This window comes from Mucilaginibacter sp., assembly GCF_028288205.1.
Taxonomy (GTDB): Bacteria; Bacteroidota; Bacteroidia; order Sphingobacteriales; family Sphingobacteriaceae; genus Mucilaginibacter.
Map to the genome: position 1 here is coordinate 1 of NZ_JAQBOD010000018.1, position 115343 is coordinate 115343.

The window sequence follows — 115343 nt, forward strand, 5'->3', positions numbered from 1 at the left end:
TCTCTACATAAGCTAATCAGTTATGAAGTATGTTTTATTTAAGCAGGGCTCCTATTTCTATTCCAACAATACGTTTTGTTGATTGTCCTACGTAGAGATTGCTTCGTTCCTCGCAATGACGTGGCGGCGAGGGTATCTTATAACACCCTCACCTTAATATTTTTAAACATTACCGGCCCGTGATGATCCTGCAGTTGGATACGGCCCTTATCAACCATGCCAAATACCGGCTCGGCTTTGTTGAATTTGCTGGCAGCTACACCGTCCAAATATTCTTTGCTGCCACGGGTAAACTCTAATACTTTAACGCCGTTTACCCAATGCTCTACATGCTTGCCTTTGGCTACTACGCGTATGGTGTTCCACTGGCCGGGCGGGTTTACTTTTTTCTTTGCCTCTACCGGTGGCAATACATCATACAATGAGCCTAACAGGTGATTAGGCTGCTTATTATCCTCGCCCAAAACATCATCAATTATCTGGAACTCGCAGCCCAGGTTGCCACCTTTATTATACTTATAGCAAAAGTATTTAATACCGGTGTTGGTGGCAGGTTCAATGTTAAAATCGGCAGTAAACTCAAAATCTCCGTATTCGTCAGCGGTGTAAATATCGCCGCCGTTAGCTCCTTTTTTAAGCGTCAGGGCGCCGTCTACAACTTCCCATGCGCCGGGTGCGGCGGTTACAGGTTTGCCGTCTATGGTTGTCCAGCCGGTGGCGGTGCTGCCATCAAACAATAGTTTCCAGTGCTCACCCGCTTCTTTTTTAGTTAAGGTATTATCCTTTGCTTTCTGGCTAAAGGCGGTAGTTACAACCGCGCCCATTATCAATGTTAAAAACAGCTTTCTCATGTTGTATAATCTTTAATGTATAAATGTATTCAATATCAACACCCCCACCAGCCCGATAGTAGACACCAGCGTTTCCATTAACGACCAGGAAAGGAACGTATTTTTCATGCTCAAACCAAAGTATTCTTTAGTAACCCAAAAGGAGGTATCATTAACATGCGAGCAAAACAAACTACCCGCGCCTACCGAAAGTACCATCAGGTTAGGATCGACAGGGATATGCTGCATTAGCGGGTAAATAATGCCCGCGGCCGTTAAGCCTGCAACGGTAGCTGATCCTAAACAAAGCCTTAATACGGCGGCTATTATCCATCCCAACAATAAAGGCGGCAGGTTAAGCCCTTGCAGGGTGGTAGCTATCTGGTTGCTTGCCCCGCTATCAAGGAAGATCTGTTTTAATATACCGGCACTACCAATGATAAGCAGGATCATGGATATTTCTTTAACGGCATCGGCATAAACGTTCATTACCTCGGTAAGTTTCATACCCATGCGGATGCCTAAGGTGTAGGTGGCTATCAGTATGGTTTCCATCATGGCAATATTTGGATCGCCTAAAAAGGTAATTATATTTTTTAACCGGGGATGAGTGCCGATATAAGGGGTAATGATAATACTTAAACCAATAACAATAACCGGCAACAGCGATGATAATATACTATTTGCCAGGCTTGGAAGTTTTTCGGCAGGTATCTCCTGTACCGACATGGCAATAATTGAGTTTGAGGGCATATTGCGTAAAAACCTTGCAAACAATGGTCCCGAAATAACAATTGCCGGAACGGCTACAATTATACCGTAAACAAAAACTTTAGCTATATCGGCATGGAACTGTGTAAGCAGCGCCATAGGCGACGGATGCGGCGGTAAAAAGCCATGCATTACAGACAGTGATGCCAACATGGGAATACCCACATATACCAGCGGTAATTTATACTGGTTGGCTACCGAGAATATGATAGGGATAAGCAAAAAGAAGCCCACATTATAAAACAATGATATGCCTACAATAAACCCTGTTACGCACATGGCCCAGGTTATGTATTTTTCGCCAAAAGCATTGCGCATGGAACTTGCTATTTTTTGCGCGGCACCGCTTACGCCCACCAGCTTACCCAGCATGGCACCCAGTACAATGATGATAACCAGCGAGCCCAGCATATCGCCAATACCCTTATTTACCGATTGGGTAATATGGGTAAGAGGCATACCTAACAGCAATGCAGCCATTAGCGAAATAATTAAAAAAGTAAGGAACACGTTTAGCTTTGCCCAGGTTACGAGCAGTATAAGCGTTACAATACAAAAAACAAGAACAAATATTACCATGGTTTAGTTATAGGTTGATGGTTAATTAATGGGAATCTCTTAGTACCTCTGAGCCCGAACCACCTACAAGGAAGTCAAGGTCGGCACCTTTATCGGCCTGTTGTACATGCTTAACATATAGGTTTACATAGCCACGGTTTGATGCAGGTGCGGCCGCTACCCATTTGCTTCTGCGGATGGCCAGTTCTTCGTCTGATACTTCAAGGTGGATAGACTTATTAGCCACATTAAGTTCTATCATATCGCCATTTTCAACCAATCCCAAATTACCGCCAATAGCAGATTCGGGCGATACATGCAGTATCACCGTACCAAAAGCGGTACCGCTCATGCGGCCATCGGATATACGCACCATATCAGTAACGCCTTTATCCAATAGTTTTTTAGGCAGGGTCATGTTACCAACTTCGGGCATGCCCGGATAGCCTACCGGACCAACACTTTTAAGTACCATTACGCAGGTTTCGTCAATATCCAGGTTAGGGTCATCAACACGGGCGTGATAATCTTCAATATTCTCAAATACAACGGCACGGCCACGGTGCTGCATCAGGCCCGGTGTTGCTGCCGATGGTTTAATAACCGCGCCATTTAGGGCCAAATTGCCTTTTACCACAACAATACCAGCTTCGGGGATTATAGGTTTTTCGAATTGATGTATTACCTCTTCGTTATAAATAACGCCCGCGGTTTCTATATTTTCTTTATGCGATTTGCCGGTAACGGTCATCACATCCATATCTAAAACAGAACTCATCTGTTTCAATATAGCCGGCAGGCCGCCTGCATAATAAAAATCTTCCATCAAAAACTTACCCGACGGCATCAGATCTAATAACAACGGCATTTTACTGCCTATCTGGTCAAAATCTCCCAGGTTTAATTCAACGCCAATGCGTCCCGCGATAGCGGTTAAGTGGATAACAAAGTTAGATGAGCCGCCAATGGCCGCGTTAACTTTAATAGCATTCTCGAAAGCAGAACGGGTTAATATTTTAGATATTTTAAGGTCCTCTTTAACCATTTCTACAATACGCCTGCCGGATAGCTGCGCCAGTCGTTTCCTCCTGGAATCAACCGCCGGAATAGCCGCGCCACCGCTTAATGACATGCCCAACGATTCTACCATGCAAGCCATGGTTGAGGCCGTACCCATAGTCATACAATGACCGGGACTGCGCGACATACAGCTTTCGGCCTCGGTAAATTCGGCGTAGCTCATTTTGCCGGTTTTAAGGTCGTCGGTAAACGTCCAAACGTTAGTGCCAGAGCCTATATCATGGCCCTTGTATTTGCCGTTTAGCATTGGGCCGCCCTGCACTACAATGGTTGGCAGGTCTACACTGGCAGCACCCATCAGCGTAGATGGTGTAGTTTTATCGCAACCGGTAAGTAACACTACGCCATCAATAGGATTACCTCTTATAGATTCCTCGGCATCCATACTGGCCAGGTTGCGGAACAACATAGCGGTAGGTTTTAACAACGTTTCGCCTAATGACATGATAGGGAACTCCAGCGGGAAACCACCTGCTTCAAATACACCACGTTTCACACTTTCGGCAATATCGCGCAGGTGGGCGTTGCAGGGCGTGAGCTCTGACCAGGTGTTGCAGATTCCAATTACCGGACGGCCATCAAACATATCCTCGGGCATGCCCTGGTTCTTCATCCAGCTGCGGTAGATGAAGCCCATTTTATCCTTTTTACCAAACCAGTCTGAACTTCGAAATGTAGACATAACAATGTTATTGTGTGTAAATATTGTTTAAGCATAATTATCCAATTCCAATGTGGACAATAGAGCTATTAGCTATAAAATATCAGTTTATTTTAAATTGGTGTTAACGGGATGCAAAGTAATAAATCTTTAAAACAAAATGAGCAATAAAATTGAGTGTGTATTCTCGGTTTTGAAGTGAGAACGTCCGGGAATACTGACACGGTCTTTCTATTACCCATTAATTATTAAGTATCAATCATTTAACTGTTGAATAATGTTGATATGTTTAAAAAAATCGTGTTAAATTAAGTTAAAATATTATGCTGCTAAATCCATAGCTATATCTTTGTTTAATTGTTATTATCGAAGTTAAACCATTTGTTCTTTATGTTAATAATGAGTCAGTTAATAACAAAGAGAGAGAGCCGTTTCAAGCCCTCTCTTTTTGTTTTAAGGCTTTCTTCTAACCATCTTTCTTTTTGCTGCATATAAAGAAGGTTGTATAAAACTTCCAATTAAAGTAAACATCCCATCAATTACGGTGTTATAAAAAATAAAATACTAAGCCATGATTGATCCTCACGATACAACGCCAGCCGAAAAAGACGGAAAATATCAATTTCAGTTAAATTACTCGGGCCGCGAAGTGCCTTGCCTGGTAGAAAAAGAACAACAAATGCTGCACGTTAAAATTGACGATAATATAGAAGCCGAGTTGGAAATACATAATGACGGTACTATAACCCAAATCAGCGGGGCTACGCTACCAAATTCAAGCATAGATTTTATTAAGAAACAGGTTTTAGGCCTGCATGTATAGTTAACTTAACACCTCTTCCAGTATTTCGTGCGAATGAATATTGCCAAATCCTTCTATATGCAGGGTGTAATACTCCAATAGCTTTGCTATAAGGTAGCGGCGCTCATCATTAGTAAACTTTAATTGGGCAAGGCCCTCAAAATTACTTTGCAGCAATTTATTAAAGTTTTGCGTGTGGGGTGGCGACAGGTATAGCACACTATCAGGTTTGTATTTATTAAAAACTCCGTTTTTCAGATCGAAGTAATCGGCATCATTAGCCTGGTACCTGTCGGGATAAAAGCCCAGATAACGGGTTAGTTGTAACAAAAACAACAAATGAAAGTTAGCCAGGCCGCTGGTTTGATTATCCAGCCATTCAATAGCGCTAAACACAAAACCAAACAGGTTTTCATCAGCCGATTGCTGCCTGATAGATTTATACAATACTTCATTTAAAAACATAGCCATGCTGCTTTTTACCATATCATAAGGGATGCTTTGCAATACAGGCGAGTTCTTCAGTTCGGCTATACGCTGAACGTTCCCGGTATTTTTATGATAAACCACCATATCCAGCAAATGAAGGGGTTGCAGCATGTTACGGCTTATTTTGGCCTTCGGCTTTTTAACTCCGTTTATGATGTATGATTGTAAGCCCAGCTTCTCTGTAAATACCTGTACAACAACACTGCTTTCGCCATAGTCGGTAGTTTTAAGTACTATGCCCCGGGTTTTATGCAGCATGGGTGAGCAGTAACAATTTTGGTAAAAAAATAATTATGCCGGTTATCAAAGCAAACAATGCGGCAATAACCACTGCACTGGCGCCAATATCTTTTACATGGCCGGCTATTTTATTGTATTCGGGCGATACCAAATCGGTTAAAAATTCTAACGCGGTATTAAATAGCTCGGCCATTAATACTAATGCTATGCAGAGGATAACCCATTGCCATTCGTTAACAGCAATGCGGAGGGCATAACCCATAAATACAGCTAAAATAGATGCCACTAAATGTACCCTGAAATTAAGCTGGGTTTTAGCAGCATAACCTAAACCATTAAAAGCATAGCCAAAGCCGCGGATGAGTTTTTTCATATTCCATCAAAAATAATGAAAAAGTGGGGATATACACACCTTGCCAACAGGTGAGCTAACCTGGATCACCTGACCCCACCTGACCTGGGGTGAACCCATCTGACCTACCCTGAACCCATCCACACCTTTTACCTTTCCACCTTTCACCTTTTACCTCCCCAAAAACTCTGTATATTAGCATATGGATTTAAAACTTGGTAACAAAGTAGCCATAGTATTAGCGGCCAGTAAAGGCCTGGGCAAAGCAATTGCCACAACCCTATCTGCCGAAGGCGCGAAAGTTATAATTGGCTCGCGCGATGAAAACGAACTGAATAAAACTGCCGGTGAAATAAAAAAGCTGACCGGCAACGAAGTGATAGCTATCCCGGTTGATGTATCAGACAGTAAACAAATTGAAGATTTTGTTAAAAAAGCCGCCATTGCATTTGGGCGGATAGATATTTTGCTGAACAATGCCGGCGGACCACCATTTGACAAGTTTGAGAATTTTGATACAGCTGCCTGGCAAAAAGCATTCGAATTAAACCTGTTAAGTGTTGCCCACATGAGCAGGCTGGTATTACCTTATCTTAAAAAATCAGGCAGCGGGCGCATTATCAATATTATAAGCGGAAGCACAAAATCTGTACTGGCAAATTCGGTATTGTCTACCAGTATGCGTTTGGGCGTGGTGGGGTTGGCTAAAATGATGGCTGACGAGTTTGGCCCTTATAACATCACGGTTAATAATGTTGGCCCGGGTATGATATTAACTGACAGAATTAAACATACTTTGCCAAAAGGCGTTGACCTGGAAGAAGCGTTAAAGGACCGTGCTAAAAGTATCCCCCTGGGCCGTATTGGCAAGCCCGAAGAACTGGCCGCGTTGGTGGCATTCCTGGCATCAGAGCAGGCATCCTACATTACCGGCACAACTATACAGGTTGATGGCGGCGCAAGCCGGGCCATATTTTAATTGGCTTGACCTTGTTGGTTAGGTTCTTTTTAATGTTTAATGACCGATATTATTGCGCCCGCTACAGCAAGCGTCCCGCTTGTGTGTAAATTAAACAGGCAACTCTAACATTCAAATTACCACAAAGCGGGACGCTTGCGGGCTGCACAGGAGAATATACTACCGTAAAAACAAATTTATTTTCACAAAATCTCATTACTCTTACTCACAAAAAAAGCTATACTCATTAATTGTGATGCGGTATCAGCTAACTGCTACGGTGACGATGTTGCGGAGTGGTAATGTTCCCGGAGTTAGGAAATGGGAGACATAAGTGTGTTGGTATTGAAGACTAAATTTTTTTTACCTTTAAATCGCCTTAAACAAAACTAAACGCATGAAACGCTGGCATAAAATAGCACTTACAATATCGATATTTTATATTTGCCTTTTTATAGTTTTTTATTTTCTTGGGCTAAGTGGAAATAGTGGTTTCGAACAGCAATACAAGTTTGATGTTAAAAAAGATTATTTAATAAAATCTGTAAAAGATTTTAAAACTAAAAATAAAGAATTTATTCCTGATTCTAAGTATGGCGCAACCGATTATCTTGATACGATGACCAATCAATTTGTTGCGTATATTTATTACCCTACGGAGGATGCCATAGTTTGCTTTTATATAGATAGCAAGCCAAGTGAGCCTAATCAGTCGTATCTGAATCTACTTTCAGTAAATAAAGGTTTTCATGAGCCACAATATAAGTTAGTAAATAAAGATTTTGGACGAACTGAAAACTTGGAAATTAAGAAGAACTTTCAAGAAAGATTTTTGAACAAACTTAACCTTAAATATTTTGACGATGGAAATGGCAACTTTGTTTTTTGGAAGTAAATCGGGGTTAAATAACTATTACATCTTATTGTTTAAAGAGGTTGTACTTTTACAGCCATGGGTAGTAAATACCCCGCTGTCCGAAGTTTGTAACTTCGACTAATATGCTTACCGCAATTAAATGCCCCGTAGGGGCTACCTCTTTGTAGAAAAAGCCAATCCACCCATTTTTGCCCCATAGGGGCTACCCATCGCCACCATATTACAAACTTGTCAATTTAAGGGTTGCACCTACGGCGCAATTTATTTTCTGTTTTTTTAGCTACAAAGAGGTAGCCCCTATGGGGCAAGTCTTTCATCTCCGCGAACGCTTATTTGGAGGCGGCTTTTTTTAACTCATCCCTTAAACCCATAAAAGAATTATAGGGGCCTATGGCTAAGGTGGTGTTTACCAGCCATGGGGGAAGGTTTCCGCCCGGGTTTACGCTGAAAGTATAGTCAACTTTTAAGGTATGGTCGTCAACTACAATAACTTTCCATAGGGCAAGAGAGTACGGAACACGTATAAGATCAGGATTTTTAGGCAAATAATCAGGCAGGCTTTTAGCCTGTATCTCAAACCTGTTAGTTGTACTGTCGGGGATCAGGCTAAGCTGCACTATCAGGTCACGGTCTTTTATGGGCCACGGTAAATGCGATACCGAATAAAAAATGATCTGTTGCGAATTTACTGTTTTTAGCATCGTGGTTTTTCGTGTGCAGTAAACCCAATCATTATAGTGTTTAATATCCTGCAGCGTTTTTATCAATTGTGTTTTCGTGGTGGTTAATTCGCAAATAACCCTTAACTCTTTAAGGTTCCCGGTTAAAGGGGTGCGCGTAAACACCTCTATGCCATTTTCGTTTCGTTTCAGCTCCCATTTCCCCTGGCTAAAAGCCGCCGAAAGCAAGACAATTAAAATAATAATGGTGAATAATGCTTTTTTAAACATATTTATATCAGGCTCGTAACGGAATACATCATTTACAAAACGCATTACCGCTTAAAACTACGGGTTATAGCAGTATATTAACGCATGGCGGCATAATATATTTGATAGATAGGATTTTAAGTTATAAAATCGCATATACAAGTTATTGAAGGGGGTGTAAACAAATTAAATAATACGCCCCGCTACCGCAAGCGTCCCGCTTGTGTGTAAATTAAACAGGCAGCTCTAACAATTCAAATTACCACAAGCGGGACGCTTGCGGTAGCACAGGACCACTATGCTGCCGTACTGGCGCGAGTGGGTTAGGGTTGTGAAAGGGGCTACTCGTACCTTACTGAAAATAGCATTAAGTCCAAACGGGGTCTTGCCTGTTATCAAAAATATATAAAAGGATGATCTTTGTTTCTGTTACCTCATAAACTAATGAAGATTGGCGGGAAATAACAGCCCTCCGGTACCGCGCGTCTACCGGGATAGCCTGGTAGAGATCTGGGTTTATACTAATTTTTTTAACAATGCGGTCAATTCTGTCTAACAGTTTCCCAGCAGATGAAGCGCCATAATTGTTTTCTACGTAATTGATAACAGCAATTAAAGTTATTTTATAGGTATCGGTATAAACAACTTCAGCAGTCATTACCTGCCTAAAATATCGCGGTGGCTGGTGTAGGTGGTTAGTCTGCCGTTTTCTTTATCGTTTTCGGCGCGTTGCAATAATTCCAATTCTTGTTCACTTATCTTTTCCGTCGCGTCTTTGGCCGTGTAGTCTATATTCATAACTTCTAAAATGGTTTTCAGGGCGTTCCATTTTTTCTTGTTATTTATATTTAATACTACTTGTGTCATCACCTTATATGCAATTTAAGATATTCCCTTTCGGTTGCTTTAAAACAAAGTTAAATTAAATTGCCTTTATATGCAAGCCTCTCCCCGCTGCCGCAAAGAAAATGCCCCAAACATTACCAACCCTCGTTCCACACAGCAAAGAGAGGGAGTTAAACCATTTTATGTAATATAAATGACCAAGCTACTGCAAAAATTCAGGTAAACTTTTTGTACTTTTGCAACCTCTAAAATTTGAGGTGTAATAGATTAATGTACAAGGAATATAAGCAGTTAAACTTATCGCAAACAGGCAAAGATATACTGGAGTTTTGGAAGGAGAATAACATCTTCGAAAAAAGTATCAGCAGTCGCCCGGCCGGTAACCCGTATACATTTTATGAGGGGCCGCCGAGTGCCAACGGCATGCCCGGCATTCACCACGTAATGGCGCGCGCCATTAAAGATATTTTTTGCCGTTACAAAACGCTGAAGGGTTACCAGGTAAAACGTAAAGGCGGCTGGGATACCCACGGCCTGCCTATTGAACTGGCTGTAGAAAAAGCTTTAGGGATTACCAAAGACGATATCGGTAAAAAAATAACCGTTAAAGAATACAATGATGCCTGTCGGAAGGAGGTAATGCGCTACACCGATGTTTGGAACGACCTGACCGAAAAGATGGGTTACTGGGTTGATCTGGAAGATCCGTACATTACCTATAAAAACGAATACATAGAATCGCTTTGGTGGATATTAAAAGAGCTTCACTCAAAAAATCTGCTATATAAGGGTTATACCGTACAGCCTTACTCGCCAAAATCGGGCACCGGCCTAAGCTCGCACGAGCTGAACCAACCGGGCACCTATAAAATGGTGAAGGATACTACCATAACTGCGCAATTTAAAGTTAAAAGAGATAAAGACTCGGAGTTTTTATTCGAAAATATAAACTCTGACCTATACATATTAGCATGGACAACTACTCCGTGGACCCTGCCATCAAATTGCGCTTTAGCTGTTGGCGAAAAGATAAGCTATGTAAAAATAGCCTCGTTCAACCCTTATACCTATGAGCCGGTAACGGTAATATTAGCAAAGGACCTGATAGGCAAATTCTTTAAAGCCGAAGGTGAAAACGCTTCTTTTGAAGATTATAAAGGCGGCGATAAAATTATCCCCTGGGAAATAAAAGGAACTTACAAGGGTTCGGAATTATTGGGCCTGCACTATTGGCAGCTAATGCCTTATGTAACCAATGATGACCTGGAGAAAAACGCCTTCCGTGTAATCCCGGCTGATTTTGTTACTACCGAGGATGGTACCGGCATAGTACATACCGCTTCTGTTTTTGGCGCGGATGACTTTAGGGCATGTAAAGAAAATAACGTGCCATCGGTAATGGTGAAGGACGAATTTGGCAAGGATGTTCCGCTGGTTGATAAACAGGGACGCTTTGTTGACGAAGTGACCGACTATGCCGGCCGTTATGTTAAAGAAGAATATTATACAGCGGAAGAACGCGCGGAAGAAGGTTTTAAACCAACCGATGTACTCATTTCCATAAAACTAAAAACAGAGAACAAAGCGTTCGACGTTAAAAAATACGAGCACAGCTACCCGCACTCCTGGCGCAGCGACGAGCCTATTTTATATTACCCATTGGATAGCTGGTTTATCCGCACCACCGCGGTAAAGGATAAAATGGTTGAGCTAAACAAAACCATCAATTGGAAACCCGAATCGACCGGAACGGGCCGTTTTGGTAACTGGCTGGAAAATTTGGTAGACTGGAACCTGTCGCGGTCACGTTTTTGGGGTACCCCGTTGCCTATATGGCGCGAGGAAAATGGCAGCGAAGAAATTTGTATTGGTTCGATTGCTGATCTGCATACCGAGATAGAAAAATCAATAACTGTCGGGTTAATGCCTGCGGGTTTTACTATTGATGACTTGCACCGGCCCTATGTTGATGATGTGATATTAACCTCATCAACCGGTAAACCTATGTATCGCGAGGCCGACCTTATCGATGTTTGGTTTGATAGCGGCGCCATGCCTTACGCGCAATGGCATTTCCCGTTCGAAAATAAAGACGAGTTTAAAAACTCTTATCCGGCAGATTTTATTGCCGAAGGTGTTGACCAAACCAGGGGCTGGTTCTTTACGCTGCATGCCATAGCGGTTATGCTGAGCGAAACCAGCGACGAGATAAAGAAAGTTAATGCCGAAGTTGGTAATAAAGGCGTAGCGTTTAAAAATGTAATATCAAACGGTTTGGTGCTTGATAAGAACGGCAACAAAATGTCTAAGCGTTTAGGCAATGGTGTTGATCCGTTTGCTACTATTGAGCAGTTTGGCGCCGATGCCCCGCGCTGGTACATGATAAGCAATGCCGCGCCGTGGGATAACCTTAAATTTAACGCCGATGGTATAGACGAGGTTCGGCGTAAGTTTTTTGGCACTCTGTATAATACTTATACCTTCTTTGTAATGTATGCCAACATTGATAAGTTTACTTACAGCGAAGCAGAGATAGCGATAACAGATCGCCCGGAAATTGATCAGTGGATCATATCGCTGTTAAATACATTAAGTAAAGAGGTTGATGCTTTTTATGCTGATTTTGAACCAACCAAAGCTGCCCGCGCTATACAGGATTTTGTCGACGCGCATTTAAGCAACTGGTTTGTTCGGTTAAGCCGCCGCCGTTTCTGGAAGTCAGACAACTCTGCCGATAAACTATCTGCCTACCAAACTTTATATACCTGTTTAATTACGGTAGCTAAGCTGATGTCGCCCATAGCGCCATTTTTTGCAGAGCGTTTATATACCGATCTGAACAGCGTTACCAAAAAGGAAGAATTTGAATCGGTTCATCTGGCTTATTTCCCTGAATATAATGCTAAGTTGGTAAGCACCAAACTGGAGGAGCGCATGCAATTAGCGCAGGACATATCATCATTGGTATTATCGTTGCGTAAAAAGGTGGGTATTAATGTAAGGCAGCCATTAAGCAAAATTCTTTTACCTATCTTGGATAAGAATTTCAAGCACCAGGTTGATCAGGTAAAAGAACTGATACTCTCTGAAACCAATATCAAGGATATTGAATACATTACAGATACAGCCGGTTTCATTAAAAAGAAGATCAAACCAAACTTTAAAGCATTAGGTGCAAAAGTGGGTAAGGATATGAAAGCGGTTGCTGATGAAATAAATAATTTAGGTCAGGAAGATATAGCGAAACTGGAAAGTGAAGGAAGCATTCAACTACTCATCACTCACTACTCATTACTCACTACTGATGTAGAAATAATCGCCGAAGATGTTCCCGGATGGCAAGTTGCAAATTTAGGAAAACTAACTGTAGCTTTAGATGTTACCATTACCAACGAATTGAAAGAGGAAGGTATATCACGCGAATTGATAAACCGCATACAGAATCTGCGCAAAACCACAGGATTTGAAGTAACTGACAGGATAACTGTTCAATTAAGCGACCATCCATTTATTAGCCGTGCCCTGAATAATAATTTATTATATATTTGCGCCGAAATTTTGGCTGACAGCGTAGTGATTGACAGCCAGTTAACAACAGGTGACATTGTCACCATTGATGAACATGAAATAATTATTGCTATTAATAAAGTATAAATGAAAGTAGAAAACGAAAAGACTCGCTATAGCGATACAGAGCTAAAAGAATTTAAAGATCTGTTGTTGGATAAACTACGTAGCGCGAAAGAAGAATTAAACGCGTTGGCAACTTCTTTAAGTTCGCCAAATGCTAACGGTACTGATGATACTGCCGGTACCTATAAAACATTGGAAGACGGATCTGCCACTTTAGAGAAAGAACAGATTAACCAGTTAGCTGCCCGTCAGAAAAAATTCATTGAGCAATTAGAAGCTGCTTTAGTGCGTATTGAAAATAAAACTTACGGTATTTGCCGCGAAACCGGTAAGCTGATACCCAAAGAACGCTTACGCGCGGTACCGCACACAACCTTAACAATGGAAGCTAAATTGAAGCAATAAATGAAGGCTTACACCAAACCTTTTTTAACTGCTATATTAATTATCGTTGCCGACCAGGTTATCAAGACCTGGGTTAGGGGACATATGTACCAGGGAGAAGAAATTAAGTTTTTAGGCGACCGCGGCATGCTGCACTATACCGAAAATAATGGTATGGCATTTGGTATGGAACTGGGCGGCGACTGGGGCAAACTGGTTTTAACCCTGTTCCGCATTTTGGCTGTTTTTGCCATTGCTTATGGTATGGTTTTTTTAATTAAACGCAAGTATCATCGTGGCCTTATCATGAATGTCGCGCTGATATTTGCCGGCGCCATGGGTAATATTATTGATTCTACCTTTTACGGTGTAGCCTATAATTACGCGCCGTTATTTCATGGCCGCGTGGTTGATATGTTTTATTTCCCATTGGTATCAGGCATATTCCCAACCTGGGTGCCGCTTTGGGGCGGGCAGGACTATATCTTCTTCCGCCCGGTATTTAACCTGGCAGACGCGGCAATATCTGTAGGTGTAATATTGATACTTATTTTCCAGAAACACTATTTTAAAAGTGAAGTTGTTGAAGAAAGCAGCCCGAATAGTGAAATGGTAGAAGAATAAAATTTTTATCTTAAATATTTGAGCCGCTTTTTAGCGGCTTTTTTGTTTAGTCTCAACCCGCTCTTCACAGTTCATTGCGAACGATAGCGTGGCAATCTCTGCACATGCTCAGACAATTGGATAGGCTTATTACAACATTTTAATTAATTCTTGCCAATCATTAAAATATTTGCCTATTTAAGCATCTAAAAATTGTTTATTTTCACTTTTATTAGCTTTTTTATAAAAAATCAGTATTTTTAGGGATGCAAACCCGCGATTACAGGCGTTTTTATATTTTTTTATTGGTATTTGCTGTGCAATTTCTTTGCACGGGCAATTCGTTTGCAAAAAACTTACCCTCTCATAAACAATCAGCCGCTGTTTCTCAATTAAAAGCCAGTCATCACAGTAATCATGAAATGGTTCTTAATGGAAACAACCAATTTCAATTGCTAAACTACCGGACGGTAAAGAGCGGTCATTTCATTAAGATTTTTCTTATTGACTTGCTAAGCATCTTTGTTTGTCTTAAATATTTAAAAAATAAGCTTAAAAGCATCTACAGCGAGTATGCCCGCTTCCTCAAGCTGCTGCTCTATCCCAACCACGTTTTTTGGTAAGACCTCACTTTGTGCTTAAAATCGCATTGGTGCTTACATCGGTTAGATCGAATTAGATACACTTGTAAAGACTTTGCGAAGTTTATAAAACTTCGTAAGTCTGATGGGGCTTATCGTATTGATCTCTTCCTATTGTTTGAAAAACAATTCATTTTTTCAAGACTATCAAAAGAAGCATCGGCTTTATTCTGTACATCCCTTAAAGGCATGGCCATATTGCTCCATACCTGAACGTATTGTATTTGGTTTTATTTAAAATTTTTGAAATGAAAAAATTTATACCCTTCGGCATACTTATCGTTGTAATAATACTTGCCTTTATATATCCCGGTAACATCGTAACACCTTCTAAAACACCAATAGATAAAGCCGATACGGCGTGGTTATTAATATCAACCGCTTTGGTATTATTAATGACCCCCGGCCTGGCCTTCTTTTACGGTGGTATGGTTAGAAAGAAAAATGTGATATCAACCATGCTGCAAAGTTTTGTTTGTATGGGCTTGATCACCATTATATGGGTGGTATTTGGATTTAGCCTTGCCTTTGGAACAGACGTCGGCGGCTTGGGATTTATTGGTAACCCTTCATCATTTTTTATGATGCAAAACACCTTAGGCGTAACCTGGGGAACCATCCCAGTTATATTATTTGCTATGTTCCAGTTAAAATTCGCGGTTATTACACCGGCGCTTATTACCGGGGCCTTTGCAGAACGTATCCGCTTTAATTCATACCTGATTTTTATCACCCTGTTTATCATCATTATTTACGCGCCGCTTGCACATGCAACCTGGCATGCGGATGGTTTCTTCTATAAAATGGGTGTGCTTGATTTTGCAGGCGGTACCGTTGTACATATGTCTGCAGGTTGGGCGGCTTTGGCATCAGCCTTATATCTTAAAAAACGCAATAGCACAGAAGAAACACATGCACCGGCACGTATAACCTATGTTATTTTAGGTACGGGTCTGCTTTGGTTTGGCTGGTTTGGTTTTAACGCGGGCTCTGCATTAGGTGCTAATGAATTAGCAGCAACTGCATTAGCTACAACAACTACCGCATCGGCAGCTGCCGCGATTGCGTGGATATTCTTTGATATACTAAGAGGAAAAAAACCTTCGGCGGTTGGCGCTTGTATTGGCGCGGTTGTGGGTTTGGTAGCGGTTACTCCTGCTGCGGGTTATATAACCGTTTCCAGCTCATTAATTGTAGGTATTGTTGCTGCTGTAATAAGTAACCTGGTAGTTATTTGGCGCTCAAGAACCAATATTGATGATACACTCGATGTATTTCCTTGTCATGGAGTAGGCGGTATGGTAGGTATGCTGCTTACAGGCGTATTTGCCACTACAAGTGTAAACAGCGCTGGTGCCAACGGTTTGTTTTATGGTGAAACAGCTTTGTTTTTTAAGCATCTGATAGCGTTGGTTGCTGTATCTGCTTTCGCGTTTATAGGCTCGTTTATATTGCTAAAAGTAACAGATCTGATTAGTCCGTTACGTGTATCGCCCGAAGATGAATTAGTTGGGCTTGACGTAAGTCAACACCACGAAGAGCTTTAATTTTTGTTGTTGATCGCAATTATGGAGTTAACTGCATTTAGGATGCTTTTATTACTTTTTATTTTGATAATCCCTTTAAGAGGACCATCAAAAAGAAGAAGAATAGGATATAAGCATCCGGACCAAACCATTACCTGGTCAAATATGGAATTAATGAGCATGGCGAACTGGAAGAGAAAAACTCAATCAATAAAAACCTATAATAATAAGGTAGTGTGAAAACTACAAGGAAATTTAGTCGTTTGTTGTTGAGCGGTTAAATGTGAAGGCCTGCACACTGTTTACAGGTGCAGGCTTTTTTCTTTTCACATTAAATTATTAATTAGGCTGCTTTGGCGGCTCTTCTTTTGGAGGAGGAGGTTGCCTTTGCTTTTGTTGCTCCTGCTGTTGTTGACGCTGCTGCTGTTGTTGTTGCCTTTGCTGCTGCTGAGCCTGTTGCTGTTGTGCTTGCTGCCTTTGTTGATCCCTTTGGGCTTGCTGCTGTTGGGCCTGCTGTTGCTGAGCCTGTCCCTGCTGAGCTTGTTGCCTTTGGGCACGTTGTTGATCGCGTTGTTGTTGCATCTGCTGTTGCTGAGGAGGTTGCTGACCTTGTTGTTGTTGCTGCTGTGCCTGCTGCCTTTGCTGATCTCGTTGGGCACGTTGCTGATCACGCTGTTGTTGCTGTATCTGCTGTTGAGCAGCGTTTTGCTGACCTTGTTGTTGCTGCTGTACCTGCTGCCTTTGCTGATCTCGCTGGGCAGCACGTTGCTGGTCACGCTGTTGTTGCTGAATCTGTTGTTGAGCAGCATTTTGCTGACCTTGTTGCTGCTGTTGTACCTGCTGCCTTTGCTGATCTCGTTGGGCACGTTGCTGGTCGCGTTGTTGTTGCTGAATCTGCATATCATTATTAGCTGGTTGCTGGCCGGGAGGCGTTACGTTAGGACGGTTTTCAGGACGCCCGCGGCGATTGGCCGGTTGACCAGCATTCGGCTGATTACCTGGTTGTACTGTATTAGGATTATTACCCGGTTGCCCCTGGTTGGCCCGGTTATCAAATTGACCCGGGCGGTTACCCTGCTGACCGGGATTAGGCCTGTTATCAGGACGCCGATTTATACGCACTACATTATTATCTACATTAGTACTGCGGGCAACAGTAGCCAGTTTTGAAGCATTGGTATGGTCAAATCCGGCTGCACCACCCGGCCCTCTGCGGGCTATGCCCTGGTTAGGATTTTGTTGTTTGTAGGCGTTTGCATCAACCACCCGCGCAGGGCGGGCATCAGGGGTGCGCCTAACTGCCGGTCTGAATATATTAACCGCGTTATTTTGCACATGTATGGCACCCGGCCTGTCGGCATTATTTATGGCATAAACTTGCGGGCGCTGGTGCGTATAGCGCTGAATATCGGCTGCCCCGGGGCCGGCAATATAACGGCGGCCACCATTTACATAAGTATTATTAACTATAGTTGTACGATTAATAATATTTACTACCCTATTATGCGGCACATAATAATTATAAATATTTGGCCGGTTTATATATCCCTCGGGTGCGAATGACCAATAGGTATCAGGCGCACGGTAACTGCTGCCAAATGATAAACTAATACTAATACCCGGCATTAAAGGCGCCCAGCCATAATAGCCACCGCCATGGCGCCAGCTAACCCATGCAGGTGCCCATTCATAACCGGGAATCCATTCCCACCCGTAATAATCATCATAACGCCAGCGGCCATAGTGAAAAGTTGCCCATCCCCATGGATAGTCTGATACCCAGGTATTACCATATTCGGTTAATACCCAGTGTCCTTGTGTGGCATAGGGCCTAAAATCTTCATCTACATCAGGCACCCAAACATCGCCATATTGGGGGTCGCTTATCCAGGTACCATAAGGTTGTAAGTTATCATAAAAGTCCTGCTCAGAGATGTCTCCACCCTGTGCAAGGCTTTTACGCGGGGCGGCTACTATCAGCAACAATGCCAACAGGCCAATACCCCATATTTTAGTTAATATTTTCATGATTTTAATATTTGTACTTAGATTTATTAATGGTTTATTTTTTTGACATGGTAAAATATAAAACGTTTAGTGGGGTAATTGTTTTTTTATTTAATTACATAAACTTATAATAGGGAGTTTTATATATTAAATTGATAGTTTTATCCTTTATTTATTTCATAACACTATGAGTACAGTAAACATTCCTCGCCTTGATCTGAATACCTACGTCAACGGTAATGCTGCAGACCGTAAGCAATTTTCGGACGATATTGGAAAAGCTTTTAATGAAACCGGTTTTGTTACCATTACCAATCATGGCCTAAGCAAAGAGTTAATTGATGAGCTATATGCACAGGTTAAAGCGCTTTTTGCCTTGCCTGATAGTGTTAAATCAAGCTACGAGATACCAGAACTGGCAGGCCAGCGGGGTTATACCGGTAAAGGAAAAGAAACAGCCAAGGGCTTTAAAACCCCGGATCTGAAGGAGTTTTGGCAAATAGGCCAAACCGTTACTGATGATGCCGCGCTTAAAGCAGATTACCCTGATAACCTGGTGGTGAAAGAGCTACCTGCTTTTAATACTACAACACTTGATGTTTACAAAAAGCTGGAAGGCGCGGGCGTATATTTATTGCGCGCTATTGCAGTGTATCTGGGCCTTGACGAAAATTATTTTGATGATAAGGTGCATAATGGCAATTCCATATTGCGCACGTTACATTACTTCCCTATTGAGGACCCGGACTCTGTACCTGCTGATGCAGTGCGTGCCGGCGCGCATGAGGATATTAACCTGATAACCTTACTTATTGGTGCAAGTGCCGATGGTTTGGAGCTGCTAACCCGCGAAGGAAAATGGTTCCCGGTTAAAGCGCATGGCGAGGATTTGGTGGTTAACGTAGGCGATATGCTACAACGTTTAACTAATAACAAACTTAAATCAACCACACACAGGGTAGTTAACCCGCCGCGCGAGCTGATGAAGAATTCGCGTTATTCGGTACCGTTCTTTTTGCACCCGGTATCAAACATGGATCTAACTTCGTTATCATCTACCGTTGATGCAGAGCATCCTAAAAAATATACCGATATAACTGCCGGCGAATATTTGGATGAGCGGTTAAGAGAAATTGGATTGAAAAAGTAAGCTCTTCAGTTTTCAGTGGCAGTTTGCATTATGCAGATTGCCCATTTTTACTTTGTGCCAACTTAATCCTTCATCTCTTCCTGTATGGCTCTTAACAATTCGTTAGGGTGTTGCGAGCCAATAATGTACACCAGCCCATCCCTGTCTGTAAGATGGATAGCTTCTTTACCCGCGGCAAAAAAACGTATAGTACCCTTATTATGCAGGTTATATACCGGGTTATTAAACAGGTAGCGGCTATACGGTGCTTTTTCAACTTTTACTATACTGTTAAGGTCTATCTTAACCAGGCGGGTTGTCCATAAACCATTTAGCAAAATACTTTTGTTTTCTACCTGGGTACGAAAATGCAGCAGAAATCCCATTATAATAGAAATTATAAGGATAGCAAAACCCACAACAGCCAGCAGATCGCCATTTTTATCGTCCGGAGCGGTTAAAGCATAAACGGCAAAGCAAAATATTGCTAATACCAAACGTATGGTAATTGGTATAAATTCCCTGCCCAGGTATTGGTTTTCTGTAAAAACTACTTTTTCGCTCATTTTACTTTATACAATTCGAATATAGTTACTTTTTTGGTGTTATTAGTTACTTTATAACGATCATTAAGCCGGTAGCCGCCTACCCAGATGATATCGCCATTGCCATTTATCAGCAACGGAATCTCACTCTTTTCGTGCAATGGTATTTTAAGGCCGATGAAAAAATCACTCAGTTTTTTATGGGTTTTCATGCCAAGAGGATAAAAGCTATCGCCGCGCTGCCAACTACGCAGGCTTAATGGATAGATCAATTTTTCTGCATCAACTGATGTCGCTAACGAGTTGTCTTTAATAATAAGCGGCGTTTCATCATGTAATAAAGTTAACTTATAGTAGCCGTAATTTATTGTATGATCTATAGCGGCAATACTTATTGATTCCGGCCTTGCTCTATTTTTTTTTGTTTTAATGATGGTAACCCTATCAATTACTAAAGTATGATCCGCAGCTTCAAACGTTCGTCCGGAATGCTTGTTTAACGCAGATATTAAGTTATCAACCGTAGTCTCATTATATCCATAGTCCTGTAATAGTTTAAATAATAATAGTCGCTGCGGCACTAATTCTTTTATAGCCTTAATGCTGATGTGTAACTCGTCACCTTTATAAACGAACAGGTCTTTTTTTAATTCGGCAACACGCAGTTCCAATAAGGTCTCCATATCCCTGAAGTGTTTCATGTTATTCTCGAACGTGTGTTCCAAAGCCGGGTTAAGCTCTTTTAATTTGGGTATAACCTCGTGCCTTAATTTATTACGGGCATATTTTACCGAGGAATTAGAACTATCTTCAACATATTTTATTCCTTCTGCCTTTATAATATTATATATCTCGTCGCGCCCTAAAAATAGTAGTGGCCGTACCAGCGATCCATTTTTAGGCAAAATTCCATGCAGGCCCGCTATGCCGGTACCACGCACAAGGTTTAACAATATAGTTTCAATTGCATCGTTTTGGTGGTGCGCAAGCGCGATAGCAGTATAATTGTTTTGTTGTTTAATTTGCTCAAACCACTGATATCTAAGCTCTCGCGCGGCCATTTGGATGGATATTTTGTTATCGTTGGCATATTGCCGGGTATCGAAATTTATAGTGTGGAACGGTACATCATTTTGAATAGCCAGTTGTTTGCAAAACTCCTGGTCGGCGTTAGCCTCGTCGCCGCGGAGTTGAAAATTACAATGAGCTATACTAAAATTATAACCGGATGATTTTAATAAGTGAACCATTAACACAGAATCCATGCCTCCGCTTACAGCAGCCAACAGGGTGCAGTCGCGCTCAAACAAATTATTTTGTTCAATAAAATCAGTAAATTTTTTAACCGGGAGCATCATCAAAATTATTAATTTAATAACCCCAACAAAAAACTAATTTTGCAGTAGTGAATAAATATGTTTTAAGCTTCTTGTTTTTATTAGCGACGGCAGCTGTTTTTGGCCAGAAGAAATCATCAAAGGTTAATCTGGTCAGCTCAACTTCCCTTGAATCTGTTTCCGGAATTAACGGTAAAAAAACGGTGAAGGTACATAATGGGGTATTTAAACAGGATTTTTCAACCCTGCGTTCTGACAGCGCCTATTTTTATCCCGACCTAAACATGGTTGATGCTTTTGGCCATGTAAATATAAATCAGGGCGATACCTTAAATATATATTCGGATAAACTCAATTATAATGGCAATACCAAAGTTGCTATTTTAACAGACCATGTTAAAATGATAGACAAGGATGCCATTTTAACTACTAACTATTTTACCTATAACACAGCCACCCGTATTGGTACTTATACAGGTGGTGGCAAGCTGGTAAACAAGGATAATACGCTTACCAGTAAAAACGGTTATTATTTTGCCTTTACACGTGATGAATACTTTAGGTACAATGTAGTATGTACCACGCCCGACGCGGTTATAAAAACAGATACCCTGCGCTATAACTCAGGCAGCAGGATAGCTTATTTTTATGGGCCAACCAATATACTTGGTAAGGATAAAGATAATTTATATACCGAAAATGGCACCTATAACACCATTACAGAACAGGCCCTTTTTGGAAAAAATAATTTATATACACAGGGAACTAAATCCTTAAAAGGTGATAGCTTATTTTACGACAGGCTAAAAGGCTATGGCCGCGCTACCAGGCATGTTACGTTTGATGATAAAGAGCAAAAAATGACCATTAAAGGCGACCTGGGCGAATATTATAAGGCCGATGAACGGCTGGTTATGACCCAAAACCCATATATGATATTTGTTACTGAGGATACTACAGCGGTTAAAACCAACGATAAAAAATTAACTGCCGATTCTTTATTTAAAAATCAGAAAACGGTAATTGCGGATAAAGCGCATATACCCGACAAAAAATTAACTTTAAAAGGCATAACTGATTCTATAACAAAAAAACTTCCGGCAAACGTTAATAAGAATGCTGTTGTTAACAAAAAACTTACCTTACAGGGAATAACAGATTCTGTTACAAAGAAAATTACCGCACAGGCAAACGCTAAAGTACCCTCTGCCAAACAAAGCATAAACAAACTTACAGACAGCATAAAATCGTTAACTAAAAAACCGGGCAATGTTAAGTATGACTCGCTGTTTTTTGTGGCCGATACTTTAGAGACCCAGGTTATAACTTTTAAGGCATTTAAAGCATTAAAAGAAAGCCAATACCAGGCAAGTCATCGCGATACTTCTATTAAAGTGATTAAAAAGGCACCGTCTATCGTTTATAAAAAATCGCCTAAATTTTTAGCCCTTGATGCGCCAAAGCATTGGACAAGGGATACAACCAGTTTCTTGCATCCTGATTATTTTAATAGGCCGGGGTCGCCGTTTAATAAACCAGTTGCCCCGGCAGCTAAAGCGCCGCCAAAAACTGTTGTAAAGGTTGTGCCCAAAAAGACAGCGCAGGACTCACTTAAAGATAAGCGGAAGACAGATTCGCTTGCTTTGCTTGCGCCAAAAGCTTTAAGTGATACGGCGAGGATCAGGATAGTGAATGGTCATCATCATGCTAAGTTATTTAAAACAGACCTGCAGGCTAAAGCCGATTCTATGTTTTATAGCAGCAGCGACTCTACCATACGCTGTTACGTAAACCCGATGATATGGACGCAGGGCTCGCAACTATCAGGGGATACCATCAATCTGCAAATGAAAAATAAAAAGCTGGATAACATGGACATGTACCCTTCGGCTTTTATTGTAAATATTGAAAAAAATGATTCTCTGCATTTTAACCAGGCGGGTGGCCGCACAATGCACGGTATTTTTAAAGACAATAAATTAAACAATATACGTATTAGCGGCAACGCCGAAACTATATTTTTTAAGCGCGATTCGGTTACTAATAAGGTTACCGATATGAATAGAACGGTAAGTGGCGGAATATATGCGACCTTTAAAAATGGGAACATAAAGAATCTTGATTTTTATGCAAATTATGAGGCTAAAGCGAATGCTATTGCCAAAATAAAAGATGATGATAAAGTATTAAAAGGCTTTATATGGAAGCCTAAAGAAAGGCCTGTATCTAAAGAAGCTATATTATCTGCCTATAAAAAGCCGGTTAAGGCAACAGTACCGACAGCCAAACCCACCGGTAAACCGGAAGTTAAAAAACCCGTCGACGGTAAATTGAAGAGCGATTCAACAATTACTAAACCGCCTGTTTTAAAAATGGGCAGGGATAGTATTGTTAAGGATACAGCGGCAAAAAAAATTGTTAGGGATACAGCGATAAAGAAAATCGTCCCTATAAAGCCATAATATTCTTCATGTCAATTTCGACGAGGTACGAGGAGAAATCTTGTACAAGCAACAGGTGATAATTAAATCGTATAAGATTTCTATCCGCTATCCGGCGAATCGAAGATGACAACCAGTATTAAACTTTCTTCAAAAACTCAATCAATTTTTCTACAGCAATTGCCCGGTGGCTGATCTGGTTCTTTTCGGCCAGGGTCATTTCGGCAAAGGTAATGTTATATCCATCCGGCTGAAATATGGGGTCGTAGCCAAAGCCTGCTGTTCCGCTTAATTCATGGCGAATAGTACCTTCAACCGTGCCTTCAAAAAAATGCTCCTCACCGTCCCATACCAGGGATATCACCGTGCGAAAACGGGCCGTACGATTAATTTCAGAACTTAGTTTTTCCAGTACCTTAGCCATGTTGGCAGCATGATTGCCATGCTCGCCCGCGTAATGTGCCGAATAAACACCGGGTTCGCCATTTAAGGCGTCTATCTCTAACCCGCTATCATCGCCAAAGCAATTAATCCGGTATTTATTATAAATGTAATGGCTTTTAATAGATGCGTTCTCCCTGAACGTTGTGCCGGTTTCGGCAATATCATCATGGCAATTAATGTCATTAAGGCTTAGTAATTGTATGCGCCCTTCAATTTTAGCGGCAACTTCTTCCAGTTTATGAGCATTATTTGTTGCAAATACTAATTGGTACATACCTCACAGAGTTTTCATTTGGTCCCAAAAAGTCTTTTTATTTTCGGTGCTGCTCATCATATCATCAAAACTAAAGCTATACAGCGCTGTAACATTACTTATTTGTTTTGGCTGATTGAGGGTAAGCGCCTCTATTCTTCCTGGTAACGCGCTTTTGCCCAACACTAAAAGTTTTTGGGGATTAAAATAAGTTAACAGGCTATCTATATCTGTAATGGCCGCTTTGGCCATGTTCAATATGGCTACATCATCAATAGCATACTCTTTGCGTTTAAGTATACTTTCTAACGCGGTTAAATGGGCATCGGCAATAAACTCATGCTCCGTATAATGAACAAGTACAAGGAAACCTTTTTTATGCTCGCCTAAATAATTAAGTTTAACCGGAGGCGTTTCTACAATAGGTTCTGGAGTTTTCTCTGCAACGGGTTCTGTATGTATTTCTGCAGCAGGTTCAGCGAGTGTTTTTGCAATAGGCTCAGCGGGTAGTTTATCGGCAGCAGTTTTATCATGTGCTAACAGATAAATATCATCCTGTAAAATAAATCGTAATGCCGTTGGGTTCTCTGTTCTCACTTTAACAAATTTTAACCAAAAATAGTTAAAGTGTTTGAAGCTTTATTGGCATATTCGCATAATTATAAATCTGCTGTATTAAAAGACCAGAATTATGCAGTTATAATTAATAAATTTTACCGAAATTCGGACGTTTTTATGGGTACCGACCCGTAGCATATTTAAGTAACATACATGAGAAAGTTTGGGATAGTAGTTTTAAGCATAATTTTATTCGCATCTGTAGCCAGTGCGCAGAAGATCACTTTAGACAAAATTGTAGCGGTTGTAGGCGCTAACGTAATATTACAATCAGATATTGAGCTGTTAAACGCGCAATATACCATGCAGGGCGCACATACGGACAAATGCTTTCTGGCACAAAATCTTATCACACAAAAACTGTTGGTTCAGCAAGCTATTATAGATAGTATTGATGTAAAAGAGGACGAGATTGACGGCGAAGTTGACCGCAGGATGCGCAGAATGATGCAACAAGCCGGCGGGCAGGATAAGTTGGAGACATTTTTAGGACGATCTGTCATACAATATAAAGACGAAATACGACCTGATGTAAAAGAAATGTTGGTTGCAGAAAGAATGCGCCAGCATATTACAGAGAAATTGAATACTACTCCGCAGGATGTTAAGGATTATTTTAATAAAATGTCTAAAGACAGCCTGCCAACATTTAATAAAGAGGTTGAGGTTGCCGAGATTGTTGTTGAACCCAAGCTTACTAAAGAGGAAAAGGAATATTATCGGCAAAAATCGCAGGATCTGTTAAACAGGATAAAAAAGGGCGAAGACTTTGCTACGCTGGCAACCGCCTATTCGCAAGATCCGGGTTCGGCACCACAGGGTGGTGATGTAGGTTTTGCAGATCGCAATACCTTTGTTAAGGAATTTACTGCCTGGGCATTCAAACTAAAAGCGGGTGAATATTCGCCGGTATTTGAATCGCCCGATTATGGCTTCTTCTTTTTACAGGTAATTGAGCGCCGCGGCGAGCAGGTACATGTGCGCCATATTTTAATTACACCGCCAATTACCCCAGAAAGCCTTACAAGGGCTAAAGGGAAAGCTGATACTGTTTATAATTTATTAAATAAAAATCGCAAAGCTGATTTCTTTTCGGCTGCGGCCTCTGTTTATTCGGATAATAAGGAAACCAAATTTAATGGCGGGATGATATTAAATCCTGAAAACGTTGAAGTACGGACCAGTTATATCCCTACTGACAAGCTTGACCCGCAAATTGCATTAGTGGTTGATACCATGAAAGTTGGCGGAATATCAAAACCAGTATTGTATACAGATGAAAGAGGCAAAAAAAGCTACCGCATATTTTATTTAAAATCTGTAACAGATGCACATAAAGCTAATTTGGCACAGGATCTTCCCAAAATAAAACTGATGGCAAACGATGCTAAAATTAGCCGTACCGTTAGCCAGTGGTTTGCTAAGAAAAGAAAAGAAACCTATATTAAGCTTGATCCGCAATACCAGGCATGCCCGGTATTAAAAGATTGGTCAACACCAACAACAACAGCCGCCCAGGTTAATCCTTAAAACTATGCAACACACGTCCGATGTAGAAGCAGCAGATGCTTTAAAACACGCTTATGAGCAGATACGCTCAGAAATAAGTAATGTAATTGTCGGGCAGGATGAAGTTGTAAAGTTTGTGCTGATATCCATTTTTAGCAATGGGCATTGCCTGTTAGTGGGTGTGCCCGGCCTGGCAAAAACGTTATTGGTACAAACCGTATCAGAGGTGCTCCATCTTAATTTTAACCGTATACAATTTACGCCCGACCTGATGCCGTCAGACATTATAGGGTCTGAAATTTTGGGCGAAGACAGGAACTTTAAATTTATTCCGGGTCCGGTTTTTTCAAATATAATTTTAGCCGACGAGATAAACCGCACCCCACCTAAAACACAGGCAGCGCTTTTAGAGGCTATGCAGGAAAAAGCGGTTACCGCAGCGGGTGTTACGCATAAGCTTTCGCAACCATTTTTTGTTTTAGCTACCCAGAACCCTATTGAGCAGGAAGGCACCTACCCGTTGCCCGAGGCCCAGCTTGATCGTTTTATGTTTAAGATATCTTTAAACTATCCATCCTTTAAAGAAGAGCTGCAGATAGTTAAAAACACCACCAGTACCCTGCAATCTTCTGTTAAGAAAATATTAAATGCCGAGCAGATCATTTACTTTCAACAATTGGTACGCAATATACCGGTTACTGATAATGTATTGGAGTATGCTGTTAAGCTGGTAGCAAAAACACGTCCCGATGGCGAATTTGCCGCACCACAAGTTAAACGTTTATTAAACTGGGGCGCGGGGCCGCGCGCATCGCAGTTTTTAATATTGGGTGCTAAATGCCACGCTGTTATTAACGGCAAATACTCACCGGATATTGAAGATGTAAAAGCTGTAGCAAAACCTATATTGAGTCATCGTATTGTGCGTAGCTATCATGCAGAAGCCGAGGGCCTGTCAACAGATGATATAATTGAGCAGTTGTTTTAGTGTTAAAGATTGGTTATTAGAGATTAAAGATTAGTTGACTGTCTGTCGAAAAATACAAAAGGCTAACCGAACAGTTAGCCTTTTGTATTATGCAAATCCTAATAATAACTGATCTCTAATCTTTTAAGCCTACTTTTCTATCGCCGAAAACACTTCCAGCAAAATATTCCATTTGTGGCTGGCATTATCCACTTCCCAAATTCGCGCGTAATTGTAATCGCTTACAATATTGCCTTTTTTAATGCGTGCCCGGCCATAACTATAAGCCAGATCATTACTTGTTGAACGGCCGGCGCTAATTGTTTCGGCAGTTATAGTGATAGCCTCATTGCTCAAAAACTTCAGTATTTTATCTGTACCGGTCATTGGTTCAAATCCGGGGAAATAATAGCGCCCTTCAGGACTTAAGTATTCTTTATATGCAGCTAATGTAGATATGGGTAAAGAATTATTAAAATACTTATCGGTAAGCAATATGATATTTTTACCGCCAAATGGGTCTTTATTTAGTGTTACTTTTTTTGTAGCATCGGGCTCTTTAAAATCTACAGGTGTTTCTTGTTCAGCTTCGGGATGCTGTATGCCCAGATCAATTAATAATTTAAGTTTGTTTTCAGCATCTGCACGCCATATAGAAACATAATCACCATACACCTTATCATCATCGGTTTTACCATTTTGATAAATATAAGGGCCGGCTGTAAAAGCCAGATCGCCATTAAAAGATATACGGGCAAATTTAGGCTGCCATTGTAAGGTACCGGGTTGTTTTTCAATATTGCCATAAAAATCGGTGATCTTGATGGGCCTTGGTTTAAATACAATGCCTTCCGGATCGGCTACAGCTAAAAACCCATCTTTTATGCCTTTACGGGCAACTAATTTATTAAAACTATCTTCGGCCTCAACAACTTTACTAACCTGGGCAGGGCCCTGCGCTACAGCTATTGCTGCATAACTAATAAAGCTAATAACAACCAGTAATTTTTTTTTCATTTGTAATGGATTTTTAGGTCGATTGATTTTTAATTAAACCGGGCATGAACCCGGTTGTATCTGCTTATAATTTGATTAACGTTATTTAATGAATTAAATTTTACTCCAGTTAGTGCCTTCTTTACTATCTTTTAATTGAAAGCCTATTTTTTGTAAACCATCCCTTATTTTATCTGATGTAGCATAATCATGGTTGCCTTTAGCTTCGTTACGTAAGGTAACAATCAGGTTCAATATTTTAGGCAGATCGTCATTCGCGGCTTGTTCATTCTTTAATCCTAAAATATCAAACGCAAAAATGTTCATCGTGTTTTTTATAAGTTGCAGGTTGGCCGCATCTATTTTCATTTTACCATCATGCACAGAATTAATAATTCGCGAAGCTTCAAATAATTCGGCAATTAAAACCGGGCTGTTAAAATCATCATTCATGGCATCATAGCAGCGTTGTTGTAAAGGCGCTATCTCTACATCTGTACTGGCGGATACCTTTAAGGTATCCAGCAATGTAACCGCATTCATTAAGCGCTTAAATCCTTTTTCTGATGCTTCCATGGCCTCATTGCCAAAGTCTAACGTACTACGATAGTGCGCCTGCAGCATGAAAAACTTTACGGTCATGGGGCTGTACCCTCTGTCTAATATAGAATGCTGACCGGTAAAAAGTTCATGCGGTAAAAAACTATTACCTAATGATTTTGACATTTTTTGCCCGTTTACCGTAAGCATATTGGTATGTATCCAGTAGGTAGCCGGGTTTTTACCGCAGCAAGCCACGTTTTGCGCTATCTCATTAGTATGATGGGTAGGCATTAAGTCTATACCACCACCATGAATATCAAATTGCTCGCCCAAATATTTATGGCTCATAGCCGAACATTCCAAATGCCACCCCGGGAACCCAACGCTCCATGGCGATGGCCACTTCATTAAATGTTCGGGCTTGGCTTTTATCCACAACGCAAAATCAAGCGGCCCGTGTTTATCACCCTGGCCACCTAAGGTGCGGGTGTTAATTAATAGGTCTTCCAGTTTACGGCCATTTAGAATCCCATAATCCTGGGTCCTGTTATATTTTTCAACATCAAAATAAACCGAGCCATCCACCTCATAAGCATACCCGTTTTCGAGTATTATTTTTATCAGTTCTATCTGCTCAACAATATGCCCGGTAGCTGTTGGCTCAATGCTTGGCGGCAGCGTGTTAAATATTTGCAGCACACCATGAAAACCAACGGTATATTGCTGTACAATTTCCATTGGCTCCAGCTGGGCTATTTTGGCTTTTTTTGATATTTTATCTTCGCCCATATCGCCGCCATCACCTTCTAAGTGCCCCGCATCGGTAATATTGCGTACATAACGCACCTTGTAACCAATATGGTTAAGGTAACGAAACATTAAATCGAACGAAATATAGGTGCGGCAATTGCCCAGGTGAACATCACTATAAACGGTAGGGCCGCATACATACATGCCTACATGAGGCGCGTTAAGCGGTTTAAATTCTTCCTTTTTTCGTGCTAAAGTATTGTAAACAAATAAATTTTGTTTCATGGTGGCAAACTTACGATTTTTCATTTTTAGTTGAGCGGTTGGATCGAGTTGATTATATGAATGAATGATTTTTACAATCATTCAACTTAATCCAACCGGTAACACAATCAACTACTCACTTACTTTAATATTAAATCTGCGCAAACCGGGTAATGGTCTGATAGTTTTTTTTCGGTGATGGTATAGCTTGCCACATCAAATTGCGGGGCCACCATAATATAATCTATCTGGTAATTAGGGAAATCGCCATTATAGGTACGACCCAGGCCAAAACCCTTTTCGCGAAAGGCATTTTTTAACCCTTTAGCCATCTGGTTAACCGCGTATGATGATGGTGTATCATTAAAATCGCCGGATATGATATAAGGATAAGGGCATTGTTGTGCATGCTCCCTTATTTTTGCTACCTGCTCGCTGCGCTTTAAAAAAGCGCGTTTTAATTTGCCGCCTAAACGCATTGTTGATGTTATATCGGGTTTGCCGCTTTTTGATATGGTATCCAGATACCGGTAATCTTTAGGACCAAATTGTATAGATTGCAGATGAACGCTATATATCCTGAAAGGGTGGCCATTCTTTTTTATATCAATAAAAACACACTGGTTATCATTGTTTTTTTCGTCAGATAATTGAATAAATCCCTTCCCTACAATAGCAAGCCTTGAAAATATGGCCATACCCATATGCTCATCCGCGTTGCCATGCAACTCTGCAAAATAATAGTTACTGGCACCCATTATCTTTTTTACAGAATCGGCCATGTCATACTCTCCGCGGTTGCGTGTATAAAACTCTTGTATCCCAATAATATCCGGGTTGTTTGCAGAAATGATCTCCAGTATTTCGTGTTTGGTAGATATATCTTTTGTGGAACTGTATTTTTTAAAATTATGCACGTTATAGGTCATCAAACGGATATTGTTACCATCGGGAGAAATATTATTATTATTGCCGATATGGAAACCTATATTATTCTTTAATACATTAATGCCGCAAAGTATTACCAACACAGACAGCAGACCGAACAAGGGCCTGCGAAATAACCAATACACTATCATGAGCACATTGGTTAGTAATAATGGCGGATAGGCCAATCCAAAAAAAGCGATGAGCCAGAATTGTTTAGGATCAGTTACCGGGGCAAGGTAGCTAATAAGCAATGCTAAACATAAACCACAATTTATCCATAAAAACAGCTTATCAATAAATGGTAGTTTTTTTATTGCCTTCATTTTTTGCTGGCGCGAAATAATATGTCTTTTTCCTGCTTGCTCAGGTTATCGTATCCCGTCTTTGAAATTTTATCCAATATTTGATCAACCTCATCTTGTCGCGGCTCGTTTGTAGCGCTTCTGTCCCTGTTGGTTGATGCTACTTTCAGCTTCGATCTTGATTTAAACAACCTGGCTATAAACCCTACCATATCGCGGCCTTTTTGTAACTGCTTAACGTATATAAAACCAAATAACGCACCGCCAATATGGGCTATTTCGCCACCGGCATTTGGGCCCGTTATTCCTAAAAAATCAATTACTATATAAAATATAACCAGCCATTTTAACCTTATGGGGCCAATAAACATTAATGATATGGTATAATTGGGCGCTATAGTAGCGGCGCCAACAATTATAGCCGTAACGCTGGCTGATGCCCCAATTGCAGAGCTTGTAAGCACTGCGCCGCTTTGTGTAAACGCCGGGAAAATATTGTAGCTGGCAATATATAATGCAGCCCCTGCTAATCCACCTAATAAATATAAACCTAATGTACGCTTTTTACCTAAAAACTCCTCAAATATTCCACCCATCCAATAAAGCCAAAGCATATTAAAAAGGATATGAAATATACCCGCATGCATGAACATATAAGTAAGCGGTGTCCAGAAACGGGTAAGCAGTTTGGGCAAATAGGATGGCAGCGCCAGGTACTCATAGCTATAAGATGCTATAATAGTAGTGCGCAGCATTAATTGTTCAAGCACAGAGGTAATGCCGATAGCCAAAAAAACTATAACATTAATGCCAATAAGCAAGTTTAACTTACTGCCGGATTGAAATGTTTTATAATGTATATTTTGCCAGAACGTCATAAAATTAATTTATAAAACCGCTTAGAATTGAAAATCTTTCGGCCCTTGCAAACGCCAGGCCTTTACTAATATAAAACCTAATATGGCACCGCCTAAATGCGCAAAATGAGCCACGTTATCGCCACCAAACTGGCCAATACCCAATCCCAATTCAATTAAAATATATACAGGGATAATGTATTTTGCTTTAACAGGTACCGGTATAAACATGATCATTAATTCGGCATTAGGGTATATCATACCAAACGCAATCAGCAAGCCAAATATAGCACCGGATGCACCTACCATGTTACCATGATAAATATCATATAGCTTCTGGGCATGTTCGCCATAAATTAAATAGGATGATTCCAGTTCGGGCGATTGAATGCTTAAATGGCCGGTTATAGCATGTACCTCAAATGCCTGTACCATCATTTGTAATATAATAGCGCCTAAACCGCAAATAAAATAAAATGCCAGAAAACGCTTAGAGCCCATTATATATTCTACAACCGTTCCGAAAGAATATAACGCGAACATATTAAAAATGATATGCGCCCACCCGCCATGTAAAAACATGTAAGTAATTAATTGAAATGGCTTAAAGGACGGCGAATTAAAATAATACACTCCAAAATATTCGGCCACCGGGTCGCTATTACCGGCAAAACCATGACTGTAATATAGCGATGGTATAAAACATAGAATATTAATAATAAGCAGGTTTTTTGCAACCGGCGGGATATTAGCTAAAGGAGACTGCATGGGTGTTTAATATAGTTCAATTTACCCGGTTATTTTTCAAACCGTTCTAATAATTCATTTAATGTAAAGGTAGTAATTACAGGCTTGCCATTTAACGCCAAATTTGGCATTTGGCATGCAAAAAGCTGGTCGGTTAATAAGTTCATTTCTTCTGATGATAATTTAGTACCTGCTTTAATAGCCGCGTTACGTGCTAACGACCGTGCCAGGTTATCGCGTTTGTCTAATTTCAATATGGCCAGGTTATTTTTAAAGCCTTCCAGCAAATGCTCTAACAACTCGTGTTCGCCTACATTGTTTAGGTCGGCAGGTATGCCCTCAACAACCACGGTATTTTTACCAAACTCACGTATATCAAAACCCAGCGCGCGTATATCAGGTAGTAATTCTTTTAATAACTCAAAATCACTGCTGTTTAGTGTAAGCGATTGCGGAAACAAACTTTGCTGACTAACGCCCGAATGATTTTGCAATTGTTGTAAAAATCGCTCATACAAAATACGCTCGTGTGCCGCTTGCTGGCTTATCAGCATAAAACCCGATTTAATTTGCGACATGATAAACCGGTTATGTACCTGGAAAAATTGCCTATCGCTTGATTTGGCAATCTCCTGCTCATTAACCGCTAAAGTTTCTTCCGCATGTATCTCCTGTTGTGTAATAGTATCTTTTTTGCTGATCTCGTACAACGTATCCCAATTTTTTGGGATAGGATTACTACGGCTGCCGCCGCTATCCCGCAAAAAAGGAATTTCACGGTCTGTTTTCTTATCTGCAAACGGATTAAAATCCGGGTTGAATGCAATAACCGGCGCAACTATCTGGTCAAAAGGTGTTGGCGTTATTAAATGCTCAATGCTATTCTCCTGGTCAAAGTCTAAACTTGGGGTAATGTTATACCTGCCCAATGAACGTTTAACCGCCGAACGGATAATGGCATAAATGGCCTTTTCGTCCTGATATTTTATTTCGGTTTTGGTGGGGTGTACGTTGATATCAATTTTTGATGGATCAATATCGATAAACAATACATACAAAGGGAAGGTATCATCAGGCAGCAGCTCCTCAAAAGCAGTTAATACCGCATGATTTAAATAAGCGTCCCTAATAAAACGATTGTTTACAAAAAAGAATTGCTCGCCGCGTGTTCTGCGTGCAAACTCTGGCTTGCCAACAAAGCCACGCAGGTTAATAATGGTGGTATCCTCTTCAACCGGCACCAGGCGCTGGTTATAATTATTACCAAATAAATGTATAATGCGCTGTTTTAATGTTGTTGCCGGTAAATGATAAACCTCCTGCCCATCATGATGCAACGTAAAAAACACTTCGGGGTGCGCTAATGATACCCGCTGAAACTCGTCAATAATATGGCGCATTTCTACCGGGTTGCTTTTTAAAAAGTTACGGCGCGCGGGTATATTGTAAAATAAGTTTTTAACTGATATGGATGTTCCGGCATTGGCAGAGCAAGCCTCCTGTTTTAATACTTCTGATGCTTCAATGAAAATTTGTGTTCCCAACTCATCCTCATGACGGCGGGTTTTCAGCTCCACCTGCGCAATTGCAGCTATAGAGGCCATGGCCTCGCCTCTGAACCCCATGGTACGGATGGCAAAAAGATCCTCGGCCCGTTTAATTTTTGATGTGGCATGGCGCTCAAAGCTCATACGCGCATCAGTGCCGCTCATGCCGCAGCCATTATCAATAACCTGTATTAATGATTTACCCGCATCTTTTACAATCAGCTGAATTTTATCGGCCCCGGCATCAATAGCATTCTCTATCAGTTCTTTTACTGCCGATGCTGGTCGTTGTACCACCTCGCCGGCAGCGATCTGGTTAGCAACGGAGTCCGGTAAAAGCTGAATTATATCTGACATGTAAAAAATTTCCCTTCAATTTCGTTTTCGGTGCTAAATTAATTATTTGCGGGCATAACTTTTTCTGTTTTTTTGCCCCGTCCAACCTCTCCAAAGCAGAGAGTTTCGATGCAGAACAGGTGGCACAGGATTTTTAAAGAAGCCATATCAAAAGTCATTAACAGTTAATATTAACAAAATAATAATTGGCCTTTGTGATCTTTGTGTCTCCTTTGCGGCCATTACGGTTAAGTTTTACCACTAAGTGCGCAAAGAAGTCACAAAGTAACGTGGAGAGCTGAGTCCACAAAATATAATTCTGTTCTGATTTTTGTAATATCAATTTTGATACAATCGCTTTTTTAAGGATGAGGCTATTAAATTAATTATTCATCCACATAACTTTATGATTTGATAGTTGTATATAGTTTTAAGTGTAATATATTTACAACAACACACTACCTGTATGAAAAAATTATGGCCCATCCTGCTGCTTTTTTTAGCAGCCTGTAAACAAAAAGAGTTTAATGCCGACCTTTTAATTAAAAATGCAATGGTGTATACCGTCGACAGCACTTTTAGTATAGCCGATGCATTTGTTGTACAAGGCGGAAAAATTATAGCCGTTGGCAATGGTGATAAACTGGAAGAGAAATACATGGCCCGTGAAGTTATTGACGCGCATGGCAAAGCTATATACCCCGGCTTTATTGATGCCCATGCCCATTTTTATGCGTATGGCATGGGCCTGCAGCAGATTAATTTAAAAGGTATTAAAAATTGGGACGAAGTTGTTGATACCGTAAAAGCATATGCCGAACGTAACCCCGATGGCTGGATAATAGGCAATGGGTGGGATCAAAACTTATGGCCCGGCAAGAAATTTCCAGATAAGGCCAAGCTGGATGTATTGTTTCCGGTGCGGCCGGTGATATTAAACCGGGTTGATGGCCATGCGGTTATTGCCAACCAGGCCGCTTTAAATGTTGCAGGCATCAAACCCGGGCAAACTATTGCGGGAGGCGAAATTGAAACCACAAATGGAAAACTCACAGGTGTATTGGTTGATAACGCGGTAGGCATTGTTACCAGTAAAATCCCCGATCCAACCGACCAATTGATACAAAACGCATTTTTAAGCGCACAACGTAATTGCTTTGCCGTTGGTTTAACTACAATTGATGATTGTGGCTTACCTTATACCATGGTAAATACTATTGCCGAACTACAACACAAAGGTTCTTTAAAAATGAGGATGTATGTAATGCTGGCAGACAGAGAGGAAAATTATGACTTCCTGTTTAAACGCGGTGTTTTTAAAACACCCGGTTTAGATGTGCGCGCGTTTAAGATTTATGCCGATGGGGCATTGGGCTCAAGAGGGGCTTGCCTGTTACGGCCCTATGCGGACCAAAAAAACTGGAAGGGCTTTTTGTTAAGCAGTCAAAAACATTTTGAAGAAGTGGCAAAAAAACTGGCCGACAAAGGTTTCCAAATGTGCACCCACGCCATTGGCGACTCGGCTAACCGGGTGATGCTTAAAATATACGCGGGGGTATTAAAAGGAAAGAATGATCGCCGCTGGCGCATTGAGCATTCGCAGGTGGTATCGCCACAGGATATGAGCATGTTTGGCAAGTACAGCATTATACCATCAGTACAACCCACCCATGCCACATCTGACATGTATTGGGCCGGGCAGCGGTTAGGTGCAAAACGTTTAAAATCGGCCTATGCCTATAAACAATTATTACAGCAAAATGGGTGGATACCTTTGGGTACCGATTTCCCGGTAGAAAACATTAGTCCCGTTTATACTTTTTATGCGGCCGTAGTACGCAAGGACCTGAAAGGATTCCCCGCAGCCGGCTTCCAAATGGAAAATGCACTTAACAGGGTAGAAGCGTTAAAAGGCATGACCATATGGGCAGCCAAAGCCAATTTTGAGGAAAAAGAAAAGGGCAGTATTGAGGCGGGTAAATATGCTGATTTTGTAATAATGGACCAGGACCTCATGAAAACAGGTGCAAGAGGTTTGCCAAAAGTTAATGTTTTAAAAACCTATATAAACGGAGAGAAGGTATATGAGAGAAAATAAGTATAACTGCTTTCTGCTGATACTGTTAGTATTTACTTTATTAAATTCTGCATGCGCACAATATGCCGGTCTGGCTTATGTTAAAGAAGAAAAATTGGTTGAGAGATCGACAGTGTTATTAAATAATGGCAATTATCTTATCCCATTAAGAAACATTGGTAATTTAAAAATTGCCAGTATCCATTTCTCCAATGCATTCGCTACCGGATTTGATAGTTTATTGAATAAATATACCAAAGTGCAATCATTTAAAATAGCTGATTATACAGGAGGAGAAAATATTGATAAGCTATCGGCCGATCTGAAACTGTATAACACCCTTATTGTCCAGCTAAACGAAGCAGACCTGAACAGCCCGCAGATCGTCAAATTTATTACCGATAATCAGCAAATAAAAAATGTGGTGATAGCCTATTTTGGCAAAGGATCTTCGTTAGCCAAATTAAATGATGTTACCGCACCTATATTATATGCAGAACGCACATCGCCGGTTGCCGCTTATTTTTGTGCGCAGGCCATATTTGGCGGGGTGGCCATCACCCAAAAACTAACCGGTACCATTACCCAGAAATATAGATTTGGGATGGGCTTTTTAACAGAAAAAACCCGCCTGGAATATTCTGTGCCCGAAGCTGTTGGCATCAATTCAAATAACCTGCAGGATATTGATAAGATAGCCCGCGAAGCTATGCTGGCCCATGCAACGCCCGGCTGCGTGGTTTTGGTAGCTAAAGACGGCACGGTGATATTTAATAAAGCTTATGGCTTTCATACCTATGAACCCGATATGCCGGATAAAATAACCGACATTTTCGACATAGCGTCTATGACCAAAATAACAGCTACCACCATAACGGCCATGCAGCTTAAAGATGAAGGCAAACTTAACATTGATTCTACCATGGGTTTTTACCTGCCACTTGCGCATAATACCAATAAAAGCGATATACAGGTGCGCGAGCTATTAACCCACCAGGCAGGATTGATACCCGATATACCAACTTTCGAAAAAATAAGACCTATAGATCATAGTCCTGATTCATCGGCAGCCTATCCGGTTAAAGTTAACAATGGCTATTATTTAAGGAAAGATTATTACAAAGATATAATGCTGCCCGCCATGCTAAACTCGCCGCTTAAAACGAGGGGCCAATATGTATATAGTGATATTAGCATGTGCTTTATGCAGCAAATTTTAGAAACCATTACCGCAACACCGCTTAATGTTTATGTACAGCAGCAATTTTATAACCGGTTAAGTATGCAAACCGCGGGTTTTTTACCTCTTTACCACTTTAAGCCTGATCAAATAGTGCCATCAGAGAATGACCAGGTTTACCGGCATTCTGTACTGGATGGTTATGTAAATGACCCTACCGCGGCGTTAATGGGCGGGGTTGCTGGGCATGCCGGTTTATTTGCCAGCGCTAATGATGTGGCTATACTATACCAAATGCTATTAAACAAAGGCATCTATGGCGGCGATCAATATTTTAAACCCGAAACAGTTAACCTGTTTACCGCCAGGCAATCGCCTGTAAGCCGCAGGGGTTTAGGATTTGACAGATGGGACCCGCTAACCGACCGCCATTACCCATCAGAGCTGGCATCGCCTGATAGTTACGGGCACACCGGCTATACCGGTACATGCGTTTGGGTTGATCCTAAATATAATTTGGTGTATGTGTTTTTATCAAACCGCACCTATCCTAAAGCAAGCAGCAAATTATCCAGCCTGAGTATCAGGCCACGCATACAGGATGTAGTTTATAAGGCGATAGAGAAGGGTTTGTAATGACAAAGAGGGATGTACTAAATTAAAAAAGTGGTGCGGATAGCCCGCACCACTTTTCAATCTATATTAACTGAAATTATTAGTTTATGATTTCAGTAACCGGCAAATACTTTTCAACTATTTTACCTTTTTCAACCGAAATAAAATAAGTCTTAAAGCTTTTATCAATAGCTACAGACTTTACATACTTCTCGTTTTCGAACAACAGTGCGGCCGCATCGTCGCAGGCATAACCTCCATTTAGTTTTCCTGTTAATAAGGCGTTAGTATAAAGCGGCCTGCGTGCCTGTTCTTTTAACCAGTGCGGGCAGTTGCTATAAGGTAAAAATCCTAAGCCCATACAAATAGAAAGCGCTTGTGGCCTTGAATCGGTAGTACCACCCTGGAACCAGCATAGTGAGCCGGCGCTGCCGCCACCTAAAACAATACCTTTATTATAGGCTTTCCTTAATATGGTATCAATGCCTTGTGCTTTCCACTCGGCTATGGCGTTAAGTGTGCTGCCACCGCCAACAATAATGGCATCCATGCTTAACAGCACCTCTTCAAAACTTTTTAACTGACGGTATGAGCTTACGTACAGTGGCTGTATAAATGGCTGCATGTCCAGGTCCTCGCAGTTTTGGTACCAGGTAGCAATAGCGGCCTCGCTATCGCCGCTTGGTGTTGGCATAAAACATATTCTTGGGTTCTTCTTTTTTGTAAGCGCCATTACATATTTAATAAACGGCTTACCATAATTGCCGCCCGATGCAAATATGGTGCGTACAGGCGCGGTCTGTGCTTTACCGGCAATCGCGACAGCAAGCAATAATAATATAGCTAATATCTTTTTCATGATGATTTTAATTTAAGTCGACTAATGAGTGCGTAAACTACTTTATTATTTCGGTTACCGGTAATAGCTTTTCGCTAAGTTTACCATTAACTACCGAAAGAAAATAGGTGTGGTTCATGGTATCCAGCGATACTGATTTTACATACTTTCCGTTCTCGAACAAAATAGCTGCAAAATCTTCTACCGCGTAACCTGCATTTAGCTTCCCCGTTAAAATAGCATCACGATACAGTGGCCTGCGTAATTGTTCACGTCTCCAGTGCGGACTATGGCTATAAGGTAAAATACCCAAACCCGAAGTAAGCGACAGTTTTATCGGCCTTGAATCGGTAGTGCCACCCTGGAACCAGCATAATGAGCCGGCGCTGCCGCCTGCCAGTACAATGCCTTTTTTGTAGGCTTTCATTAAAACGGTATCAATACCTTGAGCCTTCCAGATGGCTATCATATTCATGGTATTGCCGCCGCCCATAATAATGGCATCCATGCCTAATAACTTTTGGTCAAATGTTTCCTGATCCGGGCTGGAGTTTAAAAATACTTTCTGCACATAGGGCCTGCAAGGTAATGTGCGGCATGAATCATACCAGGCAATAATTTTGGCGATGTTATCCCCCCCGGCCGATCCCATAAAGCAGATCTTGGGGTTCTTTTTTTTGGTTAACTTAATTACGTATTTAATGTAGGGGATGGAAAAATTTCCACCTGTAGCAAGAATAGTGGGCACATGCGTTGTTGATTCTTGCGCTTTGGCTGTAAAGAATACAGCGAGGCATAAACTAATAGTTAGGATTCGTTTCATTATTTATGTTTTAATTAATTTGAAGTTTATTGGTAGTAAATCTACAATGTCATTAAACATTTTTGCAGGCTGTCAGGCGTGCTCATGTCAGGATTGTTATTTTGCGAATAGATACTTTTTACATAGTTTTTAAAGGATTAAGGAGTTTTTAATTAATTATTGATTACTTATCAATAAACATAGGGTTAAAATGGCAATTTTTAATAAAAAGTCGCCGAAAAAATTCTTTATAACAAAAAAGTTATAAATTTTTAATGCTATTCTGCCAAAAAATGAGTAAAACTATATTAATATAAACGCGTTTAGTGATTAAATTCCATATAAAAAATTAGTCCCCCCGTGAAGTAAGCAAATGCAGCAATAAACCTATACCCGTTAAGTGTTGTTACTGTACTGTACCATGTACACGTTGATACACCTTGGTACACCTTGGTACACCCAAAAATTGCAATGAATTGAAAATAAGGAAATTAAATATTTCAAATAAACTTTAATTTAGTTTAAATCCGAAATTTAAAACCCGGTCACCAAAAATTAATATTACACCCGCTTAACACTATTTTAAATAATTGCTGTTAAACTTGTAATGAAATTTCATAAGCAAAAATCAGTATATCTTCCTTATCCTAACAGATCAATATAATTAATGAAAATCGGAATAGTTTGTTACCCAACCTTTGGCGGTAGCGGGGTTGTAGCCACTGAGCTTGGCAAAGCCCTTGCCGATAATGGCCACCAGGTTCATTTTATAACTTATAACCAGCCGGCCCGCCTGGATTTCTTTTCAGAGAACCTTTTTTATCACGAAGTTACCGTATCTAAATACCCATTGTTTGACTACCCACCGTATGAACTGGCACTGGCAAGCCGTTTGGTTGATGTGGTACGTTTTGAAAACCTGGATATTTTGCATGTGCATTACGCCATCCCGCATGCGTCGGCGGCGTTTATGGCTAAGCAGATATTAATGACCTATGGCATCTATATCCCGGTGGTAACTACCCTGCACGGCACAGATATTACGCTGGTAGGTAAAGACCGCACCTATAAACCAGTGGTAACTTTCTCCATCAATAAATCAGACGGTGTTACGGCTGTATCTGAAAATTTGAGGAAGGATACCTTCGAGTTTTTTGATATTGAAAACGATATCAGGGTAATACCCAACTTTATAGATCTTAAACGCTTTAACCTGCAGGCTAAGGACCACTTTAAAAAAGCTATAGCCCCAAATGGCGAAAAGGTGCTGATACATACCTCCAACTTCCGCAAGGTAAAACGTACCGAGGATGTGGTTAAGATATTTGCCAAAATACGCGAGAAAATACCATCTAAACTGTTAATGGTTGGCGATGGCGGCGAGCGCAGCGACTGTGAGCAGCTTTGTCGCGACCTGGGCGTTGGCGACGATACCCGTTTTTTAGGCAAGCAGGATGCGATTGAAGAAATACTGTCAGTATCTGATTTGTTTTTGATGCCATCGCAATCAGAAAGTTTTGGGTTGGCGGCGCTGGAGGCTATGGCCTGCAAGGTGCCGGTGATAAGCTCGAACGCGGGTGGATTGCCTGAACTGAATATAGACGGCGTGACCGGTTTCCTGAAAGATGTTGGCGATATACAAGGCATGGCCGATGCCTCCATTTATATTTTGGAAGATGAGGCACGCCTGGCAACTTTTAAAGAAAATGCCCTTGCCCGCGCCAAAGAATTCGACCTGGCTAAAATACTGCCCGTGTATGAAAATTATTATGTAGAAGTAATAGCCAAAACAAGGCAGCAGGCGGCAAGTTGTTCAAAGGTATAGTATAGCTACACTCGCGATGACGTGACGGAGTTGATGCCCCGCTTCCCCCCAAGCGTCATCGCCGAACGAGACACGAGTGTGGCGATGACGCGGCGGTTAGTGTTGTCACGCTTCCTGCTTCAAGACAAAACCGCACCTGTTATTGTAATTGCACATCCAGCATTAATGTAGCTGCCTGCATTGAAGTAAAAATACCCAGTCCATTTACAATATTGGTTGATGGGTTGGTTAAACTAAGCGATGTGCCGCCGCCGGCACTTATAGCATCATTATACTCCTGGTTAATATGGAACAGCTGCACTTTATAGGTACCGGTATAAGCAAATAGCGTTGGCTGGGTATTAAAAATGGCTACCTGCCCTATAAGCGTTTCATTATCATGGTAGGGGTTGCTGTTAGCATTTGTTGGATACATAGCAGTGCTTGTGTTTTTATAAACCATTAAATAAAACCAGCTTGCCGGGCTTGTCCAGCTAAACGTTAACGGTACAAATGTACTTCCTGTTATACCCGCCCCCCTGAATGGAACTCTTTGTAAAGTATCAGACGCCTTAAAGCCGGTAGGTTTATCAGGCACGGTTGTTTTTGAAGAAACTGTACTGCCCTGATAAGTGAAATTAAGGGTATAGGTCTTTTTTTCCTGTATAAAGGTAGTGTCGCCCCAGGTATAATTACCCGGTGTGGTTTCTACTAATTGCACGGTGTTTGTCCCGTCTGATATATTTAATTTAAGCCCGGTAATAGGGAAGCCATAAGTTATAGTATCATCCAGGTATTTCTGGTAATAGACCTTAACCAGGGTTTTGGTGCCGGGTACCAGGTAGCCCTCAACAACAGGCTTATTGATACCGGATACGGTGGTAGTGGTATTAGTTTTTTGGCAGGCTGATAACAATGCGCCAATAGCAAAAAACAATACCATTGCTGATAGATAATAATAGGGTAATGATTTTTTTATTTCCATCTTAAACTAAGTGTTATATTAGGTGTAAAGCCCAGGTAATCTACATTAGAAGTAATAACCTGATTATTTACTATAGTGTATTGTTTATACCAAACATTGGCACGGTTGTACATATTGAAAAGCGAAAAACCTATGCTGCCTATTTTTCGGCTATCTGTTTTTATCAAGTCATAGGTAACAGCGGCATCTAAACGGCTATAATTAGGTAAGCGCTCGCCATTCTCTGCGCTTATAGTTAAATAATTATGGCTATTGCCAGCGTAATCATTTATAGTAAAACTGCTTAAAGGGGCAGTATAGGGCCGCCCGGTTGCAAATATCCAGGTGGCTGCAAACGACCAACGGCCGTATTTGTACATATGCACTGTTTTAAACTCATGCTTTGTATCCTGGTTTGCCGGAAACTCGCCGCCATAAATAGCAAAATTATTAATGGCGTCTGCAAGTGTATAGCTTATCCACCCGGTATAGTTGCCGCGTGTTTTTTGCAGCAGTACTTCAACACCCCTGGTGTATCCTGTACCAGTATAAAAATGCTGCTCAAGCGTTATCCCGGTACGGCGGTTGCCTGTTTGACGTTCGGAATACTGAGTTAAACCGCCCAGTTGTTTATAGTATCCTTCCACATCAACCAAAAAATCTTTGGTTTCATAACTAAAGCCGCTAATATAATGATTGGCTGTAGCTACCGGGATAGTACTTCCGTTGGCCAGAACCCAAAAATCACGACTTCCAGACAGTACATCCTCGCGTATAACCTTATCTGTAAACTGGTTAAACCGCCCGGTTGATGCTTTTAAGGTAAGTTGGTCTGTAACTGTATAGGTTGCAGACAGGCGTGGTTCAAAATATAACTTGCTGGTTTGGTTGTAATAAGTTGTACGCACGCCAGGTTTTATTTGTAATTTATCAGTGGGGTTGGCTTCAACTTCGGTATATACCCCCCCTGTTACTGCTTGCCTGTGCTGATCTACCAATATGCTGGTGTCATTCTGGCTATAATTATAGGCTACATCCTGGTGTGATACAAAGGTGCCAAACAATAGCTTATAATTATTTTTAAACTGCCATTCCCAATCAGATTTAAAGCTGAGGTCTTTTACATTATTAGTTTCAAATGTGCCGCTGTTAACGGTGGTTGAAACACCGGAAGCATTCGTTGAAGTTAACGCCGTGCTATTGTTCCTGTCGCTATGGTAAGTAGAATAACTTAGTAAGGTATTTGAGTATAATTTAGGGCTCCACTGTCTTGACCATTTTAAGCTTGACCCTAAATTGCCATAAGTGGTTTTATCTGTACTGTTAAGATTTCCGCCGCCCGCAAAAAACGATGGTAAATTTAAGATACGGCTATTATCCAAATTATCATTTCCCTGGTATAAGCTCCATGAGAAAAGGTTTTTCTGGTCGGGTGTATAGGTGTATTTGGCATTAAGATCATAAAAGTAAGAGGTAGGCACAGTAACCGAGCTAGACCCGCCGCCAAACCTGCCGCCGCCACCTCCTCGTGGAGGGCCGCCCGTGCCACCACCACCGCCACCACTTGTTGTTTGTGTGCTGTTAAACTTTTGGAATATTTTATTATATAAGGGCCCCTGGTAAGAATGGCGGTAGGCTAACAGCAAAGTTGATTGATTGCCTAAGGGCATTTCGGCAAACGCGTTGGCGCTTAACAAACTAAGATCTATGCCATAATTAGCCTCTTTTTTATTGCCTTCTTTACCCACCATATCGGTAACACTTGATAAACGGCCACCATACTTGGCCGAAAAACCACCTTTATATAAAGTAACATCCTTTACGGCGTTACTGTTAAATGCACTGAAAAAACCGTATAAATGATCTACCTGGTATACGGTGAACCCATCAAACAAAACCAAATTCTGATCGGGTGTGCCACCGCGTACATATACTCCGGATGAAGATTCATTGCTGCCGCTTACGCCGGGCATTAATTGAAATGATCGTAAAATATCTTTTTCGCCTAAACTGGGCAGCGTTTCTAACTTTTGCGGTGATATTTGCAATACGCTTACCCTGCGCTTATCCGTACTCATTAACGATTCGGTTCTTTTATCATTAATTACTACCTCATTTAATGCCTTATTCGAGGCAAATAGCCCTATAGTTATATTCTCCTTTATGTTTTCGGGGGTTAACTCAAATGTATCGGCCCGGTAACCCATATAGGTAATATCCAGTTTGCAGGTATCGGCAGGTACATTTACAATGGTAAAATTCCCATCGACATTAGTTGTTGTGCTTATTTTGCTATTACGTATGGTTATAATAGAAGCCGGTAATGATTCGCCCGTACCCTGGTCTATAACCTTGCCGGAAATAGTAAAGTTTACAGATTTTGGCATAATTTTTACTGCCGGCCCATCATTATGCACAATAATAGCAGATGAAACAGTGCTTTTTGGTATCGGGATTGGGCTATCGGGATTTTCAGGCGGCGGGTTAGCCCGCATTTTCTTTAAAGCAGTTACATCCTGCGGTTCTTTAATAACATAAATAACCTGGTCCGCATCAACCCAATAATGTAAATCATTTGCCTTACACACCTGGTTTAATACATTTTTAAGCGGTTCATTATCATAATGTTCTACCACATCAAAGCGGCTTACAAGGCCACGGTTAAAAACAATTTGCAAATGATATTTACTGGCTAAATTATCTAAAAAAAGATCGAGCGTGGTAGTGTAAGAGCCATTTACCAGTACTGTACTTTTTAATTCTCCCTGCGCACTGGCAGTAAGAGCTGTTATTCCTGTAAGAAGTAAAATTAGTGCGAGTTTCTTCATAATGATGCCGCTAAGTTTGAAAACTTTAATGTTAACAAATGTTAAATGCGACGTATACTTAATTTTTTCACACCAGCGGGTAATTTTTTGCGATTAAAAGAGTTAAACATTATTATTGGTCAGATTAAACGCCCATGGTCAAACTATCACATTATAATAATATCACCTTATACTTAACAAACTCCTAAGCCCGTAAAACATGAACTGTTTAATAGTAGATGACGAACCCCTCGCCCTTGATTTAATGGAAGATAATATTAAACAGATACCATTTTTAAAACTGGTTGGTGCTTGCCGCAATGCATTCGAAGCAATGAATGTTCTGAACGAGCAATCTGTTGACCTGATATTTTTAGACATACAAATGCCGGGAATAAGCGGCCTGGATTTTTTACGCTCATTAAAAAATCAGCCGCTTGCTATATTGGTTACCGCTTACGAAGAACATGCTGTTGATAGCTTTGACCTTGATGTGGTAGATTATCTCTTAAAGCCGGTATCATTTCCACGGTTTTTAAAAGCGGTGCAAAGGGCACATAATATGTTTAAGATGATGGAGCAGGTTAATAAAGCATCCCTAAAAACAGACGATCATGTGTTTGTTAACGCAAATTATTCGCTGGTTAAAGTAATGCTGGATGAAGTAGCCTTTATAGAAGGGTTAAAAGATTATGTGCGTATAAACATGATATCAGGTAAAATAATAATTACCCGTATGGGTTTAAAAAATATAGAAGAAAAGCTAAATCCTATAAAATTTATGCGGATACACAAATCCTATATAATTGCATTGGATAAGATCGATTCTATCCAAAAAGCCCAGCTAATAATTAAAGACCGCGAAATACCTATCGGGGATGGCTACCGGCAACTGTTGCAAAGCTATATTAGTAACAGGAATTTATAAAGGCCCTTTTAATTATTCGCCTGAAAGCTAAAAATGTACTACCTGCGAGACAGTTTACAATAACAGAGGCAAGGGATTTAACTATACAATAACTATCGGTATAATGTTTGTTATAGGGGGGTATATATTATTCACTAATTATAAAACAAATGAAAAAGCTAATATTATTTGCTATTGCAATTGCAGGTTTAGGATTTGCATCATGTACAAAAAACAACTCTGATTCATCCGGTACCACACATGTTACAGTTAAACTAACCGATGCCCCGGGTTCTTATGACGCCGTAATTTTAAATATTAAACAAGTTGTTATTATATCTGCAGGTGGGCAAAAGGTAATCGACGTCAATGCAACACCGATAGATATACTTCGCTTTAGGCAGGGGCGTGATACTGTACTTGCCGGTGTGGATGTACCTGCCGGAAGACTGCAGGAAGTACGTTTGGTATTGAATAGCACGGGTAACCGCGTAGTAATTGGTGGTGTTTCTTATGATCTGAATACACCCAGCGGACAAACCTCGGGCGTAAAATTAAAAGTACAGGATGACCTTGTTGCCGGCGTAGCATACACCCTAATGCTTGATTTTGACGCGGCACAATCTATTGTTGCTACCGGTAGCGGTAAATACAATTTAAAGCCGGTTATCAGAACCATACCACAAGCTGTTTCGGGCGTATTAACCGGCATAGTTACCCCGGTGGTATCTTACCCTAAAGTATATGCTATTATGGGCACAGATACAGTAGGTACTGTTGCTGATGCTACAGGGAAATTTTATTTTCCGGGTCTGTCTGCAGGTATTTATAAGGTTAACTTTGTTCCTGTGAGCCCTTATGCATTAAAAACTATAGATAACGTTACAGTAATTAATGGCGCTGTAAAAGATATGGGTACCGTTACTATCACCCAATAAAGTAAAAAATCAAATACAGTATAATGGCTGTATCATCAATTTAAAATTGAAAAAGCCCCGGTCAATATCCGGGGCTTTTTTGTCAGCTAAATGCAGCTGTTAAATTTGGGGTATAAATGGTGTTTTCGCCGCGTCGTTTCGCATTGGATTAAACATTTTTAGTGTGTAGATTTGATGTTACAGATATGAAAATAGCTACCTATAATGTTAACGGTGTTAATGGCCGCCTGCCGGTTTTATTACGCTGGCTGGAAGAAACCACACCCGATGTGGTTTGCCTGCAGGAGTTAAAAGCACCCGACGAGAAGTTTCCGTTACAAGCTATTAATGATGCCGGTTATACAGCCATCTGGCATGGGCAAAAGAGCTGGAACGGTGTGGCTATATTATCGCGCAGCGGAGATATTAAGGAACTAAGGCGCGGCCTTCCAGGTGATCCTGACGATACGCACAGCAGATACATAGAAGCTATGGTAGATGGTATTATACTTGGTTGCCTTTACCTGCCGAACGGTAACCCTGCCCCCGGACCTAAGTTTGATTATAAATTGGCCTGGTTTGAAAGGCTTACGGCACATGCCGCCAGTTTGATCATTCATGATATGCCGGCTGTTTTATGCGGAGATTATAATGTAATGCCTACCGAACTGGATGTTTACAAGCCGGAAAGATGGCTGGATGATGCACTATTCAGACCTGAGGTGCGGGTGGCGTTTAAAAACCTGGCAGACCAAGGCTGGACCGACGCTATACGGAAACTTTATCCCAACGAAAAGATCTACACCTTTTATGATTATTTTAGGAATGCATATGCACGCGATGCAGGCTTACGTATTGATCATTTTTTATTAAGCCGGCATATCAGCCAGCGCCTGCTTACTGCCGGGGTTGACAAGAATGTTCGCGGGTGGGAAAAAACAAGCGATCATTGCCCGGTTTGGATTGAGTTAACAACGTAAGATTATAAGCTGTGAAGAAGCGGCAATAAACCTATACCCGTTAAATGTTATTACTGTACTGCACCACGCACACGTTGGTACACTTGGGTACACCCTGGTACACTTAAAATTGTAATTATCTTAAAATCAAGTATTTGTTAATAATCTAAATAATATAGTTGCTAAACTGGTTATAGAGATGCTGATTTTTTTTAAAATATATTTTATATTCATATTTAAATGCAAAGCGGCTGCCTTTTATTAAGGGCAGCCGCTTTTTTAATTAGCTTATAGCTTAAAAAGCTTATTCAACAGGTACCAGTTTCAAGCATACTGGTGCGCCAATTTCAATAATTGAAGGTGTTAAGGTTAGCTTGCCTGTAGTTTTATCTCTTTTAAAGATGAGGATATTGTTCGAATCTTGATTAGCAACTAACAGAAAATTACCTGCCGGTTCTATAATAAAGTTTCGCGGGGCCTTGCCTACTTTATTGCGGGCAACAAAGGTAAGCTCGCCGTTTGCCTGGTTAATGCTGTAAGTTACAATTTCATTTGCTGCACCGCGGTTGGTTGCATATAAAAACAAACCATCGGGCGAAATATGGATATCAGCCGCGCCAACCGCGCCGGTAAAGCCGTCGGCAAGCATGGTAACGGTTTGGAAAGCAGTTAACTTGCCATCATCATATTTATAAGCCGTAACTGCCGAACCCATTTCCTGTACATTATATAAAAATTTACCATTAGGCGAAAACTCCAAATGGCGCGGGCCATTGCCCGGTATAGCACTAACAAAAGCAGGGGATGCCGGGGTTAACGGCGGGTTTTTTGATGCTTTGTAACGATAGATATTTATTTTATCGGTACCAAGGTCTGTATATAGTAAATATTTGCCATCAGGCGATAGCATGGCGGTATGTACATGCGGGCCCTCTTGTCTTTTTTTGTCTATGCTACTGCCTTCGTCCTGTATTTTTTGCGACATGGGGCCCAATGAGCCATCTTTAGCTACGGGGTAAACCGTTAAGCTGCCTCCGGCATAATTGGCTGTAAATACATTTTTTTGATCCTTATCAATTGCTATATAAGCAGGGCTGCCATGGCCGGGTTGTTGGTTTATACTATCCAGCTTACCGGTTTTAACATCAAATTTAAAAGCGCCAACACTGCCCTGGCCTTTTCCTTCGTTCGCCGAGTAAACAAATTTATAATCTTTAGATACTGCTAAGTACGAAGGATTATCAATCCCGTCAATTTCACTCAGATAAGCCACTTTTCCTGTTTCTGCATAAAACCGGTAAACATATATGCCCTTGCTACCATTGCGGCGGGTGTAGGTCCCTATCAGCAGATCATAAGTTTTAGGGGTGGTTTTCTGCGCAAAACAAAACACAGGCGATACCAGCATTAGTATGATTAGTAATTTCTTCATGATAATTTTAATTGATTTACTGTCGCAAGGTAATAAATTCGGCAAAAAAACGGGAGTATCAAAAGTATAATTAATGATACATGCAGGGGAATGTTGTTAGCCTGAACACAAATCCCATTGTCAATTGCGATGAGATACGAGGAGAGCTATCTACTATAGATTAAAAAATACAAAGTAATAATTTACTTTACCCAACCCAAGTGTACAATTATTCTTTTAAAAAATGATCCTTCGATTTTCCATAACTCCTCCTGTTTCCAATTATTTGTAAAACCCATAGCCAATGGATCAACGTTGGGATATTTATTTAATAGGCTTATGAATTTGTTTTTAAATTTAGTTTTCGGATTAACTATTTTTGAGAGGTAAACAATCATTGATAGGATATAATATGTTCTATTGTTAATATTCCTAATTGAACCATTATTGGAATTGATTGTGTGATATACAGATAGCAACGTTTTTTGTGGATTATTGGGAATAACAGGTGATATTCTTAATGCTTTATTCCATAATCGTGAATGATGTGCGCATACGTTACGAATGTAAGCGATACTATGAATCCATGATTCAAAAGTTGAATCGTCTAATCCAAAATGATGAGAAATCTCTCTTTTTGCACGTCCGGGTTTTAGATTTTGATATAAATTTGATAATACCCCAAATGATGAGACTTCTAATATTATCCAACTTGGTGGGAGTGGATTATTATATTTCACCTTGAATGAAGCTATAAAATCTTCTTTACTTCTATCATATTCTTCTGTTATTCTATTTAGTGTACTGCGAAATTTAACATTATTTGAAAACAATGCAGCATCACTAAACCAAAATGCACCATATTCATGAGATAATACATAAATCATTTTAGCCCGTATCGCTATTTCTATTTTTTCTATCTCAGCTGTTACCAGTTTTCTTAGTTCGCGGTCAAAACAATAAAGATTAAAAGAGGAATTAAAAGAAGAGTTTGGTTTAAAAACATGAGTCGACTTAGGCATTTGAAGCATTGGATACCAATACCCACTCAATCTATAATAGCTAATAGTTTCTAGTAAAAAAAGACATTTAGAGTCCCTCTCAATTATTAAACCTCTGTTTTTAAGTTGTTGAAGTTGATCGTTAAAAGTTAAAGGGGGCTTTGAATACGGAACTCTCGGCATAAAATTCAGGTCAAAAAAAAGGCTCACCCTGAGCGCGCTGATCTGACGAGAAGCGGGGTGAGCATGTTGATGCAAAGGTAATTACATAATTTGAAATAACAAGTCTTATTTCAAATTATGTAATATATAATTAAATTGACATTGCAAATCTTGGCCAATTAATTAATAGATTTTCATTGAATGTATAAATAAGCCTATTTTATCAAATGCTTTAACTGGATAACTTCCTTTTCGTCCAAAAAGCGCCAGCGGCCGCGTGGCAGGTCCTTCTTGGTAAGATTGGCATATACCACCCTGTCCAGCTTTACTACATCATAGCCTAAGTGCTCAAACATACGGCGCACTACACGGTTCTTTCCGCTGTGTATCTGTATACCTACTTCTCTTTTTGAGCCGCCTGCAACGTAAGCTACCGAGTCTGGTTTTATTAAACCATCTTCCAGTTCTACACCAAACTGCAGTTTGTTCAGGTCGCCTTGTGTTAAAGCTTTATTTAGCTCAACCTGGTAAAGTTTGGTAATGTTGCTGCGCGGATGTGAAAGCTTATCAGCCAGGTCGCCATCATTGGTCATTAACAATAAACCGGTTGTATTGCGGTCCAAACGCCCAATTGGATATATCCGCTCGCGACTGGCTTTTTCAACCAGGTGCATTACTGTGCGGCGTTCCTGCGGGTCATCAGTAGTAGTTATATAATCTTTTGGTTTATTTAATAATACATAAACGTTTTTTTCGCGCTTAAGCGTTTCGCCGTTGTATTTTATCTCGTCTTTAAACGGGTCAACCTTTAAACCCAGCTCATTTACCACCTCGCCGTTTACAGATACTACACCTGCCGCAATCAGCTCATCGGCCTTACGGCGGGAGCATATACCTGCATTTGCTATATAACGGTTAAGGCGGATAAGGCCCTCATCTTCTGCTTTTTTAGTTGGTTTCTTGGCGCGTAATGTTTTTACCGGCGCGTCACGGTCGCGGGTTATTTTATCATAAACCGGCTTATCGCCGGCTTTGCGGAAAGGTTTATCGCCCTCGTGTTTCTTAAAGTCGCCGGTTTTTGATTTTGCACCCGAAACTGCAAATTTCCTGTCGCCGGTTGATTCGCCACCGAAGCTTCTTTTTGGCTTGTCACCAAAATCTGCACCGGCTGGTTTTCTATTCCTTGGTGAAGATTCATTTCCAAAGCTTCTTTTAGGGCGCTCATCATCGCCGCCTGCTTGCGGGCGGCCGGAATATGGTTTGTTACGCGGTAAAAAGTTTTTCTTGTTGCCACCTGATGATTCACCGTCAAAGCTTCTTTTAGGGCGATCATCATTGCTTCCCGTTGGTCTGCCTGAATATGGTTTATTACGCGGGGTAAAGCTTTTCTTTTCGCCGGTTGATTCGCCGCCAAAGCTTCTTTTTGGCTTTTCGTCGTCTCCGCCGGTTGGGCGGCCAGAATATGGCTTGCGTGGTCCAAAGCTTTTCTTTTCGCTTCCTGATGAGAAAGAGCTACGCTCGGCCGCAGGGCCGCTTGAGTATCTTTTTTTAGAACTATCGTTGTTGGGTCTGTCCGTGCTTTTTGAAGAGTTTCCACGGGTGGAAGAAGATCGTTTATTATCGCCGCCTTTTGAGGGTCCGTTTGATCTGCCATTCCGGTCGTCGCGACCGTTTGCTGGTCTTTTAAATACCATAGTTTTTATGTTTGCGCTTTCGCAGCGTGAGGGTCAAAGGTAAGATTTTTTGCCGGTTTTCGGGTGGTTTTTTCAACTTTTTTCATCGGTTCAAAAACCGTGTTTAAACCACTTTAAAGTGCGATTTTTAAACTATTTTCAAATTATTAAAACAACAAGAACAGGTTAAGTGTTTGACAATCTGCTTTATATATCATACCTTTGTTTCACATTTATCTAAATGTATCGTTCTATGAATAGAAAAAAAATGATTAAAAAACACTTATTTACGTGCTCCGTAATGCTTGTGCTGGCTGTCATTTTCAAGCTTAACATTTGCAGTACAACGGTTATAAAACCAACAGCAAAAACAAGCCACCGCATCTCTGGTTTTATATCATATAAAACCGATGCCACAAATGATTATAGCTTCGCTAATGAAGCTTTACCCTCAAATACTACTGTATATCGCAAACTGCAAAACTCTTTAAAAAGGCATAATTACAAGAACGTTCAATCACACATTCTGCATATTAAAGCCGAAAAATTGTTCCCTATTATTGAGCCAATTTTAAGAGCCTATGGTATTCCCGAAGATTTTAAATACCTGCCCTTAGTGGAGTCGGGGTTAAATGAAGGAACCTCGTCAAAGGGCGCGGCAGGTTTATGGCAATTTATGCCGGGCACCGCGCGTATTTATGGCTTAAAAGTTGGCAAGGGTATTGATGAACGTAAAAACATTCGTAAATCAACTATCGCCGCCTGCAAGTACATTAAAGAGTTATATGTTGAGTTTAACAGCTGGACATTGGCTGCCGCCGCTTACAACAATGGCTCTATTAAATTAGAAAAAGCCATTCGCAGCCAAAGTGAGAAAAATTATTTCCGTATGAAGTTAAATCGCGAAACAGGTAATTACGTTTATAATTTAGTTGCCATGAAGGCTATAATAGGCAATCCGCAGAGATATGGCTATGGTAATTATATTACCTATGTAGCGCCTAAAAACTTTATAGTTTATAACTAAAAACTACAGTAATAATTATTATTACGGAGCACTATTAGCCCATCTGTCCAACTGGCAGATCGGGCTTTTTTGTTTATCTTTGCGGAGATTTTAATGCGTGAGTTTTGAATGAGTGACTGAGTGATTGACAGGATGTTAAAAAATAGCAAACCGCCCAATTTTCATTCATCTAATTCGCTCATCCACTCAATCACTAATTAAATATATGAATAAAAAACCCATTGACCTTGGCGAGCAAAGTGAAGTTGAAGTTTACGGAGCCCGGGTACATAATTTAAAAAACATTGATGTTTCTTTTCCGCGTAACCAGCTGGTAGTTATTACCGGCTTAAGTGGCAGTGGCAAATCATCCCTTGCGTTTGATACCATTTATGCCGAGGGCCAGCGTCGTTATATGGAAACATTTTCGGCCTATTCACGCCAGTTTATGGGCGGCATGGAGCGCCCTGATGTAGATAAGGTATCGGGCCTTAGCCCGGTTATCGCTATCGAGCAAAAAACCACCAGTAAAAATCCACGCTCAACCGTTGGCACCATTACAGAGATATATGACTTTATGCGCCTGCTATTTGCCCGTACCGGCGATGCATATTCGTACGTTAGTGGCGAGAAGATGGAGCGCATGTCTGAAGATCAGATACTGAAAACTATATCAGAAAAGTTTAAAGATGAGCCGATAAATATTTTGGCCCCGGTTGTAAAAGCCCGCAAGGGCCACTACCGCGAATTGTTCGAGCAGATACGTAAGCAGGGCTACCTAAAGGTTTGGATAGATGGTGCCATTGCCGATGTTGAGCCTAAAATGCAGGTAGACCGCTACAAAATACATGATATTGATATTGTGGTAGACCGCCTACAGGTGAGTGAAGAAAATAGCAAACGGTTATATACCTCTATACAAGCGGCTTTAAAAATTGCAAAAGGCATTATCCGCATAGGCGATAAAGATAATAATGTAGCCTATTTTAGCAAGTACCTGATGGACCCGGTTTCGGGTATATCGTACGATGAACCGCAGCCAAATACCTTCTCGTTCAACTCGCCTTATGGCGCCTGCGAAAAATGTAATGGATTGGGATATATTTTTGAGGTGGATGAAGCTTCGGTAATTCCTAATCCTAAGTTGAGCATCTTGAATGGCGGCCTTGCGCCTTTGGGCGAGTACCGCGAAACATGGATATTCCAGGTGCTGAAAGCTTTGGCGAAGAAGTTTGAATTCTCACTGTCGACCCCAATTGATAAACTGGAAAAAGACAAGCTGGATATTATTCTTAATGGCACTACCGAAATGGTAACCGTTTCTGTTGAGTATAACAAATGGAACGTACAAAGTTACCAGATAAGTTTTGATGGTATCATCCGCATGCTGGAAGAGCAGCAGGAGCGCCGCGGCGAAGAAGGTATGGACGATATGGAAAACTATCGCGTACTAAAAGCCTGCCCGGTTTGTGATGGTGCACGTTTGAAAAAGGAATCGCTGCATTTTAAGGTCGACCATAAAAATATATTCGAGCTATCCATAATGGATATCAGTACCTTGCAGCAATGGTTCGGGAATTTAGAAGACAGGTTAACAGAACGCCAGAACGTCATCGCCAAAGAGATTTTAAAAGAGATACGTGCGCGTATTGTGTTTTTGATGGATGTGGGCCTGAGCTATTTAACGCTTGACCGTACTGCCAAAACGCTATCAGGTGGCGAAGCGCAGCGTATAAGATTGGCTACGCAGATAGGCTCGCAATTAATGAATGTAATGTACATTCTGGATGAACCAAGCATTGGCCTGCACCAACGAGATAATGAACGTTTAATAAATGCCTTAAAGAACCTGCGCGACCTGGGCAATACCGTATTAGTGGTTGAGCATGATAAGGATATGATACTACAGGCCGACCACGTAATTGACATGGGCCCCGCTGCCGGTGTACATGGCGGCGAGATTGTTGCACAAGGCACTCCGCAGGAATTAATGACGCATCATACCCTAACCACATCATACATTAACGGTGAGCGCGAAATTGCTGTGCCCAAGAAAAGACGCGAGGGTAATGGTAAAACCCTGTCACTTAAAAAGGCTACGGGTCATAATTTAAAGAAAGTTAGTGTTGAGTTTCCATTAGGGAAGCTGATTGGCATAACCGGTGTATCTGGCAGTGGCAAATCAAGCCTGATAACCGAGACCTTATACCCTATTTTAAATCATCATTTTTTCAGGGCCAAAAAGCATCCGCTGCCTTATGATAAAATTGAAGGATTAGAAAACATCGATAAAGTAATTGAGATAGACCAAACCGCCATAGGCCGCACGCCACGCTCAAACCCGGCTACTTATACGGGCGTTTTCTCTGATATACGTAACCTGTATGTAGCGTTGCCCGAGTCAAGGATTCGTGGTTATAAACCGGGGCGTTTCTCGTTCAACGTAAAAGGCGGCCGTTGCGAAACTTGCCAGGGCGCGGGTATGAAAGTGATAGAAATGAACTTTTTGCCTGATGTGCAGGTACCCTGCGAAGAATGCGGCGGCAGGCGCTATAACCGCGAAACTTTAGAAGTGCGTTATAAAGGTAAATCCATCAGCGATGTGCTGGACATGAGCATTGAGGATGCAGTGCCGTTTTTTGAGCATATTCCGTCTATCCACCGTAAGGTTAAAACCTTGTTGGATGTTGGTTTAGGATATATCCGTTTGGGGCAATCATCAACCACCTTATCAGGCGGTGAGGCACAACGGGTTAAACTGGCAACTGAGCTATCTAAAAAAGATACCGGCAATACTTTCTATATTCTTGATGAGCCAACAACAGGTCTGCATTTTGAAGATATTAACGTTTTATTAGGCGTACTCTATCAGTTGGTAGATAAAGGCAATACGGTATTGGTAATTGAACATAACCTGGATGTAATTAAAGTGGTAGACCATGTTATTGATCTTGGACCGGAAGGTGGATCGGGTGGTGGTAATATCCTGTTCTCGGGCACGCCCGAGGGATTATGTAAAGTGAAGGATAGCTTTACCGGACAGTTTTTGAAGAAGGAGATGGGGTTGTAAGGTGACGATTAAATCCTTTGGTCAAAAATTAAAATTCTTATGGTTTAGAATATTAAGAAAATATAATTTCATTAGTGAGGCTTCTTATTTATTGAAAAGCCCTGCTAATGCTGCAAGATTATTAAAGAGTATTGAAGATTTTGAAAAGGGTTTGGGGCAAGAAAGAAGCCTTATTGAAGAATAAATTAAAATTAAAGTGTTAAATTTGTTATGATTAATTATTGAATCAAGCTATGACAACTTTCACTATTGATATTCCAGATAATCATACTGATGAGATTTTAGCTCAATTAAAGAAACTTGGGGTTAAAGTCAGGCAGTCGAAACTATCTAAGTTAGATAAACTCACCAAAGAGGATTACCAGAAACACTTTTCGCACCGGGCACAGGTAACGCGTAACGAGGTGTTAAAATATCTATGAACATCCGGCAACGGGATATTGTAGAAATAGCCTTTTACACAGGAGGAAAATCCGAAACCCATCCTGCTGTAGTTGTTTCTGTAGATGAAATTTTTGAGATAGAAGGTTTTTTCTATGCAGTATTACTTTCCACTAAAAATATTTACCCTGATTTTACTTTTGAAATAACTCCCGTAATGATTAATAGTCCGCGAAATCAACGTAGCGGTTTTGCTGTGTGTCATATGGTTCAGCTATTTTATCCGGAAGATGTTATTACACGTACTGGGGCATCACTTAAAATTGATACTTTTAAAAGTGTAATTAATAGGATTCAGGAAGTTGTATTTGGTTTATAAAGTCAATACTATTGACACAATACTATGCCTTCTTTTTTTATAGCTTCATGCAACGGAGTAATTGACAATTTAGTGTTCCAATCCTGCATTGAATAAACAAATGTTGAAATAGGCTCTCCGGTTTCTAATTCCAGATCATATAAATTATGCATAAGAACCTGTTCATCCTTTAGCGTTACGGACGGCCTGTCCACCAAAATCAAAACATCGCAATCCGAGTCTTTTCTTGCTTTCCCGGTAGCTCTCGAACCATACAATATAGCCACGGCAGATGGGTCGGTCTGCTGAACTACCTGCTTTATTTTATTGGCAACTGTATGAGTGTATTGATTCATTTATACAAAAATAACTAATAAATATCATAGTAAGTGGCTGTATCTCATCAAACAAATCCATCCATATTTTGTAATTGTACATATTCAAATTACTACTGCTGTCTTTTTTGTAACATTGCATAAATATTTGTAGTTGACCAAAGCCGCTAAAAAATTCCTTTCCATATTGCTAAAAGCCACCATACTGGTTTTAGCTTTCGTATTTATTTATCATCAGTACTTAAAAAAGGGCGATAGTTTAAAGCAGTTTGAGCTTTCTATAAATCACCTTAACCATCGGCACGTTATTATTGTTATGGGCGTGGTGATATTTTTAATGTTTGCCAATTGGCTGGTAGAATGTTTGAAATGGCAGCATTTAACCCGTAACCTGGTGCCTATAACTTTATGGGAATCTATCGAGGGTGTTTTTTGTGGTTTAACCTGGGCCATATTCACACCCAACCGTATTGGCGAATACGGTGGCCGGGTAATGTTTTTACCCCCGCGTAAGCGTATTCATGGTGTTTTTGCTATGGCAGTAGGCTCGTTCGGGCAAAACGTTATTACCAATGTATTGGGCGCGGGCGCCTTTGTTTGGTTCGCTTATACTTTTCTTAACCTTAATACATGGGCACTGGGCGGAATTTTACTGCTTGCTGTTGTTATTATGGGCATGTTTCTGGTATTTTACTTTAATATTAAATGGCTGGTATGGTTGTTAAACAGTATATCGTTCCTTAAAAAATACCACCGTTTTTTTGATATAATGGGTGCCTATAAATTTGAAGAATTGTTAAACATAATGTGTTTTTGCTTAACAAGATTTTTCATTTTTTCATTCCAGTATTACCTGGTAATACATTTATTGATACCTGATATCGCGTTTCATGATGTGGTATTGATGACATTTATTGTATTCTTTATACAATCGGCCCTGCCCTCACTTGATCTGTTGGATGTACCCGTGCGCGCTACTGCAGCTGTTACGCTGTTTGCCTATATAACAAACCAACATATTGCTATAATTGCCGCCTTTACATCCATCTGGCTTATAAATTTGATAATTCCCGCTATTTTAGGCTCAGTATTTATTTTTAATTTAAAATTCTTTGAGCGTAACATATAGTATAATTTGCTTTTTGCTAACAGGTTGTTACCTGTTGTTGGTGCTATACCTTATAAAAGGATGGCTTAATTTAAAGCAGCCTAAAATTAACACCAGCAATTTTACAACTAAAGTGACAGTGTTGATAGCTGCCCGTAATGAGGAAGCGAGGATACATTACACCATAGAGGATATACTGGCCCAGGATTATCCCAAACAGCTAACAGAAATAATTATTGTAGATGATCACTCTACCGATCGCACTTCTGCTATTATAAGCAGCTATGCAAACCGGGGCATAAAATTGCTGCAGCTTAATGAAGCACAGCCATTAAACTCCTATAAAAAAAAGGCAATTGCTACGGCTATAGGCATGTCATCGGGCGAGCTGATGGTAGCTACAGATGCCGATTGCCGAATGGGCGCGCAATGGTTATCATCTGTTGTTGGCTATTATGAAGCTAATCACCCGGTCATGATATCATCGCCGGTTGCTTTTTTTGAAGAGAAATCATTATTTGAACGGATGCAAACGCTGGAATTTTCATTCCTGATAGGCATAGGCGGGGCATTTATTGGAAATAAAAGGGCATCAACTTGCAATGGCGCTAACCTTGCTTACCGTAAAGATGTATTTTATGAGGTAGGTGGATTTGCAGGCATCGATGAGCTGGCATCAGGTGATGACGAGTTATTACTGCAAAAGATAGCCGAGCGGTATCCCGGGCAAATTGGTTTTTTAAACCTTCAAGAAGCTATTGTTTATACCCATGCCAAATACACACTGAAAGAGTTTTTACAACAACGCCGCCGCTGGGCATCAAAATCAACCAAATACAAGGATAAAAAAGTTATAGCTATGGCTCTTTTTATGTGGCTGTTTAATATAACTATGCTGCTAAACGTTGCTTTGGGTTTTTATGATGGCTGGTTCTTTAAGCTTGTATTAATACAATTTGCTTTAAAGTGTTTAATTGAAGCCATATTTCTATATTTAATATGCTCGTTTTTTAAACGCGCCGCCCTTTTACCGCTACTATTAATAGTTGCCCCGTTACATATGCTGTACCTGGCCTATTTGGGTATAATGACCAATGCCCGCAAATATTACTGGAAAGGCAGAATGGTGAAGTAGGCCGTGATTGTTTTTGATTTGAATATTTTTACGATTCGTGCTTTTTCAATCATAACAATCTCATAAATCCTGCAAATCACGTTCAAAAAATTGGCAATGCACCCAAATTAAACGATATTTAACCAAAAGGAACAAAAATATACACTTGGCCGAACTCACACCCACACAGCGCACCTGGAAGATATTTAAACGCAATAAATTTGCTGTTGCCGGTATGTTATTTATCATAGTTACTATCATTATAGCCATATTGGGCTATTTAATAATGCCCGACTCTACCCCATCGGCTAATAACCAGACCATACAACTCAGCATAAAAAAGCCCGGTGCCAAATTCATGATGCTGCGGCTTATAAAACCTGAGCACGTAGATACTGTTGATTTTTTTACAAAAATGCTGTTTGGGCAGCCAGCCTTTTACCGGGATATACCTATTACCGGTTACCGTATCCTGAAAGATTCTGTACAGGTAAATGAATATATTGGCTACGAAGATAAACCTGAAAAAAAAACATACAAATTACCTGCGGCGGTATTAGCTAAAGGGCCACCCGCTTTTATCGCCCATAAAACCTTTTTACTGGGTACTGATGTATATGGACGCGATATGCTCAGCCGGTTAATTTTAGGGGCACGCATATCTTTGTCAGTAGGTTTAATGGCGGTTATTATTAGTTTGCTTATTGGGGTAACCATTGGCGCTATAGCGGGTTATTTTGGCGGCTGGGTAGATGCCGCGCTTAGCTGGCTTATGAATATATTATGGGCATTACCCGCGTTATTGTTAGTTATCGCTATTTCCTTTGCTTTAGGTAAGGGCCTTTGGCAAATATTTATAGCCGTAGGTTTATCTATGTGGGTAGAGGTTGCCCGGTTAGTGCGCGGACAGGTTTTGAGCATAAAGCAAACAGAATATATTGAGGCGGCGCGATCATTAGGTTATACCAATATGCGGATCATCCGCAGGCATATTTTACCCAATATAGCCGGGCCAATATTGGTCATGGCTTCATCAAATTTTGCATCGGCTATATTATTAGAGGCCGGTCTTAGCTTTTTAGGGTTCGGCGCGCAGCCGCCAATGCCCACCTGGGGCAGCATGATCAAGGAACATTATGGCTATATTATTATGGATTCGGCATTTTTATCAATAATTCCCGGATTAGCTATCATGCTGATAGTGTATGCGTTTAACCTGGTAACGGTTGGTCTTAGAGATGTTTTTGATATTAAATCGCAAAGTACACGCATTTAAATTATAATTTTTCTCTAATTTAGGCACACCGAGACCCCGAAATGCAAAACTTAGGACAGTCCTCCGGTGAGGACGAATTAATTAGACTACTTTTAAAAAGACAGTCCGAGTTAAACTCCTTATTGGAGGTAACCCGTGCTATCAATAAGAACGCGTCCACACCTGTGTTAATTCAGATGCTGGAGGTAATTTTGCAAAACTATTTGCAAGTTGGCAAGTTTCGCTTTTTAATAGAGAAGGAAAACAATTATTCCTGTATTTCTAAATATGGCGGCCCCGTCGAACCTGTTGGCGCATTGCACCGTTCATGTGCAACATTAAGTAAGATCAAATCTCCTGAATCATTAGCCGGCAATACCGACCCGATTCTTAAAAATTACGATTTTTTTATCCCAATATACCATAAAAGCAAAGCGCTTGCATTTGCCTTGATCGGCGATTTTAATACCTCCGGCGAAATGCTGAGCAATGATCTGAATTTTATTCAAACCATGATAAACGTGGTAGTTGTCGCGCTCGAAAATAAAAAGCTGTTCCGCGAAAGACTGCAATCAGAACGTTTTCAAAGAGAGATGGAGCTTGCTGCCGAAGTGCAAAATATGTTGATCCCTTTAAGGATGCATAAAGATAACAGTGTTGAAATAGGCGCAAAATACTTACCCCATCAAAATATTGGCGGCGATTATTATGATTTTATCAGGCTTAACGACCATGAATTTATATGGTGCATTGCCGATGTATCAGGTAAAGGAATTTCGGCAGCATTATTAATGGCTAATTTCCAGGCAAGCCTGCATGCCTGGGCCGCGGTGGAGGATGACCTGACCAATATTATTGATCGCTTAAATCAAAAAGTGGTTTCTAATACACAAGGCGAAAGATTTATTACCTTGTTCATTGCTAAATACAATGAGCACACGCGCAGGCTTAATTACATAAATGCCGGCCATAATGCTACCATACTATATTCGGAGGGTGAAGCTATTCCGCTTAAATTAGGGTGCACCATGATAGGGGCATTTGAACAATTGCCTTTTTTAAATGAGGGTGAAATAGATATTGAGCCCGGCAGCCTACTGGTTAATTATACAGATGGATTATTGGATTTTGAATCCTATAGTGACAAAGCCTGGAATGAAGAATTGCTTATAGATTTTGTAATAAAACATGGCGAATTATCGCCCGATAATTTTAACCAGACCTTAATGAATCATCTAAATATAGGCATAAAAGGAAAGCCTATTGATGATATTACCCTATTGACGTTGAGGATTTTTTAGATAATAAATCATTAAAGGTATCGTCTATAAAAATAATAGTTTTACAGCTACGTTTTAAGATCAAATGTTATTAGCAAGATATCAGCATAAATTTATCGAGGCAGGGTGCGACGAAGCCGGCAGGGGTTGCCTTGCAGGTCCGGTTTTTGCTGCCGCGGTAATACTACCTCATGATTTCGATCATGGCCTGCTGAATGATTCCAAACAACTAACAGAAAGCGTACGTTACGAGTTACGTATTGAAATTGAGCAAAGAGCCATTGCCCATGCTGTGGGCATTGTTGATAATATAGAGATAGACGAAATAAATATCCTTAACGCATCTTTCCTGGCTATGCATCGTGCAATAGATAAGCTGCATTTAAAACCCCAGTTTTTAATAATTGATGGTAACCGGTTTAATAAATACCAAAGCACACCACATGAATGTATTGTAGAAGGCGATGGTAAATACTTCAGCATCGCCGCGGCATCTGTTTTAGCCAAGACCTACAGAGATGATTATATGAAACAAATAGCGGCCGAACATCCCGAATATGATTGGCACACTAATAAAGGTTACCCAACTTTAAAACACCGCGAAACTATCCTGAAAATTGGTTATACGCCTTATCATCGCAGAACTTTCAGGGTAACTGCAGCTATTGACGAAATAGAGGTATAATCCTTAATTAAAACAGGTCCGATATAAATATTCTTTGCCGCATCGGGGTTATCCGTTTGTAGCAGTAAGGAACGTGGCGCGAGTTTTTGGCCCGATTGGGGCAAATATTTTATATAAATGAATGACTGCAAACAGGTAGCCCCGATGAGGCAATGCAATCGAATAAACGGTAATCCGACTTATGTATTTAAGATTTTACTTTTTGCTGATTATAAGTTGTTAGGTTATAAGGTTTATACCTTGATTCTATAGCCTAATTAAAGTATTTTTGTTAAAAACCCAAGTAGTTGAAGATTTTAATATTAAGCCATCGTGTACCATTTCCGCAAAATGGCGGCTATGCTATAGTGGTAGCTAATACCATTAAGGGCTTAGTCAATTCAGGGCATGAAGTTTCTTTAGTTGCCCTGAATGCAAAAAAAAACAGTCATGAAAGCCATCTGCCTGATGATGACCTGATGGGTAAAATAAAGTACCGGGCCTATGATATTGATACCACGGTGACCCTGTTTGGTGTAGCGGTTAATTTGTTTAGCAATACATCCTTTAATATAGACCGGTACTACGACCCCGAATTTGAAAAGTTACTGATACGCGAACTGCGAAATACAAATTATGATATTATCCAGTTTGAAGGTTTATTGGTTTCATTATATCTGCCTGCTGTAAGAAAGTACTCTAAAGCCAAATTGGTATATCGCGCGCATAATATAGAGAACCAGATATGGGAGCGGTTGTCTATGCAAAAGGTAGATCCGTTTAAAAAATCATACCTCAGGATGCATGCCAAACGCATAAAAAACTATGAGCTGCAGCAGTTAAATAAATTTGATGCCATAGCCGTATTTACCCAGCAAGATAAAAGCACCTTATTAGCGTATGGCATACAAGTGCCTATAGAAATAGTCCCGGTAGGTTTAAGGCTTGAAAAATACGTTGTTGATATTAGTAAAACCGAGTTTCCCAGCCTTTTCTTTTTAGGATCGCTGGATTGGCTGCCCAACCGCGAGGGTATGGAGTGGTTCCTTGATAATTTCTTCAAAGAGCTAACAGAGGGCGATCTGCCTGTAAAACTGTATGTGGCAGGCAATGATATACCAGACCGTTTTGACGATTACGAGGCCCTGGGCAAAATATTTATACAAGGCGAGGTTGATGATGCGCTTGAATTTGTAAACAGCAAATCTATCATGATCGTTCCGCTATTATCAGGTGGCGGCATGCGGGTAAAGATAGTTGAGGGGATGGCTATGCAAAAATGCATCATATCCACATCGCTTGGTGCCGAAGGCATTAATTACACAAATGGCCATGATCTTATTATAGCTAATAACCGCGAGGAGTTTTTTAATGCCATACAACACTGTATAAAAGATGAAGAGTTTTGTTTACAGTTGGGCCAAAACGCGCGCCGTTTACTGGAAAAAGAGCATGACATAAATGTTGTGACCAATAATTTGGTTAAGTTTTATAAGGTTTGGTGCGCGTAAATAGCTATATCTCAATTCATATTGTTTTTATTGCGTTACCTTAGTTGTCACACCGGCCAACTTATTCTGCCTGCTTTCACCAGACGCTTTCCGCCTCAGGTAGGTTCTAACCTGAATTTTGGTAATTACTGAAAAAAATAAAAAGAAGCGGTGGCCTGTCAGCCCACGCGGCCAGGAGTCTGGCCTAAGTGGTGGCAGCGATTGGGCTGACTTGATTTTTTGGTTCTTTTTCATCTAAGGAAAAAGAACTAGGCCTCCGCGGCTATGAGCGGTGGATGTTAACAGTAAGAATGCAGCCCGGTTTTATGAATAAGTAGTAATGGGCCTTAACGGCCTCGAGCATTACGAAGCGTTTTTAGAAGCTTGTACAAACATTACCGATTGGATTTGTTTGTTTCATCACATCGAGATTGCCAATTTGCAATTATTTGATCATCAGGAATTAAACACATATCACCCATAAAAAGGCAGACGAATAAGTTGTTTCATTTTGTTTCATTACTTTTTTGTAATTAACTCATTGGCAATGCTTTAAGTCAAAATCTTGTTTCACTTGTTTCATTTGTTTCACCCTCGCGTGAAACAAACCTCCGATATAGCGATCCCGGCTTTCGCCTAAAAAGCCTTTTTTTAATCACAGGAAACCTACTTGCATTTTTATTACTTTTGTGCCAAATATAATTTTGCATGAAGAATACAGCGCTAAGTGAAACCCATATAAAGGCAGGCGCCAAAATGGTGCCTTTTGCAGGCTATAATATGCCTGTACAATATGCAGGTATTAATGCCGAACATGAAACTGTACGCAAAGCAGTGGGCGTGTTTGACGTGAGCCATATGGGCGAATTTATATTAAAGGGCGATAAGGCATTAGATTTAATACAACGGGTAAGCAGCAATGATGCCGCTAAATTGTATGATGGCAAAGTGCAATACTCTTGCCTGCCTAATAAAGATGGTGGCATAGTTGATGATCTGCTGGTATATCGTATTGATGATAAAACTTATATGCTGGTAGTTAACGCGTCTAACATAGAGAAAGATTGGAACTGGATAAGCCGGTTTAATACAGATGGTGTGGTGATGAAAGATATATCAGACCGCACTTCGCTATTAGCCGTACAGGGGCCCAAAGCAGCGGAAGCTTTGCAGAGCCTTACTGATATCGACCTGGCATCAATGGAATATTACACCTTTAAAAAAGGCAAGTTTGCCGGTATTGATAACGTAATTGTATCTGCAACCGGTTATACCGGCGCAGGCGGTTTTGAGCTATATTTTGATAATGAGCATGCCGGATTTATTTGGGATGCCATATTTAAAGCCGGCGAACCTTTTGGCATTAAACCTATTGGCTTAGGCGCACGTGATACGCTGCGTTTAGAAATGGGCTTCTGTTTATATGGCAATGATATTGATGACCACACCTCGCCGTTAGAGGCAGGATTGGGCTGGGTAACCAAATTTAATAAAGAGTTTACCAATTCGGCTGTTTTGCAGGAACAGAAGCTGGCAGGTGTTAAACAAAAGCTGGTTGGTTTTGAAATGATAGACCGCGGTATACCCCGCCATGATTATGAGATAGCTGATGCCGATGGTAATATTATAGGCAAGGTAACATCGGGCACCCAATCGCCATCGTTACAAAAAGCCATAGGCATGGGGTATGTAAAAAACGAATTTGCCAAAGAAGGTACCGAGATATACATCAAAATACGCGATAACAGTATTAAGGCTAAAATAGTTAAGCCACCATTTTATAAATAAGATATTGAGCCAGGAATTAAATATACCCAAAGCAAAAAGGTTAGAAGTTTGTCTTACCCCTGCGCTTATACCGCTTTATAAAGTAGAAAATTATATAGTAGTAATTATTGATATTTTCAGGGCCACCACATCCATTTGCTACGGTATTGAAAATGGGGCCGAAGCCATTATTCCGGTATCGCAGGTAGAAGAGTGCAGCGCTTACCGCGAAAAGGGCCTTGACTACCTATTAGCCGCCGAGCGAGATGGCGAAATAGTTACCGGGTTTGATTTTGGCAATTCGCCGTTCTCTTATACCAAAGAGAAAGTTGCAGGCAAAACAATTGTATTAACCACTACCAACGGTACCCATGCCCTGCACTTATCCCGCCAGGCAAAAAAAATAGTAATAGGTTCGTTTATAAACCTAACAGCTATTTGCAACTGGCTAAAGCAGCAAAACGAAAATATTCTATTGGTTTGCTCGGGTTGGAAAAACAACTTTAACCTGGAGGATACCTTGTTTGCAGGAGCCGTTGTTGAGCAATTAAAAGACAGTGGTTTCCGGGTTGATGATCCGGCAACAGCCGCTAATGATCTTTACCATGTAGCTAAAGATGACCTGGATAAATACCTCAAAAAAACATCGCATAGTGAACGCTTAAAAGCGCTGGGTATTGAAAAAGATATAGCTTTTTGTTTAAATGTAGACCTGACTACCGCTATACCTGTTTTGGATGGGGATAAATTGGTTAAGTTGCAGTAATTAAATTCCCCTCTTGAGGGAGCTACTGTGTGTATACCTCTTTCATAAACCAAAATGTCATTTCGATAGAGCCGGGGCGGAAATGGGGGGTGGCGCGAAAGAGAAATCTTATACTACCTGCAAATCCTTATGGTAAGTTGTATAAGATTTTTGCTGCTTACTTCAATTTCTCATTATTCTTATGCCTGTCGGCATCACGGATACTTTTCTTTTCCATGTTTTTTTGCAGGGCCTCTGTAAGGTCTATACCGGTTTGATTGGCCAGGCAAATCAGCACAAATAACACATCGGCCATTTCATCGGCCAGGTTAACTTCCGTATCAGATTTTTTGTAGGATTGCTCGCCATATTGCCGCGCCATAATGCGGGCAACCTCGCCTACCTCTTCCATTAATATGGCAGTATTGGTTAGCTCATTAAAATAACGGATACCGGTTGTTTTTATCCAATTGTCAACCAGTTTTTGTGCTTCAGCTAATGTCATAAGTGTAATATAAATAAAAAACTACGCCATTGCAAACAAGGAACGAGTGTGAACAACCGACCGTAGGGAGCTCATTAATACCTTTAAAAACAAACAACACATTAATAATCTCTATATGTCAAGTAAACGGTATACCTATCGTGTAGAGATTGCCACGCTATCGCTCGCAATGACGCTTTATTAAAAATCCCTGTCTTTCGTGTCCATAATGATAGTTACCGGCCCGTCGTTGGTTAGGCTTACTTTCATATCAGCTCCAAAAATGCCGGCAGCTGTTTTTTTACCGGTTAAGGCATCCAGTGTTTTTGCCATTTGCTCATATAGCGGTATAGCCTTATCAGGCTTTGCAGCCTTAATAAATGATGGCCGGTTACCCTTTTTAGTTTGCGCAAACAGCGTGAATTGCGATATCAGCAATATATTGCCATCTACATCGGCCAACGCTTTATTCATCAGGCCATTTTCATCACTAAAAATGCGCATACCGGTTATTTTTTGAGCCAGCCATTGCAGGTCATCTTCGGTATCGGCATCTTCAATACCCAACAGTACCAAAAAACCCGTACCGATCTGGCCGGTTATATTACCATCAACCTTACAGCTTGCTTGCGAAACGCGTTGTAGTACAGCCCTCATAATAACATCAAGAAGTTAGAATCAGGGGGCAAGATAAATAAAAAACCTTTGTCATTTCTGAACGATCCCGCTGTTTCACATCAGGTGTTTCACCCTATTTTTGCAAAAATCCATAAAACAGCATAAAACACTTATTGTAAGCTATTTATACTATTTTACCTGAAGCTTTGGTACTGTTTCAAAGTGTTTCACTCATTTTGTCAAATTATTAAATATCAATAGGTTAACCTAAAAAAGTGTTTCATGTGTTTCATTGTTTTGTGAAACACTATATCAGGACGAGACAAGCTTTTTCTAACGTAATAACCGTTACTATCCCAAACAGGATTACGCCACGAGAAATTGCCGCGAAGTTGTTGTTGAGCTATTACTCTTTGGAGAGGGACTGGGGAATAGTAATCGCAATGGTTGGCGTTCGGTCACTTTCGTTCTTTAGCCGGTCTATCGCTGTTATTACATATAAATAGGTTTTGCCAGACTGGGTGGTGGTATCAATAAAAATTGGCGTAGCATCATACTGTATATGCAAAATATTTGCCGGGCTGCTCACATCTATCTTTTCTGTTCCTTCATAACGATAGATCACATAGCCGTAAACCGGTTCTTTATCTTCGGCTGGCAATGGGGTATCCCATTTTAGCTGAACATGGTTATTAACAAGTTTTGTAGCAACAAGATTTTGCGGCACATTAGGCGCTATTGAATCTAACCAAAGCATAACAGGCGGTAAAGCAGGGTGCTTGTAATAGGTTAAACGGAGCGAGTCTGTAAAGCCAAGCTTATTGCTGGTTAATGAGTTCGAGCTAAAAAATACGCTGCCCTGCACCCGCGGATTATTTCGCAGCAGTTTTATCTGGTTAGGCAACTCGGCCGGTTGTCTCATAGCTAATGATCCGCGCTCATTTATACGATAGGCCGCCTGGCCCACATATAAATGCCGGTTATAGGTGTTATTGCTCCACCAGCTTAGCAGATTCTCGAACGCGGCAAGGCGGTAATGAATGGGCCAGTACATTTGTGGGTTTATATAATCTACCCATCCTTCTTTTATCCATTTGCGCGAATCGGCGTATAATTCGTAGTTAGAATCGCCGCCATGCGTATCAGACCCTTCGGGATTTTGGGCTTTATTGGCCCATATACCAAACGGACTAACGCCAAATTTCATGTGGGGTTTATGCTTGTGTATACTGTCGCTAAGCATTTTTATTAGTTTGTTCACATTGTCGCGGCGCCAATCTTTAATATCCTGAAAATCACCCCCATATTGTTTAAACGTTGCCGAGTCATTTATTTTTTGCCCGGCAATTTGATACGGATAAAAATAATCATCCATATGTATGCCGTCCACGTCGTAATTATCAACCACGTTTAAAATTACCTGTACAATGTAATCGCGCACTTCGGGCAGGCCCGGATTAAAAAGTTTAATACCCCCGTAAGTAAAGAACCATTCGGGCTTTAAATTGGTGATATGATTAGCAGTCAATAAATTAAACTTGCCATCCATAGTAGCGCGATAGGGATTAAACCAGGCATGCAATTCCATGCCGCGTTTATGAGCCTCGGTAATGGCAAAATCAAGCGGGTCATAAAAAGGTGCAGGTGCCTGCCCTTGTTTGCCGGTAAGCCATTTTGACCACGGCTCCTTACTTTTTGAATAAAAAGCATCGGCAGCGGGCCGCACCTGGAACATAACAGCATTAATGCCGGTATGCTGGTGTGCGTCAAATATATCTGTAAGCTGTTGTTTTTGCTGATCGGTGGTGAGCTTAGTGCTGGTTGGCCAGTCAATATTTACTACAGTGGCTACCCATACACCCCTGAATTCGCGCTTTGGGTCGGTACGGTATTTAAGCTTAGCCAATGAATCTGTTTGGGCCTCTGCCTTAGTTATGATGAGCGCTATATTAGTTATAATGAGCGCTAAAAGAAATATAAAATGGCGAAATTGATACATTAAATGGCTTACTTTAAAAACTGCAAAGATATAAACTCATTAACAAGGCAGTTTATTATAGCAAATAATAATTGTGTTTTAATCAATTTGTAACTACTTTTATCAAAATCACTATTAAAAAAATATCTCCTTAGTAAAACTTTATCATAAATTTTTCATTATTACGTTATTAACAACTAACAATAATAAATGCAGGTAGTAAATTAACTAACTTATTAAGGTTATTTATTAATAATAGGCCAATTACCCGGATTAGTTAACCCGGATTAATTATTATTTATTTAAGAACTAAAATCACTAACTTTTATGGAGAATCAACAAGGACAAGAACCTAAAAAAAATTCGAATGTTATTTACTTTTTGATAGTAGTAATAATTGCATTATTAGGCACCGACGTGTATTTATACATGAAGAAAAATAATTCTGATGTTAAAATAGCCTATCAGGCTGATGAAAAAACCCGGCTGCAAACCGAACTGGATAGCTTAGAGGCGCAGATTGAGCAGGTTAATGCAGGTAAAACAAAAATGACGGCAGAGATGATAGCAAAAAACGACTCATTAAAAGCCAAGATAAAAGTACTGCGGGTTGCCTTAGCTAAAGGCAAACTAACCGCAGCCGAGCTGAGCCAGGCACAGGAAGATGTAAAACAGCTGCGCTACTTTGTTACCAAGTACACTGCCGATATTGATGAACTAAAAAAACAAAATGTTAATTTAACTACCGAAAGGGATACCTTAAAAACCAACCTGACAACCGTTAGCGAAAAAGCCAGTACACTTGAAAAACAAAACCAGGATTTGGATACCAAGGTAAAAGTAGCTTCGGCTTTAAAAGTTGCTACTACAAGCGTAGTTGGGTACAAGGTTAAAAAGAATGGCAAGGAAGTTGACGAGACCAAAGCTAAAAACGTTAATAAGCTAAAGATTAACTTTACTGTGGCAAGCAATGCCGTGGCAGCAAAAGCATCGCACGATGTTTATATACGTATTATTGACCCAACAGGCAACCTGATAACAGGCACCGATAGCGGTACATTTACTGCCGATGGCCAGGATCTGCAATCGACCTATAAAACATCAATTGATTTTAAAGATGATGGCATTAATTATACGGTTGACTGGACCTATGGATCACCTTTTCAAAAAGGCACTTATACTGTATTGTTATATGCCGATGGTTATACTATGGGTAAAACAAGTGTGACGTTTAAATAAAAGAAAATCTTCTTGAATGTCAGGAAGGATTAAAAACAAAAAGCCTGTTATGGAAATAACAGGCTTTTTGTTTTTAATCATATTTTACTTACATATCTTACTTGGTAACATACATTACCTCTTTAACTGCTTTAATAACTCTTTCAGGGTTTGGCAGGTATTCCTGTATAAGGGTTGGGGCATAAGGCAATGGTACATCGCCACCCATAATGCGTAGTATAGGTGCATCTAAATAATCAAACGCGTCTTTTTGTACTTTAAAGGCAATTTCGGTAGCTATAGAGCCTAAGGGCCAGCTTTCTTCAATCAATACCAGGCGGTTGGTTTTTTTAACCGAGTTAATAACCGTTTCATAATCAATAGGGCGAACGGTACGCAGATCTATAACCTCGGCGCTGATGCCTTCTTTTTCCAGTTCGGCAGCAGCGGCGTTAACCACTTTCATGATCTTGCCAAAACCAACAAGCGTTACATCGGTACCCACTTTAGTTACCGCGGCTTTCCCAATCGGGATATAATAGGTTTCTTCAGGTACTTCGCCTTTATCGCCATACATTAATTCCGACTCCATAAAAATAACCGGATCAGGATCAATAATAGCCGATTTTAATAAGCCTTTAGCATCTGCAGGGTTTGATGGTACAACCACCTTTAATCCGGGGCAGTTAGCATACCAATTTTCGAAACATTGGCTGTGTTGTGAGCTTAACATACCCGCGTTACCTGTTGGACCGCGGAAAACGATTGGCACAGAAAACTGACCACCGCTCATCGACATGATTTTGGCAGCGCCGTTTATCACCTGGTCAATCGCCACTAACGAAAAGTTAAAGGTCATGAACTCGATGATAGGTTTTAAGCCATTCATGGCCGACCCTATGCCTATACCGGCAAAGCCTAATTCAGAGATAGGTGTATCTATTACGCGTTTAGCGCCAAACTCGTCCAACATGCCCTGGCTAACTTTATAGGCACCGTTATATTCGGCAACCTCTTCACCCATCAGGTATATTTTATCATCGTTGCGCATTTCTTCAACCATGGCCTCACGAAGTGCTTCTCTGAACTGTATTTCTCTCATCGTATTAATTAAAATGATGTTTTTTTGGAACGCAAATATAAACACTAAAGTGTTAAATGCAATTGATGGCGCTTAACGCATAAGGTTTTTACATTAGTTAGTATTTAAATTTGATTACATTAGATTTATAAACCTTATCTTAATGAAATTTCCTTCCATAAAAAGCCTTGTCGATGGCATTGAAAATACAGTTAAGCGCTTCCCTTTCGAAGTGTTGTTTGCATTAGTCGGCACAGCCGCGGCAGTTACCAATACCGAGTGGATAAACAAAACACCAGTTGTCGAAAGCTGGTGCATACGCACTATGCTGATAGCCAACCTGGGTCTGTTGCTTAGCCTTGCCGTTACTTTGTATACCGGCAGCAAGGATATAAAAGGCACAGCTAAGCTTGTTTTTAAATTTATAGCCGCTTTATTTGCATTAGGTCTGATATTGCTGTTAAACCCGGCCGAGCGAAGTGCCGATTATTTCAGGTTCTTTTTATTTAGCCTGGGCTTTCACTTGCTGGTGTCATTTGCGGCATTTACCAATAAATATCATGTACAGGGCTTTTGGCAGTTTAACAAAACCATTTTTCTGCGTTTTCTGGCGGGTGTATTATATAGCGCGGTTTTATATATGGGGCTTTCTGCCGCATTAGCTGCTGCCAATTTTCTATTCAATTTAAAAATAGAATGGCGCACTTACGTGGTGTTATGGTATTGTATAGCCGGTATTTTTAACACGCTCTTTTTTCTTGCCGGTATTCCTGCCAATACGGCTGCGCTTAATGAAGATACCAGCTACCCTAAAGGATTAAAGATATTTACACAATATGTATTAATACCGCTGGCTACGGTTTATGTGTTGATATTACTGGCTTATGAAGTAAAATTGATAGTCCAATGGAGTCTGCCAAAGGGTATGGTATCAAACCTTATTTTGGGATATGCTGTTTTTGGGATACTATCCATACTGCTTATCTATCCCATACGCGAGCAGGAAAACAATAAATGGATAAAGACTTATGCCCGCAATTTTTATTTCTTGCTGATACCGCTATTGGTATTACTTTTCCTGGCAATGGGCAGGCGGATATTTGCCTATGGTATTACAGAAGAGCGCTATTTTCTACTGATCCTGGCTTTTTGGTTATTGTTTATAACGGCCTATTTCCTATTATCGAAAAAGCAAAATATAAAGGTAATACCAGTTTCGTTATGCTTGTTAACGTTGCTGTCAATATATGGTCCGCAAAGCGCTTTTTCGATATCCACCTATTCGCAGCGCCGTATATTGATCAATATATTTAAAAAGAACAATGCCTACAAAAATGACAAACTGGTATCGGTAAACGGTAAGATCAATAAGATAGAAGGAAATGACGCGGTTGAAAAATTGAGGTATCTTATATTTAATAAAGAACTAAACACTTTGCAGCCATATGTTAATGCCGATCTTGATGCGGTGCGCGACTCGATAGATCATAATAAAGGGAAATGGAAAACCTATATTAGTGATAGCAAGTACGAATTAAAAGGCCGTGAATTTGAGTGGGTGAAAAAGTATTTAGGATTAGATAAATTTGATACAAAATATAGTTACTTGGGAACAGATTCGTTGGGGGTAAATTCGAGAGACTTCTACCGTTTTAGAACCAAAGGCGATGTGATTAGTGTGCTAAATTATGATTATATGGTTGATGCTAATGGACTTGATACGGGTATGATAGAATTTAATGGTTTAAGCTTCCGTCATAAAATTTCATCATATACACTATTAGTGCTTAAGATCGACAATGAGGAGGTTACTTTTAGAGATGATGAGCTGGCAGCTGATTTGTTGAAAAGAAAAGATCTTAATAGTTATTCAGAAGAAAACGGTTCAAATAATGGGAAAAATAACTATACTGTACCGCCAGCTTTACTGACCTTAAAAAAACAAACTAAAAATTATACAATTACTTTATTGATAGATGATTTTGAATTTGGCCAGCCAAAAAAAGGGGTTATTAAACCAATGTATGTAGCAGGTATGTATCTTATTAAAAAAAGGGGTTAGCTTTGACAACTTTTAAAAAGTCGTCAAAGCTTTCATTACTTACCTGCTACTTCTTCCGCTCCCCCTTTAACTGTGATGCCAACTGGATAGCTTTATAAGCATTTACAATACCACCTGTTTTTGATAACGTTGTAAAATCAACCTTTTCGGTTTTGCTACCTGGTTTTAGCACCATAGTACCGGTTAACGGGGTTGCCGATGCAAGGATAACCTGCTTTAATTGTTTAGCGCTCAGCTCGGGGTAGTATTCCAATATCAGTGCAGCCAAACCTGCTGTTATAGGCGATGAAAAGCTGGTGCCATCCGCGGTATTAAATTCGGCATCCATATCTATCGAGGTTACTTTTGCCCCCGGCGCGAAGACATCAACATTCTTTTTACCGTAATTACTAAAGGTAGCCGCCAGATTTTCGTCTAACTTAGCGCCTGACGCGCCTACCGATATTACATTATCCGCATCTGTTGATGAACCATCAGCAAATGTATCATTAGGGAACTCTGGTTTTTCATCCACATCCTGGTTATCATTGCCCGATGCCTGTACCAGCAGCACATCTTTTGAGGCTGCATATTTAAAAGCCGCGTCAACCCAATCTTTATGGGGCGATATTTTTTTACCAAAGCTCATGTTAATGATCTTGGCGCCATTATCAACTGCGTAGCGTATCGCGTTAGCAATATCTTTATCATACTCATCGCCATTAGGTACAGCTTTTATGCTCATTATGCGCACATTATCGGCAACGCCATCAATACCATAGCCATTATTACGCACAGCGCCAATTAAGCCGGCAACGCCTGTTCCGTGCGATGCATCGGGATTTTTTAATATGTTATTACCATAAGGTTTGCCGTCCTGCACGTCCGGGTTATCGCCAACAATACTTTTACGGGTACCCAGGTCAGGGTTAACATCGTTATTAAGCTTGGTCAGATAATCACTTAGTTCTTTAATTATTTTTCCGTTATCGCCGCTTTCCTGCTCAAAAACAGAGGCCCATATACCCTTGCTTTGGGCAATGGTATCGTTAGTGGTATTGGTTATTTTAACCAGGTCGGCCTTATTAAAAGTGGACGAAGAGCTCAATTTCAATTCTCTTTTAATATAGCCGCTGGTTGCCATTAAAGCGCCCATCATTGGCTGAAGCTGTTGGATCTCGCCGTTTGATTTTGTTATGGTTTCATCATGGGTGGTTTTAACCTTTAGCCAGTAGGCATATTCTTTTTCGCCGCCCGCGGGTGCCGTGGTTAAAGTTTCGTACTTAGGTTTTAAGCGGTTGTATTCTCTTACTTCCTCAGTAGTTTCGGTATAATCAACCTTGCCGCCCGGGCCGCCAAGAAAATCCCAGCCGTGTACATCATCTACATAACCATTATGGTCATCGTCAATACCGTTCCCGGGGATCTCTTTGGTATTTACCCAAAGAATACTTTTCAGGTCAGTTTGAGTAGTATCTATACCGCTGTCAATAGTAGCTATTACTACTGTTTTACTTTTTTTACCTTTTAAAAACTGATAAGTATTATTTAAGCTGATGCCGTAAAAGCCGTCAGTCTTCAGGTCCATAAGGTGCCAGTTTTTTGGCAGATCAACCGGCGCGGCCGGAGCAATTTGCGCTGAAATATTTAAACTTAAAAGCAAAGCTCCGCATAGCGCGGAACCGAAGATATAATTCCGGAAATTAGTCATGTATATAAATTTTGTGTAATATATTATAAATCAAATTTAATTGCCTGTGCCAAAGGTAATTTTGTTGAATAATTAATGGTGTTGGTTTGTCGCCTCATATAAACCTTCCACGCATCTGATCCTGATTCGCGGCCACCGCCGGTTTCTTTTTCGCCGCCAAACGCGCCGCCAATTTCCGCTCCCGACGTGCCAATGTTAACATTAGCAATTCCGCAATCTGATCCGGCATTAGATAAGAACGTTTCTGCCTCGCGTAAATTGTTGGTTATGATGGCTGATGATAAACCTTGCGGCACACCGTTTTGTAAAGCAAGGGCTTCATCCAGCGTTTTATACTTTATTAGATAAAGTATGGGCGCAAATGTTTCATGCTGTACAATGCTAAAATAATTTTCCACTTCGGCCACACAAGGCTTAACATAACAGCTGGATGAATAGTTTTCGCCTTCCAGCTTGCCGCCTTCAACTACAAACTTACCGCCTTCGGCTTTGCATTTTTCTATGCTGTCTAAATAAAGCTTCACTGCGTCATGATCTATCAGCGGACCCATATGATTATTTTCATCCAGCGGATTACCAATGCGTATCTGCCCGTATGCCTTTACCAGTTTTTGCTTAAACGCCTCGTAAATATTTTCATGGATAATTAGCCTGCGGGTGCTGGTGCAGCGTTGCCCGGCCGTGCCCACGGCGCCAAATACCGCGCCTATCAGCGCCATATCCAGGTCGGCATTTTCAGTTATAATGATAGCATTGTTACCACCAAGCTCTAACAAGCTACGTCCCAAACGTGCGCCAACTGCCGCGCCGACAGCCTTACCCATACGGGTTGAGCCGGTGGCCGATATTAAAGGCACGCGTTTATCATTCGCCATTAATTCGCCAATGTTCCTGTCGCCAATAATTAAACAGGATACACCTTCGTCAATATGATGCTTTTTAAATACAGCCTGCGCGATATGCTGGCAGGCAATAGCGGTTAACGGGGTTTTTTCTGATGGTTTCCATATACAAACATCCCCGCAAACCCAGGCCAGCATTGCGTTCCAGCTCCATACCGCTACCGGGAAGTTGAATGCGGATATAATACCCACAATGCCTAACGGGTGATATTGCTCATACATGCGGTGCTCGGGTCTTTCAGAGTGCATGGTTAGGCCGTAAAGCTGGCGGCTCAGGCCTACGGCAAAGTCGGCAATGTCTATCATTTCCTGCACCTCGCCCATGCCTTCCTGCAGGCTCTTGCCCATTTCGTATGATACCAGCTTGCCTAAATGAGCTTTGTTATCGCGCAGGGCGTTGCCAATCTCGCGCACTATCTCGCCCCGCTTAGGCACGGGAATGGTGCGCCAATTAATAAATGCTTTGGCGGCCTGCTCCACTACTATATTATATTCTTTTTCGGTAGCGATATTAACAGATGCTATCTTTTGCCCGTCTACAGGCGAGATAACATCTTTAATAACGGTATTTGGCCCGCTGCTCCATATATTACCCGTGCTGTAAGCATGGTTTATGTTATCTATATGTAAATGTTTTAGTGTATCTGTAATATCCACGCCCATAATTCGTTACTTTGTATTATCAAAGGTAAAAAATCTTTAAGGCAATTATTATCAACTCATCCTATTGCCACCAATTGCTTAGTATTAGTAATCAAGGCTTTGCAAATAACGATGTTGAAAATGTTTGTATGTTGAAAACTAAATTGCTTTACAGGCGCTTTTATCTTGTAATTTAAACACAGCTAAAGCTTGGTAAGTGACATAAAAAGTTGCATATTAAGCCCATTGTTCTGAAACACTATTGAATGGAAGAAGAATTTGAATTTGGTTTTACCGAAGATCCAAAGTTTTCGGTAGAACGGTACGAGGAAATGATTCGTAATCATGACCAGTACTTTTTTGATGCCCAGGCGTTTGAGAACATTATCGATTATTATATCGAAAAGAACGACCCCGCCAAGGCGCTGCAGGTAACAGAGTATGCCATTAATCAACATCCTTTTGCCGCTGTATTTTTAATTAAGCAAGCCCAGCTTTTAGCTATCACCAATCATGTCACGCAGGCATTTGCGGCTTTAGATAAAGCAGCAATGCTCGAAGCATCTGACGCGGATATATATATCATCCGCGGTAATATGTATGAGAGTATGGAGCGTTATGCCGAGGCACTTGAGAATTATGAAAAGGCCCTTGACCTTGCCGAAGAAACCGACGAAGTACTACTGCATATAGCCTACGTTTACCAAAACATGGGCGATTACGAAACATCCATTACTTACCTAAAGCTTTGCCTTAAGCAAAACATGGAAAACCAGGATGCTTTATATGAACTGGCCTTCTGTTATGATGTGCTGGATAACCAGGAAGAAAGCGTTCAGTTTTATCAGCAGTATATAGATACAGAACCGTACAGTTATGCCGCATGGTATAACCTGGGTAACGCGTTTACCAAGCTTAGCCTGTTTGAAAAGGCTATTGACGCGTACGATTATGCCATCCTGATAAAAGATAGCTTTGCATCTGCTTACTTTAATAAGGGTAACGCGTTGGTTAATCTGGAAAAATATGCGGAGGCTATTGAAGTTTATCGGCATACATTTGAGTATGAGCAGCCTAACGCTGATACTTATTGCGCCATTGGCGAATGCTATGAAAAGCTGGAGCAGATGGATGATGCACGGGCCTTTTATAAAAAATCGGTTAAAATGGACCCTAAGCTGGCCGATGCCTGGTTTGGTATAGGTGTTACGCTTGATTTTGAAGAACGCTATTTTGAGGCCCTGCACTTTTACAAAAAAGCGCTTGATCTTGATCTGATCAATGCCGATTACTGGTTTGCTATTGCCGATGCAGAATATAAGCTTGGCCATATGGACGAAGCCGAAGAGGCTTACGAAAAAGTGGTAGAGCTAAACCCAATGGATATTGATGCCTGGCTGGATTACTCATCTATATTATATGAGCAAAAAAGATTGGTTGGTGCTATCGAGATCATATCGCAAGCCATAAAAAACAACCCGGAAGCGGCAGAATTGTACTACCGCATGGTAGCCTACCTGTTTGCTAAAGGCGAGTATAACGAAGCATTAAGCCATCTGGAACAGGCTTTGACTACCGACCCGGAAAAACATTATATATTATTTGACTACCTGCCTCAATTGCAGGAAAACAAGGTGATATTGGATATAATTAACCGATACGCTAAGTAATAGTTAATTTGCTGTTAAAAAAGCTAAAACGTTTCCCGTTTTAGCTTTTTTTTATGACTTTTACGGCCAACACAACAACATCGTTTTTATGAACTATAACATCAATAATCTTCCCGAGCGCATTCAAAAACCACGTGATAGTGGTATCACCATGATTATGGATAAGGGCCTTAGTTTAAGGCAGGTTGAAGATTTTTTGGAAGTTAGCGGCACTTATACCGATATTGTTAAGCTGGGTTGGGCAACATCATACGTTACTCCTAACCTGGATAAAAAAATAGCCATGTACCAGGAAGCCGGCATCCCGGTTTATTTTGGCGGTACGCTGTTTGAAGCCATGATAGTACGCGGGCAGTTTGATGACTATTGCCGCATACTGGATAAATACAAGTTGCAGCATGCCGAAGTATCAGACGGCTCGATAACTATTGACCATGATGAGAAATGCGAATACATCCGCAAGCTGGTTAAACAGGTTACGGTGATATCCGAAGTAGGATCAAAAGACGTGCAGAAAATATTTGCGCCTTATAAGTGGATACAGTTAATGAAGGCCGAGTTGGAAGCCGGTTCATGGAAGGTAATTGCCGAAGCACGCGAAAGCGGCAATGTAGGCATCTACCGCGACTCGGGAGAGGTAAGGCAGGGATTGGTTGATGAGATACTTACGCAAATACCAGAGCAAAGTATAATCTGGGAGGCCCCGCAAAAGGCGCAGCAAGTTTGGTTCATTAAGCTGATAGGCGCAAACGTAAGCCTGGGGAATATTGCCCCGGCGGATGCTATTCCGCTTGAAACACTGCGATTGGGTATCAGGAGTGATACTTTTGATCACTTTTTGGGGCTGTAAAACTTAACTCAATGAGCAGGCTGCTTTATTTAACTATATTACTTTTCAGCCTTGGTGGATTCACCACTAAAAATAAGGATGAGGTAAAAAATTTCTATGGAACACATGAAACATTAACTTTCGATAAAGTTGATTTTAAATTAAGTGCGAGTTATCATCCTAATGAACATTATTATAAGCAAGAATATATACCATCCGGAGAATCGGCAGATCATTTTAATTCAATGCTTGTAATTGATTTTTATATTACCGAAGCACCAAATAAAAAATTAGCCGAATTAAAGGAAAAGGAGTTGGATGAACGAAAAAAGACAGATGCTGTAGCTAATTATGAGCAGTTTGAGAATACCGCATTGGGTGAATATATTTTGGATTTTATATTAAGCGATGGCAAAGCGGATAAGCTTAATGTAGTTGAACATAATATATACCATTATATAAACTACACTGACAAATCAGGCCATAAAGGGATATTGCTGTTTGGCATAAGTAAACGCGGTTATGGCGATGGAATTACTAATTTTATAAAGTCAGTGAAAGAAAATAAAATTGACAATATTAACAAGCTGTCCGCCTACCCCGTTCCTAAAATAGAAATCAAATAATTCTCAACACTATTAATAAGCTATCTGTGAGGGCACAGACCAGCGGGGGGAATAATTCTGCCAACCGCCTGGAAACTGCCAACTAATCCTTCTTTATCTTCCTAAAAGAGGTAACCTCAGGCTTTTTGTTTTTGGCTGATTTATCAAAAAGATGACTAACCTTGCCAAATAGTCCTTTGGCTTTATCCCAAACGCTTTCTATAGAATCTTCTGAAATATAATGAGAGGCTTTTTGTGATACCAGGCCAACCAGCGCTTTTACCAGGAAGTTGGACTTGCGGAATATTGTTTTATTTAAAGTAAATGGTAATATAAAACGGGATATCACACCTAAAAAATCCTGGTTAAATATTGCGCCATCTTGATTGCCCCCTTTGCCAAATAAAGAATATATAGTTGAAAACACTGCACCGGGGCTATTAAAGCGTTGCTTTAGAGCAATGCGTTGTTCGCGTTCCAATCCCTGTAAACGCAATATCTCGTTCTTTAAGTCATCATGATTATTAATAGGCAAATTAATCATTGCTTTTATGTTTAAATATCTTATGCACAAAGGCGTTGGCAATTGGCTTTTCAATACTTTTTTTATTAACCTTTATAATAATGGCCATTAATAGGTATATCAATGCAACGCAGCCAAACCCTTCCCATAAAGAATCAAGCAACTGCGACAGGTAAAAAGCTAAGGTAAAACTGGCAAATATAAAAGCCAGTACCATACTTATAACAACAACAACATCGGCAACTAAGCCTGCAAAAATTGTTGAGCCGCCATCAATAGCTTTGTATTTCGCCAGTTTAAAGCGAAGCTCGGCATACTCCTTAAGCTGGTCAATCAGCGGCGGTTGCGGTTCTTTTTTGGCTTCTTCCATGGTTGGTTTAGTCTTAAATCCAAAGCCTTAAGTCCTGTGTCATTTATGACTAAAGACTTAAGACCTTGGGCTTGATTTATGCGTGTTCCAAATCATCCTGGTATTCATCTTCAGCGCCTTTTATTTTGCCTTTAATGTTCTCAACAACTTTGTCTTTAAAACCAACAAGGTTATCAATCTCTGCCGCTGCTGTCTCTTTTATAGAGTCGCCAAGGTTTTTTAATGATTCGCTTAGCTTGTCGCGTGTTTCGTCACCTTTGTCGGGAGCAAACAATATTCCCAACGCCGCTCCTGCTGCAAGCCCTGCAAGTAAGGCTACAACTACTTTTGTGTTATCATTCATATTAAACAGGTTTTTATGTTGAACATTTAGTTATATAACGATTAAATATCTTGCCAAATATAGTTAATCCAATATTTTGTATCTGTTTAGCTATAATTATTTAATTTTTAATTGCATTAGCATGTTGTAAATTGTTCACAAAACTAATCAATACTATGGTCAATTATCGGTTCCGCTCCTTATTCGTTCCAGCCTGTCGGCGGCCATGCGGTTAGTTTCGTATATCTCTATCAGCAATAAAAAGTAAGATAACAATAATGGGCCAAATACCAATCCCAATATCCCAAATAAAGGTAAGCCAATAAATACGCCTATTACTGATATTATAGGGTGTGTATTAGCTACGCGTTTATTAATGATCATTCGTAGTACATTATCAATATTGCCAATAAACAATAAGCCATAGGCTAACAGCAATATGCCTTTTACGGTATGGCCGCTGGTAAAGAGGATAATACTTGCCGGTATACATAAGGTGGGCGCTCCCACAACCGGTAAAAACGCAATAAATGAACCTATTACTCCCCAAAATACAGGATCGGGGATGCCGAATATCCAAAAGCCGTTTGCCAATAATGTTCCCTGAGTAAGCGCTATTATACCTTGCCCTAAAACGTTTGAATAGGTAGAGCTGCGCAAAGCTTCTGCAAATTTTAAAGCGTATTGCTCGCGGAAAGGGGCATATTTAAGTAAGCCATTTTCAAACTCCTTGATCTGTACAAACATAAAATACAGCAGGAAATACAATACCAGCAGCGTTAAAATAATGTTTGCCGCACTGCCTAATATGGATGGAAAAAGATCAGTTGCGTAAACGCCCAGCTTTTGCAATGTGTTTTCGGCAAAGCGCGGCTGCTTAAAAGTATTTCCGGCAAAAGCGTCAATTTTTATCATCCACTCCTGTATGGGGAAGTTGCTGCTGTTGAGGTTTGATATTTTACCTATAACCATAAAGCTTAATGCCAGGAAAGGTAAAACGATAACAATGAGTGAGGTAAAAATAATAATAAGTGCAACAGCCGTTCGGTTCCAGCCCTTTTTATCAACCATATACAAATAAAACGGCCGGAAGATAGTGAACAACACAATTGCACCAAGTATGGCGCTAAACAACCCGCTTAAAGCATATAATATAAAGCAGCCCAGCACAATAATGCTGACCAGTATAATAGTATTACGCTGTTTATAATTAAAAATAGACATTTAAACGTGCTGAGTGTACACCAATATAAACAAAGAAATGCTAAATAGTTTTATTCGGGCTGCTTTAAGAGTTCATTTATTTTTGCAGTACTGCTAAATATGGTTTCAATGCAAAATGTATTGTCTGGGGTAGGGTTGGGTATTTCATACCGCAAGGCTTCCAATGCCAGGTGGATATTTGAAAGCTGATTTTTAATATCATGCCGAAGCGTGCGCATAGTTTCGGCGTCAACAGGTTTATTGCTCATTACGCTATTTTAAATTGATGCCTTTCATTTTATTATAAAGCGTTTTGCGGTCGATATTTAATATCTCGGCAGCCCGGGTCTTATTAAAATTAACTTCGCGCAGCACTTTTAAAATTGTATCGTACTCGGCTTCCTGGGCAGCATTTTTCAAATCGTGCCTTATTTCATTTACCCCATTGCGTTCAGAGGCAGGCTGATTGTAATTATTAGGCTGGTTATAGTCGTTAGATTGATTATAGCTGGTTTGCTGGCTATAATCAGTCACGGGTAATTTATAACTGGATATTTCGAGTGGCAAAGCTTTTGTAGTTATTTCGCTACCCTCGCTTATTAAAGCGGCACGGCGCACTATATTTTTCAATTCGCGCACGTTACCCTGCCACCGGTAATTCATAAAACATTCAACCACCTCGGGCGAAAAGTGGCTTACATTGCGGTCCAGCTCTTTATTTGCAGCTTGTAAAAAATATTCTGCAAACAGCATAATATCATTACCACGCTCGCGCAAAGGCGGCATGTATATGCTAAACTCGTTAAAGCGATGATACAGATCTTCCCTGAAACGGCCTTTTTGCATAGCTTCTACCAGGTTTTCATTTGTAGCCACAATAATGCGTACATCCAGATCGATCTCTTTGGTGCTGCCTATTCTTTTTACTTTACGTTCCTGTACAGTCCGTAATAAAGCTGCTTGTATCTCGTAGGATAGATTGCCAACTTCATCTAAAAACAAAGTGCCGCCGTTTGCCATTTCAAAGTGGCCAATTTTTGTAGTGAACGCGCCTGTAAATGAGCCTTTTTCATGGCCAAAAAACTCGCTGGCCGCCAATTCTTTGGTAAGTGAGCCGCAATCCATAGCAACAAATGCATGGTTGCTGCGGTGGCTATGCAGGTGAATACTTTTAGCTACTTCTTCTTTACCCGAGCCGCTTTCGCCTAAAATAATAACGCTATAATTCGTTGGTGCAACCAATTCTATCTGGCGTAAAAGCTCTTTTGACGCACGGCTTGTACCAGCTACAACGCCATCCGCCAGTATTGTTTTTTTATTGGATTTAGTAACAGCTGCCACATCATCCTCACTTTCAAACAGCGCCTGCCGCGTTTCAAGAGCTTTGGTAATGGTATTTAATATTTCATCAGGATATAAAGGCTTGCTTATATAATCATAAGCCCCCATTTTTATCAACTCTACAGCCATTTTAATGTCTGAGTAGCCGGTAATTATAATAACACCTGTTTTTGGGTATTGGCTTTTTATTTTCCGCAGCATTTCGCGGCCATCTGTATCTTCCAGTCGGTAATCACACAGAACCAGGTCAAATTCCTCGTTTTTGAGGTATTCCATACCACTGCTTCCACTTGATGCTGTACTTACAGCAAAACCGTTACGTGTTAAAAACTTTGATAGTAATAACGCAATGTTTACTTCATCATCTACGATGAGAATTTTTTTCATATTAGCAATTACGGTTAACCGGTAACGTATTAATTTGTTAAGTTACACAAAAATGCTAATTCCAATAAATTTTTATAATGGAATGGAATATTAGTTGATGGTTTGTGGGATAATTAATTTAAGCGAAAAAATCAGCCGGATTAATATAACTATAAATTAAACGCGTAGGCTATATGGATTGCCCAAAAACTATTTTTGGTGCCATCATTATAAAAACTTTGAAAATTTTCATAACGTATCCCTCCGTCAATATAAGTGCGTTTCTTTTTAAGAGGTACTAATACGCCCAGTTGCGGCGACCAGGTAAAAGCATTGCTATATACTGCATATAAGGCTGCTTTGTTGGCCAAAAGGGTTTCGCCGGCCTCACCCTGAAAATAGAATGTTTTACCTATAAACCATTTTATACCTAATTTTAAAGGTATGGTTTCAAAATTTGGCAATGTAGTGCCTGTTATAGCTTGCTGACTGGTGCCAATATTGGATGTTGTAAAAAAGGTATTATACCCTGCGCTTACCGTAAGATTGAAATGCTCAATTAGCGGAACATCGGCATGAAGAAAAACACCCGCGCCATACTTATAGGCCGAAGACCCTGTAGCCGCCACAGCCGTATTTATGCCGGTGCCAAAAGTTCCATTTCCTGACATCCCTTCTACACCCGCACCTATGCGAAGCGTATCAACATACGATTGGGCATTTGCTGTAAGGCAAGTAGCTATAAAAAATAATGAATAGATGAGTGATTTAAGGGCGGTTTTCATGTTTTATTGTTCAGATTAATGTGTTAAAACGAATAATGAATTAACAACGTATAATGTACTTTAATTTTATTGATCAGTTATAAAATTTCTGCAAAGCTAATATCAGTTTTCATTAACCCGTTATAAAGCGGTGTGAAAAAATGTTAAATTTTAAAAGTTATGTTTTTTTGGGTGTGATACAAAAAAAAACGCCCCAATTTTAGGGCGTTTTTTTCATAGATAGTTGTGAGTTGTTTTTTATTAGAAGCCGTAAGCTACACGCAAACCAAAGAGGTTAACCTTACTATCGCTGTTAGTGCTTACAAGTTTGGTACTGGCCTCATAACGTACGCCTGCATCCAAAAAGCTTTTACCACCTAACGGGAACTGGTAGCCAACTTGCGGCGCATAAATAAAGGCAGCAGAGTTATCGGCACCAATCTTAGTTTTGTCTAATACAAAAGCTGCACCGGCTTCTCCCTGGATGTAAAAATTACTTACCGGGAAGTACTTTAAACCTGCTTTTGCCGGTAACAACTGGATATCAGCCGGAGATACTGCTGTGCCTGCAACATTTTTAGCAAAGATATTATTGTACCCTGCATTTATTGTAACAAATAATTTGCTGGCTACCGGGATATCTGCCTGTACAGAACCGCCAAGGTTCCATTTATAATTATCAGATAATTTTCCTGTAGGGATACCGGCATCAACACCGATGCTGTAGCGAACGCCGCCTGAAGTTGTTGTGGTAGATGCAGGGGTGGATTGTGCTTTAGCGCCAAGGGTAAAACCTGCTAAGGCTAAAACAAGTGCTGAAATTTTTAATGTACTTTTCATGATTATATGTTATTAAATTGTTGTGTGTGTTTGTTTAACACGAAGCAAAGTAACAGCATAAATTAAATACGATTTTTCATTGAAATGTCAAGATTATTCAATCGATTGATTAACAATGATTTATTTTTTGACTAAATGGGTATTTAGGTCAGTGTAATGTAAAATCAGTTCAAATTGTCTTTTTGATGAAATAAAAAGCTGGCATTGTGATGAAGAAATAAACTTAAATTAAAAAGTTGAATGTGATTATAACTTATAAAGTTCGCGAAATTCTCAAAGAGGAACGTCGTAAGAGCGCTGCCATCCTGAGTAAGCGATATTTGTTGGGCAACTATAATATAATGGCTGCATTATATTGTCAGTGATTTTGTTTCATCTTGTTTCACCACTCCTAAATCAGGCAATTTGTAATTATTTGATTATCAATGAAAAATATTAAAATCATACTTAAAAATACTGAGGAATAAGTTGTTACATTTTGTTACATCACTTTTTCACAATCATCTAATAAACAATGTTTTAAATCAAAATCTTGTTTCACTTGTTACATTTTGTTTCACTATTACGTGTAACAAAATTTGTTTTTGTACAGCTCTACTTACCCTTAAAATCAGCTTTTCTTTTTTCAAGGAATGCGGCAACACCCTCTTTAAAATCTTCGGTACCGAAACATTTAGAAAATTCGTCTGTCTCAATCTCAAATCCGTTAACGCCATCGCGGGAGGATGCATTAACAGCGGTAATAGCCGCTGCTATGGCTAAGGGCGCACGGCTCAATATTTTTTGAAGGATCTCTTCGGCCTTGGTTAATAGGTCATCCTGACTAACTATATGATTAATCAAACCTAATTGATGTGCCTCGGCAGCGGTTATCATATCGGCAGTCATGATCATTTCCAATGCCTTTCCACGCCCTATTAAACGGGTTAAACGTTGTGTACCACCATAACCGGGGATAAGGCCCAGCGTTACTTCGGGCAAACCCATTTTGACATTGTCAGACGCAATGCGGATATGGCAGGCCATAGCCAGTTCCAGGCCTCCGCCTAAAGCAAAGCCATTAACAGCGGCAATAACAGGCTTGTTGCCATTTTCGATGAGGTCAAAAACTTTGGTATGCGCTTCGTGTGATAATTCGCGGGCGCTGTTTATATCCAAATTAATAAATTCGGCAATATCTGCACCGGCAACAAAAGCTTTTGATCCGGCGCCGGTAATGATTATACCGCCAACCCTTTCATTAGCAAAAGCTTCAACTATCGCTGCATGCAATTCGGCAAGGGTAACTTTGTTTAGCGCATTAAGTTTGCTTTCGCGATTGATGGTGATGTATAATACGCGCGCTTTTAGGTCAATTAACAAGTTTTGGTAAGCCATACCGCAAAGTTAAAAATTACGATGCTGATGCACCCATTCGGTAATATATTTTACAATATCATGCGTAGTGGTGCCCGGGGAGAAAAGCTCGCCAACGCCCAGCTTTTTTAACGCGTTCATGTCATCTTCCGGGATGATGCCGCCACCCGTAACCAATACATCATCCATTTTTTTCTCTTTGATAAGCGCAAGTATCTTAGGAAAAACCGTCATATGCGCGCCAGATAGAATAGAGATGCCAATAGCATCCACATCTTCCTGCAAGGCGGTGTTAACCACCATTTCGGGCGTTTGGCGCAGGCCTGTATAAATAACCTCCATGCCCGCATCGCGTAACGAGGTGGCAATAATGCGCGCGCCTCGGTCATGCCCGTCAAGGCCTACTTTAGCAACTAAAACACGTATAGGGCGGGCGAATGGTTTGGTGGTCATAATTATTTGAATAATGCAAGATAGTAAATTAACAGGAGTTCGATATATGCTGCCCATCGGGGGATGTTAGATTTGAAAACTTTTAAAAAGTTGACAATGGAATACAAATGATACAAACACAAGCCATTCCCTCATTCAATCACTAATTATATCACCTCACCAGCTCCATCATTTTCAAAATAGCATCCACATACTCCCGGTTATTAGCCAGGCGCGGTACCTTATGCTGTCCACCCAGTTTGCCTTTTTCCTTCATCCAGTTAAAGAAAGTTCCTTCGGGTACTTTGCGCACAATGGGGCGGCGCAGGGCCATATCTTTAAAACGTTTAGCATCGTAGTCGGAGTTAATGCGGCGCAGGGTTTCGTCCAGTATGTCAACAAACCGCTCAAATTCGTCGGGGTTTTTTTCAAATTCTATCAGCCATTCGTGCGCACCGCACTCATTCTCATTAAAATAAACAGGGGCGGCGGTATACTCGCTGATGATAGCGCCGGTTTGGCTGCAGGCTTCCTCTAAAGCACGTTCGGCGTTGTCTATTATTACCTCCTCGCCAAAGGCATTTATAAAATGTTTGGTGCGCCCGGTAACCTGTATGCGGTATGGCACTAGCGAGGTAAACCTAATAGTATCGCCAATTAAATAGCGCCATAACCCCGCATTAGTGCTGATGATGGGCGCATAGTTTTTATCCAGCTCCACTTCATCCAATGTAAGGGTTTGCGGGTTTTCGTCGTATAAATTTTCGGTTGGCAAAAACTCGTAGAAGATACCATAGTCAAGCATCAGCAGCATTTCGCCAGGCTCAACCTTATCCTGTATCCCGAAGAACCCCTCGGATGCGTTGTAGTTTTCCAGATAATACATATCCTCGCTTGGTATCAGTTTTTTAAACTGCTCGCGATAGGGCGTAAAGTTAACAGCGCCATGAAAATACAGTTCCAGGTTGGGCCATACTTCCAACAGGTTTTTTTTGCCGGTTATTTCCAGGATGCGTTTACATAATAACAGGTTCCAGGTGGGTACACCGCTAAGGCTGGTTACATTAACATCTTTGGTGGCATAAGCCATTTTCTCTATTTTCTCTTCAAAGTCTTCCAGCAGGGCGATATCCAGATGTGGGGTACGATGAAACTCGGCCCAAAACGGCAGATTCTTCATAATAACTGCAGACAGATCGCCAAAAGAAGTATCCGGGCTCAGTTGGCTCATTTGTTGACTGCCGCCCAGCGTTAATATCTTACCCGTAAACATTTTGGTATTAGGGCGATTGTTGAAATAGATGGTGAGCAGATCCTTGCCGCCTTTAAAATGGCATTCTTCTAATGATTCTTCGCTAACGGGTATGAACTTGCTCCTGTCGCTGGTAGTGCCCGATGATTTGGCGAACCACCTGATCTCTGACGGCCAAAGTACATTTTGCTCACCTTTAAGCATGCGCTCAATGTAGGGTTTCAGCGTATCGTAATTTTGTATAGGAACGCGCTCTTTAAACTCGTTTAGATTGGTAATGCTTTTATAACCGTATTTTTTGCCCCATTCTGTATTCTCTGCCCGTGATATCAATTGTTCAAACCATTCTTCCTGTACCTCGTTGGGGTATTTCATAAAAAGCTCTATCTGGTGGATACGCTTTTTCATGAACCAGGTAAAAACCGAGTTGAAAATTGTCATAAGCGATTAACGTTACTTAGCACCTGCCTGTCCGGCAGGCAGGAATGTTTTTCTTTTTAGTACAAAGTTGGCCCCCAAATATACTTTACGCACCATCTCATTTTCTGCCAACACCTCGGGCACGCCCGATTCCAGTATCTTACCCTCAAACAACAGGTATGCACGGTCGGTTATAGACAGTGTTTCCTGCACGTTGTGGTCGGTTATTAATATACCAATGTTGCGGTGCTTTAATTTGGCTACCATAGCCTGTATCTCTTCTACCGCTATCGGGTCAACCCCGGCAAATGGCTCATCTAATAAAATAAAATTTGGCTCGGCAGCTAAGGCGCGGGCAATTTCAGTACGCCGACGCTCACCACCTGATAACAGATCACCGCGGTTACGACGCACTTTATGCAGGCTAAATTCATCTATCAGGGTTTCCAGTTTTTCTTCCTGCTGTATTTTGGTCATGTTGCCCATTTCCAATACGGCCTTAATGTTATCCTCCACACTTAGCTTGCGAAACACCGATGCTTCCTGCGCCAGATAGCCTATGCCCTTTTGCGCGCGGCGGTACATTGGGTCGCCGGTTATATCTTCATCTTCTAAATATATTTTGCCCTCGTTAGGTTTTATCAACCCTACTATCATGTAAAACGACGTGGTTTTGCCCGCGCCGTTTGGTCCCAGTAACCCCACTATTTCGCCCTGCGAAACATTAAAGGATACATCGTTAACAACAGCACGCTGCTTATATTTTTTTATTAAATTATCTGCTCTTAGATTCATATTTTAATTCAAAATTAAAAAGTCAAAATTAAAAAGCCTGTAGCGCGCCGCGGTTTTTGACTTTTAACTTTTGAATTTTTATTTAAATTTAATTCCCTTTACATTCAATTGTATAGAGCGCTTTTCACGCCAAATATTTTCTTCAATATTATAACAAATATCAAAAGGTACGTCTTTTTTTATTTGCGACAGGTATTCGCCATGGTTAAAGGCTATGCAGTTAAAAAGCGAACCTTCCTGCATCACCGTCATCTTTATATGATTTTGCCCCACCAAACCCGGATTACCGCTAACATACACATTTTTAGTAAGGAATATCGGCGACATGTTTTGCGGACCGAACGGCGCAAACTGGTTCAATATCCTGAAAAACTTAGGCTCCACCTGGCTTAAACGTAATTCGGCGTCAATTTGTATTTGCTGTATCAATTGGTCGGCGGTAATACTGGCGCTAACTACTTCTTCAAAACGGTTAATAAAAGCTTCCACGTTTTCGGGGTGCATGGTAAGGCCCGCCGCGTACTTATGCCCCCCAAATTGTATCAGCAGGTCACTGCATTCGCATAAAGCTTCATAAAGGTCATATCCTAAAACAGAGCGCGCCGAGCCGGCTACATGCCCGTTTGATCGGGTAAGCACTATGGTTGGCCGGTAATACTTTTCGGTTAATCGCGAAGCTACAATACCAATAACACCTTTGTGCCAGTTCTCATTAAATACCACGGTTGATTTTCGGCCCATCAGTACTTCACTATCACCTATCATTCCTAAAGCCTCATCTGTAATTTGCAGATCATGGCCCTTGCGTTCGGTGTTTTTTATATTAATGAGGTCGCCCTTTATCTGGGCTTCATCTTCATTGCAGGCTATCAATAATTCAACCGCGTGTTTGGCATCATCAATGCGCCCGGCAGCGTTTATGCGTGGACCTAACAGAAAAACAATATCAGATATGGTATAATTTATGCTTTTACCAGCCACGCCCATCAACGTTTTCAGGCCGATGCAAGGATCAGTATTTAATTTTTGCACACCCAAATAGGCCAGTACCCGGTTCTCATCAACAATAGGCACAATATCGCAGGCAATGCTTACGGCCACCAGGTCATAATACCGGCTCACATCCTCAAACGGTAATCCATTCTTTTCGGCATAAGCCTGTACCAGTTTAAAGCCAATGCCGCAGCCGGATAGTTCTTTAAACGGATAGGGGCAATCGGCTCGTTTTGGGTCAAGCACCGCAACTGCCGCGGGCAATTCTGTACCCGGCGTATGGTGGTCGCAGATAATAAAATCAATGTCTAAAGTATTAGCATAAGCAATTTTATCAACCGATTTAATTCCGCAATCTAAAGCAATAATAAGCGTAAAGCCATTTGCTTTCGCATAGTCAATTCCCTGGGTGGATATACCGTAGCCTTCTACATAACGGTCGGGTATATAATATTCAATATTGCTGTGATGGTTTTTAAAAAAACTGTATACAACGGCAACGGCTGTGGTGCCGTCAACATCATAATCGCCATAAACCATTATTTTTTCGCCTGCGGCGATGGCGGCTTCAATACGATCAATGGCTTTCTCCATATCCGCCATCAGGAAGGGGTCATGCAGATGGCGCTCGTCCGGCCTGAAAAAATATTTGGCCTCTTCGTAGTTTTTTATACCTCTGTGTAACAATAAAGTACTTAAAACGGGGTCAATATTAAGTTCGGTTGCCAAACTATTCATTTCATCAAAAGCCGGCACTTCCCTTGTCGCCCATCGTTTATTCATATCTTTGTCGCTTTAAACAGTAAATATAGAAAATGTGTAATATGCAGACGTGCAAATGTGCAGATTAAATTTGCACATCGGCATATTTGCATGTCAATAAATAACATGAAAATTTTCCCTTTAGGTGAAGGCTCTTACTCGGTAGATGCTTCTAAAAAATTTGTTCCTTTTGATCCACAGGTTGATAACTTCCGCGACCGCCCCGGTTCATTATTTATACATGTAAATCCGTTTTTGGTACAAACCACTACCGACCTTATTTTATTTGATAGCGGCTTAGGGTATAAAGATACCCGCGATGAGCTTTTTTTGCATCAGCACATACGCAACGCCGGTTTTGAGCCTGATGATGTAACGCTGGTACTGATGTCGCATCTGCATTATGATCATTCGGGCGGACTGGTAGTTGAGCGTAGCGGTAAACTCGAGCCAAGCTTCCCGGGGGCCGAACACGTAATACAGCGCGGCGAGTGGGAAACAGCTTTTAGCGGCAGATCATCGTCATACCATAAAGAGATATTTGATACGCTGCAACGATCGGCCCATATTACTTACGTAGAAGGATCGGGCGAGTTTAAGCCGGGCATACGGTATGAACTATCCGGCGGGCATTGCCAGTTTCACCAGGTTTTTTGGATAGAAGATGGAGGCGATAAATGTTTTTTTGGAGGCGATGAATTGCCGGAACCGGAACAGTTGATAAGAAGATTTAAAGCCAAGTATGATTTCGATCCGCAAAAAGCAATGGAGTTACGCGATCTATATGGCAAGAAGGCTGCCGCCGAAGGTTGGACCTGTTTATTTTATCATGCAAAATCAACCGCGGTAGGTAATGTAATTTACACCGGCGAACATTTTTCAATTATGCCGGTATAAATTGTTGCCGGGAAAAGCATAAAAAGTAGAAGGCTCTGTAACAGCCTGGTGTTTATAGTTAAAAATAGGCGAAGAATTAATAACTCTATCGTCATTAATTCCATCTATTTTTGCATAAGCCTTATTAAAACAATAATTTGGCTGCTTATATTGCTATCTAATTATGTCATCACCTATAGTAACCGGCTTAATGGCTTACGGAATGTCCGGAAGGATATTTCATGCACCATTTTTAAGTACCAACCCGCAGTTTAAATTAAAAGCGGTAGTAGAGCGCAGTCAGAAAAAAATGGCCGCCCATTACCCGGATATTGTTAGCTATGGTTCGGTTGATGAATTATTGAATGATAGCGAGCTGGAACTTATCATTGTTAACACACCCAACTTTACCCATTTTGATTTTGCCAAACAGGCGTTAAGGGCAGGTAAACATGTGCTGATAGAAAAGCCTGCCGCCGGTAATACGGTCGAAATAAAGGAACTGTTTGATGTTGCACGTGCTAATGACCGCAAGGTATTTGCTTACCAAAACCGACGCTGGGATAGTGATTTTTTGTCGGTAAAAGAAGTTATTGAGAGTGGCAGATTAGGTAAATTAACCGAGGTGAATTTTAGATACGACCGTTATAAACCGGCGCTTAACCCCAAGCCATTTAAAGAAACAAAGGATACACCTATAAATGGGATAGTGTATGAGTTAGGTCCGCATTTAATAGATCAGGCCATACATTTATTTGGCAAGCCTTTATCATTCGATAAGCTTATCACCATACAACGCGAAGCATCAGAAGTGCCTGATTATATGAATTACCGTTTAACTTATCCGGGCGGATTAGTAGTATATTTAACATCGGGATTATTAATTGCAGACCCTACACCAGCGTTTGTTGTACATGGCGCATTAGGCAGTTACAGCAAATACCGCTTAGATGTACAAGAGGCACAACTGGATAAAGGGATGCTGCCTACTGATGAAGCCTATGGTATTGAACCTGTGGGCATGGAAGGCAAACTGGTTACCGTTGGCGCCGATGGTGAAAAAAGCATAGCGTTTATACCATCGCTAAAAGGCGATTACAGCAATTTATTTTACGCGGTATACCATGCTGTACGCAATAACGCGTTATATCCTATAACAGAAGAACACATGACCTGGCAAATGGAACTGCTGGAAGCTTAATTATTAAAAAATGAAAAAACTGATTTTACTTTTTAGCCTGATAATAGTCGCCGGATGTATCCAGGCGCAAACTACCCCGGTAGGTATGCCACCTTATCGTATACTTACTACTGACAGTGTATATGTAACGCCTGCCAATTTAAAGCACCATAAAACCATGCTGGTATACTTTGCGCCAGATTGCCCGCATTGCCAGCATTTAACCGTGGAGCTAAAGGAAAAAATGAAACAGCTGGGAGATACACAAATTATAATGATAACCTGGTCTGCAAACTATGACATACGTGCCATAAAGAATTTCGTGCGTGACTATGATCTGAAAAAATATCCTAACATTATAGTGGGCACAGAAGGCTATACCAGCTTAGTGATGAAATATTTTAATGTACAAACCACCCCGTATGTAGCTGTTTATAACAGCGATAAAAAATTGATTAAAGGCTACTCAAAATCTCCGGATATTGATTCGCTTATTGCTGTTGTTAAATCTGCTGATAAGAAGAAAACATAGCTCTGCACTTTTTAGTTTTATTGCTGTTGCTGCTGCTGTTGTTGAATCATTTCCATATAGCGTTGATAGCTGTTTTTTACGATATGATTTGCAGCGGGGATAGTTGCCGGGGCAGCCGGATATTCGGCATTTTCATCATTTAAAAGCCCGTCATCATCAACAGTTACAGAAACTTCCAAACTATGGCCCGATGAGCCTTTGTATATGCCTTTTACAGGCGAGCAATCCATAAAATTACGGCCCACTGCTAAGCGCACATGGTTTTCGTTAGCTATAATGTTATTGGTAGGATCAAGACCCAGCCAGCCATAATCAGGTATATAAGCTTCGGCCCAGGCATGGGTGGCGCCTTCGCCGCGCATGCCATTTTTATCCGTACAAATATAACCGCTTACATACCTGGCCGGTATTTTTACCATGCGCAGCATCTCTGCCAAAATATGGGCAAAATCCTGGCATACACCGGCTTTTAATTTCCATATCTCATCTAATGTTGTTTCAACTGTGGTTACACCCTTTATATAGTTAAAATTATCATATACATACTGGCAAAACCGCAAAGCAACCTGATAAGGGATATCGTCTTTATTTCTTTCTGCTTCAACCACCTGCTTCAATTCTTCGAATCCATCAAAATACTCCTGCCTTAAAAAATCAATATAGGGAACCATGTATTGCAGTGGTTTCAGATCTTCCCATTGTTGGGCCGGAAAAATATCGTTTACCGGGTAAGGGCGGTGTTTTGTGCTCACCAATACCCTTGAATTAATAATTAAAACCGAGTGCGACTCGCTATATGTAAAACTCCCCACCTCATTACCGTAATAATCAATATGCTTATCAACAATTGGATTGCCGGTAATAATGATCTCCTGTTTTAAAACATCCTGGTACCCGTCTTTAATGGGAAACAAAATGATCTGGTTGGCGCTATCGCGCGCAGGGCTATCATAAATGTATTTGGTTATATGTTGTATTTCAAATTCAGGCATTTTTTTTAATTATTTAATTTGATGATTTGAGAATTTGAAAATGCGTTCATTTTCAAATATCCAAATTCACATTTTCAAATTTACGAATTTGCAAAATAATGTTCATTAAGTGAGTCTGCAATACCATAGAGTTCGCTTCTTATCTGGGTAAGGAAAGCATGTAAGCCCTCCTGCCTGATAGTTCTTACAGAGCTGTATTTAATACGACTTTGCAACCGGCCTATCTTGAAAGACATATCCCTGAAATCGTCCATATTACTATCGTTTTGCAAACGCTCAAAATACCGTTGGATATTATTAACCGAATAAATAACCGAACGAGGGAAATCGTTATTTAAAACTACCTGTTCCAATACATTTTCGGCTTCGAAACCCTCGCGATAGGTTTTTAGATACAGTTCATACCCGCCCAGCGAAAGCAATAAATGTTTCCAGTAAGTGGTATCCGTTAACAGATCGGGATTATCACTTATCGAACCAAATTTAGTATCCAAAATATCAACAGACTGTATGGCGCGTTCCAGGTATTTACCAATATTCATAAAACTGCGGCCCTCGCCGCGTTCCATAGTAATTTCAACAGTACCATAATAAAGCATTACCTGTTTTATTAAAACATCCAATACGCTTATAGGGTCTTCACGCTGTAGAGCGCGCTCCAGCTTAGTATCTTTTACCGTATGGTAATATTCATTAAGGCATTGCCAAAGATCTTTGGTTATGTGCTCCTGTACGCTACGGGCATTTTCGCGGGCAAGGGTAATAATGTTTAATACCGAGTTTGAATTGTTTTTACCCATTATCATATATTTCAATACAGCACGGCTATCATTACCCAGGTCCTCGCCTTCATCATCATCATCATCAAGGCCGGCAAATATGCGTATTACCGGCTCCCAGGTAAATTCCTGTATAGCATCTTGCGACGAAGCATAATTTATTTTAAGCATGCGCAGCATACCATCGCTACGCTCTATGTACCTGCTTTGCCAATATAAACTTGCTGCTACCCTACTTAACATATACTCTGCCCCCTAACCCCCTAAAGGGGGAACAATTATTAATTATTTTATTTGTTAATTTCTTCATGCAAATTATATATAATTACTCCCCTTTAGTGAGCCGGGGGCTATGCCAGTACCCAGGTATCTTTACTACCGCCTCCCTGCGAACTGTTCACTACCAACGAGCCTTCGGTTAACGCTACGCGGGTTAGCCCGCCCGGTACTATTTCAATGCCATCAGGCCCGCATAAAGCGTATGGCCTGAGGTCAATACGGCGTGGCTTTAATTCGCCCTGCATATAACAAGGCGCTGCCGAAAGACTTATGGTTGGCTGTGCTATAAAATTGCGCGGATCTTTTAATATCTCTTTTTTATAATCATCTATTTCCTGTTCAGTCGCTGCATGGCCCATTAGCATGCCGTATCCGCCGCTGCCATTGGTTCTTTTAACTACCATATTGTTCAGGTTTTTAAACACGTACGCGCGTTCATCATCGTTACCTAATTGATGGGTAGGTACATTTTTCAGAATGGGTTCTTCATTTAAATAATAGCGTATCATATCGGGTACATAAGTGTACACCGCTTTATCATCGGCTACGCCATTGCCAATAGCGTTTACTATGGCAACATTGCCTTTGCGGTACGCGCCCATAATACCGGCTACACCCAGCATACTGCCCGGGTTAAATACCAGCGGGTCAAGATACTCATCATCAACACGGCGGTAAATTACATCTACCTGTTGCAGGCCTATGGTAGTTTTCATGTATACTTTATGATTGTTCACCACCAGGTCTCGCCCCTCAACCAGCTCAACACCCATTAAACGGGCAAGCGTAGTGTGCTCAAAATAAGCCGAGTTATAAATACCCGGACTAAGCAATACAATATTAGGATTGGCTATTTGCCTTGGCGAAAGCGCCAATAAGTTTTTATACAGTATAGTGGGATATTCTGTTACACTACGCACGCCACACTGTGGCAGCAGATCCGGGAAGAGGCGTTTAGTAATTTCGCGGTTCTCCAGCATATAGCTTACGCCCGATGGGGTGCGTAGGTTATCTTCTAATACATAAAATGTTCCGTCATGGTCACGTATCAGGTCAATGCCCGATATATGGATGTAAATATCATAAGGCACCTGCAACTGGTACATTTCGCGCAGGAAATGCGGGCAGGAGTAAATAATATCAATAGGTACTATGCCGTCTTTTATGATGAACTGGTTGTGATATATATCCTTTAAAAAGTGATTAAGCGCGGTTAAACGTTGCTTAATGCCTTTCTCAACAAATGCCCATTCGGCAGCGGTAATAATGCGGGGGATAATATCGAACGGAAATATCTTTTCAATACCCTCGCCGCTGTTATAAACGGTAAAGGTTATGCCCTGGCTCATAAAAAGCCGTTTGGCCAGCTCTTCCTTTTTATTCAGATCGTCAGCCGATTCTTTTGATATATACTCTATTACCTTGCGGTAATGTTCACGCACGCTGGCATCTGCCCCATACATTTCGTCCCAAACACCACTAATGGGGCTGTATTTATCAAAATAAGCTGATTCCTGCATGAAAAAATTAAGTTAATGGTAACCGGTTATTTATAAAACCGTAATATATGAACTGTTTTTAGATAACTGCAAGTTTTTTTGAAAAATTTACAATTTTTTATAATCTATTTTGTCAAATTCACTATAAAATAGCTAAAATTTAATCAATATTTTATATTATTTATTAATAAAGGCAAAGTTTTACTGATTGACAGATCAATTTTTAAGAAAATATTTGATGCTTTTAAAAATCAGTCTGAATTTTCTTTGCTTAACCCGACCGGCGAAAATAAATACGATGATAAGATAACACAAATTTAGCTAAGAAACTATCTAAAAACAATAAAACGACATCATTATAAAGAACGACAACCCGTGAAGTAAGCAAATGCAGCAATAAACCTATACCCGTTAAATGTTATTACTGTACTGTACCACGAACACGTTGGTGCACCTGGGTACACCCTGGTACACTAAAAATTGTAATTAGCTGAAAATCAACCACGGTAAATTATTGCCAAACAAACTAACTATTAAATTTAACGTGTTTAGCAATTGAAAATTAAGCAGCACACGCAGGTTTGTGTATCATTATTTTAATGCGTTTGCCCTGGGCACCCTGACAGGAATTTGTAAGTACCGGTTCAAAATTATTAACTTGCCTGCTATGTATGATATTTGCTGCGTAGGGCACATAACATCTGATAAAATAGTTAATACCCAAACGGTGATGCACATGCCGGGTGGTACGGCGCTTTATTTTTCGTGCGCGATGAATAAGCTGGATGTTAGCTATGTGTTAGTAACCGCGCTTGGCGAAGCGGAAATGCAATATGTAACCAACCTGCGTGCCAAAGGCATTGAGGTAAAAGTACAGCCCAGTAAACATACCGTTATTTTTGAAAACATATATGCCAAAAACCAGGATGAGCGCACCCAAAATGTACTGCAAATAGCTGATCCTTTCACCATGGAGCAATTGCAGCAGGTAGATGCGAAAGTGTTCCATTTGGGTCCGTTATTAGCTGATGATTTTAGTACCGGTCTTATAAAAACCTTATCCGCTAAGGGCCGCATAGCATTAGATGTGCAGGGCTATTTACGCAAGGTAATAAACCAAAAAGTATATCTAACTAACTGGCCCGATAAAAGCATAGCGCTGCAATACATTGATATTTTGAAAGCAGATGTTGCAGAGCTGGCTGCCTTATCGGGTTATAAAACATTGAATGATGGTGTTAAGTTCCTGGCAGATCTGGGCGTAAAAGAAGCGGTGATCACCAACGGCAGCATGGGATCTGTAATTTTTAGTGACGGTGTTTTTTATGAGATACCTGCCTATCGCCCAAAAACCGTGGTAGATGCTACCGGCTGCGGCGACACTTATATGGCCGGGTATTTATACCGGCGCATTAAAGGCGCGGGCTTACAACAATCGGGCGAATTTGCTGCTGCTATGGCCGGGCTTAAAACCACATCGCCGGGGCCGTTTAACGGGACAGAAGACGATGTACTGAACTTTTTAGCCGGCAATCAACGGTAGATTATCCGCCCCCTATTTTTTTCCAATAGAATTTGGTTCCTGTTAAACCGCCGTGTGGTTTATAGGCATAGTTTGGTATTTCTCCGGCAAAGTTAAACCCCAACCCCTCATAAAACTTAGAAGCGCCGCCATCAGTAGCGGTATCAAGTACCAACAGGGTGCGTTGTTTCTTTATCGCCAATTGCTCGGCAGTTTGCATGAGTGCTTTGGCTATGCCTCTGTCCCGATGACTTATTCTGGTCATCATTTTGGCTATCTCGGCACGATGCGGTTGATTTTGCGGACAGTTAAGTAGCAATGTTACCGTTCCCACTAAAGCTTCGCCATCATAGGCACCTAAAACAATACGTTCGCCCTTATCAGCAGCCATTAGTGATTCCGTCCAAAAATCATTTGCCATAGTTAATGACAGCGGATGCATGAAGGTAACCGAACTGCCATCAGCTACGGTTTCAATTAATAATTCGCTTAGCGCCGATCGAATTTGCGGCGTGTAAGTTAACTGAAGTATCTCGATCTGACTCATGGTCATTAAAAATACGATTATAATTAATACGGCCAATAATTGCCCGACAGGATGAGCATATTTAATAGCTTAATGCTGTTATCGTAATAGTCATAATCATTTAGCTTAAATCCGGTCAAATAATCCCAAAGGTTATTTAGCCATACCTGGTTTTTATTATCAACCATAGCCGACACCGCGAACGGTGCCACAAAGCTCAAAGCTTCAAAATAACGGTCCTGAATATCATCACCTGCCAAAGTATAACCGGCGGATAAATTGTAAGTGTTGTTATTGGTGGTCGCACGTATCCAGCGATTAATTTTTGCTACGATCGTTTTTGATCGCATATTGCCCGTCATTAAATAATCAGTAGCAATACGCCAGGGCACACGGCAGGCATTGTAGTTATATTGCCCGTCGTACCTGTCCTCTAAAAAATGCGAGGCCGCAGGTTTGGGCTTTTTATTTAGGTTGATGATAAAATCGGGCAGCAAGCCCGCATCCGGGCTGTAGTTGCTTTGCATGGTAGCAAACAGCCGATAACCGGCGTCAATAACTTTACTCCATCTACCGTCTTTTGTTATTTGTTGAAATGCCTTAAAATAAGCCGGCATAAAATCAGATGAGCGCATAGCGAAGTAATCTTTGCTTTCGTCTTCCACGCCATCACTCAATAAAACAGACCAGACTTGATGGTTGATCTCATATTGCATAATTGCATTAATACTGGCCTTAGCCTCCTGCAAATAGTTTATAGCGCCACTATTGCCCCATTGCCGGGCGGCCAGCAGAAGTGAGTACGCTACATCCATATCCCCATCTGTCGCGGATGTTTTGTCGAGGTCATTGCCATTGATTTTTTGTGCCCATGCCATCAGATATTTACTTTTATTACTGGGGTGTGCCCGGTAATAGCGAAATAAATTATCGAAGGTGATCTTCGCGTTTTTATCATAACCGGCCATTAACGCCACAACGATCATCCCATATCCCTGCCCTTCTGATACGCACTGCTTACCACCCTTGCCCTCGAACCAAATATAGCTTTGGGGCTTGCCGGCTACGGTTTTTATAAAACGCGATTTCCATTCGCTATAAAAGCCGCTTGTGATATTATCCATTTGTACCTGGGTAATATGGCTGGGTTTTATAGTTCCGGCAAAATAGCTATTATGTTGCGGGAAAGGCCTTAAAGGCAATTGGGCAAATGCGGATGAACGGCAGCAGAGCATCAACATAAATAACCCTGCAAATTGGTACTTGAGGCGCATTTATAAAAATACAAACTTTACTTAAGTAAAAAACATGCCATACTCTGGGGCAAAAATTCCCATAAGCACCCCACGAAACATGCTATAAATATCTGTTTTGAACTTAAACTGCCGTTGGTTCTTTTTTTGTTTTGGCTTAAACAGCTAAATAAAATAATATGAGACAAAAATTTTATTTCGACACAACTGCGGCTACAATGGTTATTGTTGCGGTAACGTTAATTATAATATGCTTTATGGATAATGACAGCTCACGAAATGTTTTTGCAGGCATAACACTATTTGTCTGCATCGTGCTGTTTACCGGGGCCATATTACTGCGCGGCGTTACAGATAGAATTGGCTAATATCTATCGTTGTACTACAATTTCTGCAAGCAAGGCTTAGTGTATTTGTTTACCTGCGGAATTAACTACTTTTTGCGGGAGCCTGCCTGAATATTTGGCTTAGCTGTAAATAAAGTTCCGGGTGGTTCTGTTGAAATTGCTCGGGCTTTTCAAAAAAGTATTCTGATGCCACGGCTAAAAATTCTGCTTCGTTTGTTAACGCGTAAGGATTAATATCTGATCTTCCATTTTTTATCCTGCGCATTTCCTGGTGCATTAAGCTAAGCCAGGGGGCAGCATATTCATGCGCCATTAATTGTTCGGGTATGCCATCTGTCGCACCGTCTGACTTATCTACCAGGTGCACAAACTCATGTATGGCCGTATTTTCCCTGCCGGATTCTGCCGAAAAACCTTTTAACAACGCCGGCCTTGAAAGTATCATCTGCCCGTTCATGTAACCCGAACCTACCATGCCCATTATATTGCGGCTGCCGCCTTCAAACTGATATTCGTTATCAAAAGTATCCGGGTACAGTATTACGTTGGTTAAATTGCGGTACTCCCAATTACCCAGGCCAAACACCGGGATAACGGCGCTTGACGCTATCAGCATACGGTCTGTATCAGTAATATCTGTGCCAACACCCTCAATGTTTACATATTGCAAAAAGGCGGCTACCTGGCTTTCAAATCGTTTCCTTTCAGCCTGGCTTAGCTTATGGTAATAGTTAACGTGCGCGTTTAATAATAACTGCAAAGGTTTATCCAGCTTTTGCATCCCGGCAGGCATAGCGCCGCCTTGTTTACGAAAAATAACCCAGGCCAGAAGTGCGATTATGAGAATGACAATAACAAAATATGTAGTGAACATTTGGTGTTGTTTTATTTGCTAAGGTATAAGCCCGAAATATGGAGAATTGTTTATAAATAACAAAATACCCATCTACATCTCGATCATCACTTAGGGCAGTTTGGGGTGTAGCGTAGCGCTACACTTGCTACATCTGGCAAAATAGTGCCCCCTTAATTGTGCTTTTATGTAGCAGTCCTGCTATTTAATTAGTAAAACAAAACATTCCCGCAATAATATTTATTTATCGTTTAAGGCAACCCTGCCGCAACCTACAGGCGTATTAATAATAAACCATCTACTAAATTTTAGATTATGAACATTAAAAGATCAGGCTATTACTTAATAGCGTTATTCATGGCTGCTTTTTTTTTAAGTACATCATGTAAAAAAAACAAGTCCCAGGCTAACATGCCGACTGTTGTAACCGGTTTACAGTTAACTAATACTGCCAAACTTGGTGCTGTTATCACCGATAATCTTGGTAAATCTGTTTACTTTTTTTCTAAAGATGCCGCCGCGACATCAGTATGTACCGGTACTTGCGCGGTTACCTGGCCGCCATTCTATAAAGAGAACCCTACTATAGGCACTGGTTTAGCCGCTACAGATTTTGGTGTAATAACCCGCACCGATGGCGCCAAGCAAACCACCTACAAAGGCTGGCCGCTATATTATTATTCGTTGGATGTTAATGCGGGCGATACCAATGGCGACGCGTTTGTCAATCTTTGGGCCGTTGGGAAAGCAGATTATACGGTAATGTTTGCCAATGCCCAACTTGTTGGCCTTGATGGCGTGCAATATAACGACCAGGGCGTTGCGGCCACAGTTTCGTCGCAGTACATTACCGACCCGGCCGGCCATACGCTTTACATGTTTAGCAAAGATACCCATAACACCAATACCTTTACCAAAGCAGATCTGAGTAACGATACAGTTTGGCCAATGGATCAGGTTATGGCTGTAGGCAGCATACCTACCGTTTTAGACAAAACACAGTTTACTACTATTAACGTTTTTGGTAAAACACAACTGGTATACAAGGGCCATCCGCTATATTTATTGGGGCAGGACGCACTAACACGTGGCAGCACCAAGGGCGTGAGTTTCCCAATACCGGGTGCCGCTATCTGGAAGGTAACTAATAGCACTACGGTTGTTTTATAAATAGGTTATATAAATAATGTTGGCGGATAGTTGGCAATGCCGGCTATCCGTTTTTTTTGAAGTAACCTAATCATAGCGGATCGTTATTCAAAGGTGCTTAGCTATCACTCTGCCGGGGCAAGAAATCGAGCCGTACGGATTAAACCACAAAGCAGGGCGCCTGCAATAGGGGGACCGAATAGTGTCGCTTAAAATCATTCGCTGGTCGCTTAATTAGTCTGGGTGGTCTACTTTAATTTTTTAGTGCGTTCTTTTTCAACATCTTGCAGCGTTAATAAAAACACGCGCTCACATGAGTAATCCGGTTTTTCGTGCCTTTTTTTCTTTATTGTTGTTCCTGCTGGTGTACCAGGTTCATGCACAGCAAGGTATTATCAGCATTAGCGGTAAAATAACCGCTTCGGAAGACGCGCAGCCCGTACATCAGGCCGGTGTAAGTATTAACAGGAAAGGCATTGGTACAGCTACTAATTCTGCCGGAATGTTCGCTTTAATTATACCTGCCGCCAACCTGACCGATACTTTAAAAATTTCATGTATCGGCTTTAAAACCAAACTATTGCCAATAACCGACTTAAAGAACGGTGAGCAACTGAACATCGTTTTAGAAAAAAGCACCACCGAACTAAAAGAGGTTACTATTACCTACTATAACGCGTTAAAGATTATACAAAAAGCTATTGACCGCATACCCGAAAATTACATTAATCATCCGCATATTCTGCGTGGCTTTTACCGCATGTATACTTATAATAACAATACTCCACTGCAATTATCAGAGGCGGTTTTTGATGTTTATAATTTTGGCTATGCTGACGCGCACGCGGATGTTTTCCGATTGATAAAGGCAAGAAACGAAAAAAACGACCGTGATTTTAATTCGCTGGAGTTTGCACAAAAACCCAACAACATTTTTGAAGAGGATGTTGTAAATCACCTGCATGCTTGTGGATTTCTGAATGAAGAAGGATTAACCAAACACCAATTTGAAGTTAACGGCATTGTAGACATTAAAGGCTACCAGGCCTATGAAATTGTTTTTAAAGAAAAACCGGGATCGGGCGAGAAAACCTATCGCGGCCGGATGTATATTGATTCCAAAACATACGCGTTCATCTATTTTGATTTTGGTTTGAGCCCTTCGGGATTGAACGACCCGGGGTCAGGAAATTCTGTCGAACGGTCGCTGATGAGAACAGGCAATGTCGGGATCGGTTTAATGCTTGACAATTCTAAGGTGAGCTACCAGGAGGTGGGAAACAAGTGGGTGCTTTCGGGTGTAGAGGGCGACAATTCTTTAGCTATCAAAGACCCGGTGCTAAAGTACGACTACACAGCTCACGTAAAATTCAATTACCAGATAACCGCCGTAGATACTACCCAAAAAGAATCCTTCAATTCAAAAATAGGCCGTAACGACAACATCAACGCCTATAAAAGCAATGGCGACGAAAAGTTTTGGAAGGATTATAATATTCTTTTGTCCGATTACGATACTGAAGATATTTTTAAGCAGATAAAAGCCATTAATAAAGCAATCAAGGAAAAAGGTAAGTGAAGAAACCGTTGCTGAAAGCACGAGGAGTGTTCCATTTTTAGTGAGCGGGAATGAATCGGAAATCTGCCATTTGTTTCTCCTCGCAAAGTATCAATGCTGTTTAAAGATAAGGCTAAGAAATTGCTTTTCCTAATTGTATTGCAGAACATATTATAGTTAAGGGCAACGACCGATATCAGCGAATTATCAAGATTCTGGTTTATAAGAACCTTTTTTATAAATATCCCATATGGGAATATTTTAGCAGCACGCGGTTTTACTATATCGTATGAATAAAAAAGCCTTCAGAAGTTACCTAAAGGCTTTTACGATAGGCGTTTTCTATCCGATAGAAAAAATTCCTGATAAAAATCCCATATGGGATAAATGTGGGAATTACCGGGTTCGAACCAGTGACACTTCCGATGTAAAATCGGGGACGCTCTGAACCAGCGTAGACGTAAAACAAAAAAGCCTAACATTTCTGTTAGGCTTGATGTGGGAGTTACTGGGTTCGAACCAGTGACCCTCTGCTTGTAAGGCAGATGCTCTGAACCAGCTGAGCTAAACTCCCGTTGTTTTGGGATTGCAAATATAGGATGATTGAGCAACTCTTCAAAATAAAAATGAAATAAGGCTGGTATGTTTTGATTATCAACACCTAATCATGGTTTTAAAGCTTAATTTTTTTACTGTTTATGGGTCAAAGCAATTAAATGTAGCCTATAGGTGTTAAGACTTTTGTTATAGGTTATAACCCCTTATATTTGTTTAATTACGGTATGGCGCAAATTTTTTTAGTTGAAGATGAAGAACGTGTAGCTGCTTTTTTAAAAAAAGCGCTCGAAGAAAACGGTCATTTAGTAGATATTATCACTGATGGTGCCGAAGCGATAAAGAAATTCCCGCATAAACTCTATGATCTGATTATACTGGATGTAATGTTACCTTATTTAACCGGTATTGAAGTTTGCCGCCATATTCGCCAAAAGGATAAAAAAATACCTATACTTATACTAACTGCATTAAACAGTGTAGATGATAAGGTAAATGGATTAAATATCGGGGCCGATGATTATTTAGTGAAACCATTCCATCTAAAAGAACTGCAGGCAAGGATAGATGCATTGCTTAGGCGTAATTCATCAAATTTGGCACAAGTTATTGCACTGGGTGATATTACACTCAATACTTCCAATAATACCGCCGAACGGGCTGGCCGGAAAATAATTTTAACAAATAAAGAATATGCCCTGCTGGAATTATTGATGAATAACAACGACAAAATTTTATCCAGGCAAACTATTGCCGAAAAAGTATGGGGAATTGCCTTTGATACAGGTACTAACGTGGTAGATGTTTACATTAACTACCTGCGTAATAAAATAGAAAAAGGATTTACCGAAAAATACATCCACACAGTAATAGGCAAAGGGTATATATTTAAAACAGAACAGATTTAAGGTGAAAATAAAGAACAGGCTTTCGCTTTATTTTACCCTAATTGGCTCGGGCGTATTGCTGGTGGTCATGATTACTCTTTATCTTTCGGTTTATGCTATTGTACATAGTCACTTTTATACCCAGTTAAAAGATCGCGCCAATATAGCAGCCCAGCTTTACCTGGAAGCAGATGAAATTGCCCCCGACTCTTTAAGCAGGCTTCGAAACAGGTTTCTTAAAAATTTACCGGGCGAAATAATAAGGTTATATGACAGTCGTAATAGTGCGGCATTTATAAGTGACAAACACCAATATTGGGATAACAAAACAATAGATGCTGTAAGAAAGCACAAGTATTTGCAATATAGTAATCAAAATTACCAGGTAGTTGGAATTTATTATAAAGACAACCAGGGTAATTTTGTTATTCTCGTGTCTGCAGAAGATACGGAAGGAAAACATGAATTGAGCTCGATACTCCAAACAATGGTCATCCTTTTTTTAATAGTAGCTGTAATTTTATTTTTAATAAGCCAATGGTTGGCAAAAAACACACTTTCGCCAATAAAAAATGTGGTGAACCAAATGCAGCTGATAAAATCCACCAATCTTCATCTGCGGGTAAATGAAGGTAAGGGCAATGATGAAATAAGCGAGCTGGCACATAATTTTAACCGGTTACTTGAACATCTTGAAAATGCTTTTGAGATGCAAAAAACCTATGTGACTAATGCATCACATGAATTGCGTACCCCGATAACCAGTATTATTGGCGAAGTAGAACTGGCTTTGAGTAAAGAACGAAGTACGACAGAAAATAAAAAGACCCTGCAACTGGTGCTGGAAGAATCTGAAAGATTAAGAGATACGATATCGGGCTTAATGGAACTGGCACAGGTAGATATGGATTACACCATTGCTCAACAAAGCCCTGTAAGAATAGATGAGTTATTATGGGAGATACAGGAGTACTGGGCCAATAAAGCCGGGGCAGGGATATTGAAAATAAATATTGAGCACATGCCTAAGGATGAATCAACGCTAACCATTCCGGCTAATTATCAATTGCTTTTTATCGCTCTAAATAACCTTATTGGAAATGCCTTTAAGTTTTCAGGCAAAAAACCGGTTACCTGTAATTTTTATGCGGATGAATTGCTAATACGTATACAAATTATTGATTCGGGCATTGGCATACCTCATGATGATATAGAGTTGGTTTTTAAATCATTCTACAGGGGTAATAACTCCCGCAGTTTTGCCGGCAATGGTATAGGGTTGTATGTTACCCAAAAAATTATTCAATTATTCAACGGTACGCTTAATATTGAATCTGTAGAAAACCAGGGCACCAGCATAACCGTAAACTTTAACAGATCAAATTAAAATTCTAATACCATTCTAATTTAGCGCTTTAAGCATAGTTTAATTTTGTCCCTTTAAAATTAACTATGCGTTTTAAACTTGGTCTTTTTATTTTACCCCTATTTTTTCATATAACAGCTTTTAAAGCACAGGCCCAGACTGATACCCTTTCTTTAAATTTTCAGGATGCCGAAAAACAATTTTTAGCTAACAACCTAAGTTTACTTGCTCAAAAATATAATATAGAAGCATCAAAAGCTTTAATAGCCCAGGCAAAGCTATGGGATAACCCGGTACTAAGCACCGACCAGAATATTCACGATGGCAGCAGCAAAAAGTTTTTTTACCATAACAGCAATCTGGGCCAGGGGCAGGTGTTTGTGCAGCTTAGCCAGGTATTTACAACTGCCGGCAAACGGGGCAAACAGGTACAGGTAGCAAAGGATAATGCACAGGTGCAGCAAGCTGCTTTTAATGACCTGATGCGTAACCTGCACTATAACCTGCAGTTAGATTTTAGCCAGCTGGCTAATCTGATGGATCAGGCTAAGGTATACCAGATGGAAATAAGCTCGGCTGCTAACCTTGTTAACGGCATCCAAAAATCGTTTGATGCAGGCAATACTTCTATGAAGGACCTGATAAGGCTAAAAGCGCTGTTATTTGGCCTGCAAAATGATAGGATAGACAATAGCCGGCAAATTAACGACCTGCAAACCGAACTTAAGACGCTGTTAGGCGCTAAGGAAACAACGTATATTACCCCTGTTATAAATAATCAAGCAAGCCAATCGATCGGGCTGGATATTCCGGCCCTGATCGAGCAGGCTAAAGCTAACCGTGCCGATTATTTATCTAATCAATACCAGCTTAACGCGGCAACACACGATTTGGCTTATCAAAAAGCGCTGGCTGTTCCGGATATAACCTTAGGCGTATCTTATGATAAAAACAGCAGTTACGCTCCTAATTATTACGGTTTGCAAATAGGGTTGCCTCTTCCTTTTTTTAACCGAAACCAGGGGAATATCAAATCTGCAACATATAACATAAAGAGCCAGGAAAGTACATTAAAAGATAATGAGCTGAGGCTTAAAAATGAAGTTGTATCAGCCGCAAAACAATACCAGCTAACACAGGAGTTGTTTTCAACCCAGCAAGCCGAGTTTAATGAGCAGTATGATAAATTGTTTAACAATATGCTTAAAAGCTTTAAGGAAAGGCAGATAGGCTTAATTGAATTTATTGATTTTTTTGACACTTATAAAGACACCAAGCTTAAAATATTACAACAGCAATACAACCTGCAAAAAGCAATTGCTGATTTAAACTTCGCCACCGGGACAACCATAATAAAGCCTTAACTAACTATTGATAATGTACATGATAATGAAAAGAGAAACGTTTTTGATTGGTCTCTCCGGGTTGATGCTTTTAGCCGCATGCAGCCAAAAAAAAACAGATGCGCCCGAGAGTAAGCAGGTATGCGTAAGTGATTCTTTGCAAAAAATGATTACCATAGATACCGCGAAAACCAGCACCATGAAGGATGAGCTTAGCCTTTCGGGCGAAGTTTCAAACGATGATAACAACGTGGTAAAAGTCTTTCCTTTTTCAAGCGGGCAGGTTATAGCTGTAAAAGTATCCCTGGGCGATAAAGTAACAAAAGGGCAAACCCTTGCCATAATGCGCAGTGCCGATGTAGCCGGTAATTATACCGACCTGTCTTCTACCCAGTCTGATGTAGCGGTAGCAAAACGGCAATTAAGCCAGGCCGAATCATTATATAAAAATGGTATCTCGAGCGAACGTGAATATACGGAAGCTCAAGAAAATTATAATAAGGCAATAGCGGCAAACCGTAAAATAAAGCAGCAGCTTACTATAAACGGCGGGGGCAATACCAGCGAGAATGGAACGCTGGTTATAAAAGCACCGCAAAGTGGATACATTGTTGAGAAAAATATAACATCCGGCAGTTTTATCCGCCAGGATAATAGCGGCAGTATGTTCACCATATCCAATATGAAAGATGTATGGATATGGGCCAATGTTTTTGAATCAGACATCAGCAAGATTAAAACAGGCTATACTGCTAAAATAACTACCGTAGCCTATCCCGGCAAAGTATTTACGGGCAAGGTTAACGAAATAAGTTCGGTATTAGACCCTGATAATAAAGTAATGAAGATAAAGATAGCATTACCCAATCCGGACATGTTGCTGAAACCGGCAATGTTTACCAACGTAGTTGTCACTAATAATGAAAATGAGCAGGCGGTTTCTGTTCCGGCAAAGGCTATTGTTTTTGATAGCAGTAAGAATTATATAGTGATATACAATGGCAAGTGCAACCTACAGGTACGCGAAGTTGGTGTTATTAAAATTGTTAATGATATAGCCTACATAGCATCGGGCTTAAAACCCGGCGAAAGGGTTATATCAAAAAACCAATTGCTACTGTATGAGGCCCTAAGCGGCAATTAAGCTACTATCACTGCACTTAACTATTTACATTCAAGCCATTACAATGAATAAATTCATTAAAAACATAATTTATTTTTCACTAAAACACCGCTATTTTGTGTTTTTTATGACTGCCATATTGGTAGTAATAGGCATATGGAGCTATAGTAATACCCCTATTGAAACTTTCCCGGACGTAACCAATACGCAGATCATTATTATAGCCCAGTGGCCGGGGCGAAGTGCGGAGGAAGTAGAAAAATTAATAACCATCCCCATTGAAACGGTGATGAATTCGGTACAAAAAAAATCAAATCTGCGCACAACATCGGCTTTTGGCTTATCCTATACCCGTATTATTTTTGATGATGACGTTGACGATGCTTTTGCCCGCCAGCAGGTACTAAGCAGGCTGGCTAACGCCGACTTGCCCGACGGTGTAAAACCCGAAATTGAACCACCCTACGGCCCAACAGGCGAAATTTACCGGTATACGCTAAAAAGTAAAACCAAATCACTCCATGAACTTACCGCCATACAGGATTGGGTGCTTGACCGCCAGTTTAAATCAGTTCCGGGTGTTGCAGATGTAAACAGCTTTGGGGGCGAAGAAAAGGCTTATGAGGTAAGTGTTAACCCTGCGTTGCTGCAAAAGTATGGATTAACCTCGTTAGATGTTTTTACGGCAATTAACCGCAGTAATATTAACGTTGGGGGCGATGTGATAGAGAAAAACGACCAGGCTTATGTGGTAAGGGGCATAGGGCTTATTAACAATATTGAAGAGATGCAAAACATCATCATTAAAAATGTTAATAATGTGCCTATACTTACTAAGGATGTTGCTGAAATAAAAGAAGCGGGGCTGCCACGCCTTGGGCAAGTGAGCCGGGATAAACAAAAAGATGTAATAGAAGGCATTATTGTAATGCGAAAAGGCGAGAACCCGGCAGAGGTGCTTAACCGCGTACGTGCCAAAGTGCAGGATCTTAATGATAATGTATTGCCAAAAGATGTAAAGATTGATACCTTTTACGACCGTACCAACCTGATGGATTATTGTACCGAAACAGTGATACATAATTTACTGGAAGGTATTGTATTGGTAACTGTAATTGTGTTTTTGTTTATGGCAGATTGGCGCACTACGCTCATAGTAGCCATCATTATACCTTTATCTTTATTATTCGCCTTTATATGTATGCGTATAAAGGGCATGAGCGCCAACCTGCTATCAATGGGCGCGGTTGATTTTGGTATTATTATAGATGGCGCGGTAGTAATGGTTGAGGGCATTTTTGTAGCGCTTGATCACAAAGCCAAAGAAGTTGGCATGCAAAAGTTTAACGGGCTGGCTAAGCTGGGGCTGTTTAAAAATGTCGGCGCCGAAATGGGAAAGGCCATCTTCTTTTCAAAACTCATTATTATTACCTGCCTTATTCCAATTTTCGCATTTCAAAAGGTAGAGGGTAAAATGTTTTCGCCTTTGGCTTATACTTTAGGTTTTGCTTTGTTGGGCGCATTAATATTTACATTAACGCTGGTGCCCGCTTTATCAAGCATCCTGTTAAATAAAAACGTTCGCGAAAAACATAATGTTGTAGTGTTGTTTTTTGAGAACGGCATACGGCGGATGTTTGGCTACACCTATAAGCACCCTAAAAAAAGTATTCTCGTAGCTGTTATTTTTATGGCTTTAACTTTCTTTTCAGCAAAATTCCTGGGAACGGAGTTTTTACCCGACCTGAACGAGGGTGCATTATGGGTAGAGGCAGAATTGCCAATGAGCGTATCATTGCCCGAGGCCGAAAGCATTAACCAAAAAATGATGCAAATGCTGGCCAGGTTTCCCGAGGTAAAACAAACATTGGCGCAGGTGGGGCGTACCAATGATGGTACAGACCCAAAAGGGTTTTTTGATGTACAGATACAGGTTGACCTAAAAAATAAAAAGGAATGGCCAAAAGGCGTTTCAGAGGATGATCTGATAGACCAGATGGATACGCAACTAAAAAAAATTCCGGGTACTGTATTTAACTATTCGCAGCCTATACGTGATAATGTGGAAGAAGCCGTTGCCGGTGTTAATGCCGCGCTTGCCGTAAATATATTTGGTACCGATTTTAAGGTGCTTGATGAAAAAGCTGATGAAATAATGAAGGTCTTAAAAACTGTAAAAGGTATTGATGATTTGGGTGTATTGCGTAATTTGGGTCAGCCGGAGTTTAGGATAGAACTGGATCAGCGTAAAATGGCGTTATATGGTGTTGCTACTGCTGATGCAAATTCTGTAATTGAAATGGCCATTGGCGGCAAGGCGGCAACAGAGCTTTATGAGGGTGAGCGCAGGTTTGACATCAGGGTGCGCTATCAAAAACAATTTCGTGATACACAGGATAAAATTGAGAACCTGATGGTTCCAACACTAAACGGATCAAAAATAGCAATAAAGGAAATAGCCACCATTAAAGTACTTACCGGCCCGGCTTTTATTTACCGGGATAATAACATGCGGCATATCGCGGTAAAGTTTTCAAACAGGGGCCGTGATCTGGGCAGTACCATTGCCGAGGCACAACAAAAAGTGAACCGCCTGGTAAAGCTCGACCACGGATATTCGACACAATGGGTAGGTGAATTTGAAAACCAAACGCGTGCATCAAACACCCTGGCGCACGTGGTACCTATTTGTTTGCTGGTCATCTTTTTAATACTATTCATCACCTTTGGCAATGTTAAAGACGCCTCATTAGTTATTATGAATGTGCCATTTGCATTAATCGGGGGCATATTGGCATTGCATATTACCGGCATTAACTTTAGCATATCAGCAGGCATTGGCTTTATCGCGCTATTTGGCGTATGTATTCAAAATGGGGTTATCTTAATATCGGTGTTCCGTAAAAACCTGGCAGAACGCATGCCATTAGATACAGCAATACTTGAAGGTGTGATATCCCGTGTGCGCCCCGTGGTAATGACGGCTTTAATGGCTGCAATAGGTTTAATGCCGGCAGCAATATCAACAGGTATAGGCAGCGAAACACAAAAGCCGCTTGCCGTTGTAGTTATAGGCGGGTTAATCACATCCACCATACTTACATTATTGATATTGCCGGTTATTTATGCATTAGTGCATCAATTAATACATAAACGTGAGAACAGAAAGCTCCTGAAAAAAATAGGTGCTGTGTGAACCTGATAAATTATATTGAACTTATAGACACAGCAACATTTAAAAAAACAGCTAAAAGAGGGGGCTTAAATAAGTCCCCTCTTTTTTTGAAACAAAGTTTAACCAGGCAGAAACATTCTTTATCCAGATATTGTTGATCTCAATACAGCAATTATATGCCCCCCAATAGCCATACCTATAACCTATGTAATGTTATTGTGACCATTCTAAAAAATTGGGCCTAATATTCTTAAATCGGGTAAAAAGCATTAATATTGATTTAGTAACCTGTTATAAACCAATTATTATCAATTACGTTAATGCCTAAAAACTTACCCTTTATAAGGCTTTGGCGGAATTAAATTTAACGAATGATATAATATTCAAATCATTAAAAACAACTAAATGAACAAACGCGATTTTTTAAAAAACATGGGGGCACTGGCTGTTGGATCAGTACTGTTACCTTCCTTTAAATTTGCACCAAAAAAAATTAAAGATCCGGGCATACAGTTGTACACCTTCCGCAAGGAAATGATGACCGACCCTAAAGGGACCTTAAAAATAATAGCCGACCTTGGCATTAAGCAAGTTGAATCTGCATCAAGTAATTTAGGGTTGTTTTATGGTTTGAAACCC

At 40.6% G+C, this 115343-nt stretch carries 99 protein-coding genes and 1 tRNA gene (1 of these 100 running past the window's edge); 47 read left to right on the forward strand and 53 right to left on the reverse strand.

Translation table 11 applies throughout. The features are described 5' to 3' along the window. Positions 1-137: 137 nt before the first annotated feature. From JWR23_RS04130 to JWR23_RS04140, 3 genes are read right to left on the reverse strand one after another with little or no spacing between them, the layout of a single operon-like run. The gene (locus JWR23_RS04130) at positions 138-851 is read right to left on the reverse strand and encodes a DUF1080 domain-containing protein (RefSeq protein WP_299513332.1); all 714 of its coding nucleotides are present in this window, start codon (positions 849-851) and stop codon (positions 138-140) included. A gap of 12 nt (positions 852-863) precedes the next feature. Next, positions 864-2180 carry a gluconate:H+ symporter gene (locus JWR23_RS04135; protein ID WP_299513333.1) on the reverse strand — a complete coding sequence of 439 codons (1317 nt, stop codon included), beginning with the start codon at positions 2178-2180 and terminating at the stop codon, positions 864-866. A 25-nt stretch (positions 2181-2205) separates the two neighbouring features. Beyond that, entirely contained in the window at positions 2206-3921 is a 1716-nt protein-coding gene (locus JWR23_RS04140; protein WP_299513334.1) for an IlvD/Edd family dehydratase, read from the reverse strand. 550 nt (positions 3922-4471) lie between these two features. Between JWR23_RS04140 and JWR23_RS04145 the strand changes: the two genes are divergently transcribed. Next, the gene (locus JWR23_RS04145; protein WP_299513335.1) at positions 4472-4723 is read left to right on the forward strand and encodes a hypothetical protein; all 252 of its coding nucleotides are present in this window, start codon (positions 4472-4474) and stop codon (positions 4721-4723) included. Here JWR23_RS04145 and recO read toward each other — a convergent pair whose 3' ends face one another. Both recO and JWR23_RS04155 read right to left on the reverse strand, forming a co-directional pair. Further along, on the reverse strand, positions 4724-5449 hold the full coding sequence (gene recO, locus JWR23_RS04150) for a DNA repair protein RecO (RefSeq protein WP_299513336.1): 726 nt from the start codon (positions 5447-5449) through the stop codon (positions 4724-4726). After that, a complete protein-coding gene (locus JWR23_RS04155; protein WP_299513337.1) occupies positions 5439-5804 on the reverse strand; it encodes a diacylglycerol kinase family protein in 366 nt (121 codons plus the stop codon). Before JWR23_RS04155 ends, recO begins: the two co-directional genes overlap by 11 nt. 181 nt (positions 5805-5985) lie before the next feature. Here JWR23_RS04155 and JWR23_RS04160 point away from each other — a divergent pair, with 181 nt between their 5' ends. Together JWR23_RS04160 and JWR23_RS04165 are read left to right on the forward strand one after the other, a co-directional pair. Further along, complete coding sequence (locus JWR23_RS04160; RefSeq protein WP_299513339.1) at positions 5986-6762, forward strand: SDR family oxidoreductase; 777 nt, start codon at positions 5986-5988, stop codon at positions 6760-6762. Between the two features lie 376 nt (positions 6763-7138). Beyond that, positions 7139-7636, forward strand: a complete 498-nt coding sequence (locus JWR23_RS04165) for a hypothetical protein (RefSeq protein ID WP_299513340.1) — start codon at positions 7139-7141, stop codon at positions 7634-7636. A gap of 311 nt (positions 7637-7947) precedes the next feature. Here JWR23_RS04165 and JWR23_RS04170 read toward each other — a convergent pair whose 3' ends face one another. From JWR23_RS04170 to JWR23_RS04180, 3 genes are all read right to left on the reverse strand, one after another. Further along, positions 7948-8613 (reverse strand): hypothetical protein, encoded by a 666-nt coding sequence (locus JWR23_RS04170; RefSeq protein ID WP_299513342.1) that lies wholly within the window; start codon positions 8611-8613, stop codon positions 7948-7950. A gap of 301 nt (positions 8614-8914) precedes the next feature. Beyond that, positions 8915-9205 carry a hypothetical protein gene (locus tag JWR23_RS04175; RefSeq protein WP_299513343.1) on the reverse strand — a complete coding sequence of 97 codons (291 nt, stop codon included), beginning with the start codon at positions 9203-9205 and terminating at the stop codon, positions 8915-8917. Then, the gene (locus JWR23_RS04180; protein ID WP_299513345.1) at positions 9205-9414 is read right to left on the reverse strand and encodes a hypothetical protein; all 210 of its coding nucleotides are present in this window, start codon (positions 9412-9414) and stop codon (positions 9205-9207) included. The genes JWR23_RS04175 and JWR23_RS04180 overlap by 1 nt, the downstream gene beginning before the upstream one ends. Before the next feature lie 249 nt (positions 9415-9663). Here JWR23_RS04180 and ileS point away from each other — a divergent pair, with 249 nt between their 5' ends. The 4 genes from ileS (at position 9664) to JWR23_RS04200 (ending at position 16201) form a co-directional block, all read left to right on the forward strand. Beyond that, positions 9664-13047: an isoleucine--tRNA ligase gene (gene ileS / locus JWR23_RS04185; protein ID WP_299513347.1), complete on the forward strand. Its 3384-nt coding sequence runs from the start codon at positions 9664-9666 to the stop codon at positions 13045-13047. Further along, a complete protein-coding gene (locus JWR23_RS04190) occupies positions 13048-13431 on the forward strand; it encodes a TraR/DksA C4-type zinc finger protein (protein WP_299513348.1) in 384 nt (127 codons plus the stop codon). Continuing rightward, positions 13432-14034, forward strand: a complete 603-nt coding sequence (locus tag JWR23_RS04195; protein ID WP_299513349.1) for a lipoprotein signal peptidase — start codon at positions 13432-13434, stop codon at positions 14032-14034. An 868-nt stretch (positions 14035-14902) separates the two neighbouring features. Beyond that, complete coding sequence (locus tag JWR23_RS04200; protein WP_299513351.1) at positions 14903-16201, forward strand: ammonium transporter; 1299 nt, start codon at positions 14903-14905, stop codon at positions 16199-16201. A gap of 318 nt (positions 16202-16519) precedes the next feature. Here the strand turns inward: JWR23_RS04200 and JWR23_RS04205 are convergent, their stop codons facing one another. Further along, the gene (locus JWR23_RS04205; RefSeq protein ID WP_299513352.1) at positions 16520-18208 is read right to left on the reverse strand and encodes a DUF6600 domain-containing protein; all 1689 of its coding nucleotides are present in this window, start codon (positions 18206-18208) and stop codon (positions 16520-16522) included. Between the two features lie 166 nt (positions 18209-18374). On the opposite strand from JWR23_RS04205, the gene JWR23_RS04210 reads away from it, so the two are divergent. Beyond that, positions 18375-19337, forward strand: a complete 963-nt coding sequence (locus JWR23_RS04210; protein WP_299513354.1) for a 2-oxoglutarate and iron-dependent oxygenase domain-containing protein — start codon at positions 18375-18377, stop codon at positions 19335-19337. 62 nt (positions 19338-19399) lie between these two features. On the opposite strand, the gene JWR23_RS04215 is transcribed toward JWR23_RS04210, so the two are convergent. Continuing rightward, positions 19400-19882, reverse strand: coding sequence for a hypothetical protein (locus tag JWR23_RS04215; RefSeq protein WP_299513356.1), 483 nt, complete (start codon positions 19880-19882; stop codon positions 19400-19402). Then, positions 19879-21219, reverse strand: coding sequence for a tRNA lysidine(34) synthetase TilS (gene tilS, locus JWR23_RS04220; protein WP_299513358.1), 1341 nt, complete (start codon positions 21217-21219; stop codon positions 19879-19881). Before tilS ends, JWR23_RS04215 begins: the two co-directional genes overlap by 4 nt. A 47-nt stretch (positions 21220-21266) precedes the next feature. Between tilS and JWR23_RS04225 the strand changes: the two genes are divergently transcribed. Next, positions 21267-23660 (forward strand): OstA-like protein, encoded by a 2394-nt coding sequence (locus JWR23_RS04225; protein ID WP_299513360.1) that lies wholly within the window; start codon positions 21267-21269, stop codon positions 23658-23660. A 118-nt stretch (positions 23661-23778) separates the two neighbouring features. Here JWR23_RS04225 and JWR23_RS04230 read toward each other — a convergent pair whose 3' ends face one another. Together JWR23_RS04230 and JWR23_RS04235 are read right to left on the reverse strand one after the other, a co-directional pair. Further along, the gene (locus JWR23_RS04230; protein WP_299513362.1) at positions 23779-24357 is read right to left on the reverse strand and encodes a non-canonical purine NTP diphosphatase; all 579 of its coding nucleotides are present in this window, start codon (positions 24355-24357) and stop codon (positions 23779-23781) included. Positions 24358-24360: 3 nt separating this feature from the next. Beyond that, the gene (locus tag JWR23_RS04235; protein WP_299513364.1) at positions 24361-24933 is read right to left on the reverse strand and encodes a hypothetical protein; all 573 of its coding nucleotides are present in this window, start codon (positions 24931-24933) and stop codon (positions 24361-24363) included. A 174-nt stretch (positions 24934-25107) separates the two neighbouring features. Between JWR23_RS04235 and JWR23_RS04240 the strand changes: the two genes are divergently transcribed. Both JWR23_RS04240 and JWR23_RS04245 read left to right on the forward strand, forming a co-directional pair. Beyond that, entirely contained in the window at positions 25108-26484 is a 1377-nt protein-coding gene (locus tag JWR23_RS04240; RefSeq protein ID WP_299513366.1) for a peptidylprolyl isomerase, read from the forward strand. 4 nt (positions 26485-26488) lie between these two features. Next, positions 26489-27451: a MoxR family ATPase gene (locus JWR23_RS04245; RefSeq protein ID WP_299513368.1), complete on the forward strand. Its 963-nt coding sequence runs from the start codon at positions 26489-26491 to the stop codon at positions 27449-27451. A gap of 129 nt (positions 27452-27580) precedes the next feature. Here JWR23_RS04245 and JWR23_RS04250 read toward each other — a convergent pair whose 3' ends face one another. The 6 genes from JWR23_RS04250 to mutL all read right to left on the reverse strand — a co-directional run bounded on the left by JWR23_RS04250 (position 27581) and on the right by mutL (position 34723). Further along, positions 27581-28447 (reverse strand): hypothetical protein, encoded by an 867-nt coding sequence (locus tag JWR23_RS04250; RefSeq protein WP_299513370.1) that lies wholly within the window; start codon positions 28445-28447, stop codon positions 27581-27583. A 93-nt stretch (positions 28448-28540) separates the two neighbouring features. Continuing rightward, on the reverse strand, positions 28541-30004 hold the full coding sequence (cysS, locus tag JWR23_RS04255; RefSeq protein WP_299513555.1) for a cysteine--tRNA ligase: 1464 nt from the start codon (positions 30002-30004) through the stop codon (positions 28541-28543). A 119-nt stretch (positions 30005-30123) separates the two neighbouring features. Then, a complete protein-coding gene (locus tag JWR23_RS04260; RefSeq protein WP_299513372.1) occupies positions 30124-31236 on the reverse strand; it encodes an endonuclease/exonuclease/phosphatase family protein in 1113 nt (370 codons plus the stop codon). Beyond that, positions 31233-32093, reverse strand: a complete 861-nt coding sequence (locus JWR23_RS04265) for a rhomboid family intramembrane serine protease (protein ID WP_299513374.1) — start codon at positions 32091-32093, stop codon at positions 31233-31235. The genes JWR23_RS04260 and JWR23_RS04265 overlap by 4 nt, the downstream gene beginning before the upstream one ends. A gap of 21 nt (positions 32094-32114) precedes the next feature. Next, a complete protein-coding gene (locus tag JWR23_RS04270; protein ID WP_299513376.1) occupies positions 32115-32840 on the reverse strand; it encodes a rhomboid family intramembrane serine protease in 726 nt (241 codons plus the stop codon). 29 nt (positions 32841-32869) lie between these two features. Next, positions 32870-34723, reverse strand: a complete 1854-nt coding sequence (gene mutL / locus JWR23_RS04275; protein WP_299513378.1) for a DNA mismatch repair endonuclease MutL — start codon at positions 34721-34723, stop codon at positions 32870-32872. Positions 34724-35168: 445 nt separating this feature from the next. Here mutL and JWR23_RS04280 point away from each other — a divergent pair, with 445 nt between their 5' ends. Next, a complete protein-coding gene (locus JWR23_RS04280; RefSeq protein WP_299513380.1) occupies positions 35169-36800 on the forward strand; it encodes an amidohydrolase in 1632 nt (543 codons plus the stop codon). Next, the gene (locus JWR23_RS04285; RefSeq protein WP_299513382.1) at positions 36787-38595 is read left to right on the forward strand and encodes a serine hydrolase; all 1809 of its coding nucleotides are present in this window, start codon (positions 36787-36789) and stop codon (positions 38593-38595) included. Before JWR23_RS04280 ends, JWR23_RS04285 begins: the two co-directional genes overlap by 14 nt. Positions 38596-38674: 79 nt before the next feature. Here JWR23_RS04285 and JWR23_RS04290 read toward each other — a convergent pair whose 3' ends face one another. Continuing rightward, entirely contained in the window at positions 38675-39433 is a 759-nt protein-coding gene (locus JWR23_RS04290; RefSeq protein ID WP_299513384.1) for a peptidase E, read from the reverse strand. A gap of 37 nt (positions 39434-39470) precedes the next feature. After that, complete coding sequence (locus JWR23_RS04295; RefSeq protein WP_299513386.1) at positions 39471-40235, reverse strand: peptidase E; 765 nt, start codon at positions 40233-40235, stop codon at positions 39471-39473. A 646-nt stretch (positions 40236-40881) separates the two neighbouring features. Here JWR23_RS04295 and bshA point away from each other — a divergent pair. After that, positions 40882-42039 carry an N-acetyl-alpha-D-glucosaminyl L-malate synthase BshA gene (gene bshA / locus JWR23_RS04300; RefSeq protein ID WP_299513389.1) on the forward strand — a complete coding sequence of 386 codons (1158 nt, stop codon included), beginning with the start codon at positions 40882-40884 and terminating at the stop codon, positions 42037-42039. 139 nt (positions 42040-42178) lie between these two features. On the opposite strand, the gene JWR23_RS04305 is transcribed toward bshA, so the two are convergent. After that, the gene (locus tag JWR23_RS04305; protein WP_299513392.1) at positions 42179-43003 is read right to left on the reverse strand and encodes a DUF4249 family protein; all 825 of its coding nucleotides are present in this window, start codon (positions 43001-43003) and stop codon (positions 42179-42181) included. After that, positions 42994-45810, reverse strand: a complete 2817-nt coding sequence (locus JWR23_RS04310) for a TonB-dependent receptor (protein WP_299513395.1) — start codon at positions 45808-45810, stop codon at positions 42994-42996. The genes JWR23_RS04305 and JWR23_RS04310 overlap by 10 nt, the downstream gene beginning before the upstream one ends. Positions 45811-46009: 199 nt before the next feature. Here JWR23_RS04310 and JWR23_RS04315 point away from each other — a divergent pair, with 199 nt between their 5' ends. The 3 genes from JWR23_RS04315 (at position 46010) to xth (ending at position 48593) form a co-directional block, all read left to right on the forward strand. Next, on the forward strand, positions 46010-46717 hold the full coding sequence (locus JWR23_RS04315) for a LytTR family DNA-binding domain-containing protein (protein ID WP_299513397.1): 708 nt from the start codon (positions 46010-46012) through the stop codon (positions 46715-46717). Positions 46718-46866: 149 nt separating this feature from the next. Beyond that, the gene (locus tag JWR23_RS04320) at positions 46867-47634 is read left to right on the forward strand and encodes a DUF4382 domain-containing protein (RefSeq protein WP_299513399.1); all 768 of its coding nucleotides are present in this window, start codon (positions 46867-46869) and stop codon (positions 47632-47634) included. Positions 47635-47819: 185 nt separating this feature from the next. After that, positions 47820-48593: an exodeoxyribonuclease III gene (gene xth / locus JWR23_RS04325; protein ID WP_299513401.1), complete on the forward strand. Its 774-nt coding sequence runs from the start codon at positions 47820-47822 to the stop codon at positions 48591-48593. 283 nt (positions 48594-48876) lie between these two features. On the opposite strand, the gene JWR23_RS04330 is transcribed toward xth, so the two are convergent. From JWR23_RS04330 to JWR23_RS04340, 3 genes are all read right to left on the reverse strand, one after another. After that, entirely contained in the window at positions 48877-50004 is a 1128-nt protein-coding gene (locus JWR23_RS04330; RefSeq protein ID WP_299513403.1) for a lactonase family protein, read from the reverse strand. A gap of 182 nt (positions 50005-50186) precedes the next feature. Further along, a complete protein-coding gene (locus JWR23_RS04335; RefSeq protein ID WP_299513405.1) occupies positions 50187-51167 on the reverse strand; it encodes an Abi family protein in 981 nt (326 codons plus the stop codon). Between the two features lie 194 nt (positions 51168-51361). After that, complete coding sequence (locus JWR23_RS04340; RefSeq protein ID WP_299513407.1) at positions 51362-52840, reverse strand: pseudouridine synthase; 1479 nt, start codon at positions 52838-52840, stop codon at positions 51362-51364. Positions 52841-53072: 232 nt separating this feature from the next. On the opposite strand from JWR23_RS04340, the gene JWR23_RS04345 reads away from it, so the two are divergent. The 4 genes from JWR23_RS04345 to JWR23_RS04360 all read left to right on the forward strand — a co-directional run bounded on the left by JWR23_RS04345 (position 53073) and on the right by JWR23_RS04360 (position 57655). Beyond that, positions 53073-53846 carry a lytic transglycosylase domain-containing protein gene (locus JWR23_RS04345; RefSeq protein WP_299513409.1) on the forward strand — a complete coding sequence of 258 codons (774 nt, stop codon included), beginning with the start codon at positions 53073-53075 and terminating at the stop codon, positions 53844-53846. A gap of 205 nt (positions 53847-54051) precedes the next feature. Continuing rightward, positions 54052-56895: an excinuclease ABC subunit UvrA gene (gene uvrA / locus JWR23_RS04350; protein ID WP_299513411.1), complete on the forward strand. Its 2844-nt coding sequence runs from the start codon at positions 54052-54054 to the stop codon at positions 56893-56895. 233 nt (positions 56896-57128) lie between these two features. Beyond that, positions 57129-57317, forward strand: coding sequence for a hypothetical protein (locus tag JWR23_RS04355; RefSeq protein WP_299513413.1), 189 nt, complete (start codon positions 57129-57131; stop codon positions 57315-57317). Further along, on the forward strand, positions 57314-57655 hold the full coding sequence (locus JWR23_RS04360) for a type II toxin-antitoxin system PemK/MazF family toxin (RefSeq protein ID WP_299513415.1): 342 nt from the start codon (positions 57314-57316) through the stop codon (positions 57653-57655). Before JWR23_RS04355 ends, JWR23_RS04360 begins: the two co-directional genes overlap by 4 nt. Positions 57656-57663: 8 nt before the next feature. Here JWR23_RS04360 and JWR23_RS04365 read toward each other — a convergent pair whose 3' ends face one another. After that, the gene (locus tag JWR23_RS04365; protein WP_299513417.1) at positions 57664-57990 is read right to left on the reverse strand and encodes a nucleotidyltransferase domain-containing protein; all 327 of its coding nucleotides are present in this window, start codon (positions 57988-57990) and stop codon (positions 57664-57666) included. Positions 57991-58123: 133 nt separating this feature from the next. On the opposite strand from JWR23_RS04365, the gene JWR23_RS04370 reads away from it, so the two are divergent. The 8 genes from JWR23_RS04370 to JWR23_RS04405 all read left to right on the forward strand — a co-directional run bounded on the left by JWR23_RS04370 (position 58124) and on the right by JWR23_RS04405 (position 67413). After that, positions 58124-59098, forward strand: coding sequence for a hypothetical protein (locus tag JWR23_RS04370; RefSeq protein ID WP_299513420.1), 975 nt, complete (start codon positions 58124-58126; stop codon positions 59096-59098). After that, the gene (locus tag JWR23_RS04375; protein WP_299513421.1) at positions 59082-60212 is read left to right on the forward strand and encodes a glycosyltransferase; all 1131 of its coding nucleotides are present in this window, start codon (positions 59082-59084) and stop codon (positions 60210-60212) included. The genes JWR23_RS04370 and JWR23_RS04375 overlap by 17 nt, the downstream gene beginning before the upstream one ends. A 145-nt stretch (positions 60213-60357) precedes the next feature. Next, on the forward strand, positions 60358-61467 hold the full coding sequence (locus JWR23_RS04380; protein ID WP_299513423.1) for an ABC transporter permease: 1110 nt from the start codon (positions 60358-60360) through the stop codon (positions 61465-61467). A 122-nt stretch (positions 61468-61589) separates the two neighbouring features. Further along, a complete protein-coding gene (locus JWR23_RS04385; RefSeq protein WP_299513425.1) occupies positions 61590-62747 on the forward strand; it encodes a PP2C family protein-serine/threonine phosphatase in 1158 nt (385 codons plus the stop codon). A gap of 64 nt (positions 62748-62811) precedes the next feature. Beyond that, positions 62812-63411, forward strand: coding sequence for a ribonuclease HII (locus JWR23_RS04390; RefSeq protein ID WP_299513427.1), 600 nt, complete (start codon positions 62812-62814; stop codon positions 63409-63411). A gap of 287 nt (positions 63412-63698) precedes the next feature. After that, a complete protein-coding gene (locus JWR23_RS04395; RefSeq protein WP_299513429.1) occupies positions 63699-64901 on the forward strand; it encodes a glycosyltransferase family 4 protein in 1203 nt (400 codons plus the stop codon). Between the two features lie 687 nt (positions 64902-65588). Then, positions 65589-66668: a glycine cleavage system aminomethyltransferase GcvT gene (gene gcvT, locus JWR23_RS04400; protein WP_299513432.1), complete on the forward strand. Its 1080-nt coding sequence runs from the start codon at positions 65589-65591 to the stop codon at positions 66666-66668. Positions 66669-66672: 4 nt separating this feature from the next. Then, a complete protein-coding gene (locus JWR23_RS04405) occupies positions 66673-67413 on the forward strand; it encodes a 2-phosphosulfolactate phosphatase (protein WP_299513434.1) in 741 nt (246 codons plus the stop codon). A 157-nt stretch (positions 67414-67570) separates the two neighbouring features. Here the strand turns inward: JWR23_RS04405 and JWR23_RS04410 are convergent, their stop codons facing one another. From JWR23_RS04410 to JWR23_RS04420, 3 genes are all read right to left on the reverse strand, one after another. Continuing rightward, the gene (locus JWR23_RS04410; protein ID WP_299513436.1) at positions 67571-67897 is read right to left on the reverse strand and encodes a nucleotide pyrophosphohydrolase; all 327 of its coding nucleotides are present in this window, start codon (positions 67895-67897) and stop codon (positions 67571-67573) included. A 180-nt stretch (positions 67898-68077) separates the two neighbouring features. Then, positions 68078-68533 carry a D-aminoacyl-tRNA deacylase gene (gene dtd / locus JWR23_RS04415; RefSeq protein ID WP_299513439.1) on the reverse strand — a complete coding sequence of 152 codons (456 nt, stop codon included), beginning with the start codon at positions 68531-68533 and terminating at the stop codon, positions 68078-68080. 367 nt (positions 68534-68900) lie between these two features. Next, positions 68901-70493, reverse strand: a complete 1593-nt coding sequence (locus JWR23_RS04420) for a family 10 glycosylhydrolase (protein ID WP_299513441.1) — start codon at positions 70491-70493, stop codon at positions 68901-68903. 306 nt (positions 70494-70799) lie between these two features. Here JWR23_RS04420 and JWR23_RS04425 point away from each other — a divergent pair, with 306 nt between their 5' ends. After that, a complete protein-coding gene (locus tag JWR23_RS04425; RefSeq protein ID WP_299513443.1) occupies positions 70800-71711 on the forward strand; it encodes a hypothetical protein in 912 nt (303 codons plus the stop codon). 97 nt (positions 71712-71808) lie between these two features. Here JWR23_RS04425 and JWR23_RS04430 read toward each other — a convergent pair whose 3' ends face one another. Next, the gene (locus JWR23_RS04430; protein ID WP_299513557.1) at positions 71809-72807 is read right to left on the reverse strand and encodes a pyruvate dehydrogenase complex E1 component subunit beta; all 999 of its coding nucleotides are present in this window, start codon (positions 72805-72807) and stop codon (positions 71809-71811) included. Between the two features lie 127 nt (positions 72808-72934). Between JWR23_RS04430 and JWR23_RS04435 the strand changes: the two genes are divergently transcribed. Then, the gene (locus tag JWR23_RS04435; protein WP_299513445.1) at positions 72935-74833 is read left to right on the forward strand and encodes a DUF4153 domain-containing protein; all 1899 of its coding nucleotides are present in this window, start codon (positions 72935-72937) and stop codon (positions 74831-74833) included. Positions 74834-74879: 46 nt separating this feature from the next. Here the strand turns inward: JWR23_RS04435 and JWR23_RS04440 are convergent, their stop codons facing one another. Continuing rightward, positions 74880-76523: a S8 family serine peptidase gene (locus tag JWR23_RS04440; RefSeq protein ID WP_299513447.1), complete on the reverse strand. Its 1644-nt coding sequence runs from the start codon at positions 76521-76523 to the stop codon at positions 74880-74882. Between the two features lie 23 nt (positions 76524-76546). Next, on the reverse strand, positions 76547-78088 hold the full coding sequence (locus tag JWR23_RS04445) for an aldehyde dehydrogenase family protein (protein ID WP_299513449.1): 1542 nt from the start codon (positions 78086-78088) through the stop codon (positions 76547-76549). Between the two features lie 245 nt (positions 78089-78333). Between JWR23_RS04445 and JWR23_RS04450 the strand changes: the two genes are divergently transcribed. From JWR23_RS04450 to JWR23_RS04460, 3 genes are all read left to right on the forward strand, one after another. Beyond that, positions 78334-79737: a tetratricopeptide repeat protein gene (locus JWR23_RS04450; RefSeq protein ID WP_299513451.1), complete on the forward strand. Its 1404-nt coding sequence runs from the start codon at positions 78334-78336 to the stop codon at positions 79735-79737. Between the two features lie 88 nt (positions 79738-79825). Continuing rightward, complete coding sequence (locus tag JWR23_RS04455; protein WP_299513453.1) at positions 79826-80587, forward strand: phosphosulfolactate synthase; 762 nt, start codon at positions 79826-79828, stop codon at positions 80585-80587. 11 nt (positions 80588-80598) lie between these two features. Next, positions 80599-81192, forward strand: a complete 594-nt coding sequence (locus JWR23_RS04460) for a hypothetical protein (protein ID WP_299513455.1) — start codon at positions 80599-80601, stop codon at positions 81190-81192. Positions 81193-81274: 82 nt separating this feature from the next. On the opposite strand, the gene JWR23_RS04465 is transcribed toward JWR23_RS04460, so the two are convergent. The 13 genes from JWR23_RS04465 to recJ form a co-directional block, all read right to left on the reverse strand. Further along, entirely contained in the window at positions 81275-81715 is a 441-nt protein-coding gene (locus JWR23_RS04465; RefSeq protein ID WP_299513458.1) for a hypothetical protein, read from the reverse strand. Beyond that, positions 81708-82064, reverse strand: a complete 357-nt coding sequence (locus JWR23_RS04470) for a phage holin family protein (protein WP_299513461.1) — start codon at positions 82062-82064, stop codon at positions 81708-81710. Before JWR23_RS04470 ends, JWR23_RS04465 begins: the two co-directional genes overlap by 8 nt. Before the next feature lie 76 nt (positions 82065-82140). Further along, entirely contained in the window at positions 82141-82407 is a 267-nt protein-coding gene (locus JWR23_RS04475) for a YtxH domain-containing protein (RefSeq protein ID WP_299513463.1), read from the reverse strand. A gap of 159 nt (positions 82408-82566) precedes the next feature. After that, positions 82567-83610, reverse strand: coding sequence for an AI-2E family transporter (locus JWR23_RS04480; protein ID WP_299513466.1), 1044 nt, complete (start codon positions 83608-83610; stop codon positions 82567-82569). A gap of 50 nt (positions 83611-83660) precedes the next feature. Beyond that, entirely contained in the window at positions 83661-83858 is a 198-nt protein-coding gene (locus JWR23_RS04485; protein ID WP_299513468.1) for a hypothetical protein, read from the reverse strand. A 4-nt stretch (positions 83859-83862) separates the two neighbouring features. Beyond that, positions 83863-85317 (reverse strand): sigma-54 dependent transcriptional regulator, encoded by a 1455-nt coding sequence (locus tag JWR23_RS04490; protein ID WP_299513471.1) that lies wholly within the window; start codon positions 85315-85317, stop codon positions 83863-83865. 149 nt (positions 85318-85466) lie between these two features. Next, complete coding sequence (locus JWR23_RS04495; protein ID WP_299513474.1) at positions 85467-86081, reverse strand: hypothetical protein; 615 nt, start codon at positions 86079-86081, stop codon at positions 85467-85469. Between the two features lie 240 nt (positions 86082-86321). Next, positions 86322-86900, reverse strand: a complete 579-nt coding sequence (locus JWR23_RS04500) for an outer membrane beta-barrel protein (RefSeq protein WP_299513476.1) — start codon at positions 86898-86900, stop codon at positions 86322-86324. Positions 86901-87494: 594 nt separating this feature from the next. Further along, positions 87495-88277: an enoyl-CoA hydratase-related protein gene (locus JWR23_RS04505; protein WP_299513479.1), complete on the reverse strand. Its 783-nt coding sequence runs from the start codon at positions 88275-88277 to the stop codon at positions 87495-87497. A gap of 9 nt (positions 88278-88286) precedes the next feature. After that, the gene (locus JWR23_RS04510; protein ID WP_299513482.1) at positions 88287-88709 is read right to left on the reverse strand and encodes a cobalamin B12-binding domain-containing protein; all 423 of its coding nucleotides are present in this window, start codon (positions 88707-88709) and stop codon (positions 88287-88289) included. Between the two features lie 151 nt (positions 88710-88860). Further along, complete coding sequence (locus JWR23_RS04515; RefSeq protein WP_299513485.1) at positions 88861-90381, reverse strand: GH3 auxin-responsive promoter family protein; 1521 nt, start codon at positions 90379-90381, stop codon at positions 88861-88863. A gap of 12 nt (positions 90382-90393) precedes the next feature. Then, positions 90394-91155 (reverse strand): LPS export ABC transporter ATP-binding protein, encoded by a 762-nt coding sequence (gene lptB, locus JWR23_RS04520; RefSeq protein WP_299513487.1) that lies wholly within the window; start codon positions 91153-91155, stop codon positions 90394-90396. Between the two features lie 78 nt (positions 91156-91233). Beyond that, positions 91234-92931, reverse strand: coding sequence for a single-stranded-DNA-specific exonuclease RecJ (gene recJ, locus JWR23_RS04525; RefSeq protein WP_299513489.1), 1698 nt, complete (start codon positions 92929-92931; stop codon positions 91234-91236). A gap of 105 nt (positions 92932-93036) precedes the next feature. Between recJ and JWR23_RS04530 the strand changes: the two genes are divergently transcribed. The 3 genes from JWR23_RS04530 to JWR23_RS04540 all read left to right on the forward strand — a co-directional run bounded on the left by JWR23_RS04530 (position 93037) and on the right by JWR23_RS04540 (position 95498). Beyond that, positions 93037-93807, forward strand: coding sequence for an MBL fold metallo-hydrolase (locus tag JWR23_RS04530; RefSeq protein WP_299513491.1), 771 nt, complete (start codon positions 93037-93039; stop codon positions 93805-93807). Between the two features lie 163 nt (positions 93808-93970). After that, a complete protein-coding gene (locus JWR23_RS04535; RefSeq protein ID WP_299513494.1) occupies positions 93971-94987 on the forward strand; it encodes a Gfo/Idh/MocA family oxidoreductase in 1017 nt (338 codons plus the stop codon). Between the two features lie 10 nt (positions 94988-94997). After that, positions 94998-95498: a thioredoxin fold domain-containing protein gene (locus tag JWR23_RS04540; protein WP_299513496.1), complete on the forward strand. Its 501-nt coding sequence runs from the start codon at positions 94998-95000 to the stop codon at positions 95496-95498. A 17-nt stretch (positions 95499-95515) separates the two neighbouring features. Here the strand turns inward: JWR23_RS04540 and JWR23_RS04545 are convergent, their stop codons facing one another. The 3 genes from JWR23_RS04545 to JWR23_RS04555 all read right to left on the reverse strand — a co-directional run bounded on the left by JWR23_RS04545 (position 95516) and on the right by JWR23_RS04555 (position 99068). Beyond that, complete coding sequence (locus JWR23_RS04545) at positions 95516-96490, reverse strand: transglutaminase family protein (RefSeq protein WP_299513498.1); 975 nt, start codon at positions 96488-96490, stop codon at positions 95516-95518. Positions 96491-96570: 80 nt separating this feature from the next. After that, positions 96571-97512, reverse strand: coding sequence for an alpha-E domain-containing protein (locus tag JWR23_RS04550; RefSeq protein ID WP_299513501.1), 942 nt, complete (start codon positions 97510-97512; stop codon positions 96571-96573). A gap of 107 nt (positions 97513-97619) precedes the next feature. Next, positions 97620-99068, reverse strand: a complete 1449-nt coding sequence (locus JWR23_RS04555) for a circularly permuted type 2 ATP-grasp protein (RefSeq protein WP_299513504.1) — start codon at positions 99066-99068, stop codon at positions 97620-97622. A 646-nt stretch (positions 99069-99714) separates the two neighbouring features. Here JWR23_RS04555 and JWR23_RS04560 point away from each other — a divergent pair. Beyond that, positions 99715-100590 (forward strand): PfkB family carbohydrate kinase, encoded by an 876-nt coding sequence (locus JWR23_RS04560; protein ID WP_299513506.1) that lies wholly within the window; start codon positions 99715-99717, stop codon positions 100588-100590. Between the two features lies 1 nt (position 100591). Here the strand turns inward: JWR23_RS04560 and JWR23_RS04565 are convergent, their stop codons facing one another. Beyond that, the gene (locus tag JWR23_RS04565; protein ID WP_299513509.1) at positions 100592-101116 is read right to left on the reverse strand and encodes a GNAT family N-acetyltransferase; all 525 of its coding nucleotides are present in this window, start codon (positions 101114-101116) and stop codon (positions 100592-100594) included. 23 nt (positions 101117-101139) lie between these two features. After that, positions 101140-102369 (reverse strand): glycosyl hydrolase family 8, encoded by a 1230-nt coding sequence (locus JWR23_RS04570; RefSeq protein WP_299513512.1) that lies wholly within the window; start codon positions 102367-102369, stop codon positions 101140-101142. Positions 102370-102527: 158 nt separating this feature from the next. Between JWR23_RS04570 and JWR23_RS04575 the strand changes: the two genes are divergently transcribed. After that, on the forward strand, positions 102528-102716 hold the full coding sequence (locus tag JWR23_RS04575) for a hypothetical protein (protein WP_299513514.1): 189 nt from the start codon (positions 102528-102530) through the stop codon (positions 102714-102716). Positions 102717-102777: 61 nt separating this feature from the next. Here the strand turns inward: JWR23_RS04575 and JWR23_RS04580 are convergent, their stop codons facing one another. Continuing rightward, positions 102778-103569, reverse strand: coding sequence for a zinc-dependent peptidase (locus tag JWR23_RS04580; RefSeq protein WP_299513516.1), 792 nt, complete (start codon positions 103567-103569; stop codon positions 102778-102780). A gap of 294 nt (positions 103570-103863) precedes the next feature. On the opposite strand from JWR23_RS04580, the gene JWR23_RS04585 reads away from it, so the two are divergent. Both JWR23_RS04585 and JWR23_RS04590 read left to right on the forward strand, forming a co-directional pair. Then, positions 103864-104718, forward strand: a complete 855-nt coding sequence (locus JWR23_RS04585) for a hypothetical protein (RefSeq protein ID WP_299513519.1) — start codon at positions 103864-103866, stop codon at positions 104716-104718. Between the two features lie 292 nt (positions 104719-105010). Further along, complete coding sequence (locus tag JWR23_RS04590; protein ID WP_299513521.1) at positions 105011-106276, forward strand: carboxypeptidase-like regulatory domain-containing protein; 1266 nt, start codon at positions 105011-105013, stop codon at positions 106274-106276. 478 nt (positions 106277-106754) lie between these two features. Here the strand turns inward: JWR23_RS04590 and JWR23_RS04595 are convergent. Continuing rightward, a tRNA-Val gene (locus tag JWR23_RS04595) sits at positions 106755-106829 on the reverse strand. Positions 106830-107037: 208 nt separating this feature from the next. Here JWR23_RS04595 and JWR23_RS04600 point away from each other — a divergent pair. The 6 genes from JWR23_RS04600 to JWR23_RS04625 form a co-directional block, all read left to right on the forward strand. Then, positions 107038-107718, forward strand: a complete 681-nt coding sequence (locus tag JWR23_RS04600) for a response regulator transcription factor (protein WP_299513523.1) — start codon at positions 107038-107040, stop codon at positions 107716-107718. Position 107719: 1 nt separating this feature from the next. After that, positions 107720-109084 carry an ATP-binding protein gene (locus JWR23_RS04605; protein WP_299513525.1) on the forward strand — a complete coding sequence of 455 codons (1365 nt, stop codon included), beginning with the start codon at positions 107720-107722 and terminating at the stop codon, positions 109082-109084. A gap of 65 nt (positions 109085-109149) precedes the next feature. Continuing rightward, positions 109150-110427: a TolC family protein gene (locus tag JWR23_RS04610; protein WP_299513527.1), complete on the forward strand. Its 1278-nt coding sequence runs from the start codon at positions 109150-109152 to the stop codon at positions 110425-110427. Between the two features lie 25 nt (positions 110428-110452). Next, positions 110453-111550 (forward strand): efflux RND transporter periplasmic adaptor subunit, encoded by a 1098-nt coding sequence (locus tag JWR23_RS04615; protein ID WP_299513529.1) that lies wholly within the window; start codon positions 110453-110455, stop codon positions 111548-111550. 43 nt (positions 111551-111593) lie between these two features. Beyond that, positions 111594-114725, forward strand: coding sequence for a CusA/CzcA family heavy metal efflux RND transporter (locus JWR23_RS04620; RefSeq protein ID WP_299513532.1), 3132 nt, complete (start codon positions 111594-111596; stop codon positions 114723-114725). A gap of 384 nt (positions 114726-115109) precedes the next feature. Continuing rightward, a protein-coding gene (locus tag JWR23_RS04625) for a sugar phosphate isomerase/epimerase (protein ID WP_299513534.1) crosses the window boundary here: on the forward strand, positions 115110-115343 show its 5' portion. The gene runs 603 nt beyond the window's last position; 234 of the gene's 837 nt are visible here — the first part of the coding sequence; it begins with the start codon at positions 115110-115112; the stop codon falls past the right edge of the window.

What these genes read in the sequence shown, in the direction of transcription:
- JWR23_RS04480 (WP_299513466.1), bottom strand. Translation starts at nt 83,610, where the DNA reads ATGTCTATTTTTAATTATAAACAGCGTAATACTATTATACTGGTCAGC.
- JWR23_RS04355 (WP_299513413.1), top strand. Translation starts at nt 57,129, where the DNA reads ATGACAACTTTCACTATTGATATTCCAGATAATCATACTGATGAGATT.
- JWR23_RS04135 (WP_299513333.1), bottom strand. Translation starts at nt 2,180, where the DNA reads ATGGTAATATTTGTTCTTGTTTTTTGTATTGTAACGCTTATACTGCTC.
- JWR23_RS04550 (WP_299513501.1), bottom strand. Translation starts at nt 97,512, where the DNA reads ATGTTAAGTAGGGTAGCAGCAAGTTTATATTGGCAAAGCAGGTACATA.
- JWR23_RS04600 (WP_299513523.1), top strand. Translation starts at nt 107,038, where the DNA reads ATGGCGCAAATTTTTTTAGTTGAAGATGAAGAACGTGTAGCTGCTTTT.
- JWR23_RS04470 (WP_299513461.1), bottom strand. Translation starts at nt 82,064, where the DNA reads ATGGAAGAAGCCAAAAAAGAACCGCAACCGCCGCTGATTGACCAGCTT.
- JWR23_RS04245 (WP_299513368.1), top strand. Translation starts at nt 26,489, where the DNA reads ATGCAACACACGTCCGATGTAGAAGCAGCAGATGCTTTAAAACACGCT.
- JWR23_RS04175 (WP_299513343.1), bottom strand. Translation starts at nt 9,205, where the DNA reads ATGACTGCTGAAGTTGTTTATACCGATACCTATAAAATAACTTTAATT.
- JWR23_RS04295 (WP_299513386.1), bottom strand. Translation starts at nt 40,235, where the DNA reads ATGAAACGAATCCTAACTATTAGTTTATGCCTCGCTGTATTCTTTACA.
- JWR23_RS04290 (WP_299513384.1), bottom strand. Translation starts at nt 39,433, where the DNA reads ATGAAAAAGATATTAGCTATATTATTATTGCTTGCTGTCGCGATTGCC.
- JWR23_RS04530 (WP_299513491.1), top strand. Translation starts at nt 93,037, where the DNA reads ATGAAAATTTTCCCTTTAGGTGAAGGCTCTTACTCGGTAGATGCTTCT.
- JWR23_RS04460 (WP_299513455.1), top strand. Translation starts at nt 80,599, where the DNA reads ATGAGCAGGCTGCTTTATTTAACTATATTACTTTTCAGCCTTGGTGGA.
- JWR23_RS04270 (WP_299513376.1), bottom strand. Translation starts at nt 32,840, where the DNA reads ATGCAGTCTCCTTTAGCTAATATCCCGCCGGTTGCAAAAAACCTGCTT.
- JWR23_RS04475 (WP_299513463.1), bottom strand. Translation starts at nt 82,407, where the DNA reads ATGAATGATAACACAAAAGTAGTTGTAGCCTTACTTGCAGGGCTTGCA.
- JWR23_RS04455 (WP_299513453.1), top strand. Translation starts at nt 79,826, where the DNA reads ATGAACTATAACATCAATAATCTTCCCGAGCGCATTCAAAAACCACGT.
- JWR23_RS04230 (WP_299513362.1), bottom strand. Translation starts at nt 24,357, where the DNA reads ATGTACCAATTAGTATTTGCAACAAATAATGCTCATAAACTGGAAGAA.
- xth (WP_299513401.1), top strand. Translation starts at nt 47,820, where the DNA reads ATGAAAATAGCTACCTATAATGTTAACGGTGTTAATGGCCGCCTGCCG.
- JWR23_RS04345 (WP_299513409.1), top strand. Translation starts at nt 53,073, where the DNA reads ATGAATAGAAAAAAAATGATTAAAAAACACTTATTTACGTGCTCCGTA.
- JWR23_RS04320 (WP_299513399.1), top strand. Translation starts at nt 46,867, where the DNA reads ATGAAAAAGCTAATATTATTTGCTATTGCAATTGCAGGTTTAGGATTT.
- JWR23_RS04610 (WP_299513527.1), top strand. Translation starts at nt 109,150, where the DNA reads ATGCGTTTTAAACTTGGTCTTTTTATTTTACCCCTATTTTTTCATATA.
- JWR23_RS04485 (WP_299513468.1), bottom strand. Translation starts at nt 83,858, where the DNA reads ATGAGCAATAAACCTGTTGACGCCGAAACTATGCGCACGCTTCGGCAT.
- JWR23_RS04440 (WP_299513447.1), bottom strand. Translation starts at nt 76,523, where the DNA reads ATGACTAATTTCCGGAATTATATCTTCGGTTCCGCGCTATGCGGAGCT.
- JWR23_RS04215 (WP_299513356.1), bottom strand. Translation starts at nt 19,882, where the DNA reads ATGAGCGAAAAAGTAGTTTTTACAGAAAACCAATACCTGGGCAGGGAA.
- JWR23_RS04545 (WP_299513498.1), bottom strand. Translation starts at nt 96,490, where the DNA reads ATGCCTGAATTTGAAATACAACATATAACCAAATACATTTATGATAGC.
- recJ (WP_299513489.1), bottom strand. Translation starts at nt 92,931, where the DNA reads ATGAATAAACGATGGGCGACAAGGGAAGTGCCGGCTTTTGATGAAATG.
- JWR23_RS04505 (WP_299513479.1), bottom strand. Translation starts at nt 88,277, where the DNA reads ATGGCTTACCAAAACTTGTTAATTGACCTAAAAGCGCGCGTATTATAC.
- JWR23_RS04615 (WP_299513529.1), top strand. Translation starts at nt 110,453, where the DNA reads ATGAAAAGAGAAACGTTTTTGATTGGTCTCTCCGGGTTGATGCTTTTA.
- JWR23_RS04340 (WP_299513407.1), bottom strand. Translation starts at nt 52,840, where the DNA reads ATGGTATTTAAAAGACCAGCAAACGGTCGCGACGACCGGAATGGCAGA.
- JWR23_RS04180 (WP_299513345.1), bottom strand. Translation starts at nt 9,414, where the DNA reads ATGACACAAGTAGTATTAAATATAAATAACAAGAAAAAATGGAACGCC.
- JWR23_RS04170 (WP_299513342.1), bottom strand. Translation starts at nt 8,613, where the DNA reads ATGCGTTTTGTAAATGATGTATTCCGTTACGAGCCTGATATAAATATG.
- JWR23_RS04360 (WP_299513415.1), top strand. Translation starts at nt 57,314, where the DNA reads ATGAACATCCGGCAACGGGATATTGTAGAAATAGCCTTTTACACAGGA.
- JWR23_RS04565 (WP_299513509.1), bottom strand. Translation starts at nt 101,116, where the DNA reads ATGAGTCAGATCGAGATACTTCAGTTAACTTACACGCCGCAAATTCGA.
- JWR23_RS04555 (WP_299513504.1), bottom strand. Translation starts at nt 99,068, where the DNA reads ATGCAGGAATCAGCTTATTTTGATAAATACAGCCCCATTAGTGGTGTT.
- JWR23_RS04210 (WP_299513354.1), top strand. Translation starts at nt 18,375, where the DNA reads ATGAGTACAGTAAACATTCCTCGCCTTGATCTGAATACCTACGTCAAC.
- JWR23_RS04620 (WP_299513532.1), top strand. Translation starts at nt 111,594, where the DNA reads ATGAATAAATTCATTAAAAACATAATTTATTTTTCACTAAAACACCGC.
- gcvT (WP_299513432.1), top strand. Translation starts at nt 65,589, where the DNA reads ATGAAGAATACAGCGCTAAGTGAAACCCATATAAAGGCAGGCGCCAAA.
- JWR23_RS04285 (WP_299513382.1), top strand. Translation starts at nt 36,787, where the DNA reads ATGAGAGAAAATAAGTATAACTGCTTTCTGCTGATACTGTTAGTATTT.
- JWR23_RS04250 (WP_299513370.1), bottom strand. Translation starts at nt 28,447, where the DNA reads ATGAAAAAAAAATTACTGGTTGTTATTAGCTTTATTAGTTATGCAGCA.
- JWR23_RS04335 (WP_299513405.1), bottom strand. Translation starts at nt 51,167, where the DNA reads ATGCCGAGAGTTCCGTATTCAAAGCCCCCTTTAACTTTTAACGATCAA.
- JWR23_RS04260 (WP_299513372.1), bottom strand. Translation starts at nt 31,236, where the DNA reads ATGAAGGCAATAAAAAAACTACCATTTATTGATAAGCTGTTTTTATGG.
- dtd (WP_299513439.1), bottom strand. Translation starts at nt 68,533, where the DNA reads ATGAGGGCTGTACTACAACGCGTTTCGCAAGCAAGCTGTAAGGTTGAT.
- JWR23_RS04330 (WP_299513403.1), bottom strand. Translation starts at nt 50,004, where the DNA reads ATGAAGAAATTACTAATCATACTAATGCTGGTATCGCCTGTGTTTTGT.
- JWR23_RS04510 (WP_299513482.1), bottom strand. Translation starts at nt 88,709, where the DNA reads ATGACCACCAAACCATTCGCCCGCCCTATACGTGTTTTAGTTGCTAAA.
- recO (WP_299513336.1), bottom strand. Translation starts at nt 5,449, where the DNA reads ATGCTGCATAAAACCCGGGGCATAGTACTTAAAACTACCGACTATGGC.
- JWR23_RS04445 (WP_299513449.1), bottom strand. Translation starts at nt 78,088, where the DNA reads ATGGGCGTGGATATTACAGATACACTAAAACATTTACATATAGATAAC.
- JWR23_RS04535 (WP_299513494.1), top strand. Translation starts at nt 93,971, where the DNA reads ATGTCATCACCTATAGTAACCGGCTTAATGGCTTACGGAATGTCCGGA.
- bshA (WP_299513389.1), top strand. Translation starts at nt 40,882, where the DNA reads ATGAAAATCGGAATAGTTTGTTACCCAACCTTTGGCGGTAGCGGGGTT.
- JWR23_RS04435 (WP_299513445.1), top strand. Translation starts at nt 72,935, where the DNA reads ATGAAATTTCCTTCCATAAAAAGCCTTGTCGATGGCATTGAAAATACA.
- JWR23_RS04575 (WP_299513514.1), top strand. Translation starts at nt 102,528, where the DNA reads ATGAGACAAAAATTTTATTTCGACACAACTGCGGCTACAATGGTTATT.
- JWR23_RS04490 (WP_299513471.1), bottom strand. Translation starts at nt 85,317, where the DNA reads ATGAAAAAAATTCTCATCGTAGATGATGAAGTAAACATTGCGTTATTA.
- JWR23_RS04280 (WP_299513380.1), top strand. Translation starts at nt 35,169, where the DNA reads ATGAAAAAATTATGGCCCATCCTGCTGCTTTTTTTAGCAGCCTGTAAA.
- JWR23_RS04165 (WP_299513340.1), top strand. Translation starts at nt 7,139, where the DNA reads ATGAAACGCTGGCATAAAATAGCACTTACAATATCGATATTTTATATT.
- JWR23_RS04540 (WP_299513496.1), top strand. Translation starts at nt 94,998, where the DNA reads ATGAAAAAACTGATTTTACTTTTTAGCCTGATAATAGTCGCCGGATGT.
- JWR23_RS04585 (WP_299513519.1), top strand. Translation starts at nt 103,864, where the DNA reads ATGAACATTAAAAGATCAGGCTATTACTTAATAGCGTTATTCATGGCT.
- JWR23_RS04315 (WP_299513397.1), top strand. Translation starts at nt 46,010, where the DNA reads ATGAACTGTTTAATAGTAGATGACGAACCCCTCGCCCTTGATTTAATG.
- JWR23_RS04310 (WP_299513395.1), bottom strand. Translation starts at nt 45,810, where the DNA reads ATGAAGAAACTCGCACTAATTTTACTTCTTACAGGAATAACAGCTCTT.
- JWR23_RS04145 (WP_299513335.1), top strand. Translation starts at nt 4,472, where the DNA reads ATGATTGATCCTCACGATACAACGCCAGCCGAAAAAGACGGAAAATAT.
- JWR23_RS04500 (WP_299513476.1), bottom strand. Translation starts at nt 86,900, where the DNA reads ATGAAAAGTACATTAAAAATTTCAGCACTTGTTTTAGCCTTAGCAGGT.
- JWR23_RS04450 (WP_299513451.1), top strand. Translation starts at nt 78,334, where the DNA reads ATGGAAGAAGAATTTGAATTTGGTTTTACCGAAGATCCAAAGTTTTCG.
- JWR23_RS04560 (WP_299513506.1), top strand. Translation starts at nt 99,715, where the DNA reads ATGTATGATATTTGCTGCGTAGGGCACATAACATCTGATAAAATAGTT.
- JWR23_RS04205 (WP_299513352.1), bottom strand. Translation starts at nt 18,208, where the DNA reads ATGAAAATATTAACTAAAATATGGGGTATTGGCCTGTTGGCATTGTTG.
- JWR23_RS04410 (WP_299513436.1), bottom strand. Translation starts at nt 67,897, where the DNA reads ATGACATTAGCTGAAGCACAAAAACTGGTTGACAATTGGATAAAAACA.
- JWR23_RS04305 (WP_299513392.1), bottom strand. Translation starts at nt 43,003, where the DNA reads ATGGAAATAAAAAAATCATTACCCTATTATTATCTATCAGCAATGGTA.
- JWR23_RS04265 (WP_299513374.1), bottom strand. Translation starts at nt 32,093, where the DNA reads ATGACGTTCTGGCAAAATATACATTATAAAACATTTCAATCCGGCAGT.
- JWR23_RS04155 (WP_299513337.1), bottom strand. Translation starts at nt 5,804, where the DNA reads ATGAAAAAACTCATCCGCGGCTTTGGCTATGCTTTTAATGGTTTAGGT.
- JWR23_RS04495 (WP_299513474.1), bottom strand. Translation starts at nt 86,081, where the DNA reads ATGAAAACCGCCCTTAAATCACTCATCTATTCATTATTTTTTATAGCT.
- JWR23_RS04570 (WP_299513512.1), bottom strand. Translation starts at nt 102,369, where the DNA reads ATGCGCCTCAAGTACCAATTTGCAGGGTTATTTATGTTGATGCTCTGC.
- JWR23_RS04365 (WP_299513417.1), bottom strand. Translation starts at nt 57,990, where the DNA reads ATGAATCAATACACTCATACAGTTGCCAATAAAATAAAGCAGGTAGTT.
- cysS (WP_299513555.1), bottom strand. Translation starts at nt 30,004, where the DNA reads ATGAAACAAAATTTATTTGTTTACAATACTTTAGCACGAAAAAAGGAA.
- uvrA (WP_299513411.1), top strand. Translation starts at nt 54,052, where the DNA reads ATGAATAAAAAACCCATTGACCTTGGCGAGCAAAGTGAAGTTGAAGTT.
- JWR23_RS04420 (WP_299513441.1), bottom strand. Translation starts at nt 70,493, where the DNA reads ATGTATCAATTTCGCCATTTTATATTTCTTTTAGCGCTCATTATAACT.
- lptB (WP_299513487.1), bottom strand. Translation starts at nt 91,155, where the DNA reads ATGAATCTAAGAGCAGATAATTTAATAAAAAAATATAAGCAGCGTGCT.
- JWR23_RS04590 (WP_299513521.1), top strand. Translation starts at nt 105,011, where the DNA reads ATGAGTAATCCGGTTTTTCGTGCCTTTTTTTCTTTATTGTTGTTCCTG.
- JWR23_RS04425 (WP_299513443.1), top strand. Translation starts at nt 70,800, where the DNA reads ATGGAGAATCAACAAGGACAAGAACCTAAAAAAAATTCGAATGTTATT.
- JWR23_RS04160 (WP_299513339.1), top strand. Translation starts at nt 5,986, where the DNA reads ATGGATTTAAAACTTGGTAACAAAGTAGCCATAGTATTAGCGGCCAGT.
- JWR23_RS04200 (WP_299513351.1), top strand. Translation starts at nt 14,903, where the DNA reads ATGAAAAAATTTATACCCTTCGGCATACTTATCGTTGTAATAATACTT.
- JWR23_RS04240 (WP_299513366.1), top strand. Translation starts at nt 25,108, where the DNA reads ATGAGAAAGTTTGGGATAGTAGTTTTAAGCATAATTTTATTCGCATCT.
- JWR23_RS04130 (WP_299513332.1), bottom strand. Translation starts at nt 851, where the DNA reads ATGAGAAAGCTGTTTTTAACATTGATAATGGGCGCGGTTGTAACTACC.
- JWR23_RS04465 (WP_299513458.1), bottom strand. Translation starts at nt 81,715, where the DNA reads ATGATTAATTTGCCTATTAATAATCATGATGACTTAAAGAACGAGATA.
- mutL (WP_299513378.1), bottom strand. Translation starts at nt 34,723, where the DNA reads ATGTCAGATATAATTCAGCTTTTACCGGACTCCGTTGCTAACCAGATC.
- JWR23_RS04515 (WP_299513485.1), bottom strand. Translation starts at nt 90,381, where the DNA reads ATGACAATTTTCAACTCGGTTTTTACCTGGTTCATGAAAAAGCGTATC.
- JWR23_RS04140 (WP_299513334.1), bottom strand. Translation starts at nt 3,921, where the DNA reads ATGTCTACATTTCGAAGTTCAGACTGGTTTGGTAAAAAGGATAAAATG.
- JWR23_RS04580 (WP_299513516.1), bottom strand. Translation starts at nt 103,569, where the DNA reads ATGTTCACTACATATTTTGTTATTGTCATTCTCATAATCGCACTTCTG.
- JWR23_RS04190 (WP_299513348.1), top strand. Translation starts at nt 13,048, where the DNA reads ATGAAAGTAGAAAACGAAAAGACTCGCTATAGCGATACAGAGCTAAAA.
- ileS (WP_299513347.1), top strand. Translation starts at nt 9,664, where the DNA reads ATGTACAAGGAATATAAGCAGTTAAACTTATCGCAAACAGGCAAAGAT.
- tilS (WP_299513358.1), bottom strand. Translation starts at nt 21,219, where the DNA reads ATGATGCTCCCGGTTAAAAAATTTACTGATTTTATTGAACAAAATAAT.
- JWR23_RS04390 (WP_299513427.1), top strand. Translation starts at nt 62,812, where the DNA reads ATGTTATTAGCAAGATATCAGCATAAATTTATCGAGGCAGGGTGCGAC.
- JWR23_RS04195 (WP_299513349.1), top strand. Translation starts at nt 13,432, where the DNA reads ATGAAGGCTTACACCAAACCTTTTTTAACTGCTATATTAATTATCGTT.